General features: G+C 52.9%; 119 protein-coding genes, 1 tRNA gene, 2 other RNA genes, 1 pseudogene and 1 riboswitch (2 of these 124 cut by a window edge). Of the genes and pseudogenes, 37 read left to right on the top strand and 86 right to left on the bottom strand.

Annotated elements, in window-relative coordinates; all coding sequences use genetic code 11:
* The 5 genes from PXC00_RS04100 to PXC00_RS04080 all read right to left on the bottom strand — a co-directional run.
* Positions 1–175, bottom strand: partial view of a hypothetical protein gene (locus PXC00_RS04100; RefSeq protein ID WP_316935102.1) — the 5' portion only. Its footprint begins 407 nt before the window's first position; the window shows 175 of its 582 coding nt (coding positions 1–175); its start codon is at positions 173–175; the stop codon falls past the left edge of the window.
* Between the two features lie 407 nt (positions 176–582).
* On the bottom strand, positions 583–1,005 hold the full coding sequence (locus PXC00_RS04095; RefSeq protein WP_316935101.1) for a hypothetical protein: 423 nt from the start codon (positions 1,003–1,005) through the stop codon (positions 583–585).
* 14 nt (positions 1,006–1,019) lie between these two features.
* The gene (locus PXC00_RS04090) at positions 1,020–1,409 is read right to left on the bottom strand and encodes a phage tail-collar fiber domain-containing protein (RefSeq protein ID WP_275846590.1); all 390 of its coding nucleotides are present in this window, start codon (positions 1,407–1,409) and stop codon (positions 1,020–1,022) included.
* On the bottom strand, positions 1,409–2,506 hold the full coding sequence (locus PXC00_RS04085) for a hypothetical protein (protein WP_316935100.1): 1,098 nt from the start codon (positions 2,504–2,506) through the stop codon (positions 1,409–1,411). The genes PXC00_RS04090 and PXC00_RS04085 overlap by 1 nt, the downstream gene beginning before the upstream one ends.
* Complete coding sequence (locus tag PXC00_RS04080; protein WP_316935071.1) at positions 2,493–3,665, bottom strand: baseplate J/gp47 family protein; 1,173 nt, start codon at positions 3,663–3,665, stop codon at positions 2,493–2,495. The genes PXC00_RS04085 and PXC00_RS04080 overlap by 14 nt, the downstream gene beginning before the upstream one ends.
* Before the next feature lie 146 nt (positions 3,666–3,811).
* Here PXC00_RS04080 and PXC00_RS04075 point away from each other — a divergent pair, with 146 nt between their 5' ends.
* Together PXC00_RS04075 and PXC00_RS04070 are read left to right on the top strand one after the other, a co-directional pair.
* Positions 3,812–4,066 (top strand): type II toxin-antitoxin system Phd/YefM family antitoxin, encoded by a 255-nt coding sequence (locus tag PXC00_RS04075; protein WP_275847099.1) that lies wholly within the window; start codon positions 3,812–3,814, stop codon positions 4,064–4,066.
* On the top strand, positions 4,059–4,319 hold the full coding sequence (locus PXC00_RS04070; protein ID WP_275847092.1) for a Txe/YoeB family addiction module toxin: 261 nt from the start codon (positions 4,059–4,061) through the stop codon (positions 4,317–4,319). The genes PXC00_RS04075 and PXC00_RS04070 overlap by 8 nt, the downstream gene beginning before the upstream one ends.
* Before the next feature lie 28 nt (positions 4,320–4,347).
* Here the strand turns inward: PXC00_RS04070 and PXC00_RS04065 are convergent, their stop codons facing one another.
* From PXC00_RS04065 to PXC00_RS03860, 42 genes are all read right to left on the bottom strand, one after another.
* Positions 4,348–4,695, bottom strand: coding sequence for a hypothetical protein (locus PXC00_RS04065; RefSeq protein ID WP_316935099.1), 348 nt, complete (start codon positions 4,693–4,695; stop codon positions 4,348–4,350).
* Entirely contained in the window at positions 4,692–5,129 is a 438-nt protein-coding gene (locus PXC00_RS04060; protein WP_316935068.1) for a hypothetical protein, read from the bottom strand. Before PXC00_RS04060 ends, PXC00_RS04065 begins: the two co-directional genes overlap by 4 nt.
* The gene (locus PXC00_RS04055; RefSeq protein ID WP_316935098.1) at positions 5,129–6,067 is read right to left on the bottom strand and encodes a phage protein; all 939 of its coding nucleotides are present in this window, start codon (positions 6,065–6,067) and stop codon (positions 5,129–5,131) included. The genes PXC00_RS04060 and PXC00_RS04055 overlap by 1 nt, the downstream gene beginning before the upstream one ends.
* Positions 6,068–6,071: 4 nt before the next feature.
* Complete coding sequence (locus PXC00_RS04050; protein WP_275846924.1) at positions 6,072–6,395, bottom strand: phage baseplate plug family protein; 324 nt, start codon at positions 6,393–6,395, stop codon at positions 6,072–6,074.
* Between the two features lie 4 nt (positions 6,396–6,399).
* On the bottom strand, positions 6,400–7,005 hold the full coding sequence (locus PXC00_RS04045; protein ID WP_275846926.1) for a phage baseplate protein: 606 nt from the start codon (positions 7,003–7,005) through the stop codon (positions 6,400–6,402).
* A gap of 10 nt (positions 7,006–7,015) precedes the next feature.
* Positions 7,016–11,857 (bottom strand): phage tail tape measure protein, encoded by a 4,842-nt coding sequence (locus tag PXC00_RS04040; RefSeq protein ID WP_275846928.1) that lies wholly within the window; start codon positions 11,855–11,857, stop codon positions 7,016–7,018.
* A gap of 2 nt (positions 11,858–11,859) precedes the next feature.
* A complete protein-coding gene (locus PXC00_RS04035; RefSeq protein WP_275846930.1) occupies positions 11,860–12,000 on the bottom strand; it encodes a hypothetical protein in 141 nt (46 codons plus the stop codon).
* A 7-nt stretch (positions 12,001–12,007) separates the two neighbouring features.
* Positions 12,008–12,313, bottom strand: a complete 306-nt coding sequence (locus PXC00_RS04030) for a hypothetical protein (RefSeq protein ID WP_275846932.1) — start codon at positions 12,311–12,313, stop codon at positions 12,008–12,010.
* A gap of 51 nt (positions 12,314–12,364) precedes the next feature.
* A complete protein-coding gene (locus PXC00_RS04025; RefSeq protein WP_275846934.1) occupies positions 12,365–12,763 on the bottom strand; it encodes a phage structural protein in 399 nt (132 codons plus the stop codon).
* 14 nt (positions 12,764–12,777) lie between these two features.
* The gene (locus PXC00_RS04020) at positions 12,778–13,881 is read right to left on the bottom strand and encodes a DUF3383 family protein (RefSeq protein WP_275846936.1); all 1,104 of its coding nucleotides are present in this window, start codon (positions 13,879–13,881) and stop codon (positions 12,778–12,780) included.
* 14 nt (positions 13,882–13,895) lie between these two features.
* Positions 13,896–14,360, bottom strand: a complete 465-nt coding sequence (locus PXC00_RS04015; RefSeq protein ID WP_275846938.1) for a phage neck terminator protein — start codon at positions 14,358–14,360, stop codon at positions 13,896–13,898.
* On the bottom strand, positions 14,338–14,712 hold the full coding sequence (locus tag PXC00_RS04010) for a hypothetical protein (protein ID WP_275846940.1): 375 nt from the start codon (positions 14,710–14,712) through the stop codon (positions 14,338–14,340). The genes PXC00_RS04015 and PXC00_RS04010 overlap by 23 nt, the downstream gene beginning before the upstream one ends.
* 4 nt (positions 14,713–14,716) lie before the next feature.
* Positions 14,717–15,214, bottom strand: coding sequence for a hypothetical protein (locus PXC00_RS04005; RefSeq protein ID WP_275846942.1), 498 nt, complete (start codon positions 15,212–15,214; stop codon positions 14,717–14,719).
* Positions 15,205–15,570, bottom strand: a complete 366-nt coding sequence (locus PXC00_RS04000; RefSeq protein ID WP_275846944.1) for a hypothetical protein — start codon at positions 15,568–15,570, stop codon at positions 15,205–15,207. Before PXC00_RS04000 ends, PXC00_RS04005 begins: the two co-directional genes overlap by 10 nt.
* On the bottom strand, positions 15,567–15,983 hold the full coding sequence (locus tag PXC00_RS03995; RefSeq protein ID WP_275846946.1) for a hypothetical protein: 417 nt from the start codon (positions 15,981–15,983) through the stop codon (positions 15,567–15,569). The genes PXC00_RS04000 and PXC00_RS03995 overlap by 4 nt, the downstream gene beginning before the upstream one ends.
* 19 nt (positions 15,984–16,002) lie before the next feature.
* Positions 16,003–17,031: a major capsid protein gene (locus PXC00_RS03990; protein ID WP_316935097.1), complete on the bottom strand. Its 1,029-nt coding sequence runs from the start codon at positions 17,029–17,031 to the stop codon at positions 16,003–16,005.
* A gap of 2 nt (positions 17,032–17,033) precedes the next feature.
* Positions 17,034–17,426 (bottom strand): hypothetical protein, encoded by a 393-nt coding sequence (locus PXC00_RS03985; protein WP_316935096.1) that lies wholly within the window; start codon positions 17,424–17,426, stop codon positions 17,034–17,036.
* 1 nt (position 17,427) lies between these two features.
* On the bottom strand, positions 17,428–18,042 hold the full coding sequence (locus tag PXC00_RS03980) for a hypothetical protein (protein WP_316935064.1): 615 nt from the start codon (positions 18,040–18,042) through the stop codon (positions 17,428–17,430).
* Positions 18,043–18,147: 105 nt separating this feature from the next.
* Positions 18,148–18,462 (bottom strand): YjcQ family protein, encoded by a 315-nt coding sequence (locus tag PXC00_RS03975; RefSeq protein WP_275847160.1) that lies wholly within the window; start codon positions 18,460–18,462, stop codon positions 18,148–18,150.
* Between the two features lie 188 nt (positions 18,463–18,650).
* A complete protein-coding gene (locus PXC00_RS03970; RefSeq protein WP_316935095.1) occupies positions 18,651–20,243 on the bottom strand; it encodes a phage minor head protein in 1,593 nt (530 codons plus the stop codon).
* On the bottom strand, positions 20,173–21,684 hold the full coding sequence (locus PXC00_RS03965; RefSeq protein ID WP_316935094.1) for a phage portal protein: 1,512 nt from the start codon (positions 21,682–21,684) through the stop codon (positions 20,173–20,175). Before PXC00_RS03965 ends, PXC00_RS03970 begins: the two co-directional genes overlap by 71 nt.
* Before the next feature lie 11 nt (positions 21,685–21,695).
* The gene (locus PXC00_RS03960) at positions 21,696–22,919 is read right to left on the bottom strand and encodes a PBSX family phage terminase large subunit (RefSeq protein ID WP_316935093.1); all 1,224 of its coding nucleotides are present in this window, start codon (positions 22,917–22,919) and stop codon (positions 21,696–21,698) included.
* Positions 22,906–23,406 (bottom strand): terminase small subunit, encoded by a 501-nt coding sequence (locus PXC00_RS03955; RefSeq protein WP_316935092.1) that lies wholly within the window; start codon positions 23,404–23,406, stop codon positions 22,906–22,908. Before PXC00_RS03955 ends, PXC00_RS03960 begins: the two co-directional genes overlap by 14 nt.
* A gap of 420 nt (positions 23,407–23,826) precedes the next feature.
* Entirely contained in the window at positions 23,827–23,922 is a 96-nt protein-coding gene (locus PXC00_RS03950) for a terminase small subunit (protein WP_407654304.1), read from the bottom strand.
* Between the two features lie 17 nt (positions 23,923–23,939).
* Positions 23,940–25,448, bottom strand: coding sequence for an N-6 DNA methylase (locus PXC00_RS03945; protein WP_275846810.1), 1,509 nt, complete (start codon positions 25,446–25,448; stop codon positions 23,940–23,942).
* Positions 25,449–25,769: 321 nt separating this feature from the next.
* The gene (locus PXC00_RS03940; protein ID WP_275846812.1) at positions 25,770–26,135 is read right to left on the bottom strand and encodes a hypothetical protein; all 366 of its coding nucleotides are present in this window, start codon (positions 26,133–26,135) and stop codon (positions 25,770–25,772) included.
* Positions 26,132–27,511: a DEAD/DEAH box helicase gene (locus tag PXC00_RS03935; RefSeq protein WP_275846814.1), complete on the bottom strand. Its 1,380-nt coding sequence runs from the start codon at positions 27,509–27,511 to the stop codon at positions 26,132–26,134. The genes PXC00_RS03940 and PXC00_RS03935 overlap by 4 nt, the downstream gene beginning before the upstream one ends.
* The gene (locus tag PXC00_RS03930; RefSeq protein WP_275846816.1) at positions 27,508–27,804 is read right to left on the bottom strand and encodes a PDDEXK family nuclease; all 297 of its coding nucleotides are present in this window, start codon (positions 27,802–27,804) and stop codon (positions 27,508–27,510) included. The genes PXC00_RS03935 and PXC00_RS03930 overlap by 4 nt, the downstream gene beginning before the upstream one ends.
* A gap of 286 nt (positions 27,805–28,090) precedes the next feature.
* Positions 28,091–30,526 (bottom strand): virulence-associated E family protein, encoded by a 2,436-nt coding sequence (locus tag PXC00_RS03925; protein ID WP_275846818.1) that lies wholly within the window; start codon positions 30,524–30,526, stop codon positions 28,091–28,093.
* Between the two features lie 11 nt (positions 30,527–30,537).
* The gene (locus PXC00_RS03920; RefSeq protein ID WP_275846820.1) at positions 30,538–32,517 is read right to left on the bottom strand and encodes a DNA polymerase; all 1,980 of its coding nucleotides are present in this window, start codon (positions 32,515–32,517) and stop codon (positions 30,538–30,540) included.
* Between the two features lie 70 nt (positions 32,518–32,587).
* Positions 32,588–33,250, bottom strand: a complete 663-nt coding sequence (locus PXC00_RS03915) for a DUF2815 family protein (protein WP_275846822.1) — start codon at positions 33,248–33,250, stop codon at positions 32,588–32,590.
* A complete protein-coding gene (locus tag PXC00_RS03910) occupies positions 33,243–34,457 on the bottom strand; it encodes a DUF2800 domain-containing protein (protein ID WP_275846824.1) in 1,215 nt (404 codons plus the stop codon). Before PXC00_RS03910 ends, PXC00_RS03915 begins: the two co-directional genes overlap by 8 nt.
* Complete coding sequence (locus PXC00_RS03905) at positions 34,458–34,979, bottom strand: hypothetical protein (protein WP_275846826.1); 522 nt, start codon at positions 34,977–34,979, stop codon at positions 34,458–34,460.
* A gap of 108 nt (positions 34,980–35,087) precedes the next feature.
* On the bottom strand, positions 35,088–35,549 hold the full coding sequence (locus tag PXC00_RS03900) for a hypothetical protein (RefSeq protein ID WP_275846828.1): 462 nt from the start codon (positions 35,547–35,549) through the stop codon (positions 35,088–35,090).
* Entirely contained in the window at positions 35,515–36,243 is a 729-nt protein-coding gene (locus PXC00_RS03895; protein WP_275846830.1) for a hypothetical protein, read from the bottom strand. The genes PXC00_RS03900 and PXC00_RS03895 overlap by 35 nt, the downstream gene beginning before the upstream one ends.
* Positions 36,240–36,443 (bottom strand): hypothetical protein, encoded by a 204-nt coding sequence (locus tag PXC00_RS03890; protein ID WP_275846832.1) that lies wholly within the window; start codon positions 36,441–36,443, stop codon positions 36,240–36,242. Before PXC00_RS03890 ends, PXC00_RS03895 begins: the two co-directional genes overlap by 4 nt.
* Complete coding sequence (locus PXC00_RS03885) at positions 36,427–36,771, bottom strand: hypothetical protein (protein WP_275846835.1); 345 nt, start codon at positions 36,769–36,771, stop codon at positions 36,427–36,429. Before PXC00_RS03885 ends, PXC00_RS03890 begins: the two co-directional genes overlap by 17 nt.
* A 40-nt stretch (positions 36,772–36,811) precedes the next feature.
* A complete protein-coding gene (locus PXC00_RS03880; protein WP_275846837.1) occupies positions 36,812–37,039 on the bottom strand; it encodes a hypothetical protein in 228 nt (75 codons plus the stop codon).
* A gap of 41 nt (positions 37,040–37,080) precedes the next feature.
* Positions 37,081–37,530 carry an XF1762 family protein gene (locus PXC00_RS03875; RefSeq protein WP_275846839.1) on the bottom strand — a complete coding sequence of 150 codons (450 nt, stop codon included), beginning with the start codon at positions 37,528–37,530 and terminating at the stop codon, positions 37,081–37,083.
* The gene (locus PXC00_RS03870; RefSeq protein ID WP_275846840.1) at positions 37,527–38,045 is read right to left on the bottom strand and encodes a hypothetical protein; all 519 of its coding nucleotides are present in this window, start codon (positions 38,043–38,045) and stop codon (positions 37,527–37,529) included. The genes PXC00_RS03875 and PXC00_RS03870 overlap by 4 nt, the downstream gene beginning before the upstream one ends.
* On the bottom strand, positions 38,045–38,242 hold the full coding sequence (locus tag PXC00_RS03865) for a hypothetical protein (RefSeq protein ID WP_275846842.1): 198 nt from the start codon (positions 38,240–38,242) through the stop codon (positions 38,045–38,047). The genes PXC00_RS03870 and PXC00_RS03865 overlap by 1 nt, the downstream gene beginning before the upstream one ends.
* A gap of 142 nt (positions 38,243–38,384) precedes the next feature.
* A complete protein-coding gene (locus PXC00_RS03860) occupies positions 38,385–38,585 on the bottom strand; it encodes a helix-turn-helix domain-containing protein (RefSeq protein WP_275846844.1) in 201 nt (66 codons plus the stop codon).
* A gap of 204 nt (positions 38,586–38,789) precedes the next feature.
* On the opposite strand from PXC00_RS03860, the gene PXC00_RS03855 reads away from it, so the two are divergent.
* From PXC00_RS03855 to PXC00_RS03835, 5 genes are all read left to right on the top strand, one after another.
* Positions 38,790–39,161 carry a helix-turn-helix domain-containing protein gene (locus tag PXC00_RS03855; RefSeq protein ID WP_275846846.1) on the top strand — a complete coding sequence of 124 codons (372 nt, stop codon included), beginning with the start codon at positions 38,790–38,792 and terminating at the stop codon, positions 39,159–39,161.
* Positions 39,162–39,165: 4 nt separating this feature from the next.
* Positions 39,166–39,597, top strand: a complete 432-nt coding sequence (locus PXC00_RS03850) for an ImmA/IrrE family metallo-endopeptidase (RefSeq protein WP_275846848.1) — start codon at positions 39,166–39,168, stop codon at positions 39,595–39,597.
* Positions 39,598–39,731: 134 nt separating this feature from the next.
* Positions 39,732–40,400, top strand: a complete 669-nt coding sequence (locus PXC00_RS03845) for a zinc ribbon domain-containing protein (protein ID WP_275846850.1) — start codon at positions 39,732–39,734, stop codon at positions 40,398–40,400.
* A gap of 29 nt (positions 40,401–40,429) precedes the next feature.
* On the top strand, positions 40,430–40,837 hold the full coding sequence (locus PXC00_RS03840; RefSeq protein WP_275846852.1) for a hypothetical protein: 408 nt from the start codon (positions 40,430–40,432) through the stop codon (positions 40,835–40,837).
* 127 nt (positions 40,838–40,964) lie between these two features.
* Entirely contained in the window at positions 40,965–42,785 is a 1,821-nt protein-coding gene (locus PXC00_RS03835) for a recombinase family protein (protein ID WP_316935091.1), read from the top strand.
* On the opposite strand, the gene trxA is transcribed toward PXC00_RS03835, so the two are convergent.
* Both trxA and PXC00_RS03825 read right to left on the bottom strand, forming a co-directional pair.
* Positions 42,677–42,988: a thioredoxin gene (gene trxA / locus PXC00_RS03830; protein ID WP_275845977.1), complete on the bottom strand. Its 312-nt coding sequence runs from the start codon at positions 42,986–42,988 to the stop codon at positions 42,677–42,679. The genes PXC00_RS03835 and trxA overlap by 109 nt on opposite strands.
* Positions 42,989–43,098: 110 nt before the next feature.
* Entirely contained in the window at positions 43,099–43,989 is an 891-nt protein-coding gene (locus PXC00_RS03825) for a LysR family transcriptional regulator (protein WP_275845976.1), read from the bottom strand.
* A gap of 161 nt (positions 43,990–44,150) precedes the next feature.
* On the opposite strand from PXC00_RS03825, the gene PXC00_RS03820 reads away from it, so the two are divergent.
* The 6 genes from PXC00_RS03820 to hemC all read left to right on the top strand — a co-directional run bounded on the left by PXC00_RS03820 (position 44,151) and on the right by hemC (position 51,913).
* The gene (locus tag PXC00_RS03820; RefSeq protein WP_275845975.1) at positions 44,151–44,774 is read left to right on the top strand and encodes a precorrin-2 dehydrogenase/sirohydrochlorin ferrochelatase family protein; all 624 of its coding nucleotides are present in this window, start codon (positions 44,151–44,153) and stop codon (positions 44,772–44,774) included.
* A gap of 39 nt (positions 44,775–44,813) precedes the next feature.
* Positions 44,814–45,782, top strand: a complete 969-nt coding sequence (gene hemB, locus PXC00_RS03815) for a porphobilinogen synthase (protein ID WP_275845974.1) — start codon at positions 44,814–44,816, stop codon at positions 45,780–45,782.
* 11 nt (positions 45,783–45,793) lie between these two features.
* Entirely contained in the window at positions 45,794–47,077 is a 1,284-nt protein-coding gene (gene hemL, locus PXC00_RS03810; RefSeq protein WP_275845973.1) for a glutamate-1-semialdehyde 2,1-aminomutase, read from the top strand.
* Positions 47,078–47,266: 189 nt separating this feature from the next.
* Entirely contained in the window at positions 47,267–48,190 is a 924-nt protein-coding gene (locus PXC00_RS03805; RefSeq protein WP_275845972.1) for a 4Fe-4S binding protein, read from the top strand.
* A gap of 112 nt (positions 48,191–48,302) precedes the next feature.
* Complete coding sequence (gene hemA / locus PXC00_RS03800) at positions 48,303–49,550, top strand: glutamyl-tRNA reductase (protein ID WP_275845971.1); 1,248 nt, start codon at positions 48,303–48,305, stop codon at positions 49,548–49,550.
* On the top strand, positions 49,547–51,913 hold the full coding sequence (gene hemC, locus PXC00_RS03795) for a hydroxymethylbilane synthase (protein WP_275845970.1): 2,367 nt from the start codon (positions 49,547–49,549) through the stop codon (positions 51,911–51,913). The genes hemA and hemC overlap by 4 nt, the downstream gene beginning before the upstream one ends.
* 48 nt (positions 51,914–51,961) lie before the next feature.
* On the opposite strand, the gene PXC00_RS03790 is transcribed toward hemC, so the two are convergent.
* The gene (locus PXC00_RS03790) at positions 51,962–52,783 is read right to left on the bottom strand and encodes a helix-turn-helix transcriptional regulator (RefSeq protein WP_275845969.1); all 822 of its coding nucleotides are present in this window, start codon (positions 52,781–52,783) and stop codon (positions 51,962–51,964) included.
* Positions 52,784–53,091: 308 nt separating this feature from the next.
* Between PXC00_RS03790 and PXC00_RS03785 the strand changes: the two genes are divergently transcribed.
* The 3 genes from PXC00_RS03785 (at position 53,092) to PXC00_RS14080 (ending at position 57,978) form a co-directional block, all read left to right on the top strand.
* The gene (locus PXC00_RS03785; protein WP_275845968.1) at positions 53,092–55,938 is read left to right on the top strand and encodes a glycosyl hydrolase 115 family protein; all 2,847 of its coding nucleotides are present in this window, start codon (positions 53,092–53,094) and stop codon (positions 55,936–55,938) included.
* A gap of 54 nt (positions 55,939–55,992) precedes the next feature.
* Complete coding sequence (locus PXC00_RS03780) at positions 55,993–57,702, top strand: SGNH/GDSL hydrolase family protein (RefSeq protein ID WP_275845967.1); 1,710 nt, start codon at positions 55,993–55,995, stop codon at positions 57,700–57,702.
* A 141-nt stretch (positions 57,703–57,843) separates the two neighbouring features.
* Positions 57,844–57,978 carry a putative holin-like toxin gene (locus PXC00_RS14080; RefSeq protein ID WP_328517246.1) on the top strand — a complete coding sequence of 45 codons (135 nt, stop codon included), beginning with the start codon at positions 57,844–57,846 and terminating at the stop codon, positions 57,976–57,978.
* A gap of 275 nt (positions 57,979–58,253) precedes the next feature.
* Here PXC00_RS14080 and PXC00_RS03775 read toward each other — a convergent pair whose 3' ends face one another.
* From PXC00_RS03775 to PXC00_RS03745, 7 genes are all read right to left on the bottom strand, one after another.
* Complete coding sequence (locus tag PXC00_RS03775; protein ID WP_275845966.1) at positions 58,254–60,581, bottom strand: glycogen/starch/alpha-glucan phosphorylase; 2,328 nt, start codon at positions 60,579–60,581, stop codon at positions 58,254–58,256.
* Between the two features lie 21 nt (positions 60,582–60,602).
* Positions 60,603–62,156: a 4-alpha-glucanotransferase gene (gene malQ, locus PXC00_RS03770; protein ID WP_275845965.1), complete on the bottom strand. Its 1,554-nt coding sequence runs from the start codon at positions 62,154–62,156 to the stop codon at positions 60,603–60,605.
* 41 nt (positions 62,157–62,197) lie between these two features.
* Complete coding sequence (locus tag PXC00_RS03765) at positions 62,198–63,070, bottom strand: carbohydrate ABC transporter permease (RefSeq protein WP_275845964.1); 873 nt, start codon at positions 63,068–63,070, stop codon at positions 62,198–62,200.
* A complete protein-coding gene (locus tag PXC00_RS03760; RefSeq protein WP_275845963.1) occupies positions 63,070–63,915 on the bottom strand; it encodes a carbohydrate ABC transporter permease in 846 nt (281 codons plus the stop codon). Before PXC00_RS03760 ends, PXC00_RS03765 begins: the two co-directional genes overlap by 1 nt.
* Positions 63,916–64,069: 154 nt before the next feature.
* Positions 64,070–65,455 (bottom strand): ABC transporter substrate-binding protein, encoded by a 1,386-nt coding sequence (locus PXC00_RS03755; protein WP_275845962.1) that lies wholly within the window; start codon positions 65,453–65,455, stop codon positions 64,070–64,072.
* A 304-nt stretch (positions 65,456–65,759) separates the two neighbouring features.
* A complete protein-coding gene (locus tag PXC00_RS03750; RefSeq protein WP_316935090.1) occupies positions 65,760–66,104 on the bottom strand; it encodes a substrate-binding domain-containing protein in 345 nt (114 codons plus the stop codon).
* A gap of 56 nt (positions 66,105–66,160) precedes the next feature.
* Positions 66,161–66,790: a LacI family DNA-binding transcriptional regulator gene (locus PXC00_RS03745; protein ID WP_316935089.1), complete on the bottom strand. Its 630-nt coding sequence runs from the start codon at positions 66,788–66,790 to the stop codon at positions 66,161–66,163.
* Between the two features lie 212 nt (positions 66,791–67,002).
* On the opposite strand from PXC00_RS03745, the gene PXC00_RS03740 reads away from it, so the two are divergent.
* Positions 67,003–68,166: an iron-containing alcohol dehydrogenase gene (locus PXC00_RS03740; RefSeq protein ID WP_275845960.1), complete on the top strand. Its 1,164-nt coding sequence runs from the start codon at positions 67,003–67,005 to the stop codon at positions 68,164–68,166.
* Positions 68,167–68,301: 135 nt separating this feature from the next.
* Here the strand turns inward: PXC00_RS03740 and PXC00_RS03735 are convergent, their stop codons facing one another.
* The 7 genes from PXC00_RS03735 to PXC00_RS03705 form a co-directional block, all read right to left on the bottom strand.
* Positions 68,302–69,207, bottom strand: coding sequence for an NAD(P)/FAD-dependent oxidoreductase (locus tag PXC00_RS03735; protein ID WP_275845959.1), 906 nt, complete (start codon positions 69,205–69,207; stop codon positions 68,302–68,304).
* 104 nt (positions 69,208–69,311) lie between these two features.
* Positions 69,312–69,857 carry a glutathione peroxidase gene (locus PXC00_RS03730; protein WP_275845958.1) on the bottom strand — a complete coding sequence of 182 codons (546 nt, stop codon included), beginning with the start codon at positions 69,855–69,857 and terminating at the stop codon, positions 69,312–69,314.
* A 41-nt stretch (positions 69,858–69,898) separates the two neighbouring features.
* Positions 69,899–70,411, bottom strand: coding sequence for a ferritin (locus PXC00_RS03725; RefSeq protein ID WP_275845957.1), 513 nt, complete (start codon positions 70,409–70,411; stop codon positions 69,899–69,901).
* A gap of 90 nt (positions 70,412–70,501) precedes the next feature.
* Entirely contained in the window at positions 70,502–70,876 is a 375-nt protein-coding gene (locus tag PXC00_RS03720) for a desulfoferrodoxin (protein WP_275845956.1), read from the bottom strand.
* A gap of 216 nt (positions 70,877–71,092) precedes the next feature.
* Positions 71,093–71,434, bottom strand: a complete 342-nt coding sequence (locus PXC00_RS03715; RefSeq protein ID WP_275845955.1) for a DsrE family protein — start codon at positions 71,432–71,434, stop codon at positions 71,093–71,095.
* A 196-nt stretch (positions 71,435–71,630) separates the two neighbouring features.
* Positions 71,631–72,443 carry a polysaccharide deacetylase family protein gene (locus PXC00_RS03710; protein ID WP_407654302.1) on the bottom strand — a complete coding sequence of 271 codons (813 nt, stop codon included), beginning with the start codon at positions 72,441–72,443 and terminating at the stop codon, positions 71,631–71,633.
* Positions 72,444–72,497: 54 nt separating this feature from the next.
* A complete protein-coding gene (locus PXC00_RS03705) occupies positions 72,498–73,175 on the bottom strand; it encodes a sugar transferase (RefSeq protein ID WP_316935088.1) in 678 nt (225 codons plus the stop codon).
* A gap of 229 nt (positions 73,176–73,404) precedes the next feature.
* Between PXC00_RS03705 and PXC00_RS03700 the strand changes: the two genes are divergently transcribed.
* Both PXC00_RS03700 and PXC00_RS03695 read left to right on the top strand, forming a co-directional pair.
* Positions 73,405–74,373, top strand: coding sequence for an ROK family protein (locus PXC00_RS03700; protein ID WP_275845954.1), 969 nt, complete (start codon positions 73,405–73,407; stop codon positions 74,371–74,373).
* Positions 74,374–74,400: 27 nt separating this feature from the next.
* The gene (locus PXC00_RS03695) at positions 74,401–75,462 is read left to right on the top strand and encodes an aldose epimerase family protein (RefSeq protein WP_275845953.1); all 1,062 of its coding nucleotides are present in this window, start codon (positions 74,401–74,403) and stop codon (positions 75,460–75,462) included.
* Between the two features lie 170 nt (positions 75,463–75,632).
* On the opposite strand, the gene PXC00_RS03690 is transcribed toward PXC00_RS03695, so the two are convergent.
* The 7 genes from PXC00_RS03690 to ffs form a co-directional block, all read right to left on the bottom strand.
* Positions 75,633–75,717 (bottom strand) — tRNA-Leu (locus PXC00_RS03690).
* Between the two features lie 151 nt (positions 75,718–75,868).
* Positions 75,869–76,267: a transfer-messenger RNA gene (gene ssrA / locus PXC00_RS03685) on the bottom strand.
* A 77-nt stretch (positions 76,268–76,344) separates the two neighbouring features.
* Complete coding sequence (gene smpB / locus PXC00_RS03680) at positions 76,345–76,809, bottom strand: SsrA-binding protein SmpB (RefSeq protein ID WP_275845952.1); 465 nt, start codon at positions 76,807–76,809, stop codon at positions 76,345–76,347.
* An 82-nt stretch (positions 76,810–76,891) separates the two neighbouring features.
* Positions 76,892–77,497: a recombination mediator RecR gene (gene recR, locus PXC00_RS03675; RefSeq protein WP_275845951.1), complete on the bottom strand. Its 606-nt coding sequence runs from the start codon at positions 77,495–77,497 to the stop codon at positions 76,892–76,894.
* A gap of 2 nt (positions 77,498–77,499) precedes the next feature.
* On the bottom strand, positions 77,500–77,841 hold the full coding sequence (locus PXC00_RS03670) for a YbaB/EbfC family nucleoid-associated protein (protein WP_275845950.1): 342 nt from the start codon (positions 77,839–77,841) through the stop codon (positions 77,500–77,502).
* 93 nt (positions 77,842–77,934) lie between these two features.
* Positions 77,935–79,752 (bottom strand): DNA polymerase III subunit gamma/tau, encoded by a 1,818-nt coding sequence (dnaX, locus tag PXC00_RS03665; protein ID WP_456064455.1) that lies wholly within the window; start codon positions 79,750–79,752, stop codon positions 77,935–77,937.
* Positions 79,738–79,832, bottom strand: an RNA gene (gene ffs, locus PXC00_RS03660) — signal recognition particle sRNA small type. The genes dnaX and ffs overlap by 15 nt, the downstream gene beginning before the upstream one ends.
* A gap of 378 nt (positions 79,833–80,210) precedes the next feature.
* Between ffs and PXC00_RS03655 the strand changes: the two genes are divergently transcribed.
* From PXC00_RS03655 to PXC00_RS03605, 11 genes are all read left to right on the top strand, one after another.
* A complete protein-coding gene (locus PXC00_RS03655; RefSeq protein ID WP_275845948.1) occupies positions 80,211–81,584 on the top strand; it encodes a Sapep family Mn(2+)-dependent dipeptidase in 1,374 nt (457 codons plus the stop codon).
* Between the two features lie 250 nt (positions 81,585–81,834).
* A complete protein-coding gene (locus PXC00_RS03650) occupies positions 81,835–82,197 on the top strand; it encodes a hypothetical protein (RefSeq protein ID WP_316935087.1) in 363 nt (120 codons plus the stop codon).
* Between the two features lie 97 nt (positions 82,198–82,294).
* Complete coding sequence (locus PXC00_RS03645) at positions 82,295–82,894, top strand: hypothetical protein (protein ID WP_275845946.1); 600 nt, start codon at positions 82,295–82,297, stop codon at positions 82,892–82,894.
* Between the two features lie 119 nt (positions 82,895–83,013).
* Complete coding sequence (locus PXC00_RS03640) at positions 83,014–84,183, top strand: MFS transporter (protein WP_275845945.1); 1,170 nt, start codon at positions 83,014–83,016, stop codon at positions 84,181–84,183.
* A gap of 83 nt (positions 84,184–84,266) precedes the next feature.
* The gene (locus tag PXC00_RS03635; protein WP_275845944.1) at positions 84,267–84,701 is read left to right on the top strand and encodes an RrF2 family transcriptional regulator; all 435 of its coding nucleotides are present in this window, start codon (positions 84,267–84,269) and stop codon (positions 84,699–84,701) included.
* A 148-nt stretch (positions 84,702–84,849) separates the two neighbouring features.
* On the top strand, positions 84,850–86,034 hold the full coding sequence (locus PXC00_RS03630; RefSeq protein ID WP_275845943.1) for an iron-containing alcohol dehydrogenase: 1,185 nt from the start codon (positions 84,850–84,852) through the stop codon (positions 86,032–86,034).
* Positions 86,035–86,321: 287 nt separating this feature from the next.
* Positions 86,322–88,076, top strand: a complete 1,755-nt coding sequence (locus tag PXC00_RS03625) for a sensor domain-containing diguanylate cyclase (RefSeq protein ID WP_275845942.1) — start codon at positions 86,322–86,324, stop codon at positions 88,074–88,076.
* Between the two features lie 34 nt (positions 88,077–88,110).
* Positions 88,111–88,683, top strand: a complete 573-nt coding sequence (locus PXC00_RS03620; protein WP_275845941.1) for a uracil-DNA glycosylase — start codon at positions 88,111–88,113, stop codon at positions 88,681–88,683.
* 238 nt (positions 88,684–88,921) lie between these two features.
* On the top strand, positions 88,922–89,290 hold the full coding sequence (locus PXC00_RS03615; RefSeq protein ID WP_275845940.1) for a GntR family transcriptional regulator: 369 nt from the start codon (positions 88,922–88,924) through the stop codon (positions 89,288–89,290).
* A complete protein-coding gene (locus PXC00_RS03610) occupies positions 89,280–90,137 on the top strand; it encodes an ATP-binding cassette domain-containing protein (RefSeq protein WP_275845939.1) in 858 nt (285 codons plus the stop codon). Before PXC00_RS03615 ends, PXC00_RS03610 begins: the two co-directional genes overlap by 11 nt.
* On the top strand, positions 90,134–90,808 hold the full coding sequence (locus PXC00_RS03605; protein ID WP_275845938.1) for a hypothetical protein: 675 nt from the start codon (positions 90,134–90,136) through the stop codon (positions 90,806–90,808). The genes PXC00_RS03610 and PXC00_RS03605 overlap by 4 nt, the downstream gene beginning before the upstream one ends.
* A gap of 172 nt (positions 90,809–90,980) precedes the next feature.
* Here the strand turns inward: PXC00_RS03605 and PXC00_RS03600 are convergent, their stop codons facing one another.
* The 6 genes from PXC00_RS03600 to PXC00_RS03575 form a co-directional block, all read right to left on the bottom strand.
* Positions 90,981–92,231 (bottom strand): glycosyltransferase family 4 protein, encoded by a 1,251-nt coding sequence (locus PXC00_RS03600; protein WP_275845937.1) that lies wholly within the window; start codon positions 92,229–92,231, stop codon positions 90,981–90,983.
* The gene (gene wecB, locus PXC00_RS03595) at positions 92,228–93,322 is read right to left on the bottom strand and encodes a non-hydrolyzing UDP-N-acetylglucosamine 2-epimerase (protein ID WP_275845936.1); all 1,095 of its coding nucleotides are present in this window, start codon (positions 93,320–93,322) and stop codon (positions 92,228–92,230) included. Before wecB ends, PXC00_RS03600 begins: the two co-directional genes overlap by 4 nt.
* Positions 93,323–93,348: 26 nt before the next feature.
* Positions 93,349–94,452 (bottom strand): Gfo/Idh/MocA family protein, encoded by a 1,104-nt coding sequence (locus PXC00_RS03590; RefSeq protein WP_275845935.1) that lies wholly within the window; start codon positions 94,450–94,452, stop codon positions 93,349–93,351.
* Positions 94,453–94,553: 101 nt separating this feature from the next.
* Complete coding sequence (locus PXC00_RS03585; RefSeq protein ID WP_275845934.1) at positions 94,554–95,873, bottom strand: nucleotide sugar dehydrogenase; 1,320 nt, start codon at positions 95,871–95,873, stop codon at positions 94,554–94,556.
* 86 nt (positions 95,874–95,959) lie between these two features.
* Positions 95,960–97,087: a DegT/DnrJ/EryC1/StrS family aminotransferase gene (locus PXC00_RS03580; RefSeq protein ID WP_275845933.1), complete on the bottom strand. Its 1,128-nt coding sequence runs from the start codon at positions 97,085–97,087 to the stop codon at positions 95,960–95,962.
* Between the two features lie 68 nt (positions 97,088–97,155).
* Positions 97,156–97,728 (bottom strand): acyltransferase, encoded by a 573-nt coding sequence (locus PXC00_RS03575; RefSeq protein WP_275845932.1) that lies wholly within the window; start codon positions 97,726–97,728, stop codon positions 97,156–97,158.
* 352 nt (positions 97,729–98,080) lie between these two features.
* Here PXC00_RS03575 and PXC00_RS03570 point away from each other — a divergent pair, with 352 nt between their 5' ends.
* The 7 genes from PXC00_RS03570 (at position 98,081) to PXC00_RS03540 (ending at position 107,130) form a co-directional block, all read left to right on the top strand.
* Positions 98,081–99,259, top strand: coding sequence for a DegT/DnrJ/EryC1/StrS family aminotransferase (locus PXC00_RS03570; RefSeq protein ID WP_275845931.1), 1,179 nt, complete (start codon positions 98,081–98,083; stop codon positions 99,257–99,259).
* Between the two features lie 34 nt (positions 99,260–99,293).
* Entirely contained in the window at positions 99,294–100,361 is a 1,068-nt protein-coding gene (locus PXC00_RS03565; protein ID WP_275845930.1) for an ABC transporter substrate-binding protein, read from the top strand.
* A gap of 656 nt (positions 100,362–101,017) precedes the next feature.
* A complete protein-coding gene (gene cysK / locus PXC00_RS03560) occupies positions 101,018–101,950 on the top strand; it encodes a cysteine synthase A (RefSeq protein WP_275845929.1) in 933 nt (310 codons plus the stop codon).
* Positions 101,951–102,326: 376 nt separating this feature from the next.
* The gene (locus tag PXC00_RS03555; RefSeq protein WP_275845928.1) at positions 102,327–103,601 is read left to right on the top strand and encodes an LCP family protein; all 1,275 of its coding nucleotides are present in this window, start codon (positions 102,327–102,329) and stop codon (positions 103,599–103,601) included.
* A 134-nt stretch (positions 103,602–103,735) separates the two neighbouring features.
* Complete coding sequence (metG, locus tag PXC00_RS03550; protein WP_275845927.1) at positions 103,736–105,688, top strand: methionine--tRNA ligase; 1,953 nt, start codon at positions 103,736–103,738, stop codon at positions 105,686–105,688.
* A gap of 16 nt (positions 105,689–105,704) precedes the next feature.
* The gene (locus tag PXC00_RS03545) at positions 105,705–106,277 is read left to right on the top strand and encodes a GNAT family N-acetyltransferase (protein ID WP_275845926.1); all 573 of its coding nucleotides are present in this window, start codon (positions 105,705–105,707) and stop codon (positions 106,275–106,277) included.
* A gap of 61 nt (positions 106,278–106,338) precedes the next feature.
* A complete protein-coding gene (locus tag PXC00_RS03540) occupies positions 106,339–107,130 on the top strand; it encodes a TatD family hydrolase (protein WP_275845925.1) in 792 nt (263 codons plus the stop codon).
* An 86-nt stretch (positions 107,131–107,216) separates the two neighbouring features.
* Here the strand turns inward: PXC00_RS03540 and PXC00_RS03535 are convergent, their stop codons facing one another.
* From PXC00_RS03535 to PXC00_RS03500, 9 genes and pseudogenes are all read right to left on the bottom strand, one after another.
* Complete coding sequence (locus PXC00_RS03535) at positions 107,217–107,681, bottom strand: IS3 family transposase (RefSeq protein WP_316935086.1); 465 nt, start codon at positions 107,679–107,681, stop codon at positions 107,217–107,219.
* Between the two features lie 15 nt (positions 107,682–107,696).
* A pseudogene (locus PXC00_RS14115) lies at positions 107,697–107,780 on the bottom strand (IS3 family transposase); the annotation flags it as partial.
* Positions 107,781–107,908: 128 nt separating this feature from the next.
* Positions 107,909–108,277, bottom strand: coding sequence for a helix-turn-helix domain-containing protein (locus tag PXC00_RS03530; protein WP_316935085.1), 369 nt, complete (start codon positions 108,275–108,277; stop codon positions 107,909–107,911).
* A gap of 206 nt (positions 108,278–108,483) precedes the next feature.
* Complete coding sequence (locus tag PXC00_RS03525; protein ID WP_275846678.1) at positions 108,484–109,617, bottom strand: iron-containing alcohol dehydrogenase; 1,134 nt, start codon at positions 109,615–109,617, stop codon at positions 108,484–108,486.
* Between the two features lie 217 nt (positions 109,618–109,834).
* On the bottom strand, positions 109,835–110,386 hold the full coding sequence (locus PXC00_RS03520) for a helix-turn-helix domain-containing protein (protein ID WP_275846682.1): 552 nt from the start codon (positions 110,384–110,386) through the stop codon (positions 109,835–109,837).
* A gap of 285 nt (positions 110,387–110,671) precedes the next feature.
* A complete protein-coding gene (locus PXC00_RS03515) occupies positions 110,672–111,274 on the bottom strand; it encodes a helix-turn-helix domain-containing protein (RefSeq protein WP_275846684.1) in 603 nt (200 codons plus the stop codon).
* A 180-nt stretch (positions 111,275–111,454) separates the two neighbouring features.
* Positions 111,455–112,756, bottom strand: coding sequence for a phosphomethylpyrimidine synthase ThiC (thiC, locus tag PXC00_RS03510; RefSeq protein ID WP_275846685.1), 1,302 nt, complete (start codon positions 112,754–112,756; stop codon positions 111,455–111,457).
* A 4-nt stretch (positions 112,757–112,760) separates the two neighbouring features.
* On the bottom strand, positions 112,761–113,210 hold the full coding sequence (locus PXC00_RS03505; RefSeq protein WP_275846687.1) for a hypothetical protein: 450 nt from the start codon (positions 113,208–113,210) through the stop codon (positions 112,761–112,763).
* A gap of 84 nt (positions 113,211–113,294) precedes the next feature.
* A riboswitch (TPP riboswitch) is annotated at positions 113,295–113,397 on the bottom strand.
* Positions 113,398–113,473: 76 nt separating this feature from the next.
* Positions 113,474–113,496, bottom strand: the 3' end of a protein-coding gene (locus tag PXC00_RS03500) for a superoxide dismutase family protein (protein ID WP_275846689.1). 490 nt of this gene lie beyond the right edge of the window; only the last 23 of its 513 coding nucleotides appear in the window; its start codon lies beyond the right edge, outside the window; it ends in the stop codon at positions 113,474–113,476.

Raw genomic sequence — 113,496 nt, 5'->3', positions numbered from 1 at the left:
GTGCCGCATGCACCGCATCCATTACCACAGCCAGAACAGCCAGAACAGCCGCCACAGGCACCTCCGCACGATCCCATACAAGTTGCACATTGATCGTTGCAGCTGCTAGAACATCCGGAACAGCTAGTGCAGTTTGTACAACCATTGCAAGTCCCAGTGCAACCATTACAACCATTACAAGTCCCAGAGCAAGACGAACACCCGCTGCACCCAGAACACGTTGTGCTGCACTGCGTGTGGCACAGGCCGGAACAGGATGCTGCACAGCCGGGACTAGTGGTTGTGGTCGTCATATTGGACAGGGCATTGACTACTTTCGTGAGCTTGTCATTGTCAAAGGTCGCCGGTACAACCTCCCCAGCGGCTGCGGACGGAAGCCCGCTAATAGGATTGACCGCATTGAGCGGCTGAATCACGGCATTGCCCTGTTGTGCCTTAACGGTATCCCCCGCAACCGGCGTTGTCTGGAACGCGTAGCTGCTACCGGCATAGGCAGTCATGCTGCCATAATAGCACCGGCGTTTCATTTCCTTGTCCACGCTGGCTTTCAGCGTGACAAGCTGACTCGCTGTTATCATAAAATCACCCCCATGTCGCAGGCACCGGCACCCACGAACTGCCATTGTAATATTTCATTTTGTTACTGTTTCCGGAGTCAATCCACAGCAGGCTACTGTCGCTCGGCGATGAGGACTGCCGCACATAGCCGCCCACAGTCGGCAGCTGCGCCTTGGGAATCTTCCCGGCGCTGTCCAGTGTCGGCACACCGTTCGCCGCACCTTTCTGCGTCAGTGGGATTGCCTTTCCCGCTGTCTGCCCGGCACTGTCCGCACTGCTTTTTGCCGCTTGCGCCAGCTGATGGTTGGCTTTCTGATTGTTCAGAATTTTTGTAATCAGCGGATTGAACACGTCACTGGCGCTGGCAGGGTCGTCGTTAAGCAGCGTGGGAATCGCTTCTGTATAAGTCGGATTGCTGTCCAGTGTATAATTGGGTCTGTCTGCCATTCGTCAGCCCTCCTTTAAAACTCCAGGTCGTGCGTGAATTCCATTTCTTCGTCGCTGTCCTTTTGCTTCGGCAGCATATGCCGAATAGCGTAAAGAACGTTATCCTCGGAAAATAAGCCGACCTCACTTAGCTTTTTGCCCGCAAGGTCAGCCATCGGAATCACCGCTGCAAACCGCACTGTAGTATCTACCGGAAAGGTCGGGTCTTCCACTTCATAGCGCCCCTCTTCCTTTTGCAGTGCCGTTTCCGCACCGCTCGGCGCAGTCGGATTTCCACTGGTATCCAGCCCGCCAGAGCCGACTGCCAGATATTTGACTTTTGGCACCGTAGAAAGCTTTCCTGCCAGCAACTGCGCCATGCGTGTGCGCAGCGCATTGGTCAGCACATTATTTTGACTTGCCATTATAAAACCTCCTCAACGACCCGTCCCGCATTCAGACGGCGCGCACTGTTCAAGTGATATGCGCCGTTGAGCGTCCAGATGGGGTTTGTAATTTTTCGAATTATTTTTGTTTGTACGGAAACAATTTGGTTGCTGTGTACTGCAGTATCCTTCGGCGTGCTCCGGAACGCTGTCTTTGAAAAACTATGCCACATGGGAACCGCGGTGAGCGCGGCAGAAAATCTGCTCTGCGAAGAAAATGCGGAACAGACAAAATCGGGCGCCGCCTGCACTTTCTGTGTACTGCGGCTGACATTCTGAATCGGATTGCTGAAAGCAGGAATTTTCTGGCAGTTGTATACGCGCAGCTTACTCGCCCGCAGCGCTAAAAGAAGCAGATTCCGTGATTGACACCCCACCTTTGCCGAAACGCCGGGATGATATGAGAGCAGGCTGGAAACCTGCATTTGTGCCAAAAGAAAATGCTCCCGCACTTCTTGATTTAGTACCCAGGAGCCGTCCAGACGCCGCATTCCGTTTAAGTACACAGGGTTCAAATGCCAGATGTTTACCTTGCTTTTGATACGCAGACGAACTGGCCGAAAGCAGACGGCAAAAAAGCTGCTGCCGGGGAACGGAATCACCGTGACAAAGTCCACACCTGCGGGCAGCAGTTGATTCAGCACTCGCTTCATTTCTTCTGTTGGCAGTGGGCAGTTCTCCAGAACTTCCTCGTTGCGCACACGCAGCACGGCTTTATGCGGATAACTGTTATCGTATACATAGAAGTCACTTGCCCCGCAGTTTAAAACATTTCGGACGCCGCCGGTAACACTTTCCCAAGTGCCGATGCCGCGGTTTCGCGCCATCTTCTGCTGAATCAGCACCCGGTACAAAGTATCGTCAGCGCTGCCGCGTGGCTGCCCGACTTCCGCGCCGTACAAATCCAAGGTTTTTCCGATTGCCTGCTGCAGATTCTGCGCCTGTAACACCGCCTGTATATCCGCCCGCAGAGCGTCTACAGCCTCCGCGTGCAGCGCAAGCAGTTTGTAATTATTTCCCCCAAAATCCTTGCGATAAGCATCCGGCAGGGCACGCACCAGTTTATCCGTCGGCATAGGCTTTCACCTCCACCGTGACATTGTCTTCCGGTAGCACTGCTGCCTGTGTCGGCGTGCAGAGCAGGTTGGTCGTCTGATAGGTGTTGCCATCCGCTGACAGCTGCAGTAGCGCCACATCCCGAACGCCAGGGATACCGGTTATCGGGCTGTACAGCCGTGTCAGAATTACGTCGTCACCATTGCCAAGCTCACCAACAGCAGTTGAGAGCGCTGCTTTCAGCTGTGCCTCACCATCTGCCGGGAAATTATCGTCTGTCAGTACGGACACTTTTGCATAAATCACTAGATTGGACACATGGGTAAAGCAAATGGACTGTGGATATCCGCTGTCGTCCTTAATAGACACCTCGGTGGCGCCATATGCCCGAATACCTACCGGCTTTGCTCGAAAAATCGCCGCGGCAATTGCATCGTCCAAAGAATCCGGTGCAAAGACGATACTCTCAAAGCAGCCCGGCGGCCGGCCGGAAGCGTCCGCTGCTTCACTTGCGTTCTCAATCACGGTGCAACTGCGAACGCCTGTCACCCGCAGCACCGCCGCACGAATGGCGTCAGCCGTGGTACTGCCGGAGCCAAGCAGCGCCGCGTGGTAGCGTGCCCGCAGTTCAGGGTCGGTTTCCTCCTCCTGCCCCGCCAAAATCAGCGCGACGTGCTGCACACTCTCCACATCAGCATCTGGATTCACAATCTCAGTGATTGCTCCAACCGGCACGTTGCCGGCTTTTCCAGTCTCCGAGGCATACACAGTCACAGATGCTTTCCCCGAATCATCCAGAGAAGCGCTGTCCTCTGTGTGAAACTCCACGCCGTTGCCGGAAACTAAGAAGCCGGCGGGAATTGTGTAACCCGGCGTGCCGGTAAACTCCACCTGCTGTTCTGCTGCTGTCGCGGGGTTGCGAAAGATTCCCGCCGTGGCCGCCACGCGGTTCAGGCTGTTCGCACGTGCGGTATTCGGAAAAATGCTGTTGTACACATTTTCCAGTTCCTCATACGCTTCTGCAAGGTCCTGCACGCCCAGCCGGATAAACTTGCCAAGCGGCGTTTTTTCATCGGTTTCGATATTGTCCCCGAACAGAACCTTTGCCCTGGAAATCTGCTGCGTCAACAAATCCGCATAAAGCGGCCGCTGAAACCCTTTTTCTGTGAGTGCCGCCATGGCATCACCCCTTTCTGAAAATGGACAGAAAAAATTCCCGACTGTTTCAGGCGGGAACACATAGACTATACCGTACGGAATTGCGAATTTCTTCTTGACATACGCAAAAGCGTACGTTATAATAAATTTACAAAGGAGGGGACGATATGGAAAACATCAACGTCACCAATGCGCGGAAAGATTTATATCAGCTCATCAACCGCACACAGGAAACACACGAGCCGGTGAAAATCACCGGCAAAACCGCCAATGCCGTCCTGCTTTCCGAAGAAGACTGGAACGCCATCGCGGAAACGCTGTATCTTTCCAACATTTCCGGCATGACAGACAGCATCCTCGCTGGAAAGAACGAACCGCTGGACGTGGGCACTAACGCGGAGGACCTGAACTGGGATGTATAAAGTCATATTAGCCAAACAGGCAGTCAAGGACTTCGAAAAGCTGAAAGCCGCACATCTGCTGCCAAAAGCAAAAGCGCTGGTAGAAATCCTGGCACAAAACCCATACCAAAATCCGCCGCCGTATGAAAAACTGGTAGGCAACCTAAAGGGCATTTACTCCCGCAGAATCAACATTCAGCACCGGTTGATTTACAATGTTCTGGAAGAACAAAAAACCGTTCATATTCTGCGGATGTGGACGCATTACGAATAGCCGTCCCCTCCCTGCCGGAGGGGATTTTTTAATATCGTGTATCACCTGTAACCGTCCCGCTGCTGCAAGTCGCCGAAAAGCGAATGCGCAATTTACGGTTTGCCGTCAATTCGTGTTCAAAGGAATCCAGTAAGAAACTTTCGTCCACCTGCCGCAAGCCCTCCAGCAGTTCACCGCGAATTGCTTCGTAATCTACCTGCTTTCCGCGCAAGGCGTGGAAGTCAATGCCCTCGTCCGGATTCAAGGCCCACTCGCCTTTGTTGGTACCCAAGACGGATTGGCAGGTTTGCCGGAGCAGTTCATTTCCGCCCGTCATCTGAATCCTGCCGTGTTCAATTTTTACATCACCGGTTTCGTCCAGTACAAAGCCTTTCATACCAGCACCCCCACAACCAGTGAATCCTTCTGCTGATGATGCCCGAGCGCCGGTACCTCTGAACGTCCGCGCCGGGCAGCGGTAATATCCCGCTCACAGGTCACGCACAGTACCAGGTCACCGGCGCCGAGCGGTGCCATGGTAATATGTTTTTCTGCCGTCAGATTTCCGGTAATGCTGCCTTCGCTGCACCGCGCTTTGCAGTACGGCGGATTCATGTATCGTAGTTTGTACCGTGCGTTCCAAAGTACGGGAATGTTTTGCAGCAGTGGTTGCTTGACAGCTGCGCTGCCCATCGGTTTTGAGAGCGTCAGCGGCTGCACAGACGCCGTTCCGGCGGTCTCATTAAAACTTACCACCCGACCTAAAAAAGCCGTGTGCAGGCGTAGAAGCGCCTGTTCCAGTTGTGTGTTTCCAATGCTCAATTCCTGCATTAAATCACCGTCATTTCTGTGAGAAAATCTGTACCGTTAAAACTGTGCTGCCCCTCCAATACATGGAACGTACCAGTCACGTCCTTGCTTTTGAGATTCACCCGCGCGCCGGTCATACAGCGGTGCTCCAGCAGACTGGTAATCTTGTACCCCTTTCGGGTTTCTTTGATTTCCTGATTGTCTGCCGTCTCGCTGATTTCGTCCTCAAAATATTCCGGGCTGCCAATCAACCCATGGTCTGTATCCATGTTAAACTGCAGGCCGGTATTGGCCGTACGCACGTCAATGGCATAAATGCTGCCGCGCTGAATGTAGGTGGACACACCGCAGATTTTTGCATACTGGTCGATACTGGACATCAACCCGCCATCTACTGTAACTGCATCCTTGTAAGTGTGGTCGCGGCGGATCTTAAATGCGGCAATCGGCAGGCCTGTTTTCTCCAACAGGGAGCGCAAGATATAGGAAGCCTTGCATCCCTTTTTAAAAGAGATATTTTTCACATCATGTTCTTTCAGTTTGGGGTTGTCCACAGCGGTAACCGTTGTCTTAACATCCACGCCATCATGCGCTGTTCGGACACTGGAAATGACCCCTGAAAAAATAATACCACGGTCTGTGCCGTAGCCCGCCGTTAAAGAAATATCCCTCCCCAGTGTGAACTGCCCGCGCGTAGTTTTGCTGAGATTGTAAATGGTAAACGTCGCTTCGTTCGCAGTTGTGTTATCGTCAAACGGCACCTCAAACTCGAAGTCCAGATTCGGGTACTCCACCTTAGCCGCTCCGCAGAGAATCCACGTACTGATATGGAAAAGCCCCGGTGGAATACTCACCGGGGTTACTGCAATTTTTTTGCTCAACTGCTCCAACGACTGAATCATGTGGCTTGCTTTGTCAGGCGCTGTTTTAGCGGCCACTTTGATGTACTGGCTGTCCATCCTATCAGTCCCCCTCATCGTCAATTGTCAGGAATACGGTTTTCCCAAAGTTGTCCCAAGTCACCGCGCTTTCGTGCCCGGATTCGTCAAGCGGCACAAGGTCAATCACCGGAAATTTCCCGGCACGATAAACATCGCGGAACAGCGGAGAACCATAAATCAGCGGCTCTCCGGCACATAGCAGCGCACCGGTGCTGTCATAAAGACTCACGGTAAACAAATCCACCCCGCGGTTGTAATCCACTGAAACCGTAAACGGCTGACCAGCCAGTGTGATGTCAAACTGATACGGTATCAGGTCTTTGTCAATTTCAATTCTGTCCCGCATACGCTCACTTCCTGTTTCCAATCCAGATTTTCACGCCGTTCTGCATGGTGCGGGCATCCATTTTTCGGCTGAACGCCTTTGGATTGTTTTTCATGACATCGTTCGGCGTGAAACCATACTTTTTATACGGCGCGTTCGGCGCCTGTAGCAGCGCCCAAAGCGTGTCGCCTGCCTTGGTGGTATAATACACTTTCTGACTGGCGCTGTTGGTTTTCTTCTGCTGTGTTCCGGTGCTTTTTCGTGTGGATGACGAGGTATAGGCGCTTTTGGCAATCCGTGCTTCCTGCAGGGTGATATCGAATTTGTACCCACCTACAATTTTGCTGCTCTGCGCGGTGTTGAATTTTGTAATCCACATCCGGCTGTAGCTGTAAACCCCGTGGTAAGCAACCACCGTGCCCGCGTTTTTCCACGCCTCGATACGCTGCAGCTTGTCCACAGCATCCGTTCCGACAATTTCGCCGGTCAGATTCAGCACCGTAGCGCTGCGGCGAATGTTATCCGATACATCAATCCCGCTTTCCACCGGATGACTGGTTACTTCGGCAGTACGCTCCGCCTGTTCGCCTTCGCTGTCTATCCAGATTTCCAGACCGCCCAGTGTTGCCATTTACATCACCTCACACTTCCATCGCCGCCGGGTTGCGGCGGTCCCTGCTTTCCAGCACTGACTGAATGGCGTCCGAAACCCACTTTTTCACCTTGCGCTCCTGCTCTCGGTCGCTTGCCGTATTGGATGCAAAGTTTGCCTGAAACACTGGTGCATAAACACTGTGATCGTTGTAGGTACGCCCTCCCGCAGACGGGTACAGCGGCACATAAGAGGTTTGCGGCTCCCTGACCTTTAGGCTTGTCGGTGAAGCTACACTTGCAGCGCCGAGCATCTGCCCCGCCTGGTGCCAGAGATTTACCGCGCGCTCGTGGTGCGTTTCCAAAGGAATTACCATTTCTTTGCGGTTCTGTTCAGCAACTTGGTACAATTGATGCCGCTGTACCAAGCCGCCTGCGGCTTTAGGCTTTGCTATGCCAGCCGAAAGTTCCGGGGCCTGCGCGGGTCCCATGGTGCGAATCTTGCCGTCACTACCTTTCCACGATGTTCCGACAGATGAGATATAGACAGTCTGCGTTGCTGGATGATTCGCAAAATAGTCCTGTACCTCTTTATTCAATGATTGTACTGAAGCCAAAAGGTTGGATGAATTCATAGTAGGAGAGGGGAGCGTAGCGTGTTGCAGATAATTTTGCATTTCAGCGGTCGCTTTTTCAGCTACCGATTTTGAATTTAAAATCTTGGCGAGATTTGGCGAACTCAATAGCTTTTCAAGCATTGCACTGTCCATTTCTTTAAATGCTTGGTTCGCTTTGCCTTTTGCAGTGTAAACCAAAGTGCCATTAGCTCCAAATTTCAAGCCCATTTCTTTCATGAGCGCTGTGCCCGCTTCGCCACCGGTTTCAATCAGGGTAGAAAGCAGTGCCGGCTTTTCAGAATCCGCAGCCGTACCGATGGTAGAGAGCAGCTGTACTGCTTGATTTTGCACTGCCGGCTTTGACTCCGAAAGATTCGTAATCAGTCCCTTTGGCACGCTTATGCCCACAGAAGATAAGTAAGACTTAAGTTGACTGGAAGAAGCCTGAACGCCACTCTGCACCGACTGAAACAAACTGACCGCTGCCTGCTGTGCTGCGGGGCTTTTCTGTGCCAAAGAAGAAATGAGTCCAGCCGGTAAAGCAATGCCCACAGATTTTGTCAAGCTTTTCAGTTCGTTTGCCCCAAGCTGCGCGCCAGTATAAAGTCTCCCAAACAAATTGACTGCTTCACTTTGCTTAGCAGCACTGTTCATATTCGCAATTAAATCGGTGATGGACTTCGGCAAATTGGCATTCAAATTGGTAAATAACGTTTTCAAGTCATCGGATTTCAGTTTCACATTTTGACTCAAGGACGCCAATTCCTTGACAACCTGCATCTGCTTATTCGAATCTGCTGTCTTAGAAATGCCCTGTGACAAGCCTGTAAATTTGCCCATGTTCATGCCTGAAAGCAAGCTTTGTGTCTGTGACTTGTTCAGTGCCTGCCCACCAAGCATATCCGTAAGGGATGTCATGGATGTTTTCTGGTTAGCGCTGTCTTTAAGCCCCGCCACCTGTTTGGACAAAGAATCCGGTAAATCTTTGCTGAATCCTTTGAAAAAGGTTTCGATTTGTGATTGGTCGAGGTGCGTGCCGCCCTCTAAGTCCATCATGATTTTTGAAACTTCGCGCTGCACCGCCGGTTCCTGCTTTGCCAGCCCGTCAGCCAAAGCCTTCGGGATGGACAGCCCCATGTCTGTGTACAGCGAAACAATCTGGTTTGAATCCAGGCCATAGCCCTCTTGGAGCGTACTCAGCAGGTCTTTTACTTGATAGGCAACATCCGTCCCCTTGTCATTGATGGCTTTTGCCAATGTATCCGGAACCTGAAAGCCTGTTTCCTGTAGCATTTTTTTAACGGCGTCAAGCTGGGACGGTTCGGGCGTAACTTTTTGAATCAGTCCTTTGCCCGCTTCATAAACAAGTCCGTACTCATTTTTCAGTGCATCGGACAACTCTTTTGGAATTTCTTCTCCGGCTTTTGCCATTGATTCATATACTTTTCGAGTAGCACTTGAACTGTTTATTTTTCCAGCCAACAAGTCAAATTGATGCGTTATATCGCCAGAAGCTGCTTGCAATTCATAAGTTTTTTGCATACTCTGCATGAAAGCGGTTGGAGGAACTTTGCCCTCATCAATCCATGCTTGTTTTGTCTTTTCCATCTCATCAGTTTGAGGTTTTGCCGATTCGACCATTTTCTTCAAGCCATCTCGCGCCTCGGAACTAATACCGCTATAAGCAGATTTCACGACACTGCTTCCTGGAATAATACCACCTAAAAAGTCGGTAGAAAGCCCCGAGTCCAATGTACTACTAGCGGAGCTGAGTTCAGACTTGTACTTATCCGCAAGTGGTTCCATGGTAATAGAATAGTTTTTCATCTGCAGGTCGGCCTTGCGCTGGTTCAGGCTGTCCTGCGCAGATTTCACAAGGCTATCATAATCCTTTTGCGTAATGGCCCCGTTCGCGAGCTGCATATCCAGTTCGGATACTACAACTTTGAGGGAATCGTCCGCTTTGCTCAGTGCGTCTGTTGTTTGCTTGCCAATCTCTGTAGTCAAATTTTTGAAGCTGTCCGCCGTCAGCCCACCGGCAGAGGCTGTCACAGACAGTGCTTTCAGCTTCGCCGTGTATTCCTGATTCGCGGCCTTAGTCACCATGCCCTGCATACTCGTCTGCAAAGCCTGAATGCCGCCGATTTCGTCTGCGGTGACAACCCCGTCTTTCAGTGCATCTGCGACCGTACTCTTCAGGTCATCACCCAGCTTCTGCATCTGTGTCTGCTGTGCAGAGTAAAAACCGTCTGTCAGGCTCGCCAGCTTGGAAGTATCTGTGCTGCCGGGCATCATAATCGCGTCAATCGCCAAATTGGCGGTATAGTGCTTCTGCTCCAGATACTTCACGGCATTCTCCGCCAGACTGTCCGCGGACTCTTTAAAGCTACTCTGATCGTCGCTGGAAAGTTTCAGGCCCATGTTGACTTTCCACTCGGACTTCTCCATCTCTGCCGCGGCGGTATCTACGCTCTTTTTAAAACCGTCAATTTTGCTCTTCGCGTCGCTGACAGCATCCAGTTTGATCGTCCACGGTGTGGAGGAAAGCTTTTTGGCAGCATCCGCACATTCCTCCGCAGACAGCGTAATATCGCCGAACCGCTTTGCCAAATCTGCTTTGACCGCTTCATCCCGCGCGTGCTTTACTCCAAGCGCAATAGCCACTCCGGCGGCAATTGCAAGCGGCGCAATGATTTTCAGTGGGCCGGGAATTAAGCTGAGTGCGGCGGACAGACCGGTACTCGCCTTCCCCACACCCGCTATGCTCTCTGTCGCGGCAGCTGCACCTTTTGACAAACCTGCCTTGCCCAGCAGAGAAGTCACTTTGCCAATGGCGGTAGCAGTACCGCCCACTGCTTTTATGACAGGCCCTGCTGCCGCAGCGACACCTGCAATTTTCAAAATCGTGCCCTGCGTATTAGAATCCAGCTTGGCAAAATCATTTGCCAGCTCGGTAACTTTGTCTGCGGCCTCCTTAATGGACGGTGCCAGCATTTTCTGTACCGTAATCGCAGCCGTTTCCAGCGAGCCCGTCATTTGCTCAATGCTGCTCTTGGTATTGTCCTGCATGGTTTTTGCCATTTCATCCGCAGCACCGTTGGAATTTTGCAGGGAGGTTGTCATCTGATCCAGGCTACTCTTGCCGTCTTTGAGCAGTACCTGCATCCCGGAGAGGGACTCTGTGCCCATAATCGTGGCAATAACCTGGTCACGTTGCTTATTAGACAGATTAGCAGTTTTGCTGCTCAGCTCTCCGACAATCTGTGACAAGGGCTTCATCTTACCCTGCGCGTCATAAGCCGAAAAGCCAATGGATTTCATGGATTTTGCCGCAACGTCAGACGGATTCATAAGATTCGTCAGCGCACCACGCAGCGTGGTACCAGCCTGTTCCCCTTTGACGCCAGCATTCGACATCAAGCCAATGGCAGCGGTGACAGATTCGAGCGACCAGCCTGCGCTTTGCGCGACCGGCGCAATGTACTTCATGGCAAGACCGGTGTCCGCCACTGCTGCATTGGTATCGGCAGCATTTTTGGCGAGTACGTCCGCGACGTGTCCCGCTTGATTGGCGGCTAGCCCAAAGCCGCGCAGGGTAGATGCGGCGATATCCGCACTGTTTGCCAAATCCTCGCCGCTAGACGCTGCAAGGTTAAGCATGCCAGGCATAGCTTCTGTAATCTCATTGACCGTAAAGCCGGCCGAAGCCAAATTTTCCATGCCGGTTGCAGCTTCGCTGGAACTGAACGCTGTTTGTGCGCCCAGGTCAACTGCCTGCTGGGAGAGCTTCTGAAACTGATTCCCCGTTGCGCCGGAAATTGCCTTGACGCGGCTCATTTCCGCTTCAAAATCATTGCCGACTTTTACAGCGGCTGTTGCGACGCCAAGAATCGGAGCTGTGATTCCCAGCGACAGTTTGCCGCCGAGGTTACTCGCTCCCTTGCCAAAGGACTGCAGCTTTTTCCCGGCGCTCGACAGCTTTGAGGACAGTGTTTCTACATTGCTGCTCAGTTTTTTAACACCGCTGCCTGCGGCACTGGCTGCCGGGGAAATAGCCCCTAAGCCGTTTTTTGCGGCTGCACCCGTACCGCTGAATTTCTGCGACAAGCTCTGTGCCTGGCTGCCCATACGGGCAAACTGCCGGTCGGCCTTTGAAACGGAGCTTGTAACCCCGCTGCCGAGCTTGTCTACCTGTTGCGAGAGGGACTGCAGGCTCTCGCCGTCCGCCTCGTAGCTAATTTTTACAACATCCTCACGAACAACGTTCTTCCCCATGCTTACCCCTCCCTACTTTGATTGCGCAACTCCTGCAGGCAATCCAGAGCCGCGTTTGCTTCGTCAATCTCGGCCGGCGTCATTTGATTCCATACCGTGTTATAGTCCAATCCACCGTCAAAAATCAACCGCCAGTACGCCAAATGATTGTTAGCTCTTTGTTTTAACTTCCTCTGCGGAAGTATCGGGACGAAAGCCGCCGTTCATAACCTGCAGGCCCCAAACAATCACTTCGTTCAGCGCCCGGGTGGTATCGAAATCATCCGGTGTTAAACCGTGCGGGTCCACAATGACGTTTTCCAGAATGTAGTCCGCCATCTTTTCGTTGCTGGTAATATCGGTACCGTCAAGGTTCCAGCTGTCCTGCGCTTTCAGCGCTGCACTCACGCCGTTAAACTGTGCAGTGTAGGTCTTTCCGCCAAATTCTTTTTTGACCTGATACGGTTTGACTGCCATATAAAATTACCTCCATTTGAATATAAAAAATACCGCCCAAAAGCGGCTCTGTTAATCGGTCGATTCGACTACATAGTCAAAAACAGTGAATACAAACGACCGGGCTTCCGCTTTGGAAGCGTTCTTCACATCCGGAAACTTTGTCAGCATAGCCTGCTGCCCGCCGAAGCGTTCTTTGATGGATTTGTTAACCGCCCATACGGGCACTGCCTCATGCGATGCGGCCAGCCCCAACAGGTACGCATACTGCGGACAGCCGACCTGCACGGAAAGCGTTACCTTTCCGAGATTGTTATTAGAAACATTTGCAACCACATCCCCCTGCGCGCCGACCTCCGGGTCAATCGCATCTTCGTTCTTTTCACCGGAAATCATATCGTCACCAAAGCCGGTAATCAATATGCCGCCGACTGTGACGGTACTGTCTTTCGGGTCATATACAGTGTACATTCTCGTCCCTCCTCTTAAATAATAATGCTGCCGTTTACGTCAGCGCTATGGATTGCGCCCAGCAAACTGAAGCTGAACCGCCCGAGCGAATAGTGCCGGTTGGCCCGCTCCGCAGCGCTGGTCTGCGACAGCTTTCCATACTGCACCGTGTAGGCGGGCTTTCCGTCATCGCCGGTGGCGATAATCAGATTGCCGTCCCCATAGCAGTCTTTCATAACGCCGACGCAGGCAGCTTCCAACTGCGCAATGCCATTGTCGTTGTACGGCACCTTGTCCGACTGATTGAGAATCTTCTGGCTGTCGTGCTGAATCCGGTAAATAATGTAGTCCTTACCGTCTACAATGTCGATGTACTCGCCGCCAATGGTTTTCCCCTCAGTTGTCACGTTGTCGCCCGCCTTGGTAACAAAAGTCAGACAGCCTTTATCCTGCACAGACTGCACCATAGTGTCGTCCAACTCTAGTGGTTGCAAATTATCCAAAATCAAGTTCTTGCAGGTGTAAGTGCCCGGCTGCTTCTGCGCAATCTTACCAACCAGCGCTGCAGTGGCGTAAACGCCCTTCTGTGGATAATAAAACCCGACTGTACGATCCCGTGCAATCTGTGCAGGCTGACCGTCCTGAATGCCTGAATAGGCTGCCTCCGGCACCGTGTTCAAGTCGCGCACCGTTGCAAAATACATCCGGTCAGTTGCTTCAACAACATCTGAAAGTTCCTCCACGGTACTTTCCCCATCGGCTCCCTCCGTCGGCACAACCAGCTGCCGCCAATCCTTCCCCAGCAGGTTTGGAATTTCCTCCGCGCTTTTTCCGGTCACGGCACGCACCGCAATTTTAAAGCGCTCTGTACTCTGTGCCAGCATCAACGCCGCCGCCGTATAAATCACGCTGTTTACGCCGCAGACTGCACGCACTTCGTCCAGATCCAGACATTCCGTGTAGGGAATTTCTTGATCCTGCCCTCCAGCCAGAATCAGCGGGATACCAAACCCCGACTTCCCGACTGCCTTTACCAAGGAGAGCTGCACTTTAATATCACTGGATGTCACGTTCCCGGCGCTTACCGCGCCGACAGCGGACGCGCCGACTTTTGCAGTTCCCACTTTTGTATCTGCCATAATTGGCCTCCTTCTCAAATGGTATCAATCGTTCCGTTAATCTCTGTCACGCTCTGCTTCGTGTAATATCGCAGCAGGAACGTCACGTCAAAACCTTTTCGGTATTCGTACTCGATGGAAAGCAGATTGTCCCGGTTTCCGATGCTTCCCACGCGCTGCACCGCAATTTCATTTTGCTTCAAGTAAAAATGCCCTGCTTCTGTGTCAAACCACTGGAAAGCGTCCATCGCCAGCTGCAGCGCCTGCATATCATCAGCCGCCTGCACCGTAAAGCTCCACACCTGCGGCAAGTCGATAAATTGCCGGCCATCCTCCCCGGTCGCCCATGTTCCGCCGGATTGTACCGGTGTGGTAATCGTGTAGGACACATACGGATACGGTGGTACCGGTGCCGTCTGGTTCGAACGGATGACCGGGCATTTCAGATATACCTGCAAACCGTCCGCAACAGCTGCTTCAATTTCCCGCAGACTTTTCAAACTTGCTCACCCGCCTTAAAACATATGCATACACGTCCGCATAGGCGCTCCAGTCAACATCCTGTTCCACACTGTAGGTGTGCCCCTGATACCCCACTTTCGCTCCGTCCAGTGCATCCGGCAGCGGACGGTACAAATACAGCTGCCTATCCTGTGTGGTATAGGTGCCGCCGGACTGATAGACACGCTGCTCCGAAAGCGGCATAATGGCTCCCTGCAGTTTCACCGGTTCCGGCGGCGCGCCCGGCACCCACTGACCGCCCTTGTAACTGCCGCCGGCGACAGCACCCTGAAAGGTAAATACATCCGCATACTTCTTGATGAGTCGGGCAAAGTCAAACAGTTTTGCCATTACTTCACTTCACCTCATAGCTAATCGACTCAATCATGCTGCCGGTGTCCACCAGAGGATTGCTGCTGCCCTTGCGCTCAGTGGTCATGCGGCTGTCCGGCGGGCTGGAAAGATCACGCGCGTACTTCTTGATTTTTGTCGCCAGTTCTAAGCCAATTCCCTGCAAAAACAGTTCGACCGGCATTGTACCGCCAAGGGTATTGCCCAATGCATCTTCGTACACGTCCACGACATCCTCAGCATATTCGTCAAAACCAGCCCGCAGGAAGGAGCGCTCCGGGATGACTATCTCTGTAGTTGTCTTTTTCAGCGGATAGCCATTGCGCGCAAACCAGGCACGCATTTTCTCTGTCACTTTGATGTGGCAGCCGTACTCATGAATCCCTGCAAGCCACGCATTTTCCCCTTTGGAGCTGACTTCAACGGAGCGGTCGTTTAAATTTTTCACAGCCGCTTCCATTTTGGGAAAGTCGTTTTTCACAGTCTTCCAAACTACCGGCATGGCCGCCACCTACCTTTTGCGGATACAAAATGTACATCTGCCTTTAAATTCGTACCCAGTAGTTCCGCAGCATACTGCGCCAACAAATCGCTTTTGGATGCTGTGTCAAAACTCTGGGACAGGTTCGTTCCCGCACCGCCGCCGATGGTTTCAGCCGTCACGCCTGCACTAAGCTGCATGACCTCCAGATATTTCAGCACAAATAGCTTTGCACTGGCCGGTAGGCCTTGCGGATTCTCCACGTCGAGCGTAGTATGCTCTGCAATCCACCCCAGCGCTGCGTCTGTCATCAGCAGCGTTTCCGGCTGCTCGTCCGGGAGCGGAATGCCTGCAGCGCTCCACTCATCCGCAGTCATGCGCTTGCCAGCAGCCCCGCTGCCCGCAGATTCGCCAGCAGCGCGTTGACGGTTGTACGCAGGGCATCCGCATCGGCACCCTCTGCAACGTCTGCAACTGCGGCAGCAGGGGTAATCGTTGCGTCTTTCCCATCCTTGCCGTCTTTACCGTCAGCGCCTGCAGCCCCCTGGGGCCCTGTCAGCGTAGAAAGTGCTACCAGCGTTTTAAAAGTGCCGCCGTTATCCGTGGATACCTGAATCTCGGTGCCGTTACTTTGCAGCTGCGGCGTTACGCCGTCCTTGCCGGCCTCGCCAGTGTCGCCTTTCGGGCCCTGCGGGCCGATCTGCTCATTGCTGACGCCCTGCTCCAGTTTATTCAGCCGGTCAGCAGTGATGATATCGCCATTCTTCCAATCCGTAGGTGTGTAAGCCATGATAAAAGTCCTCCTTTAATTAAACAGTAATCGTTGCACATACCAGCCCGTTCGGGTTCGGAAGAACCGGAATGAATAAGCCAGATGCTTTTGTCCATGTTGCGACCGGGTCTGCCGTTTTCCAGCGGGACAGAGTAATAAACTGCTTTGCAGACTTTTCGCTGTACGGACCACTAACTTCTTCCTCCGGCGTGACACCCCAAAGGCCGGTGCCAACGGTACCGTTGTTTTCGGGTGCAAAAAGTGTCAGCGCATTTTCCGCAAAGAAACGCTTGCTGGTACGTTTGCCGTTCTTATCGGGACTTGTAGAATACCGTTCATCATCCACCGTAAGTGTCAGACCACCAAACATCGCGGACAGCAGCTCATTGACCTGTTGCGCTGACGTAAACACGCCAACGCCCGCGGTGCCATGGATTGCTTTCTGGATATTCGCATTTTTCTGGATTGCCCTCATGATTTTCGTGGACGTCACACCCTTGCTAAGAGCCTGCCCCTTGTCTGCTCCCAGGTCAATCCATGTTTGCAGGATGCCAAGAATATCCGCATCCGCATTAGACCAGTCTGCAGTAACTACATTTGCTTTCGGCACACCATAGTCCATCGCCAGATTGACGCCGTTTTCATTGACGGTCACTTTGCCGGTCTGGAGCGCTTCCATCTTCATGGCTTCCGTGCGGGCTTTTACGGTTTCCGCCAAATTCCCCATATCGTCGAACAGGCTGTCAATCAGAGCCGTTTCCTTTACACCATGATCCAGCAGCAAACGCATCCGTTCGGAGAGGTTCAACTTCTCTTTAATCAGCAACTTTTCAACGGTCATGTGTTCCAGATTCTTTCGGCTGCCGATTGCCGCTTCGGTATCAAAACCGTGCACCATCGCAAGCGTCGGCAGGTTCGGCTCATCCGCCAAGCGGAAATATTCCGCCTGCAGGTGTTCCGTTTTCACATCCGGAAACAGCGTGTCACCGGTGTAACTGCGGGCAACGCTGAAATTCTGCGAAAAATCCAGCAAATCCTTGTCTGTGATTGCTTCCATCAAATTCATAATTATTTCCCTCCAGTCGAACTGCTCCCGCTTGTAGTACCTCCTGAAGCAGTCATATCATCAAAATATAACCCCTGCGCCTGCAAAGCAGTAACAGCCGCTGCGCTGGGCACGGTCGGGAGCATATTCCCCAGCAGGTGGCCGGAGGTAATCATGGAACCAATGCGGTCCCCGTCTGTCACGTCCTCATCCTGCAGCAAAACGCCTTTGGCCGTCGCATCATTGGCGGGTAAAATCGTACCGCCCGCCACATACTTCCGGCTGCCGTCCTGTACACCGAGTGCCGCCGGTACCTGGCACGTTTTTGTAATCAGCCCAACTTCACCGCCAAGGAAGTTTGGGGCTGTTGTGGTGGATTCAGAACTGAAATATCCACCGGTTGCTGTGTCTGCCATATTACTTGCCTCCTAAATGTAATTTCTGCGCATACCGCTGCGCCGCGCGAACGCCGAGTCCGGAAGCACCGGCAGTGCTACTGCTTCCCTCGCCGGGTGTACGGCCGTTTGCCTTAAAGAGTTTGTCAGTTAGCTCCTTATCGTGCTGTTTGAGCCATACGCTGACCGCCTTAATGCGCGTGTCAATGCCGCCCTGGTCCTGCGGTGCACCGCCAGTAATCAAATCCACCAGTTTCAGCGAATTTTCACTGCCATCGTCCAACCCTGCTTTTTTGAGTGCCTGCACAGTGTAGAAGCGGTTTTCTGACTCCCGAAGCTTGCTTTCCCGCTCAGTCAGTTCCTCGTCTTTCCGCTTCCGGTCATCTTCCCGCAGTTCCTCGTCAGACAGGTGCGCCCGGCGCAGCTTGTCTAATTCCTCCCGGAGTGTTTTGTTTTCCTCCGCGGACTGCCGCGCCAGTTTTTCCGCCGCGGTAAGGCGGGTACTGATAGCAGCGGAGTCGTCCTGCCCTTTACTGTCCGCAGGTTTATCCGTTTCTTTTGCCGCGGGCGGTGCCTGCTCCAAAGTGGCTGCGGGCTCTATTCCTGCCGCCTGTGCGGCCGCTGTTTCTTCTGCCATTAAAAACTACCTCCTTGTTAAAAATTTGCATGGCAAAGGAGCCTTTTAGCGTCTTGCTCAGGACGTTTTGGGTATAAAAATACCGCCGGGCTGCTGCCGGGCGGCTTACGGAATTATATCAGCGACACCCTTTGCAAGGTTTGCTGCTTTTTTCATCAAACTGTTTTCCTGCAGATATTCAAGACCTTTCAATGTAATTCGCGGGTTGGACACTGAAACGAGCACCTCATTATCCAAAGACCTCGAAACATGAACCCCTTTCACATAGCCCTCATCTGAAAGCATCTCCATCAGGTTGCACCACCGTGCTTCGCTGATTTTTAAACTTTCAGCTGAAATTGTGGAGGAATCGAATTCTTCTACATCCATGGCTTTTTCTAAGATGCGCAGGATTTTATAGAGAATACGAAAATTGTCCATTAGCATTCCTTTCTTACATCAGGGCTGCGTATTTTGCGTTTTCTTCCTTCCCAATTCTAAGGAATTCTTCAAAGGCTTTTTTAATCTCCGGCGGAGCCGACTCTATAATTCCCGGCTTATTCTTCGCGTAATATGGTCTGCACATCTCCGCCAAAATTTTTTCTCTATCTGTATATAGACGCATATTATCACTCCTTCAAAAGTTGCTTCACGCGGTATTCCGTATAGGGCTCCGCAAAATTGTCTCGCGAATACTCATTTGATGCGTACATACTAATCTCATCAATATTATAGCCTGATTCTTTCAGCTTTTCAAGCGCCTTGCGTGCTTTTTCATTGACGTATTCTATGTACTTTTGGTAATCGACTATTTCACCGTGTACTTTCCTATAAGCCTCGGCATCCTGCCAATGAATCAGTTCATGCAAGATGGTGCTGCATGGATTTTCAGGGCAAGCCATGCTTTTCTGAAGTTTCAACAGTGCCTCTGCGTCGCAGGTTTCTTCGGTCATATACAGTACATTTTTAACGGGACTATATGCCGCAACCGCCGTAGTCTGCATTTCCGCATTGGAAATCACATAAATGGGTGGCAATTTCGTTTGATTGGAAACACGCAGCGCTTTTGCCGCTTTCTCCGCATACCGGTCAAGCGTGTGCAGTTGCTTTGGCTTTAACTGAACTTCTTTAGAAAGGAATACTTCGTTGCGCGCAGAGGTGACTTGTTGTAAAGAAATCGTCCTTGCGCCGCGCCGCACATCCACTAAATTTTCTGTATCAACCGTAACGGGCCTGTACAATTGAACGCCGCTTTCCATGTTGTCCGACCGCTCACCCTCCGCATTCTCCAACTTTTTGAGGTTGTACTCCAAGAAGCACCGGCAGTTAATATCCTGCCCGGCGACGCCGCTCTGCCCCGGGGCTTTTGTGGTAACGCCGCCGCCCAAGTCAAAGGATTGGTCAACCGGAACCGTCACACCCTCCATCTTCTGATGGTTGTACGGCCCGCGAATGACGGTCACCCAATGCTTGCCGCGCCTGTAGCGGTGCTGCGGGCGCACACGTTCATCCAGCATCGTGCGCCAGGTCTTGGCCATGCCGTACCCGACCTGCTGTGCTGACTCGTGAACCTCCTCGGCAGCATCATGAAACCCGGCTTCCCGCACCCGATGCGTTTCTGTGCGGACAATGCGCACTGCCTTTTGGTAGTCGCCATCCACTTCCCCCGCAACCCGCCGTGCCATGGTTGTGTAAGTGTCACCCTGTGTCAGCCCGATGCCGATTTGCTGCTTGATGCCGTAAATTACATCCTGCCGGTGCTTCTGTAAGCGCGTGGTAAGTGTCAAACCGGAAATCGGGTTGTTTACCGCCTGCTTCACAACTTCCGGTGTAACACCGCGCAGACCTTGCAAAGCGGTATGTAACTGCTGACCGTCGACAGACTGCTTCACCGCGTCCTGCATGCCCTGCCAACACAGCGAATAGGTATCTTCCACGACTTTCTGAATACTCTGCGCAGCCGGTTCGGTGTGCTGCACCACTAACCTCTCCACATCCTCAATAAAGTGGGCGAACTCGCCTTTCTGCTGCAAGATTGCATAATCCAGCTTGTCATCCTCCGCCAGCTTTTCATAGCGTTCCCCCAAAAAAGCGCGCAGGTCCTTCAGCAAATCCCGGTAAGTACGGCGTATCTCCTGTTCGGAACCCTTTTCACGGTGTTCTGCGATCCGACGCACCTGCGTTAGCAGCTTCTGCAGCTCGCCCATCGTCGGTCGTGCCATCCTCTGTCACCTGCCCATCCTCTGCATCCAGCGGCGGAATGTCGTCTTTTTCCGCGTCAATTTCCTGCATGACCTCATCCACATCGTCAATCTCCGGGAATGCAAGGCTGTATGCCACACGCTTCGGCAGACCGGCGGCAATCATCTGCTGTGCCGCCTGTGCTTCGCTGAGTAAATCCAGTGGAAAATTGCGGCTGAACTTGAGATCAACCTCCAACGGGTCCAGCGTAAGGTGCCGCTTTGCCCATGCCGTGGACAGGCAGCGGAACAGGTAAGTAGCCGCGCTCTGCATCTTCGCCTGAAACATTCCGCACTTGGTTTCTAAGCCGGTCAACCGAAATTTCAACGCAATGCCGGAGGCCGTGCCGAACGCCTCATCATTGAGGTTCGGCGTCTTGGAAAAACGGTAGATGTTGTCCTCTACCCGGTCCAGATGTTCCTTTGCCAGCGTATTGTCGCCATCTTTGGTCAGAAAGTAAACCTTGCCGCCATCCTTCGACCGCGTGATGATGGTGCCGGAATTCTGCGCGCGCTCGATGTCCTTATCGCCTGCCTGCACGTTGTCCCAAACCATATAGGCGCTTGCAAAGCTCTCCACATCATTGCTCTGGTCGGAAAGGGAACGGTCGTAGTCGTCAATCAGCGGTAGAACCTTTTCGGCATCGCCCAGCATCTCCAGATTGTTCGGGACTCCTTGCAGCGGGCAGCGCTCAAACAGATTTGCCGCCTGCTTTGCTGGGAGTTCTGTTTCTTCCAGCGCGCCAAGCTGCCCCTCAAACACCTGCAGCGGGCCGGCACTGTAAAACTCTGCATGCAGCTTTGTGCTGCCGTTCAAATCCGTGACCGGATAATACCAGACGGCGTAATCCGGCTGCGTCATGTCGCCGGTACGGGACAGAATCGCCGCTTGGAATGGCTTGACACACCGTACCCGTTCCTGCCCATCTGTGTCATAATACAGCAGACGACCGGCGTAACCACAGACCGTGGCAAACTTCGTCAGTTCCATATCCACATCGGGAAAATTGTTGAGCGCCACAAAGTCCGAAAGCGCCTTTGCAATTTCCTCAACCGCTTCTTCGCCGCCGGTGTCCTCTGTGCTGTCCTTGCTGCGGTTGTAGCTGTATGCAATGGGTTTTCCAGCAAAATATCCAATTTTAAAGTCGCAGATTTCCCCGAAAAAGTCGTTGCTGATACGGTTGTTGATGGCTGTTTCATCCTCTGCAAAGCGGGGCTGCCGGTTAAAAATCGGCACATGACCGTCCAGAACCTCGTATCTTCTGTACAAAGCAGTCATGCGTTCCCGACAGTCTTTGTGCCGCTCAATAATCCGGCTCACCAGTTCCGGTGTTGCCCCCTGCTCATCCAAGGCACGAATCTCCGCACCAAAGTCCGGGTACAGTTCCGACTCTTTGCGCACCGGAATGCTTTTGCTGTTCAAATCCTCTCACCTCACAATCTGCGGCCGGTGCTGACACCGGAATCATCCAGAATGCCCTCCACCGCATAGCGCAGGGCGTCCATCACATCATCATTCACTTTGACCGGCTCATCCGCGTTCTTCTTCCACACATACCCGTAAATTTCCTTGTCGAAACGCTCCGCTGCATCCTTAACTACCAACAACCTGTGCTGCTTAAATAGACTGGCAACGTCTGCAATGCCGGAAATCACGCTTTTGCGTGCCTTAACAGCAAACAGCCCTGCGTCCCACATCTGTTCAATCAAATCCGGCCGGGCAGAATCACAATAGAACGTAATCTTGCCAAGCCGCTCCTGAATCCGCCGTCCAATTTCAATCCACTGGGCAATGTGCCGGTGCTGCGCCGCCTTATCTTTGACCAGATAGCAGCAGCCGGTGTCGTCCATGCCTAATAGCACCATGGAACCGTAATGCTCCCAGCCGAAATCCACGCCGACCGCCCATTTCTGAATGCGGCTTTCCGGCACTTGTTCCGCCATGATGTAATGCACGCGGGCGTCAAAATCTGCGTACACCATACCGTCCGCGCTCACCCATGCACCGTTGATGTCCCGGTCATAGAACATACCGGACGGCGTGGAAGTCTTGATACTCTGGCGGTAGCGCTCGGAGAGGAATGTGTTATCATCCAACCGCCACGGGTATTCCACAATCGTTTTGCCATCCGCTTGATCGATATAGTCAGTCTTGAGCCAGTGGGACGGTGCCGCCGGGTTCGTGTCCATCAGGATGCGCGCACCCTCGCCGGAACAGCGGCTTTTGATTTCGTCAAAGACTTCCTCATTGGCAACGCAGGCTTCGTTAATGTACGCACCCCACGCGGTCATGCCGCGGATACGGCCCATGTCGTTAATCTTGCTGTGCCCGAAACAGCACACCTGCACACCGAACAGTGTGAAGCGGTTGTATTTATCGAAATGGAACTCGATGCCGTATTTGCCGGTCAACTCGTTCAAGATGTTCCGGTGAATGCTGCCAATGTCCGCCGCCGCAAGCACATACTGCGGATTGGAAACCCCGGCGGCCGTGGCGTTGGCACGCACCCGTTGCAGCTCATACAAGAATAGGTCATTGTCCAAAACCGTCTTGCCGGAACGCTTCGCGCCGTGATTGATCAGCATAAAATAATCCTGCGTCATTGCTCGGCGCAGGACTTCCACTTGCTTTGGATGATATAGATTATTCAGGCTCATGCTTCACGCTGTCCTCCAGTGCGGTTAAGTAATCGGCTAAACGGTCCTCAGTAGACTGACCAACACCCGGGCCGTCAAACAGCCCTAGGTGCTTTCCCAGCAGTTCCAGTGCTTTCACTTTGTCGGCAAGCTTGACCTCGACCCCAGCCTGCGTTTCCTTGATGCCGGTGACCGCAGCTTTCTGCTGGTCGCTCAAGTTCTCAGTCGGCTTCAGAACAACGCCGCCGGAGGACGTAATCTCGGCGTAATCCGTACCGCGGGCAAAGCCAACAGCAGCCAGTTCCTGCAGCACCCGATCCTGCGTAATCTCCGTGCGGCTCTGCTGGGCTTGCATCCGCTTCCGGATGTACGCGGAAACGTTAGTTTTCGTTAGCAGCTGACGCCCGAAGTTCGGGTCCTTGTATCCCGCTCGCCGCGCTGCTGCGGTCGCGTTGAGGTCTTTCAGATATTCATCGGCAAATCGTTTCTGCTTTTCTGTAATCGCCACTACGGACCACCACCCAGCAGGCGACTTACGCCCGGCGGCCAGACCTGTACCATGGTATCAACTCCTTCTGGGTATAAAAATAGCAGCCCATTATTTGGGTTGCCAATAAATCGCAAAGAGAGACACGACTTACTTGCCTGCGTGCCCTCCAGTTAAAAGCCATCAAGCAAGGGGCAGCGTCGAGGCCGCCCTGCTGTGTTTGGCTGGTGAGATACCCCGGGCTTGCACCGGCGGGCACATCACTCATGCGTTGCCGTATCCCATGTATGTGGCCTGTTGCTATTAGCTTGCTGATGTATCGTGCTGTCATCATCGCTTACGCCTTGCTCCTGATAAATACGCCTTGGTAGCATGCAGTACGGCACATCCGCCTTGCGGTAGTCGTTCCAGACGCAATTTATATCCACACGCTGCGTGTTGTCACTTCCAAACAAAAAGGACGGCCCTGATGGCCGCCTGCGTGGCATTCAGGTCAATCAGGTATTCTTCACAGAAACGTTTCTGTTTGTTGGCCATGGTGGTCACCTCCATCTTTAAACTTGGATTTTCCCAGACATTAAGTCAGGGAGCATAGCATCTCTTAATTCTGCTAGTAGTCGGTTTTCCTCTTGGTTCAGAAACATAACGTGCTGTTTCCACATGGGTAAAAAAATCGAGAACAAGCTCAAAAATAGTTCCTTGTCCTGATTCTCAATCTTTAATTCATTCTTGTTTTTTGACAGTTGAATAAAATGCCTATTGTCATATTTTTTATCAAACATCTTGAACGTAGCGTTTAAACCCGGTACATTGTTTTCCAATTCTGCAATTTCGAACAGCCCCAATTGCTTTGCCAATGTTTCATTCGCCGTGATTTTTAAAACGCTGCGTTCACGGGATACCCGGTTAATATCGTCGATAATATCTCCGTATGGCCTGTGGCCTTTTCCGGCGCTATCAATCTGGATATATCTTGACGGGGCGAGTACATATCCTTGATCTGAAATCTCATCTATCGTGACCACACGTGAAAATTCCGGAATGTCTTCCGCTGAGCTGCACAAGGCTTCGATAAGTGCGGCCGGCAAAACATTGATCGTTTTGTGATATGTACGCCCTGTATGGCTCGCACCACCAGACTGGCCGTTTTGCTCTCGATCTTCCTGCTCAACTTTTTTTCGGCAGTCAAAAAGGGAAATGCACTTATTGTCATGGCTAAACACCATAATACAAGTCGGAATATCGGTGGCTTCAAACATGTGGCCCGGAAGCGCAATGACTTTTTCAAGCAGTCTATTGTCGCAGAGATATCTCCTGATTTCTTTATCCGACCCAGCGGAAGTCAGTGCCCCGCACGGCAGAACGAGCGCGCATCGTCCATTCTCGGAAAGCCTATCTAAGGCCGTCAAAACAAAAGCATAGTTTGCGTTAGACGCGGGCGGGATTGTGCATTTTTTGAAGCGCTTGTCCGCAAACAACGGTTCCGGCGCGCTCCACGGAATATTGTATGGCGGATTAGAAACAATAGCATCTGCACTGATTTCCGGCGCCTCCAGTATTCTCTCGATCCGCGAAAATCTATCGCCAGCGGTCAGCCGATAGATGGCCTTTTCTTTCAGCGTTAACACATCGCGGTGTATCACATAGCCAGAAATATTACGTAACGCTAAATTAAATAGCAGCACAGGGATAACGTTATCGTCCAACTCCTCGCAATAAAAAATTGCGCCTTTATTTTGCACCCATGCCTGAATTGTCAGTGCACCACTTCCGGCGCACATGTCGTAAATTGATTTCGCACCTGTAACAACTTCAGAAGCTAACAGATTTGCGATGCTTTTGGGCGTGAAATCCTGACATTTTTCTTTGCGATCGGCGTAATAATACTGAAATATCTTTTGTAATTCGTCTGTTTGCAGGTTTCCACCAATCAGATCGAAGTATTTAGACAAGATATCGTTTTTACGATCTGAAAAAATGACGTTCTTGACAGAATCAACGATGGATTCTGTTTCGCAGTCAAGCAAGCTGCATACTGATTGCGTCAGTTCCGACAATTCCATGCTATTATTCCCCCCCGATCAAACACAAAAAGGGCGATCCGAAATGGGTTGCCCTGGGATATTCGGTTTGCCCGTCTTTTCCGGGCTGCCAATACAAGACAAAAACTTTTGCGGTAGCTTATCCGGCTCTTGCGGATGCCGGAGAACCGTAATTGTTTACCGGCTGAGCCTCATGCGGCTTTGCCGGCATATATGCCGCGGCATCATCACGACGCGGCGGCATAAAATTTAGGAGGAAAAGATGAAAAACCTGAAAGAGTCCCCGCTTATGAACTCTCTATTCTTCATTGTAAACGAACAAAACGAACAAAACGAACGCTTTTATGAACATTTTGTAAATATACGGCAGTAGGCCATTCGCACGGCATCCGCTGACTTAGCACTATGCAGCTCCCGGCGTATGACATCCCAACGTGTACCGTATTTCATAACGGCGCGTGCCAGCCGCCTTTCCCGCGCTGTCGGCAGGCCATCCACAAATTGCTCAATTTCAATTTTCTGCGCAGCCAGTGCCTTGATACGCTGCCGCTCCTTTTCGCCGGCTGGCAGGCCGCGTATCAGGATAGAGTGCGGATAGCCGCTGCTGCCATCCTGCACGGTGTCGCCAACAACGGTATGTAAATACTCCTGCAGATCCGCAATCTCTGCGACGATGTTCGGATAATCTTCAAGCTGTTCTCGTGTCATGCTTTTTCTCCTTTCGCTTTTCGGATTCTGGCTTTCAACGCCTGCATCAAGGACTCCTGCGTGTGCGCTTTATCCTGCAGAGACGCGATTACATCTTCGTCCACGCCGCTTTTGGTTACAAGCTGGTGGACAATCACCGGTTCCGTCTGCCCCTGCCGGTGCAGGCGCTTATTCGCCTGCTGGTATAATTCTAACGACCAATTAAGGCCAAACCAGATGATGTGATGCCCACCCTGCTGCAGGTTCAGCCCGTAGGCGCAGGATGCAGGGTGCGCCAACAAGATGTCAATCTTGCCGGCATTCCAGTCTCGTTCGTCCTGTGGACCCGCAAACACGCGGACACGCAATTTTGTCTTTTTCAATGCCGCCAGGATCCGGTCACGGTCGTGCTGAAAATTATAAAACACAAGTGCATGCTGCCCGTTAAGGGCCTCCACAAGCTCCAGGAACGCTTCAAGCTTACAGTCGTGTATTTTCACGACTTCACGCTTATCGTCGTACACAGCCCCGTTGCACAGCTGCAAAAGCTTGTTCGTGAGGACCCCCGCGCTGCCAGCGTCAATCAGCTGCTCGTCAATCTGCAGCAGGGCTTCCTTTTCCAGTTTGTCATAGGCTCTTTGTGCCGCAGGGTCAAGGACGACGGGTATCAGGTCGTCAACCTGCGCGGGTAAGTCCAGATAATCCTCGGATTTCATGCTGACACAAATATCGGACAAAAGGGTTTTTACGGATTCCTCAGCGCCAGTTTTCGGCAGGTAAGTGAAAACCTGTACCGCATTACGCTTGTCCGGATTAAAATACCGCTCCCGAAAACCGCCAATTGTTTTCCCCAGGCGCTCCCCCTGGTCCAGTAGGTACACCTGCGGCCAAAGGTCCAGTAGGCTGTGTGGTGCGGGCGTACCGGTCAGCTCTACGATACGCTTGATGTGCCCCCGGACGGATTTCAATGCCTTCCAGCGTTGCGCCTTGTTTGATTTAAAGCTGCTGGCCTCGTCGATGATAACCATGTCGAATGGCCAGTCATTGCGGTAGTAATCCACCAGCCATTTGACATTATCCCGGTTGATGATGTAAATATCGGCCGGCGTATTGACCGCCCGGATACGCTTTGCCTGACTGCCAAGGATAGTTGAAAATTTCAGATGCTTTGTGTAGTCCCACTTTTGGGCTTCATCCTGCCAAGTCGCTTCCGCCACTTTTTTAGGGGCGATTACCAGCACTCTGAAAATCTCAAACCGGTTGTATTTCAATTCGTTTATTGCCGAAAGGGTAATGGATGTTTTCCCAAGACCCATGTCCAGCCAAAGGGCAAGCGCGGGCTTCTCAATAATCTGCTGCTCACAATACGCTTGGTAAGCATGTGGTATGTACTTCATTCCGGTACCCCCCACTGATACCGGATGTAGTCGAGAAAGCCATCTACCTGCTCCTTGCAGTCGATCGTCTCAACCGCAAACCCAAGCCGCCTTAGCTGCTCCTGCGCGGCAACCTGCAGGGGTCTCGGCTTCTTACCGGGGGCCTTTAGCTCCACGAAGCATGCGTGCCCTCCCGGAAAGCAAACCAGTCTGTCCGGCACACCTGCATTCCCCGGTGAAACAAACTTGTACGCTCGGCCCCCCAAGGCTTTCACTCGCTGCGTCAAATATCGTTCGATACTGCTTTCCTGCATCTGTATCAACCTCCCTAAAAAATTCGCATATATATAAGTCGCGCCTGCGCACGCGCGTGATTGTTAGCCTATATAGGCATTTAGGCAGAAGGTATTATAAAATATCTCTCTATTTGCCTAATATCATCTACCTAAGAAAAAGTCGGTATATACAGTATATAAAGTCCTTGTAACTACTGATTTTATGCGATTTTTTATATATACCGATGCTATATACCCTTCGTTTTTTAACGGTATATACGGTATATACCATCATTCTCATATATACCGATAGCCGGTATATACTTTAGGGGCCATATTTCCATCCTTTTTGATTCCCATATTCCTTTCCAAACCACATGACCCCGACTTTTTTCCAGCCCTGCTGTTTGTCCAGAATCTTCGCAATCCGGCGGCTGTCACTCTGCTTTATCGACCAGCCCGGCCGCCACCCTAAACACTCCCGCATTACCTCTAAAACACATATGCGGTCCCGGTGTGCAAGCTTCGTGCCCTCGCCCTGCTGTGTGCCGTTGAGGAATATATCCCGCGCCGCTGCATCCATTTTCATCCAGTTTTCTGGTACAAGTTTTTCAAGAAATTCTGCTATTTGCCCTTCGTAATCGTCACGTTCCGTGTGTCCGCTGCGGCGGCGCTCCGCCTCCGCTTCTTCCGGCGGGTCCAGTACCAGCGATTCCCCCAGCTGCCAGCGGGCATACGCTTCCGCCCATAGCTGGTCCACCACCGCCGGTGTCAGATCGTCCCATACGTTTTTTGTCGGGTGATCTCCGCAGTCGATGGGCCAAAAACGACGGTTTCCAGTAGGGTCTTTGAGGTAATCGTTGTCATTCGTCGTGCCAAAAAAGACGCATTGCCGGGGGTGTTTCTCCGGGTGCCGGGCGTAAGCCGCACGATATTCATCCGTGCCCTGGCTTACCATTTGCTTGACGGCATTCGTGTCAGCCTTACTCATAGAGGACAGTTCCGGGATTTCCATTATCCAGCATCCTTGTATGACCTCTGCGACGGCTTTCGGGTCGTCAAAGGACACCATGAGGGCAGACGCCCACGCGCCGCCGATACGGGCGACAAAAGTACTTTTGTATGTTCCTTGCGGGCCGCAGATAACAACCATTTCGTCGTACTTGCACCCGGGCTGCATGGCCCGCGCAACGGCCGCCACAAGGCTCTTGCGGGATACCGCCCGTGTGTAGCCGTTGTCGACCTCTCCAAAGTAATCACGGTAGATTGTATCCAGCCGCGGCTGTCCATCCCACGCAAGCCCGGAGAGGTACTCTTGTACAGGGTTGTAAGCGTTTGCCATACTGACCTGCACCAGCGCGTCCTCAATCACGTCTGCCGAGTGAAACCCGAGAAGCTGCTCCACACAGTTCCGCAGGCCGGAGTCGTCGCTGTTCTTCCATTCGAACGTGTCTGTTCCCGCGTCCCGCCCCGCCCATGGTAGCGGGCAGGTGCCTTCGATGCGGTCACTGAAAGTGTTGAGTCGCAACTTTCCTCTTAGGCGTGGGTCATGTTCCAGCATCGTAGCAGCATTAAAAATGCTGTGATCATATTTGCCGGAATCCGATACTTTTAGGGCTTTCATCCAATGTACATCGGCCTTTGCTGCTGGCGGTTCTTCCCCGCCCGCTGCTGTCATTTCCGCAAAGTCCGCAGCCGCTTGCTCGTAGCGCTCCTCATTCAGCAGATCCTCCACAGCCGGATCGTTTCGTGCATAGTTGCACATGGCCTGAAAGCTGGGCAGCTTATTTACCGGTGTTCCGGGCTTTGCGTCGTTGTCCTGGTCACCAAACAGGTGAATCCGGCACAGGTCAAAGCTGTTGCAGAGTTTTCCGCCTGCGGGGTCGGTCGCGTGATGGGAATAAAGGAATTTCCCATCATCATACAGGATGGCGCCCCCTGTTGTACTGCCGGCGGCGAAAGTTACGCGGTCGTCTCGGTCTGTGGGGGTGTACAGCCCGGACAGCACATTTGCCAGCACGTCTGGAATGTCATGCAGCTTGCACCAGGCGCCGACAATGCCCTTCTTTTCTTCCGGGTCCTGTTGTCGCTTTGCCAGCGACTGATACTTTTCTGCAACCCCCGGTACCTGCGGCCAGCTGCCCCAGTCGTGCCAGTCGGTATACATGGACAGCACACCGTCCGCAGACAGCATAGGCTTATCGTCAAACTGGTATATGTACTCACTATCAGAGCAGCAGGACGGCCAGTACATTAATCGGGACGGTTCAAAAGTGGTCGGGTCAAAAATCCTCATGGATGGATCTATCGTTTCCGCCGCCTTACGTGCAATCGGTTCATATTCATCCGCAGTCACCGGCCTATCCAGCGGCAGGATAATTCGCAGCCGCGGTGCATCCGGACGATGCTTGCGCGTGGAGTATATACAGTACCCACAGCCCAATCCCGCAACGCGCTGCAGGATACCCTGTGTTCCACCGGCAGGGATATTGTCCGCGTCCAGTGTGACACCCTCACGGGATTCCACCGTGTTTGCGCCACGCCGGTTTCCCCGGAGAGCACCGAGCACAAATCCACCGACGTCCTTTAGGTCATCCTGCTGAGCTTTTGATAAGGCAAAGTAGGTATCCACCGACTCCGTACTGCGCGTAGGAACCCGCAGGCGGTCGTAGAAATCCGCAAGCATGGTCTGCTGCGCCGGCCAGAGCGTCGCGCGGCGACTGCCGGCAGCGGACAAAATGACTGGTCTGTCATATTGCATCCTTTTTCACCTCAATCTTTCGTGAAATAATTACCTTCCCATCCGTCGGCGTTTAAGGGTAACCCCCGCGCCCACGAGATAGGAGTCCGCATAATGTTGATTACATCGTCCAGGTGCTGGTCCTGCGAGGCGTCAATTACAACCTCATCGTGGATGTGAAAAACAACTTTGTATCCGGCCGACTCCAGCCTGTCGATATTAATTGCCAGACAGTCGCGAGCGATTGCCTGTACACAATTTTCCACTAGCTTTCCACCATATGTGTCCGTAAGCTGCCACTGATGTGTTGTCTGATTCTGCCCCCAGTACTGCAGCCGCTGCCGGCCCATATCGTCCTGCGAGAGCTGCGGGTGACTGTAGTATAGTTTTCGTTTACTCGGCAGCTGAATTGTCAGGAAATCATTGTACTTATCACACTCCCGAGAAAATAATAAGCACTGTGCTGCTGTCTGCTTCCCAGTGCTTACCGTTTCTATTGCGGCCTGCTCTACCTTGTGCCAGAGATCCACGATGCGGCGGTTACTCTGCCGCCAGCGCTGCACAATTTCGGGCAGGTCTTCTTCCGGGATACCCATTTTGATGGCTCCCATGTTAATAAGCGCCCCGGCGCTCCCCTGATATCCAAGGGCAAGTGTAGCGACTTTGCCTTTTTGGCGCAGTGCATATTCGGGATTGCCTTTTTTGATTCGGTCAATCGGTACACCAAACATCTGACTCGCCTGTGCTTCATAGATTTTTCCGTGTGTCTTGAAAACATCCAGTACCCATTGTTCTTTCGCCAGCCAAGCGATTACCCGGGCTTCTATGGCGCTGGAATCAGCATCAATGAATTTGTTCCCGGGTGCCGGAATAAAGGCTGTGCGGACCAGCTGGGACAGCGTATCCGGTACTGTACCAAACATCAGCTCAATGCTCCCAGCTTTTGCGGCCTTTGTTAGTTCACGAGCGCAGTCCAGCACGGGCGGATGGATATACGTTCGCGGCAAATTTTGTACCTGCACGAGGCGTCCCGCCCATCTCCCGGTGCGGTTAGCCCCGTAAAATTGCAGGGTACCGCGAATGCGCCCATCTTCGCAGACCGCCTGCCGCATGGCGGTGTATTTTGTTACGCTTGTCTTGCCTGTTTCCTGCCGGATTTCAAGGGCTCGTCGGGTTGTCGGGTCGAGTGTGTCGCCATTCAGCAAGTCCTCTACATCTGCTTTGCGTAGGGTGTCTATTTTGTACCCGCGCTTTTGCATCCAACCTTTTACCTGTGCCATACTGTTGGGGTTGTCCAGCCCGGTAAGTCGCTGGGCTTCGGCAATCAGCGGCTGCATAACTTTGTCATTGGCCGCAAGTGCGCCAGAAATCAGGTCAAGGTCCAGCGCAACGCCGCGGGCATTAATCTGTAAATCCTGTACCCACTGTTTCTGTACATCGTCCGGTACAGGAAAATTGCGGAGCATCTGCCCAATGGTGACTTCGGTCACAACATCCTGCCGGTTGTACTCGACAAACAACTTCCATTTCTCCGGTTCATCCGCGGGGTTAATCCACGGACGCCGATCCTTGTCTGTCTGCTTGTGTGGCGTACAAAATGTCTTGATTAACGCTTTGCCGGTCTGTAATTTCCGCTTGTCCTGCGGCAACCCCATAGCCTTTCCTGCAGCGTCCAAACTGGCCGGGTACCCGCAATACAACGTTTGCAGCATGGTATCACGCCATTCGGCAGGATCCAGCGTGTAACCGGTATATCGGGACAGGCAGTACCATTCGAACGCCGCGTTAAACGCGTGTTTTATGTATTCCGGACTTTGTATCATCCGCATTAGGTCTGCAAATTTTGGTAGTTGATTTTTGTCGGTCAGGTCGACCACGGTAACAGGGCCGCCGTCTATGCTGTACCCTGCCAGCAGAATGTCAAAATCAGGTGACTGCGCGTATTTATACAGCCCCGTTTTTCCAATAGGTTCGCTGGATCGGGTTTCAAGGTCGATATTTAGGTCATGCAATTTTCTTCCTCCTTTTTTCGGTCTTGTGGACGGAGGCCGTTAACGCCGACCTCCGAGGAACGTTTGGAAGTTATCCGTAAATTGGGGCGAAGGTGTTCGGGTCATACCCGACAATGGTCTGACTTGCAGGAGCAGGCGGCTGCGCATAAGCTGTCTGTGGTGTGGTAGCGGGCGCGGCATTTTGCTGTATGATATCGGCAAAATCATCGTCTGCCGATGCACGGCCGCCGCCCAGGGGTTCATCATCCCGCGCTTTCATAACCGTTTCGATACCCACACCGATGCCTTTGTTTTGCGGTGCGTTATAGCCGAAGAAGGTAATGCCAACGTGCGCCCATACGCCAGAGTAAATCTGACTCATGTCCAGCAGCTTTTGGCCGTATTCGTCGCGGATGTCCGGCTGTTGCTTGCTGGATGCGGTAAATACCCACATCCCTTTGCACTCGTCGCCAAAAGGCTGATTGTCAGATGGGCGTACGCCATCACCGTCATGCACAGATACTTTCGGCTGCGCCGGGAACCCCTTGCCATAACGCTCCTGCGCGCGCTGGGCGGCGGCAGCAATGGCGGAATCAATCATCTGCTTATTCCTGGGGTCACTTTTTGGGACAAGAATGGTCGCTGTATATTTCGGGTCCTGCGTTCCGGTCGGGCCAGTGTAGGGCTTGTCCAGATGGGCGTAGGACAGACGGACATTTTTTAGCACGATATGTGCAGGGTTGTTGTTAGGCATTGTTTGTATCTCCTTTTTTGATTAAATCTTTAAAATCTTCTTCCGCAGTCGCTTTTGGCGACCATGCGGGGCGACTGTCTGATTCTTCTGCGAGCGCAGGTTTACCGGGCTGCTTGACAATGTGTGTACCGGCGGCGGCAGCGAAATCCTTTTTGCCCATTTGTTTTTCGATCTGTGCTAGAGTGTAAGGCTCTCGGTGCCAAAGCAGCGCATCGTCAAGGCCGGCGGATGTTAAGTCCGCAAACGCGGCCGTCTGGTCATCCCACACCCGTTTGCTGCGGCCTTCAACTAATTTCCAGCCGGGGATTTCTTCGCCCTGCAGCAAAGCAGATTCTGCATAAGTCTTTGCCGCTTCTGCGTATTTTAGCAGCGGGTCGATTTTGTGCAGTAGATCGCCAAACTCCTGCGGGGTTAACTGCGGCGGCAAGCAGCCCTTAAAATCCTCTACCGCCTGTGTAACGGTGGTCGCATGCTCTCTGCAGGTGGCTGCTGCAGCGCACCAACGGCACCAGTCTCCCGAGTGGTACTCAGCGGTTTTTTCTGCTGCCAGCTGCGCTGCGGGCCTTACGGTGAATACACCCCAGTCTGATAGCTCTTGCGTGGTAATGACGGCTTCTTTGATTCCGCCTGCGCGCGGTTGAATGATTGCCATGTGTACGGAGTCAATCTGCCAAAAGTCCTTGTACGCCATAAGCGCACCGAGGGCGTACAGCATAAGCTGCGGGTTGTTCTCAGCCGGTACAACCACGCCCTTGCCATACTTAAAGTCATTGATGTAGAGGTCGCTCCCGTGCAGCAGAATGCAATCCGCCTGTCCGAAAGAGCCGGGTACAAAATCAGATAAATTGAGGTTTACTTCCACGAATACGGCGGGCTTACTGGAAAAGCTGTTTGCGAGGTCTTTTATGTAATCCACATATTCGTCCGTGTACCCGTCCATTTCGGGTTGGTACAGCTCGTCGGATTTGAGTTTTTCCAGCTCCGTTTTGAATTTTCTTGGCCCCATCGGACGCTTTTCACCATCCGCGCAGAGCCCAAAGTATTTTCGTAATTTTAGCTCGCCCATGGCGTGGGCGAGAGTGCCCTCTCGGGTATACACGGTGTCCTTTCGGGGAACATTTTCATTCTCCGCTACACTTCCGGGACAGTGCATCCATCTGTCCGCAGCCGACGGGGCGAGCCGTGCGTGTTTTGTCGGGGTCGCCATTTAGATCTGCGCCCCCAATCCACGAAGTGCTGTTGCGAAAGCACCAAGATTTTCAGGGGGGACGTCGGGCAGGCGTTGTACGCCGAACTGCGCAAGCAGGCCCTGTAGCTGCGGTCCCTTCCCCTGCATCAGCAGTGGGCCAACCGCTGCCTGGATGTCCTCAAGCTTGTACGTTGGTGCTGCTGTGGGAACAGCTGTCTGCGGCGGCGCAGCGGGGGCCGCGGGTGTTGTTGTGGTCGTAACAGGGGCAGCTGTCGCAGCGGGTACAGTTGCGGTAACCGGGGCAGAAGGCAAGGGCGCGGTGCAGGCAGGTGCTGCAATGGGTGCCGCCGGAACCGGCACAGTAGTGCCTGCAGTCGTCGTACCCGCAGGGGTAGGGTTTACCGGTGCCGGGGTAGGCTTTGGCAGTGCAGTCTGTTCCGCCGTAAATGGCAGGCCGCCGCCAAGGTCGATTGCATGGCACAGCTTGTCCAGCAGGGTTTCCAGTTTCGGGTCAGCGGTCAGTTTTAATACGATTTCCATGATTATTTGTCCTCCTGATTGTAGTTATGTATATTTGTATCACTGCCGCAGTGCTGGCAGTGTCCGGCAATTACGTCAAGGCTGCCGCAAACGGGGCAGCGGTCAGGCTCATTCAATGTGCATCACATCCTTGTAGGTCTTAATAATTCGGTCGTACTTTTCAGCGTTGCGCTCCATTTTGCAAGCGGTTTTCAGATAATTTTCTGTCTCCCGAACGCGCTGCATTGCGTTAGATTTACTGCCCTGTTTGCTTACGGCTTTCCGTACAAATGCACAAGCTTGTTTAAGTTCAGATGTTGTAAGGCCGGGTTTTAAAGTCGCATAAAATCCAAGATTTTCCCGCACGATTTCTTTACATTGTTCCGCGGCGGTAAGGTCTGTATGGGCTTGCTCATTGAGATATCGGAGCAGTTCCTTGTCTACATCCGCGCCGTAAAATTTATCAATCCTGCAATCGGATGTGCGCATCAGCTTAAACAGTCTCTTGACTTTTGGTGCCTCCATCAGTAGAATTTGATTGAGGTCAACTGACATATTACCGGTGTTCCACCTGATTTTTAGAATTGGCATCTTTCCTTACCTCCGCTTTAAGTTTTGTGCCATCCTGCTGGGTGATACTTACCGATGCGTACCCGGCTCCGACTTGCCGCATAATGTCCTGCAGCGTACTAAAAATGTCGAAATGCCCACTGATGGGCTGCTTGACCGCGGTCAGGTCAAATGTTAGGATTGGCTTTTCAGGTTCTGCCGGGGCTGGTGCGCTTTTGGGTTCGGGCTCTTTGATTTTTCCGGTTGCCTTTCGCATGAAGCACCATTTGCTGCTGACCTGCTGCGCAGTCTTATGGAGTTGCTCGCAGATTTCGGAGTTTGCAACGCCTTTTTCTTTCATGATGCGCAGCTGCTCTTCTTCCTCCGGTGTCCAAACGGTCGGATGCTTGTGCTCGATTATGGGCTTGGCATAGTCTCGATCTCTGCTGCTGCCGAGCACCCCGCTGCCAATCGCTACAACCTGTTCGCGACTAAATCCGTAAGGTCTAAACTGCTTCGTCAGCACCTCCACCCGGTCGGCTAAAATCTTCGGGTCGTTTAACTCACGTGCCTTTTTCTCTGCAGCGTGATATGCCATGCGGATAGCTGTGCGCTGCCCTTCTGCGTAAGGCTTGACCTCGCTGCTCTGTTGTGCTACACTTTTGGTAGTTTGATTTGCTTTGCTGTCAGTGGTGTTTCCGGCACCGCTGGCGGCTTTTTTTATGTCCTCCATCATCTTGTCCTCCTTCTGAATTCCTTTTGGATTTTTTGATAGCGTTCATAAGCATCTAGTCTGCCGTCCTGCTTTGCCTGATTGAGCGTCTGCCGGTATTGCGCAAAAGCTATGTAATCTTTGCAGCGACCGTGGCAATGCAGCCTGCGGCGCTGGCAGAGGTAGCAGGGGCTATCCGTCACGGTATTATTTGCGCTCGACATAATACAATTTCTCCTGCGGGGCATATTTCAAATTGTAGTCGCCAATCCAGTTAACGATTTCTGAATCTTTGACTGCTGCAATCCGGCACGCTGACCTGTATTTTCCCTTATTCAGCTTAAATCCGTCCTTTTCGGGCATTGGGGCAAGGTACATACGGTCACCGCAAAACGCAATGCTGATATGTGTGGGATTGTCCAATGCAGCGATTACCTTACAAGATACGCTAATGCCAAGCGCAGCTGTGTGTCCTCCTTTGTTGATTCGCGACAGCGTTACATCCGCAGTACTGCATCCACCATTTCCCGACTTTTTAATAAAATTAATCATTATAATTTCCTCCTAGTTTTTGTTTGTTTATCCGGCGCGGTCATGGGATAGGCTCCACGGGAATTTCAACGACTTTTCGCGGCGCGCCACACTGTGGGCAAAATCGATTTTCCAGATAGAGCCCCTCGTTATTTTTAAATACCCCGATGTCTTGAAATTCCGTTGTAATCCCGACGTGTGCTTGATTGTTCAAAATCACTTTCTTTCCCGGCTTTTCCCCGCAGTTACAGGTAGGGATAAATTTGATGATAGGTGCATGCTTTTTCATTCTGTTTCGCTCCCTTCCGGCGCGGTCATGGCGTGGGGGCCTTATACGCTGCGTACCCATCTGATTTTTTGAGATTTATCAATGTTTTTCCTCCCTTGTTTATTCCACGCGGCGGCGCGGGTAACACCAACAGCGAACCATCCGTCAGCAAGATAGACTGTACCTTTGTGACCCTCTCCTGTGCTCGAATAGGATATTAGCCCTCGGATTTCAGGTAGATGTTTCCGAATATATTTCCGTGCCATTCCGAGGGCTTTACTCTCAGCACAGTGCTCTGTATCGTCAATCAAATACAGCCGCGTAAGCTCCAATATGCGATTATAATCATATGTACGTGCAGTCGGCCTGCCCCACATCATTGCGCCGATTACATTGTCGGAATTGTCCTTTACCCATAGCCGCAGTCTGGCTCCCGCCGGAGCACTGCGCAGATAATGATGCGTAATAATGTAATTATCCACGTCGGTCTTATGGGACTCTACAATTTTCATTTTTCACCTGCTTTCGGCGGGCGGCGGTAGGCAAGCCACGTTTTGCCATACAGACCAAACGCCGCATAATCATTATCATCGTCGGCGCAGACCATCCAAATACCGTCCTCATGGACTTCAGTGACTATTTCGTACCTTGACTGTTTTGCGATGTTCAATAGGACAATCCACACCGGCTCTCCATCCATCCCCCGCAGCTGTTTCAGCGTCAGCGGCTTGTTTTTCGGGGCTTTTGACGGAACAGAACCTGTAACCTCATAAAATATTGTGCGTAAGCTTTCCAGTTGTTCGGACTTGACGCTGAGCTGTTTTGTCAATGCCTCGTTTTCTGCAAGCAACTTCGCGCACTGACTATGCTCGAAGTCGTTCAGGCGTTCCAAACTGTCAGCCGCCTCGCGCATAATCGCACAGCCGCGCGTGGAGCAGCTATGCTCATGGCCGCAGCCTAAGCACACTAAGTTGCCAGTTTCCACCATGTTCCGCCGTAGTGCCTTAATCAGTTCGGGTATTCCCATCACTCATTCCTCCATTCCATCAAATCAATAATTTCCTTACGGTTCCGGGCTTTCGCAGCCTCGGCTTGCCGCCGCTGACGCTGCTTATCTCGGTACCGGCGGTGTACGGCATACGCTACGTTGAGCACGGCCAACGCGATACCGGCATCCACGGCGATGCGGCCTATGCAGTAGTAGATTATTTGGCTTAGTGTCATGTAGGGTTTCCTCCTTTTCTTTTTCGGATTGTTTAACATCTTCCCTGCGCTCCGAACGTTCTACCGCTTTGAGCAAGTCGTAGGCCAAGCTATGTAGTACAGGTGGCGGAATTTTTGTAACGTCAATCATGCTGTTCTCCTTTCACTGGTTGTCCTCCTTTTCTTTGATAAGCTCGTCCAGCGCAGCATTGAATCTTTGCTCGGCTTTTTTCGGTTCTTTATGCCCGTTCATCACCGCACTTACATACTTCGGGTGGTAGCCAAGTTGTTCTGCAAGTAGCTTGGCAGTTATACCGTGCATGTGCATTTTGCCTAATAATTCGGCTGTCCATTGTGCAGGCATACAAAAGTCACCTCCTTTCGAGGATAACAGTTGACCTTAGTAGTCTATAGTGATACTATAAATTTGCTGATGACTTAAGTATTACACTTGAAATTACTTTGGTAACTTGTAGCTTTATTATATAGCGCACTTTAGTACTCTGTCAATGAGTTTTAGGCTACTTTGGTAGTTTCTACTTTGTGTACAAAAATTGGAGTGTTTTTTGTGTTTATTGACGTGCTCACTGAATTGTGCTCGCACGCGGGTATAAGTGCCTATAAGTTGAGCGAGCAGATAGGGTTAAACCGTTCAGCTGTAGCCAAGTGGAAAAAGGGTGCTACTCCAAATGGGGCAACTCTAAACAAAATAGCCGATTATTTCGACGTTTCGATAGACTATCTGCTTGGAGACAGAGAAACAAAAAGTCCCACTTCCGATAGTGGAAGTGGGACGGAGGATATGGCTCTTGACGATTTCACCTATGCATTTCTGGATGAGTCAAAAGAATTGACTGAGGAAAACAAACAGAAATTGCTTGAAATGGCCAAATTCTTTAAAATGCAGCAGGACAAAGAGAAAAAGAATTCCGAGGACTGAATTCATGATTGATTTTTCTGACCTATATGAAGAGTTGACAGCACAGCAAATAGCGTTCTATCAATTTGATGTAGGAGAACAAAAAAGCGCGACAATCGAAATGCGTGGGAGATATGCGGTATTTATAGACATGGCTTCCTTTCCAACGCTCGCCGAATCTAAAAGGGCAATTGCCCATGAAATCGGTCACTGTGCTACCGGATGCACACATCAAGTATGCAGTCCGTTGGATTTGATTGAAAAGCACGAATTTGAAGCAAATAAATGGGCCACCGAACGCTTTCTTCCGTATGATGAAATTTGTACGGCTCTGGCAGAAGGGCATATAGAGCCATGGCAGCTGGCTGAATACTTTGGTATATCGGAAAAGGCGATAAGGTGGGCGCTTCGATACTATATCGAAAACCGTGGTCTTCGGTTTAATGTCGCCTCATAAAAAAAAAAAACAGCCCTCCGGTGCTGCGAACACCGAAAGGCTTTAACAAGGAAAAAGCAGGAACGCAAATCCCTAAATACTATTATAATTGGTTGGCGAAATTTGTCAACTAGGTATGAAAGGGAGAATGATTTATGAAATGTCCGAAATGCGGTTTCGAAGCCGGAGAGGCAAAATTTTGTCCAGAATGTGGGGAAAAGCTGAAAGGCCCTGATGAAAAAAGGAATACAGTCATCGCATCATTCATAAGCAAACATAAATTTCCGATTATCATTACGTGCGCAATAATTGTTACCGTAGCAATTAGCCTTTCACTTAACCAAACTATTAAACCAGCAGTTTCTTCCGCTCCTACTTTACAAAGTTCTGTTGACCCTGCAACTGACTATAAGCCATTAACATCAGGAAAGTTTTATGAAGCAATTAAAAAGTTAAATGAGTCATGGAGTTCCGATGAGGATATGAAAGGTGCAGCCGCGACTCCATACATAAACGGTAAGAACCGTATAGAAGTATCGTTTAATCCCTCAAGCAGTGCAACTTCCGACTTTGACCGCGTGCAGATGGCATCACAATTCGTTTCTCTATCTTATCTAATTACGACTAACATCTCAGATTATCCTGAACTGAGCGATGGAATTTACATGGAGATGAGAGGACACGCTAGAATTGCAATCATGATAACTACAGCGACTGGACAAATCACTACGATCCCCACTCATGAAGATTCCGACGCCGAACTGAATGAAGCCTTTAAGGCAGCATACGATACTAAATTTTCAGCATACAACTTAGATTATTGATAAAAGTCCTGCTAAAAGGAGAATGACTTATGATGAAAGTATGCCCGAAATGCAAAGCTGCAAATGGTGAAAATGCGCCCAAGTGCATCCGATGCGGCTATGAGTTCACAAAAGATGAAACCTATCAAGCACATTCTGACCAAATCTACATTGATAACCCTAAAAGTAGCCGAGTGTTTCGGATTATCACAATTATTATAGCGGCAATAGGTTTTATCGACGGAATTATTTTGGGTAAAGTCCTCCCGGTAAGAGCCAGCCTTTCGGAAACGGCATCTACTCAATTTAATGTGCCAGTCATGATTAGTGTTTGGATTGTGGCGGCTTGTGTAGCGGTTGAAATATGGGCTGTAGCTTGCCACCTTAGAAACCAAGAAAACCAGCCGGATTTGCTTATGCGCATCAGCAAGAAGCTGACAGAGAACGGCAAACTATAATAAAAAAAAAACCGTCCTACCCTGCTGGAACAGGATAGAGCGGCAGCAACCGGCCGGAGCCGGAGCACAATGTATTGCAAGAATTATTGTACTCCGCCCGACTGAATAAATCAAGGAGGCAATATAATTGAAAAACGCTGTAATTTACGCACGCTACTCTAGCGATGCACAAAAAGAAACCAGCATCACTGATCAGCTGCGGGACTGTAGAAAATACGCGCAGGAGCAGGGATATACGATTGTTCACGAATATTGCGACGAAGCTGCAACCGGAAAAAATGATGAACGCGAACAGTTTCAGCAAATGCTTTTGGACAGTGCAAAAGAACTATTTGAAGTCGTTATCGTTTGGAAGTTAGATAGATTTGCACGTAACCGCAACGAAAGCGCATTGAACAAGCTAAAGCTAAAAAAGAATGGTGTACGTGTCTTATCAGCCATGGAACATATCCCCGAAGGTCCGGAAGGGATTATCTTAGAATCTGTTCTCGAAGGTCTCGCCGAATATTATATTTATGATCTGGTTGAAAAAACCACGCGTGGTCAGCGTGGACTTGCGCTCCAGGCGAAACACGTTGGTGGTCACCCTCTACTTGGCTATACAGTCGACAAAGATAAAAATTACGTCGTTGATGAATACAATGCCGAAACGGTGCGAATGATTTTCAGAATGTACGCAAGTGGAAACTCTTATTCGCAAATTATTGACACTCTAAACAATCAGGGACGAAAAACATCTGTTGGGAAGCCGTTTGGTAAGAATTCGTTGCACGACATACTCAAAAATGAACGATATATCGGTATTTACACATACAGCAAAATTCCTCGAAAAAATGGAAAGCGAAACAGCCATGCTGAAAACGGTGAGGACAAATTAATTCGTATTCCCGGCGGGATGCCAGCTATTATCAATAATGAAGATTGGGAAAGGGTGCAAAAAAGAATGAAATCAAATAAAAAAGCACCGGCAGCACATAAAGCGAAGGTAGATTACTTGCTCTCTGGAAAAATCTTCTGCGGAGAATGCGGCGGGGCTATGGTTGGAGAAAGCAGCGGAACTACAGGCAAGTATAATTATTACGTCTGCAACGCGAAAAAGCGTCTGCGTAATTGCAAGAAGAAAGATATCCGCAAAGAAGTCATTGAATCTGCTGTCTTGGATTTCACAGTGAATTATGTTCTGTCAGAGGAAGTCTGCAATGCCTTGGCAGATATGGCACATGCCGAATCTATGAAGGAAAGCGGAAATAAAGAAACGATTGCGGCTATTAAACATCAACAGTTAAAAAATAAGGCTGAACTTGATAACATGCTTAATGCGATAAAGGCCGGAATTTTTACCAAAAGTACAAAAGAACTCTTGGAACAGCTTGAACATGAAAAGGATTTCCTTGCAGAGCAGCTTGAAGAAGCAAAATTTTTCAATTCGGAAGCGCTTTCAAAAGAAGCAGTGTCTAAATGGCTCAGTCAATTCAAAAAGGGGAATGTTAATGACGTAGTGTTCTGCCACCGATTAATTGAAACATTTATCAATGCCGTATATGTTTATGATAATGGTACAGTGACTGTAACTTATAATTGGGACAGCGAGAATGAACACAAAATTCCTTTTTCGGATTTGAAGCAATCAAGTTCAGCGGCACCAACCCCCCGAAACTCAGGATTTTCACCGGGATTCGGGGGCTTTTTTATACCCTCTTTTCTCGCGTTCGGACAGGTACTGTCCGAATTGATTGTGCAGGGCAGCCGACTAAAAAAGCCCCGAAAGCTGTTTTTTTGCTTTCGGGGTTCTTATTCCACACTGCAATTGTTGCAGCGGTTTTCTGTGAAACCGTTTCTTTACGCTTCAATCATCTGCAAAATATCCGACTTCGGCCGGACACCGACAGACTGTGCCGTCAGCTGTCCGTTTTTCAGGAAAGCCAGCGTTGGAATGCTCATGACCTGAAACTGCGCCGCAAGCTCCGGCTGTTCGTCCACATTGACTTTGCAGACCTTGACACGGTTCTGTTCCTCTGCAATTTCATCTACCACCGGAGAGAGCATTTTGCACGGGCCGCACCAGCTTGCCCAAAAATCAATCAGAACCGGTTTTTCGGACTGCAGAACTTCCGCTTTATAATTTTCTTTCGTAACTTTACATACAGCCATTTGAAAGGCCTCCTTTATCTTTTTTCAGGGTTTCTTTTGGTTTCTGGGTTTAGTATAGCGCGTTTTTCCCGCCGGTTCTGTAACCCGGTCACGAAAGTCCCACCATCCTGCTATGCATTTTCCGGCCGGATGCGCTTAAACTGCTCCTCCAACGCATCCATCAGCCGGGTCAGCGCGGTGGAAAGATACTTATCCTTGTGATAGATGATACGAAAGCTGCGCTCAATAGGTGTATCCGCAAGCGGCAGCTTGACCACGCAATCTTCATGCAGCAGCAGCGCTTTGGACAGCAGCGAAACCCCCTGCCCGGCTGCCACAATATTGATGATGGAATCGGAACTGTGGCAGACCCACTTTTCCACAATCGGAATGCCCCGGCTTTCCGCAAAGTCCATAAAAATTTCCCGTGTGCCGGAGCCTTCCTCCCGCAAAACGCAGTCGATGTTCCGCAAGTCCTCCGCATTGACCGATTTTTTTAACGCCAGCGGATGCTGCTTTCCACAGATGAGGACCATCTCATCCTCATACACTTCTCTGGTCACAATATCCTTTGCGTGCACATTTCCCTCAATGACCGCCAAATCCAGCGTGCCGTCCAGAATTTTCTGCACAATATCCTTGGAATTATCAATATACACCCGGATACGAATCTTCGGATTTTCTTTTTCATACTGCGAAATCATATCTGCCAGAAAAAAACCGCCCACAGTCAGGGAAGCCCCAATGCGGATGCACAGCTGCTCGGAAGCATGGCGCAAAAACTGCTCCATATCCGCAAAGTTTGCCAGCATATGCCGCGCATACTGTAAAAACTCCTCCCCCGCCTCGGTGATATACAGCTTTCGGGAAAGGCGCTCAAACAGCTTGACGTGATACGTTTCTTCTATTTGTGTAATCGCATGGCTCACCGTGGGCTGCGAGATGTACAGCCGCTTTGCCGCGCTCCCCATGTGGCCGGACTCCGCCACCGCCACAAAAATTTCCAAATCCCGTATGGTCACTGTTCGTTACCACCTTTTCTCATAGATAAAAAGCTATGGAGCAATAAAGATATTAGCATTTTACAAAAGAATGTGCAAGCGATATAATGAATTTACAAGCAATTCAATTGATATTTTGTTAACAAAGTCTGCTGCTTTCGGCAGCGGAGGAGAGGAACAGAATGGCCTTTTTCCCCATGTTCGTAGAACTGCAGGGCGCGCCCTGCCTGCTGGTCGGCGGTGGAACAGTTGCCCTGCACAAAGCGGCTGTCCTCAAGGACTTCGGCGCCAAAGTCACGGTGGTTTCCCCACACCTCTGCAGTGCTCTGCAAAACGACAGGCAGCTCATCTGCATGAAAAAGCCGTTTGATACGGCAGACTTGGACGAAAAAACGCTGGTGGTCGCGGCAACGGACAACCAAGCACTGAACCGGCACATTGCGCAGCTCTGCCGTGAGCGAAACATACCCGTGAATGCGGTGGACCAAGCGGAAGACTGCAGCTTTATCTTCCCTGCTTATGTCAAAGAGGGGGATGTGGTCGCCGCGTTTACAAGCGGCGGAAACAGTCCGCTGCTCGCGCAGCACCTAAAAGCACAGGTGCGACAGTTCCTTACGCCGGAGCTTGCAGAGTTGGCACGCTTTCTTGGCAGCATCCGCCCGCGTGTGAAAAAAGAAATCCCACCGGGAAAGGCGCGCAGGCAGGCCTTCCATGCGTTGCTGGAACTAGGTCTGCAAACGCACCGGATACCAGCACCGGCAGAACTGGAAGCGGTACTTGCCAAGTACCGGCCATCCTCCCGGTAAAGAGGATGCGATTATATGATAAAGAAAGAAGCTGCAAATATGGATCGAATGAGAAGACTGCGGTCAAGCGAAGCCATCCGAAGCATGGTGCGCGAAAACGCCGTGCGCACAGAAGAACTGATTTATCCGCTGTTTGTTGAAGAAGGAACTAACCTCAAAAATCCGATTGCCTCCATGCCGGGTATTTTTCAGTATTCCGTTGACCGACTGTCGGAAGAGCTGGAGCGTGTCATGGCGTCCGGCGTGCGTGCCCTGCTTCTGTTTGGAATCCCTGCTCACAAGGACGAAGTCGGCAGCGGTGCTTATGATGACAATGGCATTGTGCAGCAGGCGCTCCGCTTCATCAAAAAACAATACCCCGAACTTTTGCTGATTGCCGATGTGTGTCTGTGCGAATACACCTCTCACGGACACTGCGGACTGGTGGCAGACGGCAAAATTCTCAACGATGAAACCCTGCCTCTGCTGACCAAAACGGCAGTAAGCTACGCCAAAGCCGGTGCCGACATCATCGCCCCCAGCGACATGATGGACAAACGGGTGGCAGCCATCCGCAAGGGGCTGGACAGCGCCGGTTTCACAGAAGTACCCATCATGGCATACAGCGCGAAATTTGCCTCCGCGTACTACTCGCCTTTCCGTGACGCGGCGCACTCTGCCCCCGGCTTTGGTGACCGGCGCACTTACCAGATGGACCCTGCCAACGGCAGAGAGGCCCTGCGCGAAGTGGAGGAGGACATTCAGGAAGGGGCGGATTTGATTATCTCCAAGCCCGCCATGGCGTATATGGACATCATCCGCGAAACCGCCAACCACTTTAATATTCCAATTGTCGCTTACAACGTCAGCGGCGAATATGCCATGGTGAAAGCCGCCGCGCAGAACGGCTGGATTGACGAGAAAAAAATTGTTATGGAAAACATGGTCGGCTTCAAAAGAGCCGGTGCCAAAATGATTATCACCTATCACGCACTGGATGTTGCCAACTGGCTGCGTGAATTAAATTAGGAGGAAGCAGCATGGAACAACGTTCCCAAGAACTGTTTGAACGTGCAAAAAGGCGCATTCCGGGCGGTGTCAACAGTCCGGTGCGCGCTTTTCAGGCGGTCGGCCGCACTCCGCGCTTCATCGCTTCTGCGCACGGCGACCGCATTCTGGATGTTGACCAAAATGAATACATCGACTATGTGTGCTCCTGGGGCCCCGGCATTTTGGGGCACGCCTATCCACGGGTCATTGAAAAGGTACAGGAAGCCTGCGCGCAGGGGCTAACGTTCGGCGCACCAACGGAAAAAGAAGTCGTGCTGGCAGAACTGATTGCCGAGCTGATGCCTTCCATGCAGGTCAGTCGGCTGGTCAATTCCGGTACGGAAGCAGTTATGAGCGCCATCCGCGCAGCCAGGGGCTTCACCGGTCGGGACAAAATCATCAAATTTAAAGGCTGTTACCACGGTCATTCCGACGGACTTTTGGTGAAGGCGGGTTCCGCGGCACTCACCACCTCTGTGCCGGACAGTGCCGGTGTGCCGGCAGACTTCACCAAGCACACGCTGGTGGCATCCTACAATGACACAGAATCGGTCAAAAAACTATTTGAAGCTTATCCTCAGGAAATCGCGGCGGTCATCGTGGAGCCGGTTGCCGCCAACATGGGGGTGGTACTGCCCGCACAGGGCTTTCTGTCGTTTCTGCGCGACATCACCCGGCAATACGGCGCCCTGCTGATTTTTGACGAAGTCATCACCGGTTTCCGGCTGGGGCTGGGCGGCGCGCAGGCTTACTATGACATTCAGCCCGACCTGACCACACTGGGGAAAATTGTCGGCGGCGGTATGCCCATCGGCGCTTACGGCGGCAGAAGCGACATCATGCAAATGATTTCGCCGGTCGGCCCAGTGTACCAGGCGGGAACCCTTTCTGGTAACCCCATTGCAACTACGGCGGGCATTGAAACGCTAAACATTTTGAAGGCAGACCCGCAGATTTACACCCGCCTTGCCGAAAAATCCGCGCAGATTGCGCAGGCAGTCAAAGCTGCCGCCGGAAACCGCGTCACCGTCAACCGCATTGGTTCACTGATGAGCATTTTCTTTACAAAACAGCCCGTAACGGACTATGAAAGCGCGGTTTCCGCCGATACCAAACAGTATGCCGCTTTCTTCGGCTATCTGCTGGATCATGGCATTTACACAGCGCCCTCGCAGTTTGAGGCGATGTTCCTTTCCGATGCGCACACCGCACAGGATCTTGCCAAAACCTGCGAAGTCATGACACAGTATTTCCGTACTTTCAAAGAGGCATAATGGAAAATATTGGAAAGAAATTTTCTTCTTGGCAGTGCTGCCGGTCATGCATCTGCCTGTGCCGCAAGCCTTTTGAAAAAAATTGAAATTTTTACGCCTGCACCAATACCAAAACACCGGAGGATGGCATCCCTTTGCCAACGTGCCGGTTTTTGCATTATAGATTTATAAGAAACAGGAGTTAACACCATGGCATGTACATTAACCGCAGAACAAATCAAGCAGGTCAAGCCACTTGGCTTTCTGCACAATAAAGGCACCAATCTGTTTAACGGCAGAATCATAACCGCAAACGGAAAGATCACCGCTGCGCAGACCGCCGCTGTGGCGCTGGCCGCCGAAAAGTTCGGCAACGGCGAGGTGGAATTTACTACACGCCTGTCCATTGAGGTCCGCGGCATTCCTTTTGCGCAAATCGAAGCATTCCGCCAGTTTATTGCGTCCGTCGGGCTGGAAACCGGCGGCACCGGTTCGGTGGTGCGTCCGGTGGTTTCCTGCAAAGGAACCACCTGCCAGTACGGGCTGTATGATACCTTTGCGCTTTCGCAGAAAATCCATGAGCAGTTTTACAAGGGGTATCAAACAGTACAGCTGCCGCATAAGTTTAAAATTGCGGTTGGCGGCTGTCCGAACAACTGCGTAAAACCCACCCTCAATGATCTCGGTATTGTTGGTCAGCTGGTTCCCCGCGTGGATAAGGAAATGTGCAGAGGATGCAAAAAGTGCCAAATCGAAGCAGCCTGCCCGATGCACGCACCAAGGTTTGCAGACGATGGCGTCATGCATATCCATGAAGAAATCTGCAACCATTGCGGCCGCTGTGTGAAAAAGTGTCCTTTTAACGCGATTAAAAGCGGCACGCCCGGCTACCGGGTGTACATCGGCGGACGCTGGGGCAAGCAGACCGCACACGGCAAACCGTTACACAAAATTTTCACTTCGGAAGAGGAACTGCTGCGCGTGGTTGACAAGGCAATTCTGCTGTTCCGTGAGCAGGGCAAAACCGGCGAACGCTTTGCCCAGACCATTGACCGTCTGGGTTTTGAAAATGTGGAAAAGCAGCTGCTTTCAGATGAGATTCTGCAGCGCAAGCAGCAGATTCTGGACGCATAGCGGTAACTGGTCGGCGGTGCAATCTGCTGAAAATACCGTATGGAGAGGAGCTGCCGCTTTGCAGCTCCTTTTTTTACAACAAAAAACAACTTCAGGAAACAGGGTGACAATCATGCAGTTTGGCTTTTGGGGATTAAGTTACAAAAGTGCGGGACTAAACATTCGGGACAAGGCTTCCTTTACCGACAGCGCAAAGCTGACGTTTCTCAACCATGCGGAATCCTTCGGTGTGGAGCAGTGTCTGCTGCTTTCCACCTGCAACCGCACAGAAGCATATTTCTTTTTTACCCACTCGGAGCAGTATAACCAGATGAAGGCGCTGCTGGAGCGTACCTTTCCCGAAGTGCCGCTGGCAGACTGCCTGAACGGCTGTACCGGCAAGGATGCGCTGGCGCATCTGTTTGCCGTCACGGCAGGTCTGGAGTCACAGGTTCTGGGCGAAGACCAGATTCTGGGGCAGGTAAAAAGCGCACTCGACTTCACCAAAGCAATGGGCTTCAGCAAAAAGGAACTGAGCCGGGTGGTAACAGACGCAGTCGCGTGCGCCAAGCGCATCAAAACGGAGCTGAAAATCAGCGAAATTCCCCTGTCGGTCAGCTACGTCGGCATTTGCCAACTGAAAGCCGCCTGCGGCATTGCGGGACGCAGCGTGCTGATCCTCGGCAGCGGAAAAATGGCAGCTTTGGCGCTGCGCTATGTCTGCGACTGCGGTGCGGGCCATGTCATCGTTTGCTCCCGCACGCTGTCGCACGCGCAGGCACTGCAGCACGAATTTGCAGGTATCCGCATTATTGCTTATCCGGAGCGCTACGCCGCCCTGCAACAGAGCGACATCGTCATTTCCGCGACCTCTGCCCCCCATCTGGTTTTGCGCAGCTGTGACTGCACCGTAACCGACCCGCTGTACCTGCTGGATCTGGCAGCCCCGCGGGACATTGACCCTGCCTTCGCACAAAACCCACTGTGCCACCTGTGGGATTTGGACAGCTTGCAGCAGACTGTCCTGAAAAATCAGGAACAGCGGAATCAATTGGCAGAAAAAAGCAAAGCCTACATTCAGGAAGCACTGGAGGAAACCGGCCGCTGGCTTGCCGCCAGCCGGATGGACAGCACCATCGCCTCGCTGCAGCAGCGCTGCCGGGAAATCAGCGACGACAGTTTTCAGTATCTGGACCGCAGGCTGGAACTCACCGACCACGAGCAAAAAATTGTCCGGCGCACACTGGACGCAGCCCTGCGCCGCCTGCTGCGGGAGCCGATTCTGGAACTGAAGCGCCCGCACTCCAGTGAGGAACAGGAGCAGTACAAAGAGGTGGTTCGCCGGCTGTTTCAGATTGAACAGGAGGAACACGTTTCATGAAAATAAAGATTGGAACCCGCGGCTCCAAACTGGCACTGATACAAACAGAAACCGTCTGTGACAAACTGCGGCAGGCTTATCCGGAGCATACCTTTGAAATCGAAATCATCTCCACAAAGGGAGATGTGGTGCAGAACCGCCCGCTGCATGAAATTGGTGGCAGCGGCCTGTTTGTGCGGGAAATCGAGCAGAAGCTTTTGCAGGATGAAATTCAACTGGGTGTGCACAGCATGAAAGATATGCCCGCTGTGCTGCCGGAAGGACTGGTCTTTGCCAAGGCATGGCCGCGCGAAGATCCGCGCGACGCTTTAATCCTGCGAGAAACCCCCTCGCTGCAGGAACTGCCGCAAGGTGCGGTTATCGGTACCGGCAGCAAGCGGCGCGCGTTTCAGCTGCTGGCGCTCCGGCCGGATCTGAGAATTGTCAATCTGCGCGGCAATGTTGACACCCGCCTGCGCAAGATGGAGGAGCAGAAGCTAGACGGCATCGTGCTGGCAGCCGCCGGTCTGCACCGGCTTGGACTGCAGCAGCGCATTACACAGTATCTGGAACCGGCGCAGATGATTCCCTCCCCGACGCAGGGATTTCTCGCACTGGAGTGCCGGCGTGAAAACACTGGTCTGCTGCAAATGCTCCAAGCATTCAGCGAGGAAAACGCTGAAACGACCGCACAGGCTGAGCGTGCGTTCCTGCGTGAAATCGGCGCGGACTGCCATATGCCAGTCGGTGCGCTCTGCACCCCACAGAACGGTGCGTTCCGTCTGGACGCGCTGTATGGTCGGGAAGACGGCAGCCGCCTTGCCCGCGCGTCTGTCACCGGCAGCGACCCGCAGCGGCTTGCCGCACAAGCCGCCCGCCGGATTCGCAGCCAGCTGGCCGGCACCGTCTGTCTGGTCAGCGGCGGCCCCGGAGACAGCGAACTGGTCACCGTCAAGGGGCTGCGGCAGATTCGTGAAGCCGACTGCATTCTGTACGACCGGCTTTCTCCAGCGGAGCTGCCCACCCTTGCCAAGCCGCAGTGTGAAAAAATCTTCGTCGGCAAGCAGAACGCCCACCCCTCCATGCGGCAGGACGCCATCAACCGCCTGCTGATTGCCAAAGCCATGCAGTACGACAAAGTGGTACGTCTGAAAGGCGGGGACGCTTACGTCTTTGGGCGCGGCGGCGAAGAGGCACTTGCCCTGCGGGAAGCCGGCGTGCCCTTCTCGGTAATTCCCGGCGTCAGTTCCGCCACGGCAGGTCTTGCCTGTGCCGGCATTCCCATTACGCACCGCGGCATTGCCTCCGGTTTTCATGTACTGACAGCACACGGACAGACGGATGCTCTTGCCGATATCGACTTTGACGCATTGGCAAAAAGCCGCGAAACCTGCGTCTTCCTGATGGGGCTAAGCAAGGTCGGCGAAATTACTCAACGACTGCTGCAAGCCGGCATGGACGGGCAAACCGACGCGGCAGTGATTTCCTGCGCCGCCACGCCCCGGCAGCGTGTCTGCACAGCGGACTTACAGCATCTGGCAAAGGCTGTGGAAGCAGCCTGCCTGCCCTCTCCTGCCCTCATTGTGGTCGGCGGCGTGGTGCGGCTGCGGGACAAGCTGAATTTCTTTGAGAAGCAGCCCCTGTTCGGCAAGCGGTGTCTGGTGCCCAAAATCGGCACGCGCCCCGCGCCGCTGGCACAGAAACTGCGCGCGTGCGGCGCGGAAGTGCAGGAAGTTACCGTCGGTGAAATCGTGCAGATTCCGGCGGCGCTCTCTGCAGAAAAGCTGCAGGCAGTCCGCTGGATACTCTTTACCAGCCGGAATGGAATCGATGCGTTTTTCGCTTCCCTGCAGGCTGCCGGATTGGACAGTCGCAGCCTTGCCAACACAAAAATCGCGGTCATTGGGCACAGCACAGGCAGGCACCTGCGGCAATACGGTCTGCACCCTGACCTGACCGCAGAAACAGCAAACAGCAGCAGCCTGTGTCAAACGCTTGGCCGGGTGCTTTCGCTGTCTGACACGGTGTGGTACCCCAAAGCCGCGCAGGCCGACCATAGCATTCGGGACGTGCTTGCCGCATTCTGCCATTTTGAGGAACTTCCCATTTACGAAAACCGTCCGGTTCCCCCAAAGGAGTTTGACCCCACTTTCGCTGCATCCTGCGAAGCGGTCTTCTTTACCTGTGCTTCCTCTGCAAAGCGCGTGCTGCAGGCGCTGGGGCACGTTCCCGCGGCGTGGGGCACACAGACCACCGTGGTCAGCATCGGGCCAAAGTGCAGTGCAGCCCTGCGGCAGTGCGGCGTTGCTTCCATTCTGGAGGCAGACAGCGCCTCGCCGGATGCCATGGTTAAGGCACTGCTGGCACAGCAAAAACTGCAGTAAAAAGGCCGCCGGCAAACCTGCGCGGCGGCAAAATAAATCCAGTCCCGTTTATAAAGCGGCAAAGGCGGAAGGGCTCAGACCCTCCCGTTTTTTAAATGTGCGGCTGAAGTAATAAATATCGCTGAAACCTGCCTTGCGGGACGCTTCCGAAACGGACATTCCCTCTTTCAGCAAAACCTTTGCGCGGCTAATGCGGATACCGATTAAATAGTCAACCGGTGACTTACCCGTGACAGTCTTGAAAATTTTTCCCAGATAGGATTCGCTGATTTGCACACAGGCTGCCAGCTGCGCCAGTGTGAGCGGCTCTGTAAAGTGTCGGGTCATGTAGTGGATAACCGTTTCTACCTTTTGGGCGGCAGAGAAATCATAGGGGCGCCTTTGCACTGCCTGAAACAGCAGCAACAGAATCTGGGTGAAAATCTCGCGCACCTGCCGGTCTGACGGGTCCGGAACAGAAAGCGCGGTTTCATTCATTTGGAAAAACAGAGTCGTCAGCCGATCCATTAAGTATGGCTCTGCCAAATGCTGCTGAAAGGAAAACGGCAGCGCCGGCTCGCGCGACTGCCAGGTACCGTCAAAGAAAGTTGGGCAGATATACGTAAAATCCACCGCGAAGCTTTTCATCGGGCAGTCGGCAAAGGTATGGGCGGTGCGGTAGTCCCCCGGCTTAAAGTAAAACAGGTCGCCGGCCGCCGCCGGCTTCGCGGTGCCGTTGCAGGTGAATTCGGCCCTGCCGCCGTACACCAGCATCAGGTTGTGACACGCTGTTCGGTTGTCGAGAAACCACTCCGGCAGCGCAACGCGGTTGACGGTATAGAAGATATGCGGAAAAATATTGCAAATGGAATTTCTGTCCTGTACCTGCATAACGTTCCTCTCTGTTGTTTGAAAATTTACAGCTGTTCCCCAGCAGTATAAAGGATTTTGGCGGGGATTGCAAGGCGCGCCTCGGCAGAAAACCGCGCCCGGCGGCGGCACCCTGCCGCAAAATTTTTGCAGCCGCTATTTTCCCGGCGGAGTACGAAATTGTGCAAACAGCGTGAAATAGGTCATGGCTTTTTTTAAAAAATCGTGTATACTGAATGCGAATTCACCAAGCCGCTGCAACCGAACCGCCGGCGGCCGCATAAATCGTCAAAACGCAATGCGTATGCGCAGGGATAAGGAGCATGAAAATGGAATTTTCGTTCGTCAAGGGCGGCACCGCCGCCTGCTGGATTTTGGAACGCGAAGCATACACCGGTGTCGCAAAAATTGCAAAGAAAGTCTGCGGCGACACCCAGCTGGTCACCGGCGTCTGCCCGGAAATTCGGCTGAATCCCGCAGGCTGCGCCGCCCCGGTCATTATCGGCACCTTGGCGCACAGTCCGCTGCTGCAGCAGCTGGAGCAGGCGGGAAAAGCGGACTTTTCCGCCATCCGCGGCAAGTGGGAAACGTTTTCGTTTCAACTGGTTTCCAAACCTTTTGCAGGGGTGGAGCAGGCACTGGTCATTGCCGGCAGTGACAAGCGCGGCACCATTTACGGTCTGTTTCACTTGTCCGAGCTGCTGCACGTTTCTCCGTGGGTGCGCTTCGGGGATGCGGTTCCGCAGAAACAGACAAAGGTTACTTTTACGGAAAAGGACAATTTCATTTCCAAGGAACCGTCAGTCAAATACCGTGGGTTTTTTATCAATGACGAATGGCCCGCTTTCGGTAACTGGACCTTTGCGCACTTCGGCGGCTTCACCGCAGAAATGTACGACATGATTTTTGAAACCCTGCTGCGGCTCAAGGGCAACTACCTCTGGCCTGCCATGTGGACCTCCTCCTTCACGCTGGACGGCCCCGGCGAAGAAAATGCAAGGCTGGCAGATGAGTACGGCGTGGTCATGTGCAACTCCCACCACGAACCTTGCCTGCGCCACAGTGAGGAATGGGACAAAGTGCGCGGCGAAAACTCGCCCTACGGCAACGAGTGGAACTACTACACCAACCGCGAAGGGCTGCTGCGCTACTGGCACGACGGTTTACAGCGCAGCGGAAAGTATGAAAACGTCATCACCATTGGTATGCGCGGCGAGCGGGATTCCTCTATGCTGGGTCCGGACGCCACACTAAAGCAGAACATCGACCTGCTCAAGGACATCATCACCGAGCAGCGTCGGCTCATTACCGAAACGGTCACACCGGTTTCCGGAGAAATGCCGCAGATGCTGGCACTTTACAAAGAAGTAGAAGCGTATTTTTACGGAGACAAAAGCACTCCCGGTCTGAAAGACTGGGACGGTCTGGACGGCGTTACCCTGATGCTCTGTGAAGATAACTTTGGCAATATGCGCACTCTGCCCACCGAAGCGCTGCGCGGTCACCGCGGCGGCTGGGGAATGTACTACCATTTCGACTACCATGGCGGTCCCGTTTCGTATGAATGGGTCAACAGCTCCTACCTGCCCAAGGTGTGGGACCAGATGACCGAAGCCTATGAATTCGGCATCCGTGACATCTGGGTGGTCAACGTCGGCGATTTGAAGTTTCAGGAGTATCCCCTCAGCTTTTTCATGGATCTGGCGTATGACTATGAAAAATGGGGCAGCAAAAACCTGAACGCGCCGGAAGAATATCTGCAAAGCTGGGTGCAGCGTGAATTCCGCGCGCTGCCGCCGCGGCAGAAAACCCTGCTGGCAGATGTGATGCGCGGATACACCAAGCTCAGCCATAACCGCAAGCCAGAAGCCCTGCGGCCGGACACCTACCATCCGGTGCACTATGCCGAGGCGGAGCGAGTTTTGCGGCAGGCAGAGGGAATCAAGGAAAAACTGGAGTTTTTAAAGCAGAATGTGCCGCAGGAACTGCTGCCGGAATTCTGGGAACTAGTGTACTACCCCGCCATGGGAAATCTCAATGTGTTGGAGCTGAACCTATACGCCGGCTGGAATCATTTTGCGGCAGAAGTCGGCGCGACCATCGCGAATGATTACGCGGAAGCCATGAAAGCCTGCCTCGCGCGCGACCGCGCGCTGACGGAAACCTTCCACCATCTGCTCGGCGGCAAATGGAACGGCATGGGACTTTCCGAACACATCGGCTTTACCCACTGGAATGATGAGGACTGCCGCTATCCGGTACAGATGTCTGTGGAGCCTGCCGGCAAGCCGCGTTTGGTAGGCTATGTAGCAGGAGAAGGCACCTGCACCTCCGGCGGTGACTGGACGGGAAAGCCGCTTTTGATGCGGCAGTTCCTGGAGGCGGGCATCAACACCGGCAGCTTCGTCCTGCTCAATGCCAGCGCGGCGCCGGTCGCTTTCACCGTGGACTGCGATGTTCCCGGCGTCACGTTTTCCAAAACCGTGGGCGTCGTTTCCAAGCGGGAAGAAATTCAAGTGACCGTCAACAAAACGCTTCTGCCGAAAGACAGCAGCTTCACCGTCCGGTACACGGGGGGAAACCTGCGCTTTGTACTCTGCGCCGACTATGCGGTGCTGCCCCAGTGCCCGCCGAAAACTTTTCTGGAAGCAGGCGGTCTGATTTCTATCGAAGCAGAGCACTTCGCTGCCTGCCGGCCGGGAAACGGCGGTGCTTTCACCGTTCTGCCGGCATACGGAAAAACGCTTTCCGGCGTCAAGGCGCTGCCCTGTACCGCAAGCTTCACACCGAAAACCGCACCTTGCCTGGATTACGCTGTACGCACCACCGGCGCCGGTGTATGGACCGCCCTGTTTTACAGCGCGCCCGCCAATCCGCCGGAGAGTGGACAGAACCTGTCCTTCGGCCTGCAGGTAAATCATGAGGAAACACAAACTGTGACGCTGCTGCCAGAGGGCTACGATGCCGGCAATCCTGCCTGCGCGCCGTGGTGCGAAATGGTGCTGGATCAGATTCGGGTGACACCGTGCCGGGTATCTCTGCAGGATGGTATCAACACCTTGCGCGTTTTTGCCCTGGACCCCGGCTTTACACTTGAAAAAATCGTTTTGGTTCGCAGTACGGACCGCCTGCTGTCCTCATATCTGGGACCGCAGGAAACCTATTTCTGCGAATAACACGAAAACGAATTTCACTTTTTATTTGACTTTAAAGAAAGAAGGAACCACAGAATGAACGGACCGGTTGCACCAAAAGATCCTGAGAAAAAACGCCCCTATTTTTACATTATGCGCGACAAGGAAGTGTTCGGCGCAAAGCAGGAAAGCGGCAAAGGCGTCCAGTTTATTTATGAGGACAACGGCCGCCTCATTAACAGCGCGCAAATTGCGGGCAACATCACCGATGAAGCCACCCTGGACCTGCTGAAAACAACTGCCGGTTTCCGGAAGCTGGTACACAGCATCGGCGTTAGCGCACAAACGGAAAATCCGAACGAAGCCCTGGAATTTGTCTTTCAGATGTACGGCAAAACGGACGTTTACGGCAGCGGCACCAACATCCGCGCCAAACTGACCGGCAACGGCATGGAAACCCGCATCCACCTCAACGAAATTGCGTGGTCGGCAGAGGATAACGTGCCGGGACAGATTCGGTTCGAGTTTGACACACCGGAGCTTCTGGCAAACGTCAGTGTGCGCTTCTACTTAAATGACGGCTTTACCGCCCCCGAACCGATCGAAGACCAGGCAATCGACTTTGCTTCGGGCGACTACAAAAAAATGATTGCACGTTCCCTGCTGCAATTGGGCAACACCGCCCGCCTGAAAAAAGCGGCCGCCAAAGCACAGCGCGGCGAGGATGTCACCATTGCATTCATCGGCGGCTCCATCACGCAGGGTGCAGGCGCCACGCCCATCAACACAGAAAGTTATGCCTATCAATTTTACCGCCGCTTCGCGGAAACATACGGCACAGGCAGCAATGTTCACCTGATTAAAGCCGGTGTCGGCGGCACACCGTCTGAGTTGGGCATGATTCGTTTTGAACGCGACGTGCTGCGCGACGGCAGTGTCAAACCCGACCTCGTGGTCATTGAATTTGCCGTCAACGACGAAGGGGACGAAACCAAAGGAATCTGCTACGAAAGTCTGGTGCGCAAAGCCTTGAAGCTGCCGGAGCAGCCCGCTGTGATTCTGCTGTTCTGCGTGTTTGCGCACGACTGGAACCTGCAGGAGCGCCTTTCGCCTGTCGGCAAGCTGTACCACCTGCCCATGGTCAGCATTCTGGACGCGGTCAGTCCGCAGTTCCCACTAAAGCCGGGCGAAGGCCGTGTGCTGTCTAAAAATCAGTTCTTCTACGATGTGTTCCATCCGAGCAACACGGGGCACCTCATCATGGCAGACTGCTTGGCGTATCTGGTAAAGCAGGCTGTGGCGCAGAAGAAAACGGAAGCCGACCAAACGGAAGCGCTTCTGCAGCAGAAGCCGGTTCTGGGCGGCACCTATGAAGATGTCCGCCTGCTGGACCGCAAAGATAACTTTATCGGTGCAAAAATCGACTGCGGCAGTTTTGCGGAACATGACGATGACCTGCAGTGCGTAGAGCAGGACGACCATCTGGAAACCACGCCGGAGTTCCCGTACAACTGGTGTCACACCGGCACAGAAACCAATAACGATGCTTTCCGGCTGCAGCTTACCTGCAAGGCACTGCTGCTGGTTTACAAAGACTCCGGTGAAACCAATGCCGGTCAGGCGGATGTTTTTGTGGACGGCAAAAAAGTGATGACCGTCAACCCCCGCACCATCGGCTGGACACACTGCAACCCGCTGATTCTGTTCCATGAGGAAACCGCCAAAGCACACACGGTAGAGCTTCGCATGGTGGAAACAGACCGCAGCAAGAAATTTACCATTCTGGGCTTCGGCTATGTAAAATAGCTTTTAGAAAAGGACAGTGCCGCTTTCGGGGCACTGTCCCTTTTTGTCCGGCAATTTATTCTGGCAGCAGCGTTCTTTTCGACAGCGTTTTCTTTACTCTCTTTGCAGAAAGAATTAGGATGAAGACAAGAGCAACCGTGCATGGGGCGGGTTCCCCTCTGTGTGTATCACGAGGGGGAAAGTGCAATGGATACTTATCAAACATTCTGTTTGATCTTTCTGGCAGGAAATTTTCTGCTTGCACTGCTGACTTATGTAAGTAAGCATCAGCAATAAAAAGACCTACCCTGCTATGCCCAGCCGGGTAGGTGCGACTTCTTAGAAGCCATTTACATCAGCGGAGGGTAACCACTTTGTGGGCGGCTGCTCTTGCTAACCAATATACCATAGGCATTGGCTCCTTGCAAGTCAAAAAAAGCCGCGTGCGTGCGGCTTTTTTTGACGCCGGTGTGTCAAACGCCGTCGGCTGTTTTCCCTTTTCAGCGGCGCAGGGAAAGTCACAGCGGATTGTGGGGATTTATCGGGCACGAAACTTCAAAGACGGAAAAGCTTCACAGATGCCAGATCTCCTGCGCATACTGCCGGATGGTACGGTCGCTGGTGAAAGGCCCTGCCGCCGCAATGTTCAGCAGGCACTTCTTTGCAAACGCATCCCGGTTCCGGTAGTCCGCATTGGCGCGCAGACGCGCATCACAGTACGGCAGGAAGTCCTGCAGCAGGTAATAATTGTCCGGCTTGTGCCAGCTGGCGCCTTCGAGCAGCGAATCATACAGCTCGCGAAACCAACCGCTGCCGCCATCGGTCAGGGTGCCGTCCACCAAAGTATCCACCACGCGGCGGATGCGCGGTTCCTGCTCGTACAGTGCCTTGGGATGGTAGGTATCCTTGATTTTCTCAAGGTCCTCGACGCGTGCGCCGAAAATGTAATTGTTCTCTTCTCCCGCATTTTGCACAATTTCGATATTGGCACCGTCGTAGGTGCCCATGGTCACGGCGCCGTTCATCATAAATTTCATGTTGCTGGTACCGGAAGCCTCTGTGCCGGCGGTGGAAATCTGCTCGCTGATGTCTGCGGCGGGAATCAGCTTTTCCGCATAGGAAACATTGTAGTTGCTCACAAAAATCACCTGCATGACGCGGTTGACCGCATTGTCATAATTCACGAGGTTGGCAACTTCATTGATGAACTTGATAATGCCCTTGGCGCGGACATAGCCCGGCGCGGCCTTTGCCCCAAAGATAAACGTCGTGGGGTAAAAATCCCGAATCCGTCCGTCTTTCAGCCCGAAGTAGGTATCCAGAATGGAAAACGCATTGAGCAGCTGCCGCTTGTACTCATGCAGGCGCTTGACCTGTATGTCGAAGAGGTTTTCCGTATTTAAGCCAAAGTTGTCTTTTCGGTACATATAATCGGCAAGCTGATTTTTCTTTTCGCGCTTGATGCGCAGGAACTGCTCGCGTGAGGCGGCATCCTCCGCATAGGGCTTCAGTTTTGCAAGCTGCGAAAAATCTGTAATCCAACCGGTGCCGATTCGGTCGCTGATAAACGCGGCAAGCTCCCGATTGCACAACTTCAGCCAGCGGCGCTGAGTTACGCCGTTGGTTTTGTTGTTAAAGCGCTCCGGATACAGCGCGTACCACTCCGGCAGAGCGGTGTGCTTGATGATTTCCGTATGAATCTTTGCCACACCGTTGGTGGAGTGTGTCGCATAAATTGCCATGCGCGCCATGTGCACCATGCCGTCCTGAATCAGGTTGTACTTCCAGGTGTCTGAAATCTGCTTCTGCACAAGCGCATTGGAAAGGCGGTTCTGCAGCAGCACGACATACGGATACACTTCCGGCAAAACGGACTGGAACAGCGGCAGGCTCCACTTTTCAAGTGCCTCCGCCATGATGGTGTGATTGGTATACGCAAAGGTCTGCTGTACCACCGCAAATGCTTCTTCAAATGCCATGTGCCCTTGTGTCATGAGCAGACGCAGCAGCTCGGGAATGGAAACCGTGGGGTGCGTATCATTCAGTTGAATGGCATACTGCTCCGCAAAACGGCTGTAATCCGTTCCAAACTGTGCTGTGTATGCGTTCAGCAGGCTCTGCAGCGACGCACTGGAAAAGAAATACTGCTGCTTTAAGCGCAGGCGCTTGCCCGCCTCGGTGTCGTCATTCGGATACAGTACCGCTGAAATGGCCTCCGCATCATTTTCCTGCTGCACCGCTTCGTGGTACTTCTGCGCATTAAATAATTGAAAGTTAAACGGCTCCAGTGCCTCTGCCTGCCACAGGCGCAGGGTGTTCACGGTTTTGCCGCCGTAGCCGATAATCGGCATATCGTACGGAACTGCCCAGACGCTCTGGCCGCCGAAGTCCACGCGCACCTTTTCCTCCTCGCGGCGGACACTCCACGGGTCGCCCCAAGCAAGCCAGTTATCTGCTTCCTCCTGCTGGCAGCCGTAAGTAAAGTGCTGCTTAAAAAGGCCGTACCGGTAGCGGATGCCGTACCCCATCAGCGGGATTCCCTGCGTGGCGGCGCTGTCCAAAAAACAGGCAGCCAGGCGGCCCAGACCGCCGTTGCCAAGGGCGTCATCCTCCACTTCTTCAAACACATTCGGGCTGATGCCCGCATCATGCAGCAGCGCTTCAGTTTCATCCAGCAGCCCCAAGTTGAGCAGGTTGCTGTGAATCAGCCGCCCCAGCAGAAACTCCGCCGAAAAGTAGCAGGCGGTTTTTCCGGTAACCGGTCGCTGCCAAGTGTCCCAGCAGGTGTCAAGCGCAGCCGCTGACACCGCATTATAAAGCTGTTTGGTGTTTGCTTTTGCCGGCTCCGTGTGGTATGTTTCCTTTAATTTTTTGACGATTGCCTCCTGAAATGGCTGCATATGCAGACCCTCCTTTGTTTCTCAAGCTTTTGAATCCTCTGCTGCCGCGGCTCCTATTTGCTGCACTGCCGGCAGGCGGGCGTACAGTTCGCAAAAATCGTGCATTCTGGTGCTGAGCGCGTCTGTCAGCTGACCCGGCAGCAGCCGCCAGCGCCAGTTGCTGCCGATGGTGGACGGAAAGTTAATGCGCGCTTCGTTGCCCAACCCCAACCAGTCCTGCAGCTGCAGCACCGCTGTATCCGCAGTGCTTGCATACGCCGCCCGAATGCAGGCGGCAGGCAGGTGCTTTTTCTTGTGAACGTGCAGGTAGTCACACGCAAAGTGCAGGCTGGCGCGCGGCTGGTGTCTGAAAAAGCCGACCAACGTTTCATTGTCGTGTGTGCCGCCATACACCACGCAGTTCTTTTCGTAGTGGCAGGGCAAATTGGTGTTTGCGCTTCCGCTGTCAAAGGCAAACTCCAGCACCTTCATGCCGGGGTAACCCGCCGCGTCCCGCAGCTCCTCAACCTCCGGCACCACGCAGCCCAGATCCTCGGCAATCACCTTGGACTCTCCCATCACGGAGCGGATAGCGTTTACCAGTGCCGCACCGGGACCGCGCCGCCACACGCCATTTTCCGCTGTGGCATCCCCATAAGGAATGGCATAGTAGCGAACAATGCCGATAAAGTGGTCAATTCGCACCACATCGTAAATCTGCGCGGAAAAAGCCATTCGCTTTTTCCACCATGCAAAGCCGTCCCGTTCCATGGCATCCCAGTCATACAACGGATTTCCCCACAGCTGCCCGGTTGCACTGAAATTGTCCGGCGGTACGCCTGCCACCGCAGTCGGGCAGCGCTTTTTGTCCAACTGAAATAAATCTGGATGCAGCCAGACATCCGCGCTGTCCAGAGAAACGTAAATGGGCAAATCGCCGATAATCCGGATTCCGCGCGCATTGGCGTATGCTTTTAGTTTATACCATTGTGTAAAGAATTTGAACTGACAGAATTTCCAAAAATCAATGTCTTCCTGCAGGTTTTTGCGGTACTTTTCGAGCACATCCGGCTGCGCCGTACGCAGCTCTTCCGGCCACTTCAGCCATTCGTGCGCCTCAAAATGTGTTTTGACCGCCATATACAGGCTGTACTCCTCCAACCACGCCCGGTTCTCTATACAAAACGTCTGGTACGCCTTTCCGGTGCGGTGCCGGCTGCGCGCAAACGCCCTGCGCAAAACCGGAAAGCGGTACTGGTAGATTTTTGCGTAGTCCACATCTGCCGGATCTGCCCCCCAGTCCGGCGCGTCAGCCTCGTCCTGCATCAGCAGCCCCTCCTGCACCAGGGTTTCCAGGTCAATAAAATACGGGTTTCCCGCAAACGCCGAAAAGCTCTGGTACGGACTGTCCCCATAGCTGGTCGGGCCAAGCGGCAGCACCTGCCAGTAACGCTGCCCCGCCGCCTGCAGGAAGTCCACAAATCGGTAGGCTTCTCTGCCAAACGTCCCGATTCCAAAACGTGACGGCAGGCTGGACACCGGAAGAAGCACCCCGGCGCCGCGGCCGAGTCTTGGCTGCTTCCCTATGCTTTTCATAAGCACACCCCTCTTCTGCTTTTGTTTGTTCCCGCTGATGTTCAGCCTTTGACCGCGCCGGCAACAACACCCGCAATGATGTATTTTTGACAGAATGCATAGAAAATAATAATCGGGATAATGGCAAGAATCAGCATGGCCATCATAGCACCCATGTCAATGCTGCCGTAACCGCCCTGCAGGTACTGAATGGCAATCGGTACGGTCGGGTAATCCTTGCCCATTACCAGATAGGGCATCAGGTAGTCGTTCCACACCCACATTGTGTTTAAAATAGCCACCGTGATGGCGGTTGGCTTCATCACCGGAAACACCACTCGGAAAAAGCACTGCAGCGGGCTGCAGCCGTCAATGGTTGCGGCCTCTTCGATATCAACTGGAATCCCCTTGACAAAGCCCGCAAACATAAACACCGACATACCGGCGCCAAAGCCAAGGTACAGCACCAAAATGCCCACCGGATTATCCAGGTGCAGCACATTTGCAACCTTCGTCATGGCAAACATAACCATTTGAAACGGAATGACCATGGAGAAAACGAACAGATAGTACAGCGTGCCGGTGTAGCGGTTTTTGACGCGCGTTACAAACCACGCGGTCATGGCGGTGAACAGCACAATCAGCGCCACCGCAAACACGGTAATGAACACCGAACGCCCCAGCGCCTCCCAAAAATGAATTTTTTCAATGCCGTTCAAATAGTTCTTGCCGCCAACAAAGGTCTTGGGCTGAATGCCCGCCTCGCCCAAATCCATTTTAGAAAACGTTGGAAAGGTAAACGGCTGATCAGAAATAAAGAGTTTCCCCTTAAAGGAATTCATCAGCACAATGAGAATCGGCCCGATGAACACACAGGAAAGCAAAACCATCAGAACGGTGATGACCGCGTTCACTGCTTTTTTCCGCTGTTTCATCAGTTTTCAACCTCCTTTCCGCGTGTCAGCCGCAGCTGCAGCATGGCAATCGCCGCCACAATCACGGTAAAGACCACAGCTTTTGCCTGACCGACACCTTCAAATCCGGGACGGCTATAAAACGTCTTGTAAATGTCCAGCGCAACCAACGCGGAGTCGTTGCCCGGCGCGCCGTTGGTCAGAGCAAGGTTCTGGTCAAAGAGTTTGAACGAATTGGTCAGCGTCATGAACATACAGATGGTGATGGCTGGCATGACCATGGGAATTTTCACATGGATGAGCGTTTGCCATGCCGTCGCGCCGTCAATCTGCGCTGCCTCCAGCAAATCAGGGCTGACATTCTGCAGACCCGCTATGTAAATGACCATCATATAGCCGGTCATTTGCCAGCACATCAGGATGATCAGGCCCAGAATTCCATACTTGCCGTCACTGGTCAGTGTCAGCTCATACTTGGCAAGCACGCCGTTGAAAATCAGCTGCCAGATGTACCCCAGCACAATGCCGCCAATTAAGTTCGGCATAAAGAAAATGGTACGAAACACACTGGTTGCACGCATTTTGCGCGTCAGCATCAGTGCCAGGAAAAAGCCGAACAAATTGATGAGTACCACGCACGCAATGGTAAACACGACTGTGCGCCCCAGCGCCGCCAGAAAATTTGCATCCCCGGAAAACGCGCGGATGTAATTGGAAAAGCCGTTAAAGCGCGCATCGGTAACCGTTGTAAACTGTGCGAAGGAAAGTCCGCACCCCATGATAAAGGGAATCAAAAACGCAATGACAAAGCAGACAAGCGTTGGCAGTGTAAAAACAGCCCAGTACCTGCGCAGTGTTTTCTGCATGGCAAAGTTCCTCCTTCCGTCTTTCGGCAGACCGTTCTTTCCGCTGTCTGCGAAAAAAACGGAAACTGCCCCGAAAAAAGATAGTGCGTGCGTTTTTCTGCAACTGCACACACTAATCTTTTTGTGCAGCCGGCAAAGCGGCCGCTGTTTGGTTTTACTTACTGGCCGAAGCTTCTGTCTTCCAATCAGTCACAAATTCGTTTTTCACATCGTCCCAGGACTTCTGCCCCTGTGCATACTGCAGCAGCGCCGCGCCAAAGTTGTTTTTAAAGTTCTGACTCGGGAAGCAAGTGAAATCCCACGGAACGGTTTTTATACCGTCTTTATTTTGCCATTCTGTCACTTGTTTTGCAAGCGGATCATCCGGTGATTTGCCCTTAAAGGTATCGTAAGGTGCGATAAAGCCCAAACCATCGTCTCCGCTCTTGGTAACGTAATCCATGCCGTCACCGGTGTAAAGCCAATTCAAAAAGTCCAGAGAAGCCTTCTGGTCGTCCGCGCTGGCTTTGGAATTGATGCAGGCAAAGTTTTCGGTGCCGATGCACAGCCCCTGCTTTTCCTCGCCGGTGTGACCGATGTAGATGGGCAGAAACTTAATGTCTGACGCTTCCACCACATTGCCGTCGGTTTTGCTGATGTCGCTCCAGACCCAGTTGCCGTTCTGCACCATGGCGCACTGCCCCAGCGCAAACTCACCGGTGGAGTCGCCAACGCTCTTGCTGCCCAGCAGCTTTTTGTCAACGGTTGAGTTGTTCAGATACAGGTCAAAGATGTTCTTGTACTCGTTCGCATACTTGAAAGAAACTTCGCTGACACCGGAAGTAACCGCGGTATTGCTGTCTTCCAGTTCATAAGTAATTGGGATATTGGCAAGATGTGTCTGCCAGCGCCAGTCCTCGCCGGACTTCAGCGAAGTGCTTGCGAAAACACCCTTAATGCCCAGTTTGCTTTTCTTCGCCGTCATATCCTCTGCAACCGCTTTGAGCTTTGCAAAGTTGTTGATTTCATCCATGCTCTTAGCCTTGGCGCCGTCCAACTTAAAGTATTTATCCATGATGGCCTGGTTGTAAATGATGCCGTAGCCCTCAACTGCCAGCGGCAAACCGACTACTTTGCCGTCTCCCTTCAGTGCCAGCGACGCATCGGTCAGATGCTTGGTCAGGTCTGCATTGGTCAAATCCGCGCAATAGCTGCCCCAGGTTTTGTAACCCACCGGCCCGTTGCAGATAAAAATGGTCGGCGCGTCGCTTTTTGCCATCTCCGATTTCAGCGTCTGCTCATAGGTACCGGAAGCCGCTGTCTGTACCTTCACCGGAACGCCGGTTTTGTCGGTGTAGGCTTTTGCAATCGCCGTAAACTGATCCGCCTGTTCGGGCTTAAAGTTGAGGTAGTACACCTGCCCTTTGGCGGCGGTGGAACCCGTGGAACCGGCGGATGCTGCCGTGGAACTGCCGGTTGTCGACTGCCCGCATCCGCCGAAAGACACCGCCAGGGAGGCTGCCAGAGCTGCTGCAAAAATTTTCTTGTACGTGTGCTTCATCACAATACTCTCCTTTTCTGTATGCCGCGCATACATGTTTCAATACAAGCACCGTTTCAGATCGTTTACGAAAACGTTTCCGGATTTTAGATAACGATTTCGGTAACGTTTTCGTAGCTGCGCTTATCATAGCACAGCATTTTAAAATATGCAAGATGGTTTTGTGATATTTTTTATAATTTTTTATAATTTTTCTGATTTCCTATCTGATTCGTACAAGAGTGAAGAACAAAGCCCTGCAAAAAAAGCCGGTGACCCGGCTTTTGACGCACACACAAGCAGGCAGCTGCCTTCTGCTGCAGAGTCAGGGCTTTGCCGGTGCGGCACAGGAATTTCCGGCAACGATTTCGGTAGGGAAAACAATGTGGCGGTTCGACCCCTTATGCTCCATCAGGCTGATTAACACCTCAACGGTTTTCTTGGCGATGCTCTCTTTCGGCTGCCGCACGGTGCAGATGGAGGGTTCGTAAAACTGCGCGATTTCGGTGCCGTCGTACCCCATGACAGAAATATCCTGCGGTACACGCAGCCCCGCGTTGAAAATTGCCTTGCACGCACCCACCGCCAGCTGGTCTGCCACACAAAAAATTGCCGTCGGCCGTCGGCCGCTCGCCAGCAGCTCGCAGGTAGCGTCGTAGCCGCGCTGCATGGTGAACAGCCCGCAGTAGCGCACAAATCCCGGGTCAAAGCAAATGCCGTTTTTGCTCAGCTCAGCGCATCGCTGTAGCCGCGCAGGCGCTGGCTGGACACACCGCCCTCATCCTGCTCAATGCCGCCGAGAATGGCGATGTCCCGGTGACCAATGGCGCACAGGTAATCGACCGCCTCCATGGCCGCCTGCCGGTCATCCACGTGCACACTGGAGTACGCGGCGTGGTCAATGCCGGTCAGCGTTGTGGTGCAGAACACACTTGGCACCGGCAGGCGGCGCAGCTGCTCCAGTGAGTGAATGAAATATCCGCCGCAGATAATCAAACCCTGCAGCCGTTTTTCCATGACCAGCTGCACCGCTGTATCCACACCATCCACCCCATCGGTTACACGGTGCGGCACCAGCGCATAACCGTGCGTGTTGATTTCCGATTCAATAATATCGGAAAGATCCGTAATGAACGGCGTGGGGCTGCCCTCCATGAGCAGACCCACCGCATTGCTGTGCGTCCGCTTCAAATTGCGTGCGGCGTTGTTGGGCTGATAATCGCACGCAGCAATGACTTTCTGTACGCGCAGCTTGGTCGCTTCGCTGACATCCGGATAGTCATTCAGCACACGTGAAACGGTCGTAACCGACACGCCGGCCATTTTAGCGATATCCCGAATACTCAATGCACTCATTGTTTTTCAACTTCCTGTCTTTGTGCCCGGTTTGCGCGCACGCATAATGGTTTTTTACGTTTGATACTTTATGGTAACATCTACGAAAACACATGTCAAACAAAATCTCCCGCACCATAAAGCAGACGGTCTGCACCCGCCCGGCCGAGTTGACACGCATCTGCATCTGCTGTACAATCTATCTAAATAATTCATCATGGAGGCTAAACGAAATGGATAACTTTAATTACCATATTCCCACTGATGTTTACTTTGGTAAAGGACAGATCTCTCAGCTTGGGCAAAGGATGTCTGCCATCGCGAAAAAGGTGCTGCTGGTTTACGGCGGCGGCAGCATTCGGAAAAGCGGCCTTTATGATCAGATTCAGCAGCAGCTCCAGCAGGCGGACGTAACCGTCTTCGAGCTGGCAGGCGTGGAGCCGAACCCCCGGATTCAGACTGTCCGAAAGGGCGTTGCCCTGTGCAAAAAAGAAAAAATTGACGCGGTTCTTGCAGCAGGCGGTGGCAGCACCATCGACTGCGCGAAGATTGTCGCGGCGGGCAGCTGCTACAGCGGCGATGCCTGGGATTTGGTTCTGGACAGCAGCAAGATTCAAAAAGCCCTGCCCGTTGCCGCTGTGCTGACACTGGCGGCAACCGGCTCGGAGATGGATGGCTTTGCGGTGATCTCCGACATGGAGAAAAACGAAAAATGGGGCACCGGCAACGACGTGACCAAACCCGTCTTCTCCATTTTAGACCCGCAGTATACCTGCAGTGTTTCCAAGTACCAGACCGCTGCCGGCTCTTCCGATATTATGAGCCACACCTTTGAAAATTACTTCAACAACACCAAGGGAGCTTTCCTGCAGGCACGCCTGGCAGAGGGGATTCTGAAAACCGTCATTCGGTACGCCCCCATCGCCATTGATCACCCGGAGGATTATGAAGCCCGCGCCAACCTGATGTGGGCCTCCAGTCTTGCCATCAACGGTTTAATCAGCTACGGCGAAAGCACCGCATGGTCGGTACATCCGATGGAGCACGAGCTGAGCGCTTTCTATGACATTACGCACGGCGCCGGATTAGCTCTGCTGACGCCGTACTGGATGCAGTACATTCTCAGCGACAAGACTGTTGAAAAATTTGCGGCATATGGCGTAAACGTGTGGGACCTCGATGCTTCGCAGGAGCCGATGCGCATTGCCGAAGAGGCTATCCAGAAGACGCGTGCCTTCTTCACGGCAATCGGAATGCCCAGCCACCTGAAGGATTTGGGCATTGACGACACCCACTTTGACGTTATGGCAGAAAAGGCCGCCAACGGCGGTCTGGCGCAGGGCTTTGTGCCGCTGAACAAAGAGGACGTCAAAAAAATCTTTATCATGGCTCTGTAAGACACCGGTTTACAAACAGCAGACTTCCCTTTTGGTATGTGGAAAAAATTCCGCACCGTGGGGAAGTTTTTTATAACCAAAAACAAGCACCGCCGGAAAAGCAGTGCCCGTTTTGAGAAATGCAGAAGCACACCGTCAGCGATCCTGCAGATAAAGCTGCGCGGAAAATGCCGCGTTCGCGCCATCCGACATCGCCGTCACAATCTGATAAAGCTGCTTTTTACGCAGGTCACCGGCAACAAACACCCCCGGAATCTTTGTTGTGCCATTTTCCTCCGCACCGACAAAGCCGTCCGGCAGCAGCAGTTCCTGCGGAATCAGGCGGGTGTTCGGCACCATGCCGATGTCAATGAAGATGCCATCCACCGGCAGTTCCTCTGCGGCGCCGGTTTCCGTGTTTTTCACCGCAATCCGTTCCACCTTGCCGGTGCCGAAAATCCGCGTCACTTCCTGCCGGTAGGCAACCGAAACATTTGGCCGCTGTGCAATCTGCTTTCTGAGCGAATACATGGCAGACAGCTTCGAGCCGTGGTAAAGCAGCTTGACTTCGCTGCAAATTTCAGCCAGAGAAACCGCATCGCCCACTGCGGAATTACCGCCGCCAACCACCGCGACACGCTTTCCGCGGAAGAAGTTGCCGTCACAGGTCGCACAGTAAGAAACGCCGCGACCGGCAAATTCCGCTTCTCCGGGAATGCCGAGCTTTCTGCGGTCAGAGCCCAATGCCAAAATCACAGCTTTCGCTTCGTACGTTCCGGAGTGCGTGGTGACCGTCTTGCGGGTTTCGCTCAGCTCCAGTGCCGTGGCCTCCTCCAGCAAAACAGTAACGCCGGAAGCTTTGACGTGCGCCTCAAAGTCCGCGGCAAGCTCCGCGCCCGAAATATTTTTAAAGCCGGGATAATTGTCGATTTTGTATGTCATGGAAGCCTGCCCGCCAAGGGACATCTTTTCCAGTACCAGCGTCGAAAGTCCGGCGCGAGAGGTATAAATCGCCGCAGTCAGCCCCGCAGGGCCGCCGCCGACAATGATTACGTCATACATGGTAAGTCTTACACATCCTTTCTACTTTTAGAAAACAAAAGGCAGCCGTACAGAATTTCCTGCATGGCTGCCTTTTGCTCCGTTCAGAGGCGCAGCATCAGCCTTTAAAGGGCGGCTTCAATCACCGGCGCCAGTTCTTCCGGTGTCACCGTTGGCTCGTAGCGACCTTTGACTTCGCCGTCCCGGCCGATGAGGAACTTGGTGAAATTCCACTTAATGCCGTTGCCCTCCAAATTGTCCGGATAGTGTTCCTTGACAACGCCCTGAATCATGCGGCCGCTTTCCTTACTCAGTTCAAACCCTTGAAAAGGAGCCGCTTCCGTCAAATATTTGAACAGCGGATCGGCGTTTTCTCCGCGCACATCAATCTTGGAGAAAAGCGGAAACGTCACGCCGTAGTTCAGCTTACAAAAGGAGGAGATGGCTTCATTGTTTTCCGGCTCCTGTGCAAGAAACTGGTTGCACGGAAAGCCCAGAATCACAAGTCCGCGGTCTTGATAGGTTTTATACAGCTTTTCCAGCCCGTCATACTGCGGGGTAAAACCGCATTTGCTGGCGGTGTTGACAATCAGCAGCAGCTTTCCTTTATAATCGGAAAGGGAAGTCTGCTCCCCCTTCATATTTTTTACCTGAAAATCATAGACGCCCATTTGAAACACTCCTTTTCTGTTTTTGAATTTTTCAGACTGGTTCAGATGACCAGAGTCGCAGGCGCATAGGTCCTTGCCGCCAGTTCAGAGTCCAGCAGGTACAGTCCCTTTGCATCGTTTCCAAACAGCTCGTACCGCTTGACGATGTCCTCGGTATTCTTTTCTTCTTCGCCCTGCTCCTTGACAAACCAGTCCAAAAACTGCATGGTGCGGAAATCTTTCTGCTCATATGCGGCAGCGTAAATTTCATTGATGGATGCCGTCACCTTTTTCTCATGTGCCAATGCCGCCTTTGCCGGTTCGCTAAAGTCGTTAAACGTCACATCCGGTGCCTTGACATCCTGCAGGGCCGGCTTCACGCCGTTGTTCAGCAGGTACTTGACAAACAGCATGGCGTGGTCGCGTTCCTCCTGTGTCTGAATGGAGAACCAATTGCCGAAGCCGTTCAGATTTTTGTCCGCGTAATAGTCGGAAATATCCAGATAGAAGTAAGCGGAGTACCACTCCAGGTTAATCTGACGGTTAAACAGGTCTACAAGTTTTTGATCGAGCATTTTTGCAATCCCCTTTTCTCCGCTGATAAACAGCGGCTTATACAGGAAAAAGATCCCGCATTCCGCAAGATCTCCTTTCCATTCTTTCATTTAGAAATCGGCCTTCCACAGACCGTGCAGGTTACAGTATGCATACACAGAGCCGGACTGTACTTCGCCAAACTCTGCTTTTGGCTCCTGACCGGGCTTCAGATATTTAATCTGCACCTGACCGTCTGCCACCAACGCAATCCACTCAATGGAGTGCTCTGCCTGCATGGGATGCAGGGTAGAGCCGACCGCTACTTTCAGCTTTCCGCTTTCTTTTGTGACAACCGGAACGTGCTTTTCCTGTGCGGCGTCAGTCGAGTTTGCCTCCAGCTTAGTCATGGCCTGTCCGCAGCAAGACAGCGTTCCGCCCCCTTTTTTGATGAGCGCAACGATATTGCCACACCTTTCACAGCGGTAAAAATCAACGATAGACATTTTCAAGACTCCTTTACAATAATAATAATGATTGACCGGCAAAGCCGGTTGTAAACCAACGAAAGAGAACTTTTTCTGAATCTGCGGCCTTTGAAGCAGTTCAGGAAGCACCTTACCTGCAATTTCCGATTTCCAGTATCATTATACTCGGTCACTATACAAATTGCAACATAACTTTCATCAAATTCGCTATTTTTTATGGAATAATCGAAAAATTTAAGGTTTCAGATACGCAAAGCCGTGGTTTTGACACCATATCAGTTCCAAAACACCGGAGGGAACCGTCTGTACGAATGGCAGCAGTTCTGTCGGTGAAATTTTCATGCCGCGAAGCGCATTTTCACACGCGCAAAAACGGACGCCCGCCTTTGACAGGCTTTGCAGGTGTTCCGCCGCATCCGTACGACCGACTTTATAAAAGGAAACCGCAGGGCCATTGGCAACCACTTCGATGGCAGCAGCAGCCGCATCCGAACTGCGCAGCAGGTTCTGCAGGTTTCGCAGCAGCAGTCCCCACTTTTCCGGCTCATCCACATGAAACACGACCTGCAGATGCATTTCCGCCTGCCCCCCATTCGCATTTGTGTGTGCTATTTATTTTTTCTTTTTGGAACAATTAAAGTATACCAATCTTGTGGATATTATGCAAGGCACAAATTGCAAGAGCCTTCAAACTTTTTTCTTATTTTTTTGGTCAACTTTAAAAAATGACTCAAAAAAGCGGACGTCCTGCAAAACGTCCGCTTTCCATTTTTTATTTTAAGTCCGAAACCAAACCGAATTGGTACCCCATCTGCTCCCATTTTGTCAGCAGCTCATCCAGAATCTCCGCGTTGGTTTTCGAGGTCAAGTGCAGCAGCACGATGGCGCCCGGATGTGTGCGGGGCAAAAGTTTTTGAAAGGCCTCCTCGTGGCTGGGCTGTTTATCTTTGTACCAGTCCACATATGCAAGACTCCAGAAAAAGGTTCGGTACCCCAGCGCTTGCGCCTGCTTGAGGTTGCTCTCGCTGTACTTGCCCTGTGGCGGGCGGTACACGCGCGTCATTGCCTTGCCGGTAATCTCCTGAAACTTGGTTTCCACGGAGCGCAGTTCCTTTTCAAAGGCAGCTTGATCCGAAATTTTAGACATATCATAGTGGTGGTAGGTATGGTTACCCACTGTGTGCCCCTCCGCGACCATCCGCTTGACCAAATCCGGACTGGTTTCCAGATAATTTCCGACCACAAAGAAAGTCGCTTTCACCTTATGTTTTTTCAGCGTATCCAGAATTTTCGGGGTATAACCGGCTTCATAACCGGCATCAAACGTCAGATACAGCTTTTTCTCACTGGTATTTCCCAGGAAAAAGGCATGGAACTGCTTGAGATATGCGGGTGTCGCGTTTCCAATCGGCGGTTTGCCCGACTCCTGAAAGCTCAGCCCCCAGTTTGGGTTCGCAGTCTTCACCGCCTTGGCGGCAGTTGTCACGCTCATGCGGTAGCTGCGCCCCGCCAACAGGGCAACTGCGGCCGCAGCCAGAAACGCCGCCGCCGCGAGAAGATGTTTTTTCTTAAAAATCAGATACAAGGCGCACCCCTCCCCTTTTTTACAGTCCTATGCCGGGGGACAGTGCATTATGACTCAGAAAACAGCTTTAACGGTCTGGAACATCACTTTCACATCGTTCCAAACGGAAATGGAATCGAGGTACTCCAGATTCAGCCGCATTTTCGTTGGCAGAATCTCTTTGACATATGTCACTTCCGGGTCCGCGTCAGAAGCCGCCAGAATTTCATCCTCGTTGCGAAAGTAAATGCTGCTGGGCGCCGTAACGCCCGGACGCACCAAAAGCGTTGCCATATAAGCATCCTCATAAGCATCTACATACTTGGGCACTTCGGGGCGTGGGCCGACAAAGCTCATGGTGCCGTTGAGCACATTGAGCAACTGCGCGATTTCATCCAGCCTGCACTTGCGAATCAGCCTCCCTACACGCGTAATGCGGGGATCCTCTCCTACGGTAATGGCAAGCCCCTTTTTGTCCGCATCCTGCACCATGGTGCGAAACTTGAAAATTCGAAAGTTCCTGCCGTAGCGCCCCACCCGAACCTGCCGGTAAAACACCGGCCCTTTCGAGTCTGCCTTGACCGCGGCGGCTGTCAGCAGCAGCAGCGGCGATAAAATCACCAGCATCAGCGCGGACACCACTATGTCAAACACACGCTTTCCCGCCAGTGCGCCGCGGCGGTTCTGCAGCTTTTCAAAATAATCCTTGGTTTCGGGGTTCTGCATACTCTGCGGTAAGTCGTCAAATCGCAAGAAAAAGCCTCATTTCGTCTGAAATTCTCCGGCACAGGCTTGCCGAAGCAGGTTCCGCAGTATGCGGACACAGTCTATTAGCATTATAGCACATCCTCCGCCGCGGATTCAATTTTTTCGCTTTCTTTTGCGTGCCATTCTGTTTACAATCCGTGCCGAAAACGGTATACTTATCTGCAGAGCATCTTGCCCTGACTGGGAAACATAGAATTGAAGGAGGAGTCCTCTCATGTACCTTGGAATTGATTTGGGCGGCACAAATATCGCAGTTGGCATCGTTGACGAAAACTACCGCATTGTGGCCCGTGCAAAAAATCACACCCGTGTTCCCTGCCCTGAAGCAGAACTGACCGAACAGCTTGCACAGACCACCCTACAGGCACTGAAAAATGCAGACCTGACTCTGGAAGACGTGCCGTGGATTGGCGTGGGCTCACCTGGCAGCATTGACAGCAAAGCCGGTCTGGTCGGATTTGCCGGCAACCTGGATTTGCACAACTATGCATTGGCGCAGCAGCTCAGCCAGCAGCTGCAAAACAAACCCGTTTTAGTAGAAAACGATGCCAATGCGGCGGCTTACGGCGAATTCATGGCGGGGGCGCTTCGCGGCGCGACTGACGGCCTTGCCATTACACTTGGCACCGGCATCGGCGGCGGCATAATTATTGACGGAAAAATTTACGCGGGCTGCAACGGCGCTGCCGGTGAACTGGGTCACCAGGTCATCGCGGTCAACGGGCGGCCCTGCACCTGCGGGCGCCGCGGCTGCTGGGAAACATACGCTTCCGCAACCGGCTTAATTAAGACCACGCAAGAAGTCATGACCGCACACGACGACCAAAAAGGCGCGCCCATCTGGACGATTCCGGGCGGTGACCTCCACAAGGTGGACGGCCGCACCGCGTTTGATGCCATGCGCGCCGGCGACCCGCTGGGACAGGAGGCCGTTGACCGCTTTATTGCAGACCTCGGTATCGGTCTTGCAAACTGTATCAACATCTTCCAGCCAGACGTGGTCTGCATTGGCGGCGGCATCTGCAACGAAAAAGAAAACTTGCTGCGCCCGCTGCGCGCGTATCTGGAAAAGGAAGTTTTCCATGTGCCCAACAGCCGGCAGACCGAACTTCGCATTGCAGAATTGGGCAATGATGCCGGCATCATTGGCGCGGCGCTGCTTGGCCGCGGCCATACCTTTTAAATAAGAAAAAGAAAGGCGGCAATCCTCATGAGTATTTCAGAAAAAAAATTCGGTGTTCTGCAGGACGGTACGGAAATCCGTTCCTATACCCTGCAGAATGAGTCTGGCGCTTCTCTGACAGTACTTTCTTTCGGCGCGCGGATTCAGTCTGTACAAATGCCCGACAAAAACGGTGTCCTCGGCGAGATGGTGCTCGGTCACCGCACACTGGAAGAATACGCACAGCCGGGCGACTACCAGGGCGCTGTGGTTGGCCGTTACGCCAATCGCATCGCCGGCGGCGCCTTCGAGCTTGACGGACAGCCCTGCACGCTGACAAAAAACGAGGGAGAAAACACCCTGCATGGCGGCCCGACTGGTTTTTCCACGCGCGCATGGCGCTGCAAGTCCCGCGACAACAGCGATGAGGCTCCTTCCATCACGCTGGAATACCAAAGCGCAGACGGCGAGGAAGGCTTCCCCGGAGCCTGCACCGTCACCGTGACATACTGCCTGAGTACGGACAACGCGGTGATTTTGGATTACACGGCGGTTACAGACCGGGCAACGTATGTGAACCTGACCAACCACAGCTTCTTTAATTTGACCGGTGACTGCAGCCGCGATGTACTTTCCACGGAGCTGCAGATTGACGCGGACGCCACCACGGAAGTGGACAAAGCGCTGCTGCCCACCGGCAAACTGCTGTCTGTGGCAGGCACCGCGGAAGATTTCCGCAGCGCCAAAACAATCGGGCAGGATATCCGCAGCCTGGAACCAACCCTGCACGACTGCGGCGGCTATGACCACAACTTTGTCCTGAACGGCGACGGTTTCCGCAAGGCCGCGGAGGCGCACGATGCCTCTACCGGACGCCGCCTGCTGGTATTTACAGACCAACCGGGAATGCAGCTTTACACGGCAAACAGTTTCGGCGCAAGCGCGAAAAACCGCGATGGTTCCGCTATGAAACCGCACACGGCGTTCTGCCTGGAAACCCAGCACTTCGCAGACACGCCGCACCATGCGAACTTCCCCAGCACCCTGCTGCAGCCGGGCGACACGTTCCGGACGCGCACGATTTTCAAGTTTGAAGCAGACCGGAAGTAAAACTCCGCGAAGAATTGCAAGGCAGCAGCATCCGTTTGCTCGTGTATTGCTATCCTTTAGAACGGTTTTGTACTCCACTGGAAGTATATGGGAATGGGTTTAATGCCTGTTCCCTTATTTTTTTACAAAAAAAGAGTACATAGTATAACACTATGTACTCTCAGAATAGATGGTGCGGTCAGTGGGACTTGAACCCACACGTCATAAGACACATGCACCTCAAGCATGCCTGTATGCCAATTTCAGCATGACCGCGTATGCTTATATATTACCATATTCCTTTAGACGTGTCAAGGAAATACACGAAAATAATTATGAATATTACAATTTACGAGGATAGCGTAAAAACAGAAATCCGCGTCAGCACAAAAGCCAGCGCGGATTCAAAGGAAACTATTGCTAAGGCTGGTGGAGATGAGGAGAGTCGAACTCCTGTCCGAAAGTCACTTGCCCTGGATTTCTTCGAGCGCAGCCGGTTCTTTCAATCTCCCGCTGCACAGCGCCAACCGGCAGGCTTTGTGCAGCGGCAGCCTCTGCGTCATGACCGGATGAGAGGCATCACCCGATTCACGTTCACCGCTGAGTTACGCCCTCAGCCGGGTCGCGGTACCCCCGGAGAGGACGGCAGCTTTTTAATTAAGCTGCAACAGCCATCCCATAATTGTTATTGAAGTTAACGTTTACGATATTGCTGTTTTTCTTAGAGGATTTCTCATCTAAATTTAAAGTGCGGATTGATGAAGCGGTCCCGCCCCGCTGCTCGCTTACCAGGGTTTACAACCCCCGTCGAAACCTTTACATCCCCATGAAAGGTCAGGACTTCCTGACCTTAAACAGAGTATACAACAAACCAGACAAAATTGCAAGTCCCTGCAGAAATTGTCAGCGGTTCTGCGTTTTTAGCGCGCGATCCACATCGCGCTTGGCGGCGCGCGCCGCCAAATCCGCGCGCTTGTCGTACAGCTTTTTGCCGCGGCACAGACCCACCTGCACCTTGACGCGGCTGCCCTTAAAGTAAACCGACAGCGGAATCAGCGAGTAGCCCTGCTGCTTGACCACGCCAAACAGGTGCATAATCTCTTTTTTGTGCATCAGCAGCCGACGCGTGCGCACCGGGTCGCGGTTAAAAATATTGCCGTGCTCATACGGGCTGATATGCATTCCACGCAACAAAAGCTCGCCGCTTTCCACGGCGCACCACGCATCCTTGAGGTTACAGCTGCCAGCGCGCAGGGACTTGACCTCGGTTCCGGTCAGCGCAATGCCCGCCTCATAGCTTTCTTCCACGAAATAATCATGGTACGCCTTTTTGTTGCGTGCAATCGTTTTGAAATTTTCTTCTTTCATGGCGTTCCTCATTTCTTTCGGGAAAACCAGCGGTCTTCTAAACATCTATTTTACCGAATTTGCTTTGCGGATTCTGTCACATTTACAGTTCGCTGCGGCCCTCCAGCGCGCGCAGCAGCGTCACTTCATCTGCATACTCCAAGTCACCGCCCACCGGAATGCCATAGGCAAGGCGCGTCACTTTCACGCCAAGCGGCTTGAGCAAACGGGAAATGTACATGGCAGTGGCTTCTCCCTCTACCGTTGGGTTTGTTGCCATAATGACCTCTTTCACCTTGCCGCCCTGCACCCGCGCCAGCAGTTCCTTAATGCAGAGCTGCTCCGGCCCCACATCGGAAAGTGGAGAAATCGCACCGTGCAGAACATGGTAGCTGCCCTTGTATTCATTCGTGCGCTCCATGGCGATGACGTCGCGCGGGTCTTCCACCACGCAGATGACAGAAGTGTCGCGGCGCTCATCCCGGCAAATGGGGCAAAGCGGCTGGTCGGTCAGATTGCAGCAAACCTTGCAGTAATGAATTTTATCGTGTGCTTCCAAAACGGCATCCGCAAACGCCTGTGCCTGCTCTTTGGTCATGCCCAGCACATGGTATGCCAGCCGCTGAGCGCTTTTGTGCCCAATGCCCGGCAGGCGCTCAAATTGCTCGACCAAACGCGCCAGCGGCGCCACCTGATATCCTCCGGCCATTCTCAGAACAGCCCGGGAACACTCAGCCCGCCGGAAAGGGCTTCCATTTGTTCGCTCTTGTCGTCTGCGGCGGCACGCAGGGCTTCATTGACCGCGCCGATAACCAAGTCAGAGAGCATTTCCACATCCTCGGGATCAACCACTTCCGGCTTGATTTCAATGCTCTTGACTTCCATTTTGCCGAGGACGGTTGCCTTTACAGCGTCCCCGCCGGAAGTCGCGGTGTATTCCTTTACGTCCAGTTCCTGTGCGAGCTTGTCCATATCCTCCTGCAGTTTCTGCGCCTGCCGTGCAATCTGCTGCAGGTTCTGCGGGCCTTTGCTCTGCGGTACTCGTGCCTTCATCCTGTATACCTCCAAAATTGTGTCGTTTCTGTTTCTGATTTTCTAATCATATAACAAACAGTCCGCTGCGGTCAAGGAAAACCTGCCGCGCGGTCATTTTTTCACCACGTCAATACCTTGCTCCTGTGCACGCTCTGCCATGGCCAGCAGGGGGTCTTTTTCGGCGTCCTGCTTTTCCGCGGGGCGGTAGGGGCCAAGCTTGTACGTTCTGCCGGTCACCTGCTGAATCGCGCGGCGCATACTGTCGCGCTGCGACGATTCGCGCAGCAGGCTGAACGCCAAATCGTTTGCCGCGTCAATCAGCACATAGTTGCCGCTGACGTAAGCCGAGGTGTTGCGGAATGCCGCCGCAATGGTGTGGGAATACTGCTTGAGTGCCTGCACCACCTCTGGCCATTCCGGCAGCGGAACCGCCTCTGCCGCCAACTGCGCCGCAGTCTTGACAGCCTCTGCCGATTTGGGCGGTTCCTGTGCCGGAACAGGAGCCGACGTCGCCAAGGGAGCGGCAGGTCTGTTTTCCGATGCCGTTTTTGGGGGCTCTTCCTGCGGTGCGGCGGGCACAGCGGCAAGCTTCTGCGGCACCGTTCGCTCCGGCGCAGGCGGTTCCGGTGCAGGCTGCGGCTGCTGGATTTCAGGCTGCGCCACGGCAGTCGGCGCGTGTTTTTCCAGCGCTTCGATGCGCCGCACCAATGCCGCACGGCTGTCGTCCAGTTCCGGGCAGCACAGCCGCAACAGCGCCATTTCCATTTCCATGCGGCGGTCGCCCCCGCGGTACATCCGCTCCAGTGCGTCCTGCAGGGTATCCATGCCATGCAGAATCACCGACAGCGGCATGGCAAGCGCCTGCTTTTCCAGCTGGGCAAACTCTTCGCTAGTGACCGCAACCATAGGGCGCGCGTCGCGCATGGTTTTGATGAGCATTAAAAAGCGCAGATGGGACGCAAGCTCTTCGCACAAACGCGCCATATCCTTGCCGCCGCGATGCATTTCATCCACCACAGCCAAAGCCGCAGCACTGTCTTTCGCGTAAATGGCATCCGCCAGGCGAAACAGGTGCGCACGGCTGGCAAGCCCCGCCGCCTCATTGACCACCTCCACGGTCACATCTTTGCTGCGGCCAAGACACTGGTCCAGCAGGGAAAGCGCGTCGCGCATGGCGCCGTCCGCCAGCCGCGCCAGCAGAAGTGCCGCCTCACCGTCCAGTGACGCACCCTCTTCTCCGGCAATAAACGTCAGCCGCGCGGCAATGTCCTCCGGCGGAATCCGGCGAAAGTCAAAGCGCTGGCAGCGGGAAAGAATCGTTGCCGGAAGCTTGTGCACCTCCGTAGTCGCCAGAATAAAAATCACGTGCGCCGGCGGCTCCTCCAGCGTTTTAAGCAATGCGTTAAAAGCGCCGACGGAAAGCATATGCACCTCGTCAATGATGTACACGCGGTACTTCGCAACCGCCGGGGTAAAGTTCGCCTCTTCCCGCAGCATACGGATACTGTCAACGCCGTTGTTGCTGGCGGCGTCAATCTCGACAATATCCATGATGCTGCCGTCCTGCACGCCGCGGCAGATTTCACACGCGCCGCAGGGGTCGCCGTCTTTCGGATGCAGGCAGTTGACTGCTTTTGCGAGGATCTTTGCGCAGGTGGTTTTGCCGGTGCCGCGGCAGCCGGTAAAAAGGTAAGCGTGTGCCACACGGCCGGCGGTCAGCTCGTTCTGCAGGGTTTTGGTCACCTGCGGCTGACCGACCACATCCGCAAAAACCTGCGGCCGCCACTTGCGGTAAAGCACTTGATACACTTGCGCACCCCCATCCACGCTTCCCTGCGGGAAGACGCCGTTTTTTACAAAAAGAAAAGCAAGGCAGGCGCCCCGCGCCGCCGTGCTGCCGGATATACAGATGGGCAGACAAACCTGCATCGCACAGTGCCACTCCGCTTAATGCTGCTCGGTTCCCCGCCTGACATGGTTCACGGCGCTCCGCCGCACAGAGCCCACCCATCTGCATATCCCGCCGCACGCCCTTTGCCTTGCTTGCTGTCATGAACCGTACGAAATCGGATACCTTAATATTATATACGATTTTTTCTTGAAACACAAGGGAAACTTTATGTGTTGAAACGGTGCGCGTTCGAACCTGCTTCGATTAAAGCCTAAGCGTGCGTGCTTTGTGCCCCACGCAGGCACGTACTGCCTTCTTTTTGCCGCAAACCGCAAAAAGCGCAGCCGTCAGCCACGCCTGCACAAAAACAATCTGCGGTGAAACCGCCCAGACCCTTGCGGCAAACGCAATTTGTGTTATACTGAAAGCAGAACGGCGCACAGCCGCCGCTTGATTGGTTGATTCGCCGGCATACCGGCATAAAGGAGTTTTTACTATGCAGTTTGGAGAACACATTTTACCTTACAAAGAACAGATTCTGCGCGACTTGAAAACACTGGTCGCCATCCCCTCTGTTGTCAGCGAGGCAGTACCTGGCAAGCCTTTCGGCGCGGAAAGCGCACGCGCACTGGAAACCATCCTGAACATGGCGGAAGAACTCGGCCTCGAAACCAAAAATGTCGGCAATTATGCCGGTCACGCAATTTATGGTACCGGCAGTGAATTTGCAGACGTGCTCTGCCATGTGGACGTTGTGCCCGCCGGAGACGGTTGGAAAACCGACCCGTTTAAAACCGTGGAAAAGAACGGTCTGCTGTATGGCCGCGGCACTGCGGATGACAAAGGCGCGGCAGTGGTGGCACTGTATTGCTTGAAAGCCCTTAAAGACGCCGGCGTGCAAACCAAACGCCGCATCCGCGTGATTTTCGGCGGCGGCGAGGAAGTCGCGAGCAACGACATCGACACCTACTACGCCGCCGAATCGATGCCGGTTTTTGGCTTTACGCCGGACAGCGAGTACGGCATCTGCAACCGGGAAAAAGGCATTTTACGCTTAGACCTCACTGGCGGAAAGGCCCCCACCGCTGTGCGCCACTTTACCGCCGGAATCGTTGTAAATGCGGTGCCTGCTAAAGCGGAAGCCGTGGTGGTCTGCACCATGGAGCAGTCCGCCGCACTGATGGATCTTGCAGGCGGTGACAAAGCGTTTTCATTCACCAAGACGCCGGACGGCCTGTGCATCGGTGCGGAAGGTGTTGCCTCCCACGCTATGCAGCCGCAAGAGGGTGTTAACGCGGCGGCGAAACTCCTCATGCTGCTGTCCAAAGTGCTGAACAGCGCAGAACTGGGCAGCCTGCTGTACTTCCTCAGCGAAAAGATTCAGACTTCCTACGACGGCAGTCTGGTCGGTTTAAAGCAGAGCGACGCGCCGTCCGGCCCGCTGACGCTGAACCTGGGTCTGGTGCGTGTGGGCGAAGGCGTTTCCCGCGCCGGTCTGGACATCCGCTATCCGGTCACTGCCAAGGGCGACGACATCCTCGCGAAAATGCAGCAGGCGTGTGCGCCCTACGGACTTGCCTGTACCCGCACCAACGAGAGCCTGCCGCTTTATCTGCCGGAGGACAGTGACTTCATCCGCCTGCTGAAAGGCTCCTACGCCGCCGTGATGGGCACAGAGCCCAACGTTTACGCGACCGGCGGTGGCACCTACGCCCGCGAGCTGAAAGGCCGCGGCGTCGCGTTCGGGCCGTTTTTCCCGGACGAGCCTGACCGCCGCCTGCACAACACCAACGAAAATATCGACCTGTCGCGCTTCTTCCTGCACGCACAGATTTGCCTGCAGGCAATGTACGACATGGCGACCAAATAAATTCTTTTAGAACAACAGAGCACCCTCCTTGCAGTTTTCCAGGGAGGGTGCTCTGTTGTTTATTGCATCTATGCCCAGTTTTGCTTTTTGTTTTTGATTTTTTCTCAATATTTTACTTTACATATATTGGGTTCAGTTCTATAATCATAATATGTTAAAAAATTGTAGAGGAGATATATCGTATGAAATTTTTCAAAAAATGCTTTTTTCGTTTTTGTCATGTGTAGTTCTTGTTGCCATGATGGTACCTGTGCATGCACAGACAAATCAAGCCGCTCCTAATCTCACAGCTTCTAAAAACGCTCTTTCTACATCGGTAATCAATCTTCAAAAAGCAAATGATGTAAAACTGATGTATTACCCCTGTCCAGCAACTGGACAAAAACATCATATGGTAGGTCGTGGTCGTGGAAAAGCTTACAAGGGTGCATATCCAAGTACTGATTTGCAAATCAATGGATACTGCACACAGTGCAGAGACTGTAAACTCTTCATAATTTCTGAATACGAACCCCTGTGGGCAGATGTAAAGAGTTTGGGAAAATACACCAGCGGTAATGCAGATTACGATTTATCTAATTTAGCAACCGTCTATTACACAAATGATTTTTGATATAACTCAAGTTTAGCAAATGATCCTTTCTTTAAATCTTTTGCATGGTCTCCGCATGGATGATTTCTTAATACAATAGACAATTGGGAGGAAAAACATGCGCTTTTCAAAATCCATTTTACCATTTTTACTGGCTGCGTGCCTGCTGACCGCATCGGGCTGCGGCGCAGAAAAACCAGTAGTCTCCAGTTCCGGCACCCCGCAAGGCACGATATCCGCCAGCAGCGCAACCACCCCAACTGCATCGGTTGAACAGCAGATGGTCGTTCGCCAGACACTGACCACGCTGTTTAATGGACCAAATGCGGCATACATCGGGCAAAGCAGCACACAGGTCTTGGGCGAAGGCGTTTCTAAAACGGATTCTGCAAGCAGGGAAAGCCTGCCGGACACTCCGGTGCAATCCGCTTTTACGGCGGATGCTTACTCGACCTTTGTTGCAAATGCGCTTTCTCTGTACCACGGCTTTGCACAGGATTCCGGACAGCGGATGCAGCTAAAAGACGATGCCGTACAAGTTTCCAAAACAGACACGGGGTACTCTTTTACTGCAAACGTACAGTACGGCAAGGGAGAGAGTATCAACCAAACCGCAAAAATCACCGGCACGGTGCAATTTAACGACAGCGGCAAGCTTTGCTTCTTTCGCATTGACAACGACAGCGGTCTGATAAAAGCCCTGCAGGAACAAAAATAACCCAAACTATAAAAAAGGCAGCCAAGCGGCTGCCTTTTTTGTGTGGGAATTCCCCGGTAGCAAAATACACGCCCCTTCCATACTATGGAATAACGCGATTTTGCGGGAGGGGGAACCATATGCACAGCACCTACCGGCACACACGCCGTGCCTGCTACCTTTGCTACCTGACGCAGGGCATCGTCAACAGTCTGGCACCGCTGCTGTTCACGGTGTTTCAGGACAGTTACCAAATTTCTTTCGGTCAGCTCAGCCAGCTGATTCTGCTGAACTTCGGCACGCAGCTGTGCATGGACTTTTTTTCCGTCTGCTTTGTTGACCGCATTGGCATCCGGCGCTGTATGATTGGTTCGCACCTGACGGCAGCGGCCGGTCTGGTGCTCATGGGCGTTCTGCCGAACCTCATCGACCCCTTTACCGGACTTGCGGTGGCCATGGTCTGCTGTGCGATGGGCAGCGGTCTGGTAGAAGATCTGGTCAGTCCGATTCTGGATGCCCTGCCCATGGCGGGAAAAGCCTCCTCCATGAGCCTGCTGCATTCGTTTTGCTGCTGGGGGCAGGTCGCCGTGATTGCCGGAACCACCCTGTCGCTGCACCTGCTTGGCGTGCATAGCTGGTTTATCCTGCCCATGCTGTGGGCCTTGGTGCCCCTTGTCAACCTGATTCGCTTTCTGCGGGTTCCCATGCCGCCCGCAATCCCGCCGGAGGAAAAAACGCCGGTTGGCAGTCTGCTGCATTCCCGTTTGTTTCTGCTTTGTATGCTGCTTGTCCTTTGTGCGGGTGCTGCCGACCTATCCATGAGTCAGTGGTCTTCCCTTTTTGTGGAGCGCGGACTTGGTGTGGAAAAGATGGTTGGCGACCTGTTGGGGCCGTGCCTGTTCTCTGTGTTGGAGGGCACGGGACGGCTGCTGTACGGCCTGTTTGGGGAAAAAGCCAACCTGCACCATGCGCTGCTGGGCTGCAGCGCCCTTTGCGTGCTGTGCTACCTGCTCACCTGCCTTTCCCCCTTTGCGCCGCTTTCGCTGCTGGGCTGCGCGCTGTGCGGCCTTTCGGTTTCGCTGATGTGGCCGGGACTGTACAGCCTTGCGGCACGTTCGTTTGGCAGTGGCGGCACCTCAATGTTCGGGATTCTAGCGGTGTGCGGTGACATTGGCTGCTCTCTGGGGCCCTGGTTGACCGGCTTTGCAGGGGCAGGCAGCCGTGGTCTGCAGAGTGGTCTGCTGCTGGCGGTGGCTTTTCCGCTAATCATGGTGTTTGGCATGCTCTGCTTCTGCAAAAAGGCACAGTAAAGCAGCCGCAGATTGACAAAAGCGCAAAGAACGTATATCATATAAATGATACTAAAAAAGTAGGATATAGAAGGAGGAACGCTATGCGCATTTCCGCAAAAGGCCGCTATGCCATTGCCGCGCTGCTGCGGATGGCACAGTCCGGCAAGGACACCGTTGTCAACATCACCCGCCTGTCAGAGGGGCTGGGCATTTCCCGCATTTACCTGGAGCAGGTTTTTTCCCTGCTGAAGCGCGCGCAGCTGGTCATTTCCACCCAGGGGGCACAGGGCGGCTATCGCCTTGCACAGCAGCCCGCGCAGATCCGTGTGCTGGACATCCTGCGCGCCACAGACACCGCTCTGTTTGAGCACCCCGCCCAGACTCTGGCCAATGACGCCCGGGACGCACAGGCCGCGCTAGATCTGGTGGAAAACCGACTGGAGGAATCGGTCGAACAGGCACTGTCTGCACTGCGGCTGTCTGACCTGCTGGAAGAGGCCGCCCGCAGCGGCGAAAACTATATGTTTTTCATATAGTCGTTTCTTTCAAAGACACTTTGTTTGATTCTGTGCACTTTTTTTGCAGAATATTGTTAATTGTGCTTGACTCTTTTTTGACAAATGCTATAATGTTTTTGGTACAATTATAACTAATTTGAAAAAAAGCAATTGGAGGTACAAGCATATGCGTTTTACGCTTCCCAGAGACATTTACTACGGAAAAAATGCACTGGATGAACTCAAAAAACTGCCTGGCAAGAAAGCAATCGTCGTGGTTGGCGGCGGCTCCATGAAGCGCTTCGGCTTTTTGGACAAGGTACTGGACAACCTGCACGAAGCCGGCGTGGAAACCTGCCTGTTTGAAGGCGTAGAGCCGGACCCGTCTGTAGAAACCGTCATGCGCGGCGCAAAAGTCATGCAGGACTTCGGCCCCGACTGGATTGTTGCCATCGGCGGCGGCTCCCCAATCGATGCCGCAAAGGCCATGTGGACTTTTTATGAGTATCCGGAAACCAAGTTTGAGGATTTGATTACGCCGTTCGGCTTCCCCACCCTGCGCACCAAGGCGAAGTTCCTCGCGATTCCCTCTACCTCCGGCACCGCAACGGAAGTTACGGCTTTCGCTGTCATTACCGACTATGAAAAGGGTATTAAATATCCGCTTGCAGACTTTAACGTTACCCCGGACATTGCCGTCATCGACCCGGCTCTGGCAGAGACCATGCCGCCGAAGCTGACCGCCCATACCGGCATGGACGCCCTGACACACGCCATTGAAGCGTATGTTTCTACCCTGCACACTCCCTTTACCGACCCGCTGGCTCTGCAGGCCATTCAGATGGTCTTTGAGTATCTGCCCGCTTCCTACAAGGGCGACAAGGCTGCACGCGAGCAGATGCACTACGCACAGTGCCTTGCCGGCATGGCATTCTCCAATGCGCTGCTGGGCATTGTCCACTCCATGGCACATAAAACCGGCGCGGCTTACAAAAATGGCCACATCGTGCACGGCTGTGCAAACGCCATGTACTTACCGAAGGTCATTCAGTACAACGCAAAAGTGCCGGAAACACGGGAACGTTATGCAACCATCGCCCGCACCGTGGGTTTGACCGGTGATGAGTCAGGCTTAGTGAATGCACTATGTGCGAAGATTGATATGTATAACGAGCTGCTGAACATTCCCCATGCCCTGAAGGACTACGAAAACGGCATGGTGCCGGAAGACGAGTTCCAGGCAAAGCTGCATGATGTGGCGAAACTGGCCATCAGCGACGCCTGCACCGGCTCCAATCCGCGCCAGCCCAGCCAAGAAGACATGGAGAAGCTTCTGACCGCCTGTTACTATGACCGGCCGGTTGATTTTTAAGAGCCGCTTATCCGGAGCCGCTGCGCAAATAGGCAGCGGCTTTTGTTTTGTGCATCATGATTATTATATTCCTTATACTCTGTGAATTTTATTGTAATTTTTAAGTACTTGGTGTAATTCTTTCATATTAAAAATAAAATCTGCGTAATTCTATTTACACGCTTCTGTTTTTGCGATATAATTACTCTGATTACAATTGTGAATATTATTTTTGCAGTGAAAGACTGCAATCGGATAGATGTATTTTCTACTTTTTTCGTAAAAACACTTTTCGCAACAAGCCAAATATGCTACGATATAATTCGTACCGCAAAGAGGAATGGAGCAGTGCCATGGTAGATGTCCGCAAACCGCAAAAGGATCTTGACGACACCATCCGGCAGGACACCACATTAAACACGGTGCCCTGCGGGCTGTGCCGTGTCGCACTTGACGAAACGCTAAATGTCCTTGAGGCAAACGACCGCTTTTACGCACTTTTCCGTTACACCCGCCCCCAGGCGCTGCAAGCCGGCTTTACCAGCCTTTGTTTTATTCTGCCGGAAACAGACCTTACGCTTCTGCTGGAAGACCTGCATCGTGCACTGGCACAGCATCAGGATTTGTTTGAAAAAGAAGTGTATGCGGACTGTCGCAACGGGCTGCGAAAAGCGGTGTTGATGCGCTGCTACCTGCAGCGGTCGCCGCAGAGTGGTCTTCTGTGGTCTTTTATGGATTTGACCCGCCAGAAACAAATGCAGAGAAAAGTCCGCCTGAGTGAAGAAATGTGCAAGGCTGCCAGCCGGCAGTTCCACACGATTTTAGGCTACTACGATTTGACTTCACACTCTTTGACGTTTGTGTATACTATTGACAGTGACTGGGAGTTTCCCTCGGTGCTTTACGACCTGCCGGACTCCATTCTGGGCAGCGACCTGCTGACCCCCTCCAGCAAGCGTGAGCTGCGGCGCTTTTTCGACTTGTTGAATGCCGGTAAACCATTCGGGCAGTGTGTTCTGCAGGCACGCAAGTCCCTTTCCTCTCACTTCCTCTGGTTCTGCTTAAAGTACGTCTATGCCCCGGCATCCGACAACATGGGTGCCCACGCCATCATTACCATTCAAGACATAACCGCCGAGCGCGAAAAAGAAATTGCCTACGAAAAATGGCTGCAGAACTACGCTGAGCTTCGGCATGACTGCACTGCTTACTTTGAGTGTGACCTGACCGACGACCATCTGGAAAAAATAGAAAGCAGCAGCCGTGTGATTCTGGAAATGTGCAGCGGCATCTCCACCTATTCAGGTCTGCATGCACACGCGGCGTTTCACCTAATTTATGTGGACGACAAAAACCGCTTTTTTCAGATGTTTACGCGTGAGCATCTGCTTTCTGTCTATTACACTGGGCAGTACCGCGCCAGCCTGGAATTCCGCTACGCAACAGACACAACCACCCAACCAACCTGGTACTCCGTCACAGCGCAGCTGGTCAGCGACCCTTATGTCAAATCCGTACGCGCCTTTCTCACCGTGAAAAACATCGATGCAGAGAAGCGTGAGCAGCTGCAGCTGGAAAAAAGTTCGCAGACTGACTCGCTGACCGGACTGCTAAACCGCCGCACGCTGACTGAGCGTGTCTGCCAGGCACTGCTGGTTCGTTCCGAATGTATACAGGCCTTCGTCATCGTAGACTTAGACCACTTTAAGCACATCAATGACTCAAACGGTCACCAGTTTGGTGATAAGGTAATTAAAGATGTCAGCGAAGTACTGCAAGCGTGTGCGGCACCCACCGACATTTGCGGTCGGCTGGGCGGCGATGAATTCGTGCTGTTCCTGCAGAATATACCCACCGAGAAACAGCTTGCTGAGCAGATTTCCATGCTTTCCGCGCACATCTGCCACCGGTACGCCAACGGAATTTCTGTTTCTGCGTGCATGGGCGTCGCGCTTGTGCCCACAGCGGGCACAACGTTTGAGGAACTGTATAAAAAGTCAGATACTGCCCTTTACCATGCCAAGCACATCGGCGCGGGCAACTATGTGTTTGCCGACTGCTGAGCGCCCGCAAGACTGCCGATTCAGGAGGAAAAAGATGCTTTATCAAAACTGGGACGAATTGGAGTCCGCTTGCCGCGGATGTCAAAACTGCGCGCTGGCGGCCACCCGCACCAATCTGGTGTTTGGCATAGGAAACCCCAATGCCGGCATCCTGTTGATTGGCGAGGGTCCCGGTGAGCAGGAAGACCTGCAAGGCGAGCCATTTGTCGGGCGCAGCGGTCAGCTTCTGGACAAAATGCTGGACGCCATTGACCTGAACCGGCATAAAAACATTTACATTGCCAACATGGTCAAGTGCCGCCCGCCGAAAAACCGCGACCCCCTGCCGGAAGAGCAGGAAGCGTGCATCGGCTGGCTGCGTGCGCAGACCGCCCTGATGCACCCCAAAATCATTGTCTGTCTGGGACGCATTGCCGCCATGCGGATTCTCGACCCTAAAATCAAAATCACCCGCCAGCACGGTCAGTGGGTACAGAAAGGCGGCATCTGGATGATGGCGACGCTGCACCCTGCCGCACTGCTGCGCGACCCACGCAAGAAGCCGGAAGCCTTTGAGGACTTTCTCGGTCTGCAGGAAAAGATTCGCGAGCTCAACATTGACATTTGAATCCATCTTTGTTATTCCGCCTAAAACAAGAGCGAAGTCAGCTGGAACAAAAATACAGGAAGTCGCACCCTTCACCGGGTGCATTTTTTATGCCCGCTTTTGCAAAAATACGGTTTTGCACTGCGCCGGTCTGCAGGAATGCAAAAAAGGTCTTGACAAATCTTCTACCGCATGGTACATTACTTATACGGTTAATTACTTGTGTAACTAACCAACAGATTAAGAAAGGGGTACTGCAGTGTCTTTTCAGGAAGACCAACCGATTTTTCAACAACTAGCACATCAACTGGAAAACGGCATTTTGAGCGGTGCATATTCGGAAGGAAGCCAGGTGCCGTCCATTACGGAATATTCTGTTCTTTACAAAATTAACCCTGCCACAGCACTGAAAGGGATTAACCTGCTTGTGGATGCAGGCCTGCTGTACAAAAAGAGAGGGATTGGGATGTTTGTAGCTAAGGGCGCACAGGAGCAGCTGCGCCGCCAGCGCCGGGAAAGTTTTTACCGGGATTTTATCGACAAGGCAATCAAAGAGGCAAAAAACCTTGGATTGACAGAATCCGAGCTCACCGAAATGATGAAGAGAGGGTTTGAAAATGCCAATTGAAATCCAGAATTTAACGAAAATATTTCGAAAAGCCACTGCGCTCGACCAGGTGTCACTGACGCTGGGCGAAAACCGGATTTACGGGCTTTTAGGCAACAACGGTGCGGGCAAATCCACCTTGCTGAGCATCATCGCCGACCGGCAGCTGCCCAACAAGGGTTGTGTCCTGCTGGACGGCGAGCCAGTCCACAACAACGACCACGCCCTGCACAAGCTTTTTTTGGTGGGCGACCAAAACCTGTTTCCCAGTGACCTTAAAGTAAAGAAAGCCTTTGCCGCCGCAAAGCTGTTTTATCCGGAATTTGACCTGCCCTACGCGGAAAGTTTGGCGGAAAAGTTTGAACTGAAAACCAACAAGAAGATTTCTTCTCTTTCCACCGGTTACGCCTCCATCTTCCGGTTGATTCTGGGGCTTGCGGTCAACACCCCCTATTTATTCTTTGACGAGCCGGTGCTTGGTCTGGACGCACAGCACCGTGACTTATTTTATCGCCTGCTGATGGAAAAGTACGCGGAACGTCCCTGCACCATTGTGGTTTCCACCCATCTGATTGCGGAAATTGCAAACCTTGTGGAACATACGGTGATGATTCGCCGTGGAAAAGTCATCCGCGACTGCCCGACAGAAGAACTCATGGCAGCCGCTTACTCTGTCTGCGGCCCCGCCGCGCAGCTGGACCATTACCTTACAGGCAAAGCTGTGCTTTCCAGCCGGATACTCGGCGGCTTAAAAACCGCCTGCGTACAGGGAACACCGGAAGCTGAACCGCCCACCGGTCTGGAATTTTCTAAATTGGATTTACAGGCGTATTTCATCAGCCTGATGGAGGAGGAAAACCCACTATGAAAATGCATTTGAAGCCGATATTTTTATACTATTCAAAAGAATTGGCAAAAGGGATTTTGGCCTGCTTCCTTACCTTGCTTCTCATGGCGGCTTTGACCACCGCCATTCTGTATGTGAACGGCGAAACGATCAGCCGTACTTCCGTTTCCCTGACAGGCTCTCTCTTTATCTTCGCATTTGTCATTGCCATAGTCGCCGCGCGCAGCCAGATGCGGCTGGCGCTCCAGTTTGGCATTTCGCGCCTGACTGCCTTTGTCAATCATCTGCTGTGCGGTTTCCTTCTATCCGCTTTCCTATTTCTGTGCAATGGATTAACTGACAAAGGGCAGTTCTTTTTCAAATACGCGACGCAAAAATTTGCAGGACTCGTATTTACAGACGCCGTGTTTCAATTTCTGGTTCTCTTCTGTCTATATTTGTTCGGCACGTTCCTCTCCCTGCTTTTTTGGCGGTTGAACCGAACCGGCGCTATCGTGGTGATTGTATCCATGATCGTTCTGATAAACCTTGCATCCGGATTGTTTGGCGTCAATCTCATCCCTTTTGCCAAATGGTTAGTTGCTTCGCCCAGCCGCATTATTCTGCTTTTGCTGCTGCTTAGCGGAGCGTTCGGTGCCGGCAGCTGGTTTGCCTTAAGGCGCGCGAATATCCACGGCGCCGTTGCAGGATGATTGTAAAATCTTTCCGCATTTGCTATGATGAATTGAGAGGGAATTGGGATGGGACTTGGGTTTTGCATCAATTCTGTCACACAGCTTTGTCTGTATAAGCGCTTTCCAAGCAGGCAATGAAAGAAACTAAAAAATCCGCAGAAAGGCAACCGAATTGCTTTTCTGCGGATTTTTATTTTGCGGAAGTTGAATGCTTCAAATGCTGCTGCATTACATCTAAAAACTGCTTTGCCAGTACGTCATATTCATGGTGCGCTAAAATATACGCATGGCCGCGCTGCCCCATGGCGGCAAGCTCCTCCTGCGGCATGGCGGCAAGCTTCTGCGCCGCGTCCGCGATGGCGGTGCTGTCTTCCGGCGGAATGGAAATGCCGCACTGCGCCTCGGCAACCATATCATTGCCTGCCTCAATCGCAAAAATAACCGGTTTGCCCGCCATCATATAATCCATGAGTTTATTCGGGGAAACACCGAAGCGGAACAGCGGCTGGCGCTGCAGACCCACATACAGCGCATCCATCTGCGCCAGCAGTTCCGGCACCTGCGCACGGCCGACCGGGTCAAGCAACTCCACATTTTCCAGTGGTGCTGCTTTGGCTTTTAGCCGCTCACGCTCCGGCCCGGGGCCAATGAGCAGCAGCTTAATCTTTTTGCCCTGCAGCTTTTCGCCGGCTTCCACAAAGCTGTCCAGCGCATTGGCAACGCCGTGTGCGCCGGTGTAGGCAATCAGGAACCAGCCTTCATCATGCCACGCTTTCAGCTGCTTTTCATAAATCGGGTGCTCCGGCAGAGGTTTCTCCCAGTCCGCCTGTACAATGCCGTTTGGAATACAGGAGAATTTTTCCGGCTGCATTCCGTGCTCCACAAAATGTTCTTTCGAGCAGGGCAGCAGGCTGACAACGGCGTCTGCGGATTTACAGCACTCGTTTTCCGCCTTCTGCATCACCATGATAAACGGATGGTGCGCACTCATGTGCCCCAGCTCCATCGGGCTGAGGGGCCACAGGTCATGCACCTCATAAACCACCTCAGCGCCGTACCGCTTCGCAATCTTTTTTGCGGGGTAAATATCCAGCGGATAGGTACTGGAGGCAATCACCACATTGGGCTTGCCGACCGCACAAATCTGCTTCTGATAACGGTACACCCCGGTAAGGAACGAAAGGATATTTTGAATCCGGCCCACACCGTTTCCGGCATACTGCGGTCCGGCAATCCAGAACCAGCGGATACCGTCCATGGTTTCCTCCAGATACGGGCGACCCTGCAAATCCGGATTTTTGGTGCGCAGGTGGCTGTACGAGCTGGCAACCATGGTCACCGTGTGGCCGGCCTCGACCCAGCGCTTCGCCATAAAATACGGGCGGAACTCCATGCCGTGCTGCGGTGAACCCGCGTAATGCTCCAGATAGATGATGTTCATTGCTTCGGCCACTCCTTTTCGTTACAGACCGCACGGGCAATTTTTTCGCTGGCGTGTCCGTCCCCGAAAGGCTGTGCTTGGCGCGCCGCCGCGTTGGGCACGGTGTGCAGGGCTTTGTCCAGAATATCCGCCGTAGTCAGTTTGGCAAGCACGTTCCAGCCGCCTTCCATTGTTTCCACCCACTCGGTTTCGCTGCGCAGCGTCACGCAGGGCACTTCCATGAACCAAGCCTCTTTCTGCAAACCGCCGCTGTCGGTCAGCACCTGGCAGGCGCCGCTGGTCAGCAGCAGCATTTCCAGATACCCCACCGGGTCAATCAGCTGAATATTACGGTAGCCGCGGGTGCGGATTGCCTCCTCCGCAAGCGCGCGGGTGCGCGGGTGAATTGGTATCACCACACGCTGCGGCAGCTGCTCAAATGCGTCAAAAATGCGCACAATGGCATCTTCGCCGCCGTCGGTGGTTTCCGCGCGGTGCAGCGTTGCCAGGCGGTACGCTTTGGGTGCAATGCCCAACTGCTCGTAAATCTTTCGCTTCTCCGGATTTTGGCGCGCAACTTCGCGAAAATGCAGTACGCTGTCCAGCATGACATCACCGGAAACGGAAACGCCCTTGGTGATGCCCTCTTTCGCAAGATTTTTCACGGCGGTCTGTGTCGGGCAGAAAAGCCAGGTGGAGATATGGTCACTCAATATGCGGTTCTGCTCTTCCGGCATCCGCATATTGTACGAGCGCAGACCCGCCTCCACGTGCGCCACCGGAATGTGCAGCTTGCTCGCCGCAAGCGCGCCCGCCAGTGTGGAATTCGTGTCGCCGTAAACCAGCATGACGTCCGGCTTTTCCTCAAACAGAATTTTCTCAATGCCAATCAGCATTTCGCCGGTCTGGCGGCCATGCGTGCCGCTGCCGACACCCAGGTTATACGCCGGATGCGGAATCTGCAGCTCCTCAAAAAACACCTCAGACATATTCTGGTCATAATGCTGGCCGGTATGCACCAAAACCTCTGTGCAAAGCGGTTTCAGCGCGGCGGAAACCACACTTGCCTTGATAAACTGCGGCCGCGCACCTACAACTGTAACGATTTTCATTCGCTTTCTGCCCCCTGCCCGCTTTGTCAGCCGTTTACTTTCACGTCAGCGCTGCACATATCCGTGCTTGCAAAGGACAAACCGTCAAACTTGACTGCCTGCCCGGTTTTCTGGCTCTTGTATGCCGCAAGGATAATTTTCAGCGCCTTAATGCCCTCATAGCCGGAAACCAGCGGCTGTGTGCCGGTCTGCACCGCATGAATATAATTGGCGTACAACAGATTGTGCCCGCTGCCGTAAACATCCTTCGGGTCAGTGCCTGCCAACTTGGAAACCACCGCATCCTGTTCGGCAGGCTCTGCGAAGTTCCAGGTCTGCACACGGTTCACTGCCAAGCCGCCAATCACGGCACAGCCGGTTTTGCCGAAAACAGAAAGGGTTTCTTCCAGGTTTTTCGGATAAACGCACGCCGTACCCTCTACAATGCCGATGGCACCGTTTTTAAAGCGAATCAAAATGGAGCCGAAGTCCTCCGCCTCAATATCGCGCAGGTAGTTGCCGGTCATAGCCATGATGGTGTCCGGCTCGCCGCCGAGGCTCCACTGCAGCAGGTCGATATTATGAATGCACTGATTCATCAGCGTGCCGCCATCCTGTGCCCAGGTTCCGCGCCACGGTGCCTGCTGATAGTACGGCATGGTGCGGTTCCACAGAATGCGCGCGGTGCCGCTGACCAGCTTGCCGAAGCGGCCGTCCTCCAATGCCTTGTGCAGCTGCTGAATGGGAGCGTTGAAGCGGTTCTGATGGCAAACGCCGAGCGTCACACCCTTCTGCTCCGCGGCCGCCAGCATTTTCTCTGCGTCTGCAGTGGAAAGCGCCATCGGTTTTTCAATCAAAACGCTTTTGCCTTGCTCCATACAGTCCAGTGCAATGCGCGCGTGGTAGCCGCTTTCGGTTGCGATGGAGCAGACGTCAATTTCCTGCTCCTGCAAAGCTTTTTTGTAATCGGTATAAATCAGCGGTTCGTAGCCAGCCTGCTCCTTGAGCATAGCAGCCTTCGCCTCGGCGCGCTCGCGCACCGGGTCACAGACAACCGCCAAAGTCATGGTTTCCTGATTTGCTGCAGCCGCAGCAATATGATTCTTGCTGATTCGACCGCAGCCAATCAGCATAAAGCGCAATTTTTCCATCAGCGTGAAACTCTCCTTTACATAAATTTTGCGCTCTCCGGAACGGGAAGCGCAAAACCAAACAAAATGCATCTAACTTTTTTTGAGGAACCTGCCAAAGATTACAGCAATTCGATGTTGCTGTGGTCTTTCACATTCTTCATTGCATTGCGGGTATCGAAAATTTCCTTGGCAGTCTGCTGAATATGGTCATAATCAAAGCAGGTGTGCGCGGTGCAGACAACCACGATATCCGCATCCTTGAGCATCTGGTCGGTCAGTTCCTTTTCGCCGGTGTGCACCACACCCTTGTGTTTGTACTGCGGAATAAAGGGGTCGTAGAATGTGGTCTGTGCTCCCTGCTTAATGAAATGGTCAATTACATTGAGCGCCGGGCTCTCACGGTAATCGTCAATATCATTTTTGTAGGCAACACCCAGCACCAGAACTTTCGCGCCGTTGAGCGCGATTTTGTTCTTGTTGAGCACTTTCATGACGCGGTCCACAACATACTCAGGCATTGCCGTGTTGATTTCGCCGGAAGTTTCAATCAGACGGGTGTGATAGTCATACTCACGCGCTTTCCAGGAAAGATAGAACGGATCCAGCGGGATGCAGTGTCCGCCAAGACCCGGGCCGGGATAAAACGCCTGGAATCCGTAAGGCTTTGTCTTTGCCGCTTCAATAACTTCCCAAACGTTAATGCCCATGCGGTTGCAGATAATGGCCATCTCGTTTGCAAGGCCGATGTTGATGTTGCGGTACGTGTTTTCGAGCAGCTTTTCCATCTCTGCCACAGCAGGAGAAGAAACCTCGTAAACGCCGCCCTCCAGCACATTGCGGTACAAAGAAGCCGCAACCTCCGTTGCGTCTTTGCCGATGCCGCCAACCACTTTCGGGGTGTTTTTGGTTTTGTACTGCTTGTTGCCGGGGTCAACCCGCTCCGGTGAAAACGCCATGTAAAAATCCGTGCCGCACTTTAAGCCGGATTTTTCAAGAATTGGTTGCAGCAGTTCCTCCGTTGTGCCCGGATAAGTGGTGCTTTCCAATACGATGAGCATACCGGGATGCACATACTCCGCAACACTTTCGGTGGAGCCTTTCACATAGCTGATATCCGGCTGCTGGTGCGCATCCAGCGGTGTCGGCACGCAAATGGCCACTGCATCCACATCACGGATGAAAGAAAAATCGCTGGTCGCGCGCAGCTTGCCAGACTTGACTTCTTCTTTCAGGGTATCGCCGACAATATCACCGATATAGTTCTGCCCAGCATTCACAGAATCAACCTTTTGCTTTTGCACATCAAAACCGATGGTGGTGTACCCTGCACGGGCAAATTCGACTGCCAGCGGCAGGCCGACATAGCCAAGCCCAACAATTCCGATTTTGGCAGTTTTGCCGCTGATTTTTTCGAGCAGCTCTGCTTTCACATTTGCCATATTGATTTCCCTCATTTTTGTTAAGATGATTTTTATAGAAAAAGATAAATTGATATTCCTGATGGTCTGTAATATTTTTCCTTCGGTTACAGTTTCTGCAGAACCCGGCAGATATAATCAACTGTCTGGTCTTGAATATAGCCGTGCATCGGCAGGCTGAACACCGTCTTTGCCAGCTTTTCCGCCACAGGCAGGTCGCCCTCCTGATAGCCAAGCGGTGCGTAAACTTTCTGCAGGTGCAGCGGGCAGGGGTAATAAATAATGGACGGAATGCCCGCTTCTTTCAGTGCATCCATCACCTGCGTGCGCTGTGCTTCGCTTTCGGCCTTCAGTGTAAAGTAACCGAAGCTGGAATGGTACCCTGCACGCACAACCGGTGTCTGGAACTTGCCCTGCAAACCCGCCGCATAGCGCTGCGCGGCATGGTTGCGGTGCTCGTTCTCTTTCGGAAAAGCGTGCAGCTTCGGCAGCAGAATGGCCGCCTGCAGGGTGTCTAAGCGAGAATTAAGCCCCACGCGGATATTTTCATACTTCATGCTGCCCTTGCCGTGCACACGGATGGACTTTAAAAGTGCATACAGTTCCGGGTCGTCTGTAAAGACCGCGCCGCCGTCACCGTAGCAGCCAAGCGCTTTGGCCGGGAAAAAGCTGGTGGCAGAGGCATCGCCGAACGAGCAGGCGGCACGCTCCCCGATTTTACCGCCAAAGCCCTGCGCGGCATCCTCCAAAATCAGCAGGCCGTTTTCCTTGGCAATCGCTTCGATTTCCGGAAACTGCGCGGGCTGACCGAACAAATCCACCGCAATCACCGCGCGGGGGGTCAGCTTTCCCTCAGCCTTGACCTGGGCGACTTTTTTCTGCAGGTCTTCCGGGTCCATATTAAAGGTATCGACACGGCTGTCCACAAACACCGGTGTGGCGCCGCAAAGGCTGACCACCTCGCTGCTGGCGTAAAACGTGAATGCCGGCACAAAGACCGCATCCCCTTTTTGAATGCCCCATGCCATGAGCGGCATACGCAGCGCATCGGTGCCGTTGCCGCAGGTAACACAGTATCTGCGACCGGTGAAAGCGCACAGCTCTTTTTCCAGCTCCTCGACCTGCGGGCCGGAAATAAAGTGGCTGCCTGCAATGACGTCTGCAATGCCGGCGTCGATTTCTTCTTTCAGCGCAGCATACTGCGCGCCAAGGTCATTGAACTGTATTTTCTCCATGAATTTTTTACCTCCTGATGCGGAACCTGCCGGAGCGCCCCGCACAGCATCTTTCATTTCAATCTGTATTACTTGACCTCGTGCAGGCCGTCCGCTTCCTGCGCGTACTGCCGGCCGCACTTGGAACAATGCAGATGCTCGTCCAACTTTTCGCCGCACTCGCAGGCCCAGCCGCGCTGGCGGGCAGGGTTGCCCATCATGACGGCGTGCGCCGGCACATCTTTGGTCACCACGCTGCCCGCGGCGATAAAAGCATTTGCGCCAATCGAGTGGCCGCAGACAATCGTCGCGTTTGCACCGATGGAAGCGCCGTCGCCGATGGGCGTGGGTTTGTAAAACTGCGCCCCGCGCTGCGGATAGCGGCACCGCGGTCGCTGCACATTGGTAAATACCATGCTCGGCCCACAGAAAACGTAATCGCCAAGTTCCACGCCCTCGTAAACACTCACGTTGTTCTGAATCTTGCAATGGCTGCCGATTTTTACGCCGCCCGCCACAAAAACATTCTGCCCGATGGTGCAGTCTTCGCCGATGACGGCATCGGCACTCACGTGCGAAAAGTGCCAGATTTTTGTTCCGGCGCCGATTTGAGCGCCTTCGTCCACACAGGAGCTGGGGTGGACAAAATAGGATTCATGCATTTTCCTTGCACAGCTTTCTTTTTCATTTTGCAGGGCGCAGACGGATGCGCAGGGCAATCACCGCGTGCACGCCCGCTTCCCGCAGCAGCGCGGTCTGCTTCGCTGCAGGTGCACAGCCGACACCCCTTCCGAAGGATATCTATTAACCTATGTATTATAGTATAATCCTGTCCTATCGTCAAATATTTTGTTTCCAAAAAGCCGCGCGACGGCTTTCGCATTGACTTTGTACAGATTTTGGCTTATTATGTGAATATCTGTGGATTACAGTTATTTCTTTATTTTTTCACCGGCAGAGTTTCCAAAACAGCGCTGCCACAAAACTTTTGGAATCAAAAAAGAAGGATATGCAATGAGCAGTTTTAAAGTACGGGATCAGTTTATACCTTATAATCAACCGGATATTTCCGACGCGGAAATCAACGAAGTGGTTGACACCCTGAAGTCCGGATGGATCGCCAAGGGACCGCGCACGATGGAATTTGAGAAAAAATTTGCGGAGTATGTCGGCGCAAAGCACGCGCTGGCGCTGAATTCCTGCACGGCGGCACTGCACGTTTCTCTGCTAAGCGCGGGCATTGGCGAGGGGGACGAGGTCATCTCCTCCCCCATGACCTTTGCCTCCACTGCCAACACCATTCTGCACTGCGGCGCCAAGCCGGTCTTTGCCGACATTGACTACCGCACCGGCTGTATTGACCCGGCGGCAATCGCAAAGAAAATCACGCCGAAAACCAAAGCGATTGTGCCGATTCATTACAGCGGTCAGGTTTGTGACCTGGACGCCATTTACAAACTGGCGGATGAGCATGACCTGTACGTCAGCGAAGATGCCGCCCACGCCCTGTGGAGCCGTTACAAAGGCCGGCTGATTGGGCACAACCTGCAGGGCGCCGCCTGCTACAGCTTTTATGCCACCAAAAATCTGACCACCGGCGAAGGCGGTATGCTGGCAACCGACAGCGACGAAATTGACGCCAAAGCCCGCGTCTGGGCCGGTCAGGGCATGAGCCACAACGCCTGGAACCGTTACGCGAAGGGTGGCTCCTGGCGGTACGACATCTGCGAGCCGGGCTTTAAATACAATATGTTTGACATTCAGGCAGCGCTTGGCCTGCGCCAGCTGGAGCGCATGGAAGAAATGCAGCAGAAGCGTCTGAAGATTGCAGACTGCTACCAGGCAGCCTTCCAAAAATGTGACGCACTGGATCCGCCGTTCGTACCGGATTATACCACGCACTGCTGGCACCTGTATGTTCTGCGCATTGTGCCGGAAAACCTGACCATTGACCGCGACCAGTTTATTGTGGAACTGAATCAGCGCAACGTGGGCACCAGCGTGCACTTCATCCCTGTCACACAGATGAGCTATTACGTCAATCGCTACGGTTTCAAGCCGAACGACTTCCCGAATACAGAGAAGCATTTTGCGCGCATTATCAGCCTGCCGCTGTACCCGACTATGACGCAAGAACAGGTTCAGTATGTGATTGACGCCGTACTGGACATTGTTGAGAAATACCACAAGTGATGTGGAAACAGAATTCTGTCAGGAGGGAACGCTTATGAACCGCAACCGTACCGCCGCAGCTCTGCTGGCGGCGGTAATGAGTCTTTCCGCGGCTGCCTGCGGGGAAGAAACCGCTTCGTCGGTCATTCCGCTGTCAGCAGCCCCTAGCCGGGCGGTTTCCTCCGCTGTCAGCGCAGCGCCTGCGGCAAAATCCGCCGTCAAAGTAACTTTTGCGCTTGACCCGGACACCGCCGCTCCGCTGCTCGGCGGTCTTTACACTGCCGAAGCGGAAGGATACTTTTCCAAATGTGGGTTGGATGTCACATTTCAAACTGCGACATCCGCTGCGGATGCCGCACAGCTTGCAGCCGCCGGCACTGTGCAGTTTACAACGGCAGGTCAGAGTACCGCTTTTGCGCAGGCGCTGACTAGCGACAAGCCGCTGACCGCCGTTGCCGCCCTGCTGCAGCACAGCGATGCCGGCATTCTCTTGCCTGCGCCGCTGAAAATCACACGGCCGAAACAGTTGGAAAACGTGCTGTGTCAAACCGCCGGAAAATCCCTGCCCGCCGCCAAACTTGCCACGGTGGTGACCGCCGACGGCGGAAACGCCGCCCTGCTAAAAGCATCCGCAGAAGCCGGCACCAGCCTGACTGCTGTACTGAAAGCCGGAACAACCGCGGTTTGCGGCAGTTACAGCTGGGACGGCATGGTCAGCCGGCAGGCAGGCATATCCGCCAACTTCCTGTTTTTCCGTGATGTTTCGCCGGAACTGGATGATTACCCACTGTTGCTGGCTGCAAACAGCAGCTTTCTGAAAAAGCAGCCGCAAGCAGCAAAGGATTTTGTAACGGCAGTCAAGATGGGCTATGCTTATGCCGCCGCGCATCCGGAAAACACTGCAAGTCTGGTTTGCTCCAAAGTGCCTGCCCTGCAGAATCAAAAGTCGCTGGTGCAACGCAGCCTAATCTGGCTTGCCGGAAAATATACCGACGATGCCGCACGTTGGGGGCAGCTGGACACCGCACGTTGGAACCGCTTTTACACTTGGATGAATCAAAACAAACTGACATCCAAGGCGATTCCGCTTGGCACCGGCGTCACCAATACGTATCTGCAATAATTTCTGATTTTAGTAGTAAGGCAGTTTCGCAAATCCATGCGGAACTGCCTTTTTGCCTGTCACAGCAAGGGAGCAGATGCACACAGAGTCTTCTGAAAGCGCCGATATCTCCACCTTTCCATCAAAATAGCAGGGCACACTTCCCGCTTTCCCGCCAGCACCTGCGATTTTTCGTGAAATCTGTCTGTTTGTCTGTGTACTTGTTTATGCCTTTACAAATCATCATTTTCTTTTATACGATAAAGTTTCAAACAGCTCGCGATTCCTCAGCGCTTTTTCGGATTTATATCCCATTTTTTGTAAAATATTTTATCTGTAAAGTGTTTTACTTTTATGTTCGTTTGTCGTTAGCTTTACACACTTTCTTGTCGATTTTATGGATTTTGCGCAGCAGGCGCCGCTCTTTTGGCGTGGAAAAGTGCTCCGCTTTTTTCTCTTTATAAGGAAAAGAAGCACCGCAGCCTTGTGCAAATCATGTAGAGGAAGCCTTACTTTTTTGTATACTACACTAAACTTATAGGTTATATACGATTTTCTGCAAAAAGCAGTTGACATTCTGAAAGAAAGCGTTTATACTCTATACCATACCAATCATATATGAATAAATACAGATACAGCAGCTAACTAAAGCAGCTAACTAAATGGAGGGACTCATCATGGCAAACATTCATAAAAGCTTAACGGAACTCATTGGCGGCACCCCGCTTTTGGAGCTGACCAATTACGAAAAGAAGCATGACCTGAAGGCAAAAATCGTTGCGAAGCTGGAGTATTTTAATCCCGCCGGCAGCGTAAAGGACCGCATTGCACTCGCCATGATTGACGACGCGGAAAAGGCCGGCAAACTCAAGCCCGGCTCGGTTATCATTGAACCGACCAGCGGCAACACCGGCATTGGTCTGGCAAGCGTTGCAGCCGCACGCGGTTACCGCATTGTTCTGACAATGCCGGAAACCATGAGCGTGGAACGCCGCAACCTGCTGAAGGCATACGGCGCGGAGTTGGTTCTGACTGACGGTGCCGCCGGTATGAAGGGTGCCATTGCCAAAGCTGACGAACTGGCAAAAGAAACCCCCAACTCCTTTATTCCCGGTCAGTTCACCAACCCGGCAAACCCTGCCGCACACAAAGCAACCACCGGCCCGGAAATCTGGAAAGACACCGACGGTAAGGTCGATTTCTTTGTTGCCGGTGTTGGCACAGGCGGCACGCTTTCCGGCACAGGTGCTTACCTGAAAGAGCAGAACCCCAACGTCAAGGTGGTCGCCGTTGAGCCTGCCACTTCTCCGGTGCTGAGCCAGGGGCACGCCGGTCCGCATAAAATCCAGGGAATCGGCGCAGGCTTCGTGCCAAAGACACTGGATACCAAAATTTACGATGAAATTATTGCTGTGGACAATGAGCCTTCCTTTGTAATCGGCCGCGAACTGGCAAAAACCGAGGGCCTCTTGGTTGGCATCTCCTCCGGTGCAGCCATTTGGGCCGCCACCGAACTGGCAAAGCGTCCGGAAAACGCAGGCAAAACCATTGTTGTGCTGCTGCCGGACACCGGTGACCGCTACCTTTCCACCGCACTGTTCCAAGACTAAGTTCCATTGCCCAGTGCACAACCAACACAACCCCAAACCATCTGTATCAAACAAAAAACCGATGCTTACAAAGCACCGGTTTTTTTATCGCATGGTAAAAACAACTGCCAAAGCGCTGCCTGCCATCAGCGCAGCACACAGCAGGGCAACAATCCGGATGATAAGCTTCCGCTTTTTTTCCCGCATAAATTCTTTCCTTTCCGCGCAAATGCAATTGCAATTTTTTACTTTCTTCTATACAATTATAGTAGGGCTTTACAAAAAGTCAACTGACTGCAAAAGAGTTACAGAAAGTTTACATAACTTGACACGCGACTTTGCAGACACTACAATGTAGCTAGCTTGCAATTTTACTGAGTAAATGAGGGATACGAAAATGGCAACCACGCCTCAAAATAATCGGAAGCGCCCCGCTGCGTCCGGCCAGCGGCCGCAGACGCGTCCGCGCTCCCCTTATCCGCAGGGCAGCCGGGATATCTACTCCCACTCCGCGCGCCCGCGCACCGGACGGGAGCCGATGGTCGATCTTTCTTCCTACAGCAACCCTCGGCGCACGCCTGCCGGTGCACGGCGCGCGGCAGCACCTACCCGACAGCAGCAGGAAGCGCAGGTGCGCTACCATGACGGGTTCGACCCGGACGACCAGGCAACGCCTGTCAGCCGCCGCCGGGCAGTGGAGTCTTCTCCGGTACATGGCACCGCACACCGGCGCAGCGGCAGGCACCACCGGCTGCGCAACACGCTCTGTATTCTGCTGGTACTGCTCCTGATTCCTTTCTTCTGGCTGACCTCTCTGTTTTCTCAAATGGACCGAACCCACAATACCGTAAGCCAGAGCACCTACGCCCGCACACCGCAGTATGCGCCGACCTGGAGCATCAAGTCCAGCCCGTGGATTACCAACATCCTGCTCATCGGCATGGACCAGGACTCCGGCGGCGGAGCACGCCGCAGCGACTCCATGGTTCTGCTTTCAATTGACCGGCAGCACAGCAAGCTGAAAATGACCTCCTTTTTACGCGACACCTATGCGGAAATTCCAAACCACGGCAGGCAGAAACTCAATGCAGCCTTTGCCTACGGCGGCCCCGCTATGACCATGCAGACGCTGGAAAACAACTACCGCATCAAAATTGATAAATATATTGCCGTGGATTTTGACTCCTTTTCCACCATCATCAGTGACCTGGGCGGCATTGATGTTTCGCTGAACGAAGGGCTGTGCGAGCAGTTTAACAAAAACCTCGGCACACACTTCACCCCCGGCAAATACACACTCAAAGGCGTGCAGGCGCTGTACTATACCCGTATCCGCAATTACGGCAACGACTACGGCCGCGCCGAGCGGCAGCGTGAGGTCATTGGGCAGCTGCTGAAAAAGATGGCTGCTGCCGGCCCGTTCAAGCTCAGCAGCCTGCTGCACAAAATTCTGCCGCTGATGTGGACAAACATCAGCGCCACGGAGCTTGCCGCCACTTGTATGCTGAATCTGCCGGCTGTGGCCTTCCCACAGAAAACCCAGCAGATTCCCGCAGACGGCACCTTTGACGGAAAAACGCTGGGCAGCGCCGGCTGGGTTGAGGTAACCGACATGGAAAAGAACTGCACCCTGCTGCGTCAGTTTATTTATGAAGACAGCTCTCGCGACTAAACGGAACTATGGAAATCCTTCCCGAAAAGCGCGGTGACCCCGCGCCTTTTTTCGTTCTATGCGCGGAATTGTAATTTTCGCGCTTTTCGTGTATAATAAAAAAATAATCTGTTCAAATAAGTGGAGGCAGAAACATGGAGAAAAAGACATTTTACATCACAACGCCCATTTACTATCCTTCCGGGAAGCCGCATATCGGCCACAGCTACTGCACTGTGGCATCTGACGCCATCGCCCGGTATAAGCGAATGCAGGGCTTTGATGTCATGTTCCTGACCGGCACGGACGAGCACGGACAGAAAATCGAGCAGAAAGCCGCAGCCACGGGTATTACCCCCAAGGAATATGTGGACGGCACCACCAAGGTTTTTCAGGATCTGTGGAAGCTTCTGGATATTTCTAACGACCGCTTTATCCGCACCACAGACGCTTACCACGTCAAGGGCATTCAGAAGATTTTCCGCACCCTTTACGAAAAGGGTGAAATTTATAAGGGCAAGTACACCGGCTGGTACTGCACAGACTGCGAATCCTTCTGGACGGAAACCCAGCTGAAAGACGGCAAGTGTCCCGACTGCGGCCGCGAGGTCAAGTGGGAGGAGGAAGAAGCGTACTTCTTTAAGCTTTCCAGTTACGCCGACCGGTTGCTGAAACTGTACGAAGACCGTCCGGACTTCATACAGCCGGAAAGCCGCAAGAACGAAATGATCGGCTTTATTAAGCAGGGACTGCAGGATTTGTGCGTTTCCCGCACCAGCGTCAAGTGGGGCGTTCCGGTGGATTTTGACCCAAAACACACTGTTTACGTCTGGTTAGATGCCCTGCCGAACTACATCACTGCTCTGGGTTACGGCAGCGACGACGAAAGCGACCTGCACAAATACTGGCCGGCAGACGTGCAGTTTGTAGGCAAGGAAATCGTGCGATTCCACACCATTATCTGGCCGGCAATCCTAATGGCACTGGATTTGCCGCTGCCGAAACAGGTGTATGGCCATGGCTGGCTGCTGTTTGGCGACGGCACAAAGATGAGCAAGAGCAAAGGCAATGTGGTTGACCCCTACATCCTCTGCGACCGCTATGGCGTGGATGCCATTCGCTACTTTTTGCTGCGCGAGATTCCTTTTGGCAGCGACGGTCTGTTTACCAATGAAGCGCTGATTAGCCGCATTAACGCCGACTTGGCAAATGACCTGGGCAACCTGCTTTCCCGCACCACAGCCATGGTACAGAAATACTTTGGCGGTGTGATTCCGCAGGAGCAGGAAACCGCCGCACCGGACGGTGAGCTGGAAGCAATGGGCAGTGCGCTGCGTGCAAAGTGTGACGCCGCCATCGACGGCTACCAGTTCAGCAAAGCACTGGAAGAAATCTGGCGCTTCATTTCCCGTACCAACAAATATATTGATGAAACCGAGCCGTGGGCACTGGGCAAAGACGATACCAAAAAAGCGCGTCTGGCTGCAGTCATGGACCACCTCTGCGAGGCGTTGCGCATTGTTTCCGTTTTGCTGACGCCGTTCCTGCCGAACACCGCGCCGAAAATACAGGCACAGCTTGGTCTTTCTGCGGCTGACTGCACCTATGCAAGCGTAGAACGCTTCGGGCGCTTCCCCGCCGGCCGTACCGTTGCCAAAGGAGAAACCCTGTTCCCGCGCATTGATGTGGAAAAAGAAATTGAGGAACTGAACAAGCTGATTCCCAGCCCCAACACGGAAAAGGCAGAAGAAAGCAAGGTCAAAGAGGAACTTGCCGGGGTGGCACAAATCAGCATTGATGACTTTGCAAAAATAGAACTGCGCGCCGCAAAGATTGTAAACTGTGAAAAAATCAAACGCGCCAAGAAACTGCTGAAGCTGACCCTGGACGACGGCACCGGCGAACCCCGTACCGTCTGCAGCGGCATTGCGCAGTGGTACACTCCGGAAGACTTGATTGGCAAAACGATTGTAGTCGTTGCAAATCTGAAGCCTGCCAAACTCTGCGGTGTGGAAAGTCAGGGTATGATTCTGGCGGCAGACGCTGGTGAAAATGACGTAAAGGTCGTTTTCCTGGACGGCGTACCTGCAGGCAGTAAAATTCGGTAAAAAGGAGATTCCCCTTATGCAGCATATCGGAACGCAAGAAATCGAGACGCCGCGCCTTCACCTTCGCCGTTTCACAGTGGAAGATGCCCCCGCAATGTTTCGCAACTGGGCAAGTGACCCGGAAGTCACGCGCTACCTGACCTGGCAGCCGCACCCCTCTGTGACGGACACCGAAGCCACTTTGGCACGGTGGGCTGCCGACTACGAAAAGCCGGATACTTACCGTTGGTGCATGGAATGGAAAGCAACCGGTGAAGTCATCGGCAGCATCGATGTGGTGGATGGCAATGATAACGTCCGCCGCGCGGAAATCGGTTACTGCATGAGCCGCCGCTTTTGGGGACAGGGCATTATGACCGAAGCCCTGATTGCGGTGGAGGATTATCTGTTTTCCAAAGCCGGTTATAACCGTGTGGAAGCCTGTCACGATGTCCACAATCCCGCTTCCGGCAAAGTCATGCAGAAAAGCGGGATGCAGCAGGAAGGTGTGCTGCGCCAGCACCATGCAAACAACCAAGGGAATCCGGTGGATATTGCCGTTTACTCGATTCTTTATGACGAATGGAAACTGATGAATCGAAACAAATAAAACGCAAAACAGGACTGCCGCTTGATGCAGCCCTGTTTTCCTATAAAAGGAGGACTGGGCATTGTCCTATCAGCATATTTTTGACAGCCACGCACACTACGATGACGAAGCGTTTGACGCTGACCGCGAAACCCTGCTTACTGAACTGCCGCAGAAAGGAATCTGCCATGTCATTGACTGCGGCGCGGACTTTGCCGGATGTGAAAAAGCCGTTGCTTTGGCACGTGCATACCCCTATATCCATGCAGCAGTCGGTATGCACCCAGAGGAGATTGGAGCAGACCCACAAGCGTGGCTGCCCAAACTGGAAGCCCTGCTGCAAAAGAAAGCAGAAAATAAAATCGTTGCAGTCGGAGAAATCGGCTTAGACTATCACTTTGCGGAAAACCCGCCGCACGAGGTGCAGAAAGCCGCTTTCACCGCGCAGCTGGAGCTTGCCGCCCGCTTTGGCCTGCCGGTCATTATCCATGACCGGGACGCTCATGCCGACACACTGCAACTGCTGCAAAAGTACCGCCCGCGCGGCGTGGTTCATTGCTTTTCCGGCAGCGTGGAAATGATGCGCGAAGTGGTGGCATTGGGAATGTACATTGGTTTGGGCGGCGCAGTAACGTTCAAAAATGCAAAAAAGCCGGTGCAGGTTGCCGCCTCTGTGCCACTGGATCGCCTGCTGAATGAAACTGACTGTCCGTACATGGCGCCGGTACCGTTCCGTGGCAAGCGGTGCGACTCCTCGCTTATCCCCTACTCTGCCGAAGTCATTGCCGCCGCGCGCGGCATCACCGCGCAGGAGATATTGGACGCGGGGTGCCGAAACGCACAGGCGCTTTTCGACATTTCCCTGGAGGACTAAACCGCAGGACGAAACTGATACCTGTTACAGAAAAACTGCCATGGGAGCCTCTGAATTGACCCAAAAAAGTTAGACAAATAATTTTATTAAGCAACCGAAAGGGCTTGTAGTCTGTGAATCGCAGGCGGCAAGCCCTTTCGCTTTGCCTTAGAACGGCGGTTGTTGTAGTAATCGAGATAGTCAATGAGTTCGGTCTTGAAATGCTCCATGGACTCGAATTCCTGTAAATACAGCAATTCTGTTTTTAGTAAGCCAAAGAAATTTTCTATCACAGCGTTATCCAAACAATTGCCTTTGCGGCTCATGCTCTGTCGAATCCCTTTTTCTTTGAGCATTCGTTGGTATTGTTTGTGCTGGTACTGCCAGCCCTGGTCAGAATGTAAAATAAGATTGGTTTTGTCCGGAATTCTTACGAAAGCCTTGTCCAACATCTGGGTCACCATGGAGAGCACAGGTCTGTCGGAGATGGTATAGCTGACAATATCTCTGCTGCACAAATCAAGAATTGGCGAAAGACAAAGCTTCTGACCGAACAGACTGAATTCCGTCACATCGGTCTTGTGGTTCAGCGGAAAGCCGCGGTGCCCCAGTTCCTCTGTAATACGCCGGTAGCCATAGCGACCTTTGTTTTCGTGATAGATTGCAGCAATGGCTTCTTTGGCACTGCCATATTTATCTGCCTTTGCCAGCCGTTTTTCATGGTAGTAATAGGTCGAACGCGCAAGCTGGGCGACTTCCAGCAGAATGTCCAGTGAATAACTTTGCCTCAGTCCTCGAATTACCAGCGTTTCTTGCGCGCTTTTCGCTCGTCTTCCAAAACCAAGGCTTGCAAGTTTTTTAAGTATGCCACCTCCGCACGCAGACGTTGATTCTCGGCAATCAGGTCTTCTTCCACCTTCAGCGGCAACTTTGCCGGACGGCCTTTTCGCGTGCCGCTGGCGGCACTGGCACGTCCCCGTCGTTCTACAGCCAGACCTTCAGGACCTTCTGTGAGATAGATACGCTCCCATGAGGCAATTCGCTTAGAATCACTTACTTCAAATTGTCGAGCGGCTTCACAGTAGCTTAACTTCTCCTTACGCATCGTTTCCACTACCATAACCTTGAATTCCGGCGTATAGCGTTTGTTTGGTATTCCTTTTGGCATATAAAAACACCCCTTTAGTTATTTCAGTATATCATACTGTCTAACTAAAAGGGTGCAGTTCAGTCTCCCACGGCAGTTTTTTAGACTTTATTTTCACATGGGGTGTGTTCTGTCAGATTTTTAAACGCTGTCAGAGTTAATCAAAGTATCATAGTTACCATAAAACACAATGCACTATGTAAAGCTTCTAAATAGCGTAATCCCGCTTATCCGATGGCTTCCAGATAAAGTTCAGAGAGTTCAGATGCCGTAAACTGCACCGGGTGGTTCTGCATACTGCCTGCGGAAACTTTGATACAGTTCTCCGTCATCCACGGCACGTCTTCTTTGGTGATGCCCTGCTCGCCCAGCGTCAGATGCAGGTCAATTTCATCCAACAGTGCTTCTATGCGAGCCACGCAGTCGGTTTCATCCCTGCCGCCCAGTCTGCGGGAAATTTCCGAAAATTTCTGCGGTGCTCCCGCAATGGAGCGTCGGTAAACCACTGGCGTCAACGCCGCCAGTCCGCGCCCGTGCACGATGTTTTTCAGCCCGCTTGCCGGATGCTCCATACCGTGCGGCCCAGCCACACCCGCCGTGTGAATCACCATGCCGCCCAGGGTGCTGCCCCACGTCAGCGACTCCCACGCACTTTGGTTTTGCGGGTCGCGATAAACCACGGGCAGGCTCTTTCCGATGCGTTCGATTCCATCCAGTGCCATGATGTCAGTCATTGGCTGGGCACTGCGGGAAAGGTACGCCTCCATGTTGTGACACAAGGCGTCAAAACCGACGGAGGCCAGCACCGACTTCGGCATAGTTGTCATCAGTTCAGGGTCAATGAGCGATGCTTTGGCGACAATCATCGTTCCGCGCAGGGACTTTTTGTCCTTGGTTTCCGGATTAGAGAGCACCGCAAAACCGTTGCCCTCACTGCCCGTTCCGCAGGTAGTCGGCACAAGCACCAGCGGCAGCGCCCGGTGGGAAACCTTCCGCCCGAAAATGTAATCACTGACATCGCCCTCATTGCACGCCATAAACGCAATCCCTTTGGCGGCGTCCATGATGCTGCCGCCGCCGAGTGCAACCACCACATCGCAGGATTCGCTTTTGACAAGTGCCACGCCCGCTTCCACCGTTGTGGTCAGCGGATTCTGCTCCACCTGGTCAAACAGCACCGGCAGCACGCCCGCCGCCTGCAGCAGCTCAACGGAACGTCCCAACAGACCGGATTTTTTCGTACTGTGCCGGCCGGTAACGACCAATGCTTTTTTCCCGTACTTCGCCGTCTGTGCGCCAATCTGCGCAGAAACACCGCGCCCGAAAATCAAATGAACCGGAAGATGATACTCAAACTGCATATTCTGTCGCTCCTTTTTCGCAGGAATAAAATAGGAATCCTGCAAAAGAAAAAGCGAAGGTGCCCGACAGCTGACCTGCCGGAACACCTTCGTTCCTTAACTTCTGCGTGATTTCAAAATGACTCTCGATGACATTCATTATATACGCCGTGCAGTATATTGTCAATTCTTTTTTAAGAATTGCCTCCCGGCGGATTGTGAACGCTCTGCACAGCGTTCAAGTCCAATAAAGCACCAGAAACAGCCGGAGCCTTTCGGCACCTTCACAAAAATACCTGTGTGCACAGTCGGTGCAAAAGCGAATGGCATCCCCCGCACAAAGCCGATAATTTTTTCCTTCTGTTTCTAACAACAGTCTGCCCGATACCACCACCAAAAACGCCGCCGTGCGCGCCCCGTGTGCAGAGCAGTGATAAACTTTTCCCGGCTCCACAGTTATCTCATAAAGTGCAAAACTCCTGTCCTGCTCATAGGGAAAATAAGCTACGCTGCTGTAAGCGTTCGGTTCCTCTTTTACCGGCACCAGACTGTCGCGGCGAACCAAGTATGCCGACTCCTTGAGCGGACTGACCAAATCCATAAAGGAAACGCGCAGACCGCTCATGATTTTTTCAAGGGTACTCAGCGTCGGATTTGCCTCACCGCGTTCAATCTGCCCCAGCATACTTTTGCTCAGACCGGTTTCGCGTGCTGCGCCGTCCAAACTCATCTGCTTACTTCTGCGCAGGCGGCGCAGATTTGCCGCTACATTTCGATTTAAATCATCCAACCGCCGCACTTCCCCGACTTTAAAAATTGTATAGTTCCGTATCGATGTTGTGCATAATACAGCACAACATACTCTGATTTTGTGATTATACCACATTTTTTCTGACACGTAAACCACCTGCGCACACAGGGGAAACAAAGCGTTATTTCGTTTGCGAGTATCTGTTTTTAAAATAAGCAATGAAGGATCATGCAGCAAAACTTTCATAATAAAAGTGCTTTTGTTTGATTGCATAAAAAAGGCCCTGTGCCTGCACGGACGCACAAGGGCCGGTTAGCTCAAAAATCAAGCGTCTTCCGCAGTGTCTTCACTGCCGGCAGGCGGCAGCGGATTCGGTGTGTTCACGGTTAAAAGGCGCGCAATCCGCGTTGTACGATTCATCCAGTTGTGGCGCTGACGGGAGTGAATGTGAATACTGTCACCCGGATACAGCACATAGGACTCTGCCTCCAAAAAGAAGGTAACGACTCCCTCCAAGACATAGACAAATTCTTCGCCGTCGTGCGTGTACATCTCCGGCAGCTCCTCTTGATTTTCAAAAGGCATCAGCACAAACAAGCGCGGCAGCATGGTAAACTCTTCCTCCGGACGTTTTAGCAGATACTGGTAAATCTGATTGCTGACTTTACTGGGCTGCAGATCCACACCGTGCACCACAGGGTCTTTACTCAGCAAGCCGCCACTTTCCTCAAACAAAACTGAAAGCGGCACTTCCAGTACCTGAGCCACTTTTTCCAATGAATCCAGCGCGATTGAGGAAATGCCCCGCTCAAACTGTGACAGAAAGCCAATGGAAAGGCCGCTGGCCTCACTGAGCTGTTTCAGGGTATGTTTCTTTTGTGTACGAAGTTCCTTGACTTTGGCGCCGATGGCTGCATTTGCATTCAAAGGCGTCACCTCCTTGCTTACGAAATCAAAAAACCAAAGCTATTACCATAATAGCCGTAGGAGCGGAACTTGTCAACAAAATATTCTATATTTTTCATATATATGGAAGAAAAAATATCGTGCAGTTTTCTTGTCTTCACCACATCAAAAAACCGAGGCACTGCGCCCCAGCCTTTCTTGTTATTGCAGGCTCACACTCTCTCCCTGCAGGATTCGGTTCATATTCCGCACAGCACACATTTTTCCACACATGGTGCAGGTGTTTTTTTCCGCCGGATGCGCACTCTGAAAATACGCCTCTGCCTTTTCGCGGTCAAGTGCTTCCTTGAACATGGCGCCCCAATCCAGTGCGCGGCGGGCATCTCCCATCCGGTTGTCCCACGCGCGCGCACCCGGCACATTTTTTACAAGATCACCGGCATGTGCGGCAATTTTTGCCGCAAGGATACCCTCCTTCACGTCAGGCAGACTCGGCAGGCGCAGATGCTCCGCCGGTGTCACATAGCACAGAAAGTCCGCGCCGGCAGCGGCAGCCACCGCGCCGCCGATGGCGGAAGTAATGTGGTCATAGCCGGGCGCAATGTCTGTAACCAGCGGCCCCAGAACATAAAACGGCGCATTGTGGCACAGCCGCTTTTCCATCTGCATATTTGGCGCGATTTCCTGCAGCATCATGTGTCCCGGCCCTTCAATCATCACCTGCACATGATGGCTCCACGCACGCTCCGTCAGCAGCCCCAGCTCCACCAGTTCGCTGACCTGCGCCGCATCTGTTGCGTCGTCAATGCATCCGGGGCGCATGGCGTCCCCAAGGGAGATGGTCACATCATGCGCATAGAGAATGTCCATCAGGTCATCGAAATACTCGAAAAACGGATTCTCATTTCCGGTCATTTTCATCCATGCGTAAATCAGTGAACCGCCCCGTGAAACAATGTTCATCCGGCGGCCGCTGCGCTCAAAGCTGTCAATGCTTTTGCGGTTGATGCCGGCATGAATCGTGACAAAATCCACTCCCTCCTCTGCGTGGGCACGCACCACCTCCAAAAAATCTTTCGCCTTGATGTCGCGCAGGTCTTTTTCCAGATAGCCGACCGCATCATACATCGGCACGGTGCCAACCATGGCTGTCGAAAGTTCCAGCAGCTGCTTGCGGAAGGTGTTGGTCTTTCCGTAGTTTGACAAGTCCATGATTGCTTCGGCGTCAAACTGAAGTGCCAGCTTTGCTTTTGCCAGCTCGCAGGTATAGTCCCGACAGTCCCCGGAGATGCCAAGGTTTACGTTGATTTTGGTGGAAAGCCCCTGCCCAATGCCGTGGGGGCGCAGGCTTTTGTGATGATGGTTTGCCGGAATCACCACGGTGCCCGCCGCCACACGCTGCAGCAGCGTTTCCGGCGCAATCTGCTCCTGTGCCGCAACAGACTGCATCTGCTGCGTCAAAATCCCCTTTTTGGCTGCTTCCATCTGCGTTGCATATTCCATGTTTCTAATCCTTTCCGTCCGTTGTTTCTGCCCGCCGCAGCAAGCTTTCTGCCTTCTGCAGCAATTCCTTTTCCAGCGTATACACCGTGAAGCGGCACTGCTCCGTTTCCTTTGCCTGTGCGTCCTGCTGCAGCAGCTTGTACACTTCCTCTGCGGTGCGCAGGGCCTCCTGCGCTCGTTTGCAATTTGCCTCCAGCAATGACCGCACCCCAGTGCGCCTGTCCACAGTGCTTTTGGCGCTGGTCACACACCCCACGTCTGCAGCGGCGCTGCGCGCCTGCAGGCACTGCGGTGCCGCCGCTTCTGCCAGTTCCCGTACACGGTGCCGCAGCCGGCGGCAAGCCGCCGACAGCTCCCGGTCATCGCAGCAGAACCTTGCGAAGTCCTCACAGACGCGCAGTCCCTCGCACGCCCGATTTACATTTGCATCCAGCATTCGGTAATACGCCTGCATTTGCCCGACCTTCCTTTGCAAGTTTCTTTGCAGAAGCATAAAAAAGAAGCCCAATCGCCCGTATACAGCAATTGTGCTTCAAAAATGCAAGTACGATTTGCTTCCTACGACAGCGTTAACTGACAGGTTCAAAGGGTTAAGCAAACGTTTGCTCTCTCAGCTCCGAAGAGCACCCCTGCAAAGTGTTTATGACGGCTTGCGCCGTGTTTTTGCAGATGCGACCTGCATCTGCCCCTTTAGTATGGCACAGGTCTGTTTTTTTGTCAAGACTTGCGTGCCAGATAGA

Origin of the sequence: Caproicibacterium argilliputei, assembly GCF_029211325.2 — a bacterium.
Lineage (GTDB): Bacteria > Bacillota > Clostridia > Oscillospirales > Acutalibacteraceae > Caproicibacterium > Caproicibacterium argilliputei.
This window is presented reverse-complemented; position numbering and strand designations above follow the sequence as displayed.

Excerpts from the sequence above, each read along its gene's own strand:
- PXC00_RS03730 (WP_275845958.1), bottom strand. The coding sequence starts at position 69,857 with ATGGGCGTCTATGATTTTCAGGTAAAAAATATGAAGGGGGAGCAGACT.
- PXC00_RS03870 (WP_275846840.1), bottom strand. The coding sequence starts at position 38,045 with ATGGGAATACCCGAACTGATTAAGGCACTACGGCGGAACATGGTGGAA.
- PXC00_RS04045 (WP_275846926.1), bottom strand. The coding sequence starts at position 7,005 with ATGGCAACACTGGGCGGTCTGGAAATCTGGATAGACAGCGAAGGCGAA.
- PXC00_RS03910 (WP_275846824.1), bottom strand. The coding sequence starts at position 34,457 with ATGGCGACCCCGACAAAACACGCACGGCTCGCCCCGTCGGCTGCGGAC.
- PXC00_RS03840 (WP_275846852.1), top strand. The coding sequence starts at position 40,430 with ATGATGAAAGTATGCCCGAAATGCAAAGCTGCAAATGGTGAAAATGCG.
- recR (WP_275845951.1), bottom strand. The coding sequence starts at position 77,497 with ATGGCCGGAGGATATCAGGTGGCGCCGCTGGCGCGTTTGGTCGAGCAA.
- PXC00_RS03695 (WP_275845953.1), top strand. The coding sequence starts at position 74,401 with ATGAGTATTTCAGAAAAAAAATTCGGTGTTCTGCAGGACGGTACGGAA.
- PXC00_RS03625 (WP_275845942.1), top strand. The coding sequence starts at position 86,322 with ATGCTACGATATAATTCGTACCGCAAAGAGGAATGGAGCAGTGCCATG.
- PXC00_RS03585 (WP_275845934.1), bottom strand. The coding sequence starts at position 95,873 with ATGGCAAATGTGAAAGCAGAGCTGCTCGAAAAAATCAGCGGCAAAACT.
- PXC00_RS03600 (WP_275845937.1), bottom strand. The coding sequence starts at position 92,231 with ATGAACATCATCTATCTGGAGCATTACGCGGGTTCACCGCAGCACGGC.
- PXC00_RS03670 (WP_275845950.1), bottom strand. The coding sequence starts at position 77,841 with ATGAAGGCACGAGTACCGCAGAGCAAAGGCCCGCAGAACCTGCAGCAG.
- PXC00_RS04090 (WP_275846590.1), bottom strand. The coding sequence starts at position 1,409 with ATGGCAAGTCAAAATAATGTGCTGACCAATGCGCTGCGCACACGCATG.
- PXC00_RS04080 (WP_316935071.1), bottom strand. The coding sequence starts at position 3,665 with ATGGCGGCACTCACAGAAAAAGGGTTTCAGCGGCCGCTTTATGCGGAT.
- malQ (WP_275845965.1), bottom strand. The coding sequence starts at position 62,156 with ATGAAAAGCATAGGGAAGCAGCCAAGACTCGGCCGCGGCGCCGGGGTG.
- PXC00_RS03750 (WP_316935090.1), bottom strand. The coding sequence starts at position 66,104 with ATGCAGCGCGGCTACGACGCTACCTGCGAGCTGCTGGCGAGCGGCCGA.
- PXC00_RS03505 (WP_275846687.1), bottom strand. The coding sequence starts at position 113,210 with ATGCAGGCGTATTACCGAATGCTGGATGCAAATGTAAATCGGGCGTGC.
- PXC00_RS04070 (WP_275847092.1), top strand. The coding sequence starts at position 4,059 with ATGTATAAAGTCATATTAGCCAAACAGGCAGTCAAGGACTTCGAAAAG.
- PXC00_RS03875 (WP_275846839.1), bottom strand. The coding sequence starts at position 37,530 with ATGAAAATTGTAGAGTCCCATAAGACCGACGTGGATAATTACATTATT.
- PXC00_RS03645 (WP_275845946.1), top strand. The coding sequence starts at position 82,295 with ATGCGCTTTTCAAAATCCATTTTACCATTTTTACTGGCTGCGTGCCTG.
- PXC00_RS03605 (WP_275845938.1), top strand. The coding sequence starts at position 90,134 with ATGAAAATGCATTTGAAGCCGATATTTTTATACTATTCAAAAGAATTG.
- PXC00_RS03525 (WP_275846678.1), bottom strand. The coding sequence starts at position 109,617 with ATGCAGTTTGAGTATCATCTTCCGGTTCATTTGATTTTCGGGCGCGGT.
- PXC00_RS03845 (WP_275846850.1), top strand. The coding sequence starts at position 39,732 with ATGAAATGTCCGAAATGCGGTTTCGAAGCCGGAGAGGCAAAATTTTGT.
- PXC00_RS03905 (WP_275846826.1), bottom strand. The coding sequence starts at position 34,979 with ATGGAAATCGTATTAAAACTGACCGCTGACCCGAAACTGGAAACCCTG.
- PXC00_RS03740 (WP_275845960.1), top strand. The coding sequence starts at position 67,003 with ATGGATAACTTTAATTACCATATTCCCACTGATGTTTACTTTGGTAAA.
- PXC00_RS04055 (WP_316935098.1), bottom strand. The coding sequence starts at position 6,067 with ATGGACAGCCAGTACATCAAAGTGGCCGCTAAAACAGCGCCTGACAAA.
- PXC00_RS03950 (WP_407654304.1), bottom strand. The coding sequence starts at position 23,922 with ATGGCCAACAAACAGAAACGTTTCTGTGAAGAATACCTGATTGACCTG.
- PXC00_RS03940 (WP_275846812.1), bottom strand. The coding sequence starts at position 26,135 with ATGACACGAGAACAGCTTGAAGATTATCCGAACATCGTCGCAGAGATT.
- PXC00_RS03785 (WP_275845968.1), top strand. The coding sequence starts at position 53,092 with ATGGAATTTTCGTTCGTCAAGGGCGGCACCGCCGCCTGCTGGATTTTG.
- PXC00_RS03715 (WP_275845955.1), bottom strand. The coding sequence starts at position 71,434 with ATGCATCTGCAGGTCGTGTTTCATGTGGATGAGCCGGAAAAGTGGGGA.
- PXC00_RS03570 (WP_275845931.1), top strand. The coding sequence starts at position 98,081 with ATGAGCAGTTTTAAAGTACGGGATCAGTTTATACCTTATAATCAACCG.
- trxA (WP_275845977.1), bottom strand. The coding sequence starts at position 42,988 with ATGGCTGTATGTAAAGTTACGAAAGAAAATTATAAAGCGGAAGTTCTG.
- PXC00_RS03735 (WP_275845959.1), bottom strand. The coding sequence starts at position 69,207 with ATGTATGACGTAATCATTGTCGGCGGCGGCCCTGCGGGGCTGACTGCG.
- PXC00_RS03930 (WP_275846816.1), bottom strand. The coding sequence starts at position 27,804 with ATGCAGGAAAGCAGTATCGAACGATATTTGACGCAGCGAGTGAAAGCC.
- PXC00_RS03635 (WP_275845944.1), top strand. The coding sequence starts at position 84,267 with ATGCGCATTTCCGCAAAAGGCCGCTATGCCATTGCCGCGCTGCTGCGG.
- PXC00_RS04020 (WP_275846936.1), bottom strand. The coding sequence starts at position 13,881 with ATGGCAGATACAAAAGTGGGAACTGCAAAAGTCGGCGCGTCCGCTGTC.
- PXC00_RS04010 (WP_275846940.1), bottom strand. The coding sequence starts at position 14,712 with ATGGCAAAACTGTTTGACTTTGCCCGACTCATCAAGAAGTATGCGGAT.
- PXC00_RS03565 (WP_275845930.1), top strand. The coding sequence starts at position 99,294 with ATGAACCGCAACCGTACCGCCGCAGCTCTGCTGGCGGCGGTAATGAGT.
- PXC00_RS03980 (WP_316935064.1), bottom strand. The coding sequence starts at position 18,042 with ATGGCAGAAGAAACAGCGGCCGCACAGGCGGCAGGAATAGAGCCCGCA.
- PXC00_RS03575 (WP_275845932.1), bottom strand. The coding sequence starts at position 97,728 with ATGCATGAATCCTATTTTGTCCACCCCAGCTCCTGTGTGGACGAAGGC.
- PXC00_RS03985 (WP_316935096.1), bottom strand. The coding sequence starts at position 17,426 with ATGGCAGACACAGCAACCGGTGGATATTTCAGTTCTGAATCCACCACA.
- PXC00_RS03935 (WP_275846814.1), bottom strand. The coding sequence starts at position 27,511 with ATGAAGTACATACCACATGCTTACCAAGCGTATTGTGAGCAGCAGATT.
- PXC00_RS04095 (WP_316935101.1), bottom strand. The coding sequence starts at position 1,005 with ATGGCAGACAGACCCAATTATACACTGGACAGCAATCCGACTTATACA.
- PXC00_RS03745 (WP_316935089.1), bottom strand. The coding sequence starts at position 66,790 with ATGAGTGCATTGAGTATTCGGGATATCGCTAAAATGGCCGGCGTGTCG.
- PXC00_RS03530 (WP_316935085.1), bottom strand. The coding sequence starts at position 108,277 with ATGCCAAAAGGAATACCAAACAAACGCTATACGCCGGAATTCAAGGTT.
- PXC00_RS03820 (WP_275845975.1), top strand. The coding sequence starts at position 44,151 with ATGGCCTTTTTCCCCATGTTCGTAGAACTGCAGGGCGCGCCCTGCCTG.
- PXC00_RS03915 (WP_275846822.1), bottom strand. The coding sequence starts at position 33,250 with ATGCCTAACAACAACCCTGCACATATCGTGCTAAAAAATGTCCGTCTG.
- PXC00_RS03620 (WP_275845941.1), top strand. The coding sequence starts at position 88,111 with ATGCTTTATCAAAACTGGGACGAATTGGAGTCCGCTTGCCGCGGATGT.
- PXC00_RS03590 (WP_275845935.1), bottom strand. The coding sequence starts at position 94,452 with ATGGAAAAATTGCGCTTTATGCTGATTGGCTGCGGTCGAATCAGCAAG.
- PXC00_RS03970 (WP_316935095.1), bottom strand. The coding sequence starts at position 20,243 with ATGGCACGACCGACGATGGGCGAGCTGCAGAAGCTGCTAACGCAGGTG.
- PXC00_RS03610 (WP_275845939.1), top strand. The coding sequence starts at position 89,280 with ATGCCAATTGAAATCCAGAATTTAACGAAAATATTTCGAAAAGCCACT.
- PXC00_RS03775 (WP_275845966.1), bottom strand. The coding sequence starts at position 60,581 with ATGCAGCCATTTCAGGAGGCAATCGTCAAAAAATTAAAGGAAACATAC.
- hemL (WP_275845973.1), top strand. The coding sequence starts at position 45,794 with ATGGAACAACGTTCCCAAGAACTGTTTGAACGTGCAAAAAGGCGCATT.
- PXC00_RS04050 (WP_275846924.1), bottom strand. The coding sequence starts at position 6,395 with ATGCGGGACAGAATTGAAATTGACAAAGACCTGATACCGTATCAGTTT.
- cysK (WP_275845929.1), top strand. The coding sequence starts at position 101,018 with ATGGCAAACATTCATAAAAGCTTAACGGAACTCATTGGCGGCACCCCG.
- PXC00_RS03895 (WP_275846830.1), bottom strand. The coding sequence starts at position 36,243 with ATGATGGAGGACATAAAAAAAGCCGCCAGCGGTGCCGGAAACACCACT.
- PXC00_RS03555 (WP_275845928.1), top strand. The coding sequence starts at position 102,327 with ATGGCAACCACGCCTCAAAATAATCGGAAGCGCCCCGCTGCGTCCGGC.
- PXC00_RS03755 (WP_275845962.1), bottom strand. The coding sequence starts at position 65,455 with ATGAAGCACACGTACAAGAAAATTTTTGCAGCAGCTCTGGCAGCCTCC.
- PXC00_RS03630 (WP_275845943.1), top strand. The coding sequence starts at position 84,850 with ATGCGTTTTACGCTTCCCAGAGACATTTACTACGGAAAAAATGCACTG.
- PXC00_RS03990 (WP_316935097.1), bottom strand. The coding sequence starts at position 17,031 with ATGAATTTGATGGAAGCAATCACAGACAAGGATTTGCTGGATTTTTCG.
- PXC00_RS03720 (WP_275845956.1), bottom strand. The coding sequence starts at position 70,876 with ATGTCTATCGTTGATTTTTACCGCTGTGAAAGGTGTGGCAATATCGTT.
- PXC00_RS04030 (WP_275846932.1), bottom strand. The coding sequence starts at position 12,313 with ATGGCAGTCAAACCGTATCAGGTCAAAAAAGAATTTGGCGGAAAGACC.
- PXC00_RS04085 (WP_316935100.1), bottom strand. The coding sequence starts at position 2,506 with ATGCCGACGGATAAACTGGTGCGTGCCCTGCCGGATGCTTATCGCAAG.
- PXC00_RS03545 (WP_275845926.1), top strand. The coding sequence starts at position 105,705 with ATGCAGCATATCGGAACGCAAGAAATCGAGACGCCGCGCCTTCACCTT.
- PXC00_RS03760 (WP_275845963.1), bottom strand. The coding sequence starts at position 63,915 with ATGCAGAAAACACTGCGCAGGTACTGGGCTGTTTTTACACTGCCAACG.
- PXC00_RS04000 (WP_275846944.1), bottom strand. The coding sequence starts at position 15,570 with ATGACTGCGGATGAGTGGAGCGCTGCAGGCATTCCGCTCCCGGACGAG.
- PXC00_RS03805 (WP_275845972.1), top strand. The coding sequence starts at position 47,267 with ATGGCATGTACATTAACCGCAGAACAAATCAAGCAGGTCAAGCCACTT.
- hemC (WP_275845970.1), top strand. The coding sequence starts at position 49,547 with ATGAAAATAAAGATTGGAACCCGCGGCTCCAAACTGGCACTGATACAA.
- PXC00_RS04075 (WP_275847099.1), top strand. The coding sequence starts at position 3,812 with ATGGAAAACATCAACGTCACCAATGCGCGGAAAGATTTATATCAGCTC.
- PXC00_RS03890 (WP_275846832.1), bottom strand. The coding sequence starts at position 36,443 with ATGTCGAGCGCAAATAATACCGTGACGGATAGCCCCTGCTACCTCTGC.
- PXC00_RS03995 (WP_275846946.1), bottom strand. The coding sequence starts at position 15,983 with ATGGCTTACACACCTACGGATTGGAAGAATGGCGATATCATCACTGCT.
- thiC (WP_275846685.1), bottom strand. The coding sequence starts at position 112,756 with ATGGAATATGCAACGCAGATGGAAGCAGCCAAAAAGGGGATTTTGACG.
- PXC00_RS04040 (WP_275846928.1), bottom strand. The coding sequence starts at position 11,857 with ATGGGGAAGAACGTTGTTCGTGAGGATGTTGTAAAAATTAGCTACGAG.
- PXC00_RS03865 (WP_275846842.1), bottom strand. The coding sequence starts at position 38,242 with ATGACACTAAGCCAAATAATCTACTACTGCATAGGCCGCATCGCCGTG.
- PXC00_RS03780 (WP_275845967.1), top strand. The coding sequence starts at position 55,993 with ATGAACGGACCGGTTGCACCAAAAGATCCTGAGAAAAAACGCCCCTAT.
- smpB (WP_275845952.1), bottom strand. The coding sequence starts at position 76,809 with ATGAAAGAAGAAAATTTCAAAACGATTGCACGCAACAAAAAGGCGTAC.
- metG (WP_275845927.1), top strand. The coding sequence starts at position 103,736 with ATGGAGAAAAAGACATTTTACATCACAACGCCCATTTACTATCCTTCC.
- PXC00_RS03655 (WP_275845948.1), top strand. The coding sequence starts at position 80,211 with ATGCAGTTTGGAGAACACATTTTACCTTACAAAGAACAGATTCTGCGC.
- PXC00_RS03580 (WP_275845933.1), bottom strand. The coding sequence starts at position 97,087 with ATGGAGAAAATACAGTTCAATGACCTTGGCGCGCAGTATGCTGCGCTG.
- dnaX (WP_456064455.1), bottom strand. The coding sequence starts at position 79,752 with ATGCAGGTTTGTCTGCCCATCTGTATATCCGGCAGCACGGCGGCGCGG.
- PXC00_RS03700 (WP_275845954.1), top strand. The coding sequence starts at position 73,405 with ATGTACCTTGGAATTGATTTGGGCGGCACAAATATCGCAGTTGGCATC.
- wecB (WP_275845936.1), bottom strand. The coding sequence starts at position 93,322 with ATGAAAATCGTTACAGTTGTAGGTGCGCGGCCGCAGTTTATCAAGGCA.
- PXC00_RS03975 (WP_275847160.1), bottom strand. The coding sequence starts at position 18,462 with ATGGACAATTTTCGTATTCTCTATAAAATCCTGCGCATCTTAGAAAAA.
- PXC00_RS03960 (WP_316935093.1), bottom strand. The coding sequence starts at position 22,919 with ATGAGCCTGAATAATCTATATCATCCAAAGCAAGTGGAAGTCCTGCGC.
- PXC00_RS03725 (WP_275845957.1), bottom strand. The coding sequence starts at position 70,411 with ATGCTCGATCAAAAACTTGTAGACCTGTTTAACCGTCAGATTAACCTG.
- PXC00_RS03900 (WP_275846828.1), bottom strand. The coding sequence starts at position 35,549 with ATGCCAATTCTAAAAATCAGGTGGAACACCGGTAATATGTCAGTTGAC.
- PXC00_RS03925 (WP_275846818.1), bottom strand. The coding sequence starts at position 30,526 with ATGCAATATGACAGACCAGTCATTTTGTCCGCTGCCGGCAGTCGCCGC.
- hemA (WP_275845971.1), top strand. The coding sequence starts at position 48,303 with ATGCAGTTTGGCTTTTGGGGATTAAGTTACAAAAGTGCGGGACTAAAC.
- PXC00_RS03885 (WP_275846835.1), bottom strand. The coding sequence starts at position 36,771 with ATGATTAATTTTATTAAAAAGTCGGGAAATGGTGGATGCAGTACTGCG.
- PXC00_RS04005 (WP_275846942.1), bottom strand. The coding sequence starts at position 15,214 with ATGCCGGTAGTTTGGAAGACTGTGAAAAACGACTTTCCCAAAATGGAA.
- PXC00_RS04065 (WP_316935099.1), bottom strand. The coding sequence starts at position 4,695 with ATGAAAGGCTTTGTACTGGACGAAACCGGTGATGTAAAAATTGAACAC.
- PXC00_RS04025 (WP_275846934.1), bottom strand. The coding sequence starts at position 12,763 with ATGTACACTGTATATGACCCGAAAGACAGTACCGTCACAGTCGGCGGC.
- PXC00_RS03765 (WP_275845964.1), bottom strand. The coding sequence starts at position 63,070 with ATGAAACAGCGGAAAAAAGCAGTGAACGCGGTCATCACCGTTCTGATG.
- PXC00_RS14080 (WP_328517246.1), top strand. The coding sequence starts at position 57,844 with ATGGGGCGGGTTCCCCTCTGTGTGTATCACGAGGGGGAAAGTGCAATG.
- PXC00_RS03945 (WP_275846810.1), bottom strand. The coding sequence starts at position 25,448 with ATGGAATTGTCGGAACTGACGCAATCAGTATGCAGCTTGCTTGACTGC.
- hemB (WP_275845974.1), top strand. The coding sequence starts at position 44,814 with ATGGATCGAATGAGAAGACTGCGGTCAAGCGAAGCCATCCGAAGCATG.
- PXC00_RS03640 (WP_275845945.1), top strand. The coding sequence starts at position 83,014 with ATGCACAGCACCTACCGGCACACACGCCGTGCCTGCTACCTTTGCTAC.
- PXC00_RS04060 (WP_316935068.1), bottom strand. The coding sequence starts at position 5,129 with ATGCAGGAATTGAGCATTGGAAACACACAACTGGAACAGGCGCTTCTA.
- PXC00_RS03790 (WP_275845969.1), bottom strand. The coding sequence starts at position 52,783 with ATGCAGGTACAGGACAGAAATTCCATTTGCAATATTTTTCCGCATATC.
- PXC00_RS03860 (WP_275846844.1), bottom strand. The coding sequence starts at position 38,585 with ATGCCTGCACAATGGACAGCCGAATTATTAGGCAAAATGCACATGCAC.
- PXC00_RS03880 (WP_275846837.1), bottom strand. The coding sequence starts at position 37,039 with ATGAAAAAGCATGCACCTATCATCAAATTTATCCCTACCTGTAACTGC.
- PXC00_RS03850 (WP_275846848.1), top strand. The coding sequence starts at position 39,166 with ATGATTGATTTTTCTGACCTATATGAAGAGTTGACAGCACAGCAAATA.